102 protein-coding genes and 2 pseudogenes (1 of these 104 running past the window's edge) are annotated in these 113,708 nt (G+C 59.0%); 57 read left to right on the forward strand and 47 right to left on the reverse strand.

Annotation, left to right across the window (positions count from 1 at the left end; all coding sequences use genetic code 11):
* Positions 1 to 63: 63 nt before the first annotated feature.
* The 3 genes from HMPREF2692_RS04745 to gabT all read right to left on the reverse strand — a co-directional run bounded on the left by HMPREF2692_RS04745 (position 64) and on the right by gabT (position 4,276).
* Positions 64 to 1,287, reverse strand: coding sequence for an aromatic amino acid transport family protein (locus HMPREF2692_RS04745; RefSeq protein WP_061920929.1), 1,224 nt, complete (start codon positions 1,285 to 1,287; stop codon positions 64 to 66).
* 147 nt (positions 1,288 to 1,434) lie between these two features.
* Entirely contained in the window at positions 1,435 to 2,916 is a 1,482-nt protein-coding gene (locus tag HMPREF2692_RS04750) for an NAD-dependent succinate-semialdehyde dehydrogenase (RefSeq protein WP_061920927.1), read from the reverse strand.
* Between the two features lie 31 nt (positions 2,917 to 2,947).
* The gene (gabT, locus tag HMPREF2692_RS04755; RefSeq protein WP_070432408.1) at positions 2,948 to 4,276 is read right to left on the reverse strand and encodes a 4-aminobutyrate--2-oxoglutarate transaminase; all 1,329 of its coding nucleotides are present in this window, start codon (positions 4,274 to 4,276) and stop codon (positions 2,948 to 2,950) included.
* A 144-nt stretch (positions 4,277 to 4,420) separates the two neighbouring features.
* Here gabT and HMPREF2692_RS04760 point away from each other — a divergent pair, with 144 nt between their 5' ends.
* The 7 genes from HMPREF2692_RS04760 (at position 4,421) to HMPREF2692_RS13115 (ending at position 11,304) form a co-directional block, all read left to right on the forward strand.
* A complete protein-coding gene (locus HMPREF2692_RS04760) occupies positions 4,421 to 5,929 on the forward strand; it encodes a PucR family transcriptional regulator (protein WP_070588336.1) in 1,509 nt (502 codons plus the stop codon).
* Between the two features lie 83 nt (positions 5,930 to 6,012).
* Entirely contained in the window at positions 6,013 to 6,945 is a 933-nt protein-coding gene (locus HMPREF2692_RS04765; protein WP_371326279.1) for a carbohydrate ABC transporter permease, read from the forward strand.
* Between the two features lie 16 nt (positions 6,946 to 6,961).
* A complete protein-coding gene (locus HMPREF2692_RS04770) occupies positions 6,962 to 7,786 on the forward strand; it encodes a carbohydrate ABC transporter permease (protein ID WP_070455518.1) in 825 nt (274 codons plus the stop codon).
* Between the two features lie 64 nt (positions 7,787 to 7,850).
* Positions 7,851 to 9,173, forward strand: a complete 1,323-nt coding sequence (locus HMPREF2692_RS04775) for an ABC transporter substrate-binding protein (RefSeq protein WP_070822967.1) — start codon at positions 7,851 to 7,853, stop codon at positions 9,171 to 9,173.
* 44 nt (positions 9,174 to 9,217) lie between these two features.
* Positions 9,218 to 10,297 carry an ABC transporter ATP-binding protein gene (locus HMPREF2692_RS04780; RefSeq protein WP_070822970.1) on the forward strand — a complete coding sequence of 360 codons (1,080 nt, stop codon included), beginning with the start codon at positions 9,218 to 9,220 and terminating at the stop codon, positions 10,295 to 10,297.
* A gap of 432 nt (positions 10,298 to 10,729) precedes the next feature.
* On the forward strand, positions 10,730 to 10,936 hold the full coding sequence (locus HMPREF2692_RS13110; protein WP_070822973.1) for a hypothetical protein: 207 nt from the start codon (positions 10,730 to 10,732) through the stop codon (positions 10,934 to 10,936).
* A 74-nt stretch (positions 10,937 to 11,010) separates the two neighbouring features.
* Positions 11,011 to 11,304, forward strand: a complete 294-nt coding sequence (locus HMPREF2692_RS13115; RefSeq protein WP_168168025.1) for a DUF4185 domain-containing protein — start codon at positions 11,011 to 11,013, stop codon at positions 11,302 to 11,304.
* Positions 11,305 to 11,309: 5 nt separating this feature from the next.
* Here the strand turns inward: HMPREF2692_RS13115 and HMPREF2692_RS04795 are convergent, their stop codons facing one another.
* Together HMPREF2692_RS04795 and HMPREF2692_RS04800 are read right to left on the reverse strand one after the other, a co-directional pair.
* Positions 11,310 to 12,551, reverse strand: a complete 1,242-nt coding sequence (locus tag HMPREF2692_RS04795; RefSeq protein ID WP_070822978.1) for a M20 family metallo-hydrolase — start codon at positions 12,549 to 12,551, stop codon at positions 11,310 to 11,312.
* A gap of 50 nt (positions 12,552 to 12,601) precedes the next feature.
* Positions 12,602 to 14,209, reverse strand: a complete 1,608-nt coding sequence (locus HMPREF2692_RS04800) for an amidohydrolase (protein WP_070822981.1) — start codon at positions 14,207 to 14,209, stop codon at positions 12,602 to 12,604.
* Positions 14,210 to 14,321: 112 nt separating this feature from the next.
* Between HMPREF2692_RS04800 and HMPREF2692_RS04805 the strand changes: the two genes are divergently transcribed.
* From HMPREF2692_RS04805 to HMPREF2692_RS04835, 7 genes are all read left to right on the forward strand, one after another.
* Positions 14,322 to 15,446 carry a helix-turn-helix domain-containing protein gene (locus tag HMPREF2692_RS04805; RefSeq protein WP_070823100.1) on the forward strand — a complete coding sequence of 375 codons (1,125 nt, stop codon included), beginning with the start codon at positions 14,322 to 14,324 and terminating at the stop codon, positions 15,444 to 15,446.
* 183 nt (positions 15,447 to 15,629) lie between these two features.
* Entirely contained in the window at positions 15,630 to 16,982 is a 1,353-nt protein-coding gene (locus HMPREF2692_RS04810; RefSeq protein ID WP_070822982.1) for an MFS transporter, read from the forward strand.
* An 11-nt stretch (positions 16,983 to 16,993) separates the two neighbouring features.
* Positions 16,994 to 17,608: a cation efflux transmembrane domain-containing protein gene (locus HMPREF2692_RS04815; protein WP_070455528.1), complete on the forward strand. Its 615-nt coding sequence runs from the start codon at positions 16,994 to 16,996 to the stop codon at positions 17,606 to 17,608.
* 88 nt (positions 17,609 to 17,696) lie between these two features.
* Positions 17,697 to 17,924 carry a hypothetical protein gene (locus HMPREF2692_RS04820; RefSeq protein WP_061920908.1) on the forward strand — a complete coding sequence of 76 codons (228 nt, stop codon included), beginning with the start codon at positions 17,697 to 17,699 and terminating at the stop codon, positions 17,922 to 17,924.
* A gap of 23 nt (positions 17,925 to 17,947) precedes the next feature.
* Complete coding sequence (locus tag HMPREF2692_RS04825) at positions 17,948 to 18,241, forward strand: hypothetical protein (protein WP_141761307.1); 294 nt, start codon at positions 17,948 to 17,950, stop codon at positions 18,239 to 18,241.
* Between the two features lie 160 nt (positions 18,242 to 18,401).
* Complete coding sequence (locus HMPREF2692_RS04830) at positions 18,402 to 19,679, forward strand: arginine deiminase (RefSeq protein WP_070822984.1); 1,278 nt, start codon at positions 18,402 to 18,404, stop codon at positions 19,677 to 19,679.
* 15 nt (positions 19,680 to 19,694) lie between these two features.
* Complete coding sequence (locus HMPREF2692_RS04835; protein ID WP_070822987.1) at positions 19,695 to 21,011, forward strand: SLC5/6 family protein; 1,317 nt, start codon at positions 19,695 to 19,697, stop codon at positions 21,009 to 21,011.
* On the opposite strand, the gene HMPREF2692_RS04840 is transcribed toward HMPREF2692_RS04835, so the two are convergent.
* The 3 genes from HMPREF2692_RS04840 to HMPREF2692_RS04850 form a co-directional block, all read right to left on the reverse strand.
* A complete protein-coding gene (locus HMPREF2692_RS04840; RefSeq protein ID WP_070822990.1) occupies positions 21,008 to 21,982 on the reverse strand; it encodes a nucleoside hydrolase in 975 nt (324 codons plus the stop codon). The genes HMPREF2692_RS04835 and HMPREF2692_RS04840 overlap by 4 nt on opposite strands.
* A gap of 104 nt (positions 21,983 to 22,086) precedes the next feature.
* On the reverse strand, positions 22,087 to 23,661 hold the full coding sequence (locus tag HMPREF2692_RS04845) for a PTS ascorbate transporter subunit IIC (RefSeq protein ID WP_070822993.1): 1,575 nt from the start codon (positions 23,659 to 23,661) through the stop codon (positions 22,087 to 22,089).
* A 9-nt stretch (positions 23,662 to 23,670) separates the two neighbouring features.
* A complete protein-coding gene (locus HMPREF2692_RS04850) occupies positions 23,671 to 24,510 on the reverse strand; it encodes a PTS sugar transporter subunit IIAB (protein WP_070822996.1) in 840 nt (279 codons plus the stop codon).
* Positions 24,511 to 24,666: 156 nt separating this feature from the next.
* Between HMPREF2692_RS04850 and HMPREF2692_RS13230 the strand changes: the two genes are divergently transcribed.
* A complete protein-coding gene (locus HMPREF2692_RS13230) occupies positions 24,667 to 24,834 on the forward strand; it encodes a hypothetical protein (RefSeq protein WP_201040651.1) in 168 nt (55 codons plus the stop codon).
* A gap of 92 nt (positions 24,835 to 24,926) precedes the next feature.
* On the opposite strand, the gene HMPREF2692_RS13235 is transcribed toward HMPREF2692_RS13230, so the two are convergent.
* From HMPREF2692_RS13235 to HMPREF2692_RS04865, 3 genes are all read right to left on the reverse strand, one after another.
* Positions 24,927 to 25,115 (reverse strand): hypothetical protein, encoded by a 189-nt coding sequence (locus HMPREF2692_RS13235; RefSeq protein ID WP_061920893.1) that lies wholly within the window; start codon positions 25,113 to 25,115, stop codon positions 24,927 to 24,929.
* Positions 25,112 to 26,296 (reverse strand): Fic family protein, encoded by a 1,185-nt coding sequence (locus HMPREF2692_RS04860; protein WP_235591005.1) that lies wholly within the window; start codon positions 26,294 to 26,296, stop codon positions 25,112 to 25,114. The genes HMPREF2692_RS13235 and HMPREF2692_RS04860 overlap by 4 nt, the downstream gene beginning before the upstream one ends.
* Positions 26,297 to 26,525: 229 nt before the next feature.
* On the reverse strand, positions 26,526 to 29,882 hold the full coding sequence (locus tag HMPREF2692_RS04865; protein ID WP_061920889.1) for an exonuclease domain-containing protein: 3,357 nt from the start codon (positions 29,880 to 29,882) through the stop codon (positions 26,526 to 26,528).
* 306 nt (positions 29,883 to 30,188) lie between these two features.
* On the opposite strand from HMPREF2692_RS04865, the gene HMPREF2692_RS04870 reads away from it, so the two are divergent.
* Positions 30,189 to 31,583, forward strand: a complete 1,395-nt coding sequence (locus HMPREF2692_RS04870) for a GntP family permease (protein WP_062044349.1) — start codon at positions 30,189 to 30,191, stop codon at positions 31,581 to 31,583.
* Positions 31,584 to 31,633: 50 nt separating this feature from the next.
* Here the strand turns inward: HMPREF2692_RS04870 and HMPREF2692_RS04875 are convergent, their stop codons facing one another.
* The 3 genes from HMPREF2692_RS04875 to HMPREF2692_RS04885 form a co-directional block, all read right to left on the reverse strand.
* Positions 31,634 to 32,104 (reverse strand): gluconokinase, encoded by a 471-nt coding sequence (locus HMPREF2692_RS04875; protein ID WP_070432438.1) that lies wholly within the window; start codon positions 32,102 to 32,104, stop codon positions 31,634 to 31,636.
* Between the two features lie 62 nt (positions 32,105 to 32,166).
* Positions 32,167 to 32,577 carry a hypothetical protein gene (locus tag HMPREF2692_RS04880; RefSeq protein ID WP_223197716.1) on the reverse strand — a complete coding sequence of 137 codons (411 nt, stop codon included), beginning with the start codon at positions 32,575 to 32,577 and terminating at the stop codon, positions 32,167 to 32,169.
* A gap of 111 nt (positions 32,578 to 32,688) precedes the next feature.
* The gene (locus HMPREF2692_RS04885) at positions 32,689 to 32,937 is read right to left on the reverse strand and encodes a hypothetical protein (protein WP_070822999.1); all 249 of its coding nucleotides are present in this window, start codon (positions 32,935 to 32,937) and stop codon (positions 32,689 to 32,691) included.
* A 132-nt stretch (positions 32,938 to 33,069) separates the two neighbouring features.
* Here HMPREF2692_RS04885 and HMPREF2692_RS04890 point away from each other — a divergent pair, with 132 nt between their 5' ends.
* Positions 33,070 to 35,040 (forward strand): fructose-specific PTS transporter subunit EIIC, encoded by a 1,971-nt coding sequence (locus HMPREF2692_RS04890; RefSeq protein ID WP_061920884.1) that lies wholly within the window; start codon positions 33,070 to 33,072, stop codon positions 35,038 to 35,040.
* Between the two features lie 42 nt (positions 35,041 to 35,082).
* Here HMPREF2692_RS04890 and HMPREF2692_RS04895 read toward each other — a convergent pair whose 3' ends face one another.
* Positions 35,083 to 35,634 (reverse strand): hypothetical protein, encoded by a 552-nt coding sequence (locus HMPREF2692_RS04895; protein WP_061920882.1) that lies wholly within the window; start codon positions 35,632 to 35,634, stop codon positions 35,083 to 35,085.
* A gap of 525 nt (positions 35,635 to 36,159) precedes the next feature.
* On the opposite strand from HMPREF2692_RS04895, the gene HMPREF2692_RS04900 reads away from it, so the two are divergent.
* Both HMPREF2692_RS04900 and HMPREF2692_RS04905 read left to right on the forward strand, forming a co-directional pair.
* On the forward strand, positions 36,160 to 37,527 hold the full coding sequence (locus tag HMPREF2692_RS04900) for a hypothetical protein (RefSeq protein ID WP_061920880.1): 1,368 nt from the start codon (positions 36,160 to 36,162) through the stop codon (positions 37,525 to 37,527).
* Positions 37,528 to 37,799: 272 nt separating this feature from the next.
* Positions 37,800 to 38,720 (forward strand): ribokinase, encoded by a 921-nt coding sequence (locus HMPREF2692_RS04905; RefSeq protein WP_061920878.1) that lies wholly within the window; start codon positions 37,800 to 37,802, stop codon positions 38,718 to 38,720.
* Here HMPREF2692_RS04905 and HMPREF2692_RS04910 read toward each other — a convergent pair.
* The gene (locus tag HMPREF2692_RS04910) at positions 38,717 to 39,940 is read right to left on the reverse strand and encodes an amidohydrolase (protein WP_070823002.1); all 1,224 of its coding nucleotides are present in this window, start codon (positions 39,938 to 39,940) and stop codon (positions 38,717 to 38,719) included. The genes HMPREF2692_RS04905 and HMPREF2692_RS04910 overlap by 4 nt on opposite strands.
* 231 nt (positions 39,941 to 40,171) lie before the next feature.
* Between HMPREF2692_RS04910 and HMPREF2692_RS04915 the strand changes: the two genes are divergently transcribed.
* From HMPREF2692_RS04915 to HMPREF2692_RS04930, 4 genes are read left to right on the forward strand one after another with little or no spacing between them, the layout of a single operon-like run.
* Entirely contained in the window at positions 40,172 to 40,933 is a 762-nt protein-coding gene (locus tag HMPREF2692_RS04915) for a LamB/YcsF family protein (RefSeq protein ID WP_070823005.1), read from the forward strand.
* Positions 40,933 to 42,486, forward strand: a complete 1,554-nt coding sequence (locus tag HMPREF2692_RS04920) for a 5-oxoprolinase subunit B/C family protein (protein ID WP_070823007.1) — start codon at positions 40,933 to 40,935, stop codon at positions 42,484 to 42,486. Before HMPREF2692_RS04915 ends, HMPREF2692_RS04920 begins: the two co-directional genes overlap by 1 nt.
* A 9-nt stretch (positions 42,487 to 42,495) precedes the next feature.
* Complete coding sequence (locus HMPREF2692_RS04925) at positions 42,496 to 44,256, forward strand: acetyl/propionyl/methylcrotonyl-CoA carboxylase subunit alpha (protein WP_061920870.1); 1,761 nt, start codon at positions 42,496 to 42,498, stop codon at positions 44,254 to 44,256.
* A gap of 57 nt (positions 44,257 to 44,313) precedes the next feature.
* Positions 44,314 to 44,928, forward strand: coding sequence for a GntR family transcriptional regulator (locus HMPREF2692_RS04930; protein ID WP_061920869.1), 615 nt, complete (start codon positions 44,314 to 44,316; stop codon positions 44,926 to 44,928).
* A gap of 216 nt (positions 44,929 to 45,144) precedes the next feature.
* Here the strand turns inward: HMPREF2692_RS04930 and HMPREF2692_RS04935 are convergent.
* Both HMPREF2692_RS04935 and HMPREF2692_RS04940 read right to left on the reverse strand, forming a co-directional pair.
* Positions 45,145 to 45,937, reverse strand: a pseudogene (locus HMPREF2692_RS04935) (putative hydro-lyase).
* Positions 45,938 to 45,949: 12 nt separating this feature from the next.
* Positions 45,950 to 47,113: an NRAMP family divalent metal transporter gene (locus tag HMPREF2692_RS04940; RefSeq protein ID WP_096336535.1), complete on the reverse strand. Its 1,164-nt coding sequence runs from the start codon at positions 47,111 to 47,113 to the stop codon at positions 45,950 to 45,952.
* Positions 47,114 to 47,410: 297 nt separating this feature from the next.
* Between HMPREF2692_RS04940 and HMPREF2692_RS04945 the strand changes: the two genes are divergently transcribed.
* Positions 47,411 to 48,574, forward strand: coding sequence for a thiolase family protein (locus HMPREF2692_RS04945; protein WP_070823010.1), 1,164 nt, complete (start codon positions 47,411 to 47,413; stop codon positions 48,572 to 48,574).
* Complete coding sequence (locus tag HMPREF2692_RS13510) at positions 48,575 to 50,758, forward strand: 3-hydroxyacyl-CoA dehydrogenase/enoyl-CoA hydratase family protein (RefSeq protein WP_062041963.1); 2,184 nt, start codon at positions 48,575 to 48,577, stop codon at positions 50,756 to 50,758.
* Positions 50,759 to 50,880: 122 nt separating this feature from the next.
* Here HMPREF2692_RS13510 and HMPREF2692_RS04955 read toward each other — a convergent pair whose 3' ends face one another.
* Together HMPREF2692_RS04955 and HMPREF2692_RS04960 are read right to left on the reverse strand one after the other, a co-directional pair.
* A complete protein-coding gene (locus HMPREF2692_RS04955) occupies positions 50,881 to 51,831 on the reverse strand; it encodes a DUF559 domain-containing protein (protein ID WP_070455539.1) in 951 nt (316 codons plus the stop codon).
* Between the two features lie 345 nt (positions 51,832 to 52,176).
* Positions 52,177 to 53,352, reverse strand: a complete 1,176-nt coding sequence (locus HMPREF2692_RS04960) for an acyl-CoA dehydrogenase family protein (RefSeq protein WP_070823013.1) — start codon at positions 53,350 to 53,352, stop codon at positions 52,177 to 52,179.
* Positions 53,353 to 53,446: 94 nt separating this feature from the next.
* Here HMPREF2692_RS04960 and HMPREF2692_RS04965 point away from each other — a divergent pair, with 94 nt between their 5' ends.
* On the forward strand, positions 53,447 to 54,004 hold the full coding sequence (locus tag HMPREF2692_RS04965) for a TetR/AcrR family transcriptional regulator (protein WP_070455540.1): 558 nt from the start codon (positions 53,447 to 53,449) through the stop codon (positions 54,002 to 54,004).
* 3 nt (positions 54,005 to 54,007) lie between these two features.
* On the opposite strand, the gene HMPREF2692_RS04970 is transcribed toward HMPREF2692_RS04965, so the two are convergent.
* Both HMPREF2692_RS04970 and HMPREF2692_RS04975 read right to left on the reverse strand, forming a co-directional pair.
* Positions 54,008 to 55,069, reverse strand: a complete 1,062-nt coding sequence (locus HMPREF2692_RS04970) for a hypothetical protein (protein ID WP_061920853.1) — start codon at positions 55,067 to 55,069, stop codon at positions 54,008 to 54,010.
* On the reverse strand, positions 55,062 to 55,736 hold the full coding sequence (locus tag HMPREF2692_RS04975; RefSeq protein ID WP_235591004.1) for an RNA polymerase sigma factor: 675 nt from the start codon (positions 55,734 to 55,736) through the stop codon (positions 55,062 to 55,064). Before HMPREF2692_RS04975 ends, HMPREF2692_RS04970 begins: the two co-directional genes overlap by 8 nt.
* Before the next feature lie 125 nt (positions 55,737 to 55,861).
* Between HMPREF2692_RS04975 and HMPREF2692_RS04985 the strand changes: the two genes are divergently transcribed.
* On the forward strand, positions 55,862 to 56,902 hold the full coding sequence (locus HMPREF2692_RS04985) for a ribonuclease HI (protein WP_061920849.1): 1,041 nt from the start codon (positions 55,862 to 55,864) through the stop codon (positions 56,900 to 56,902).
* 585 nt (positions 56,903 to 57,487) lie between these two features.
* On the opposite strand, the gene HMPREF2692_RS04990 is transcribed toward HMPREF2692_RS04985, so the two are convergent.
* The 7 genes from HMPREF2692_RS04990 to HMPREF2692_RS05020 all read right to left on the reverse strand — a co-directional run bounded on the left by HMPREF2692_RS04990 (position 57,488) and on the right by HMPREF2692_RS05020 (position 63,702).
* A complete protein-coding gene (locus HMPREF2692_RS04990) occupies positions 57,488 to 57,880 on the reverse strand; it encodes a hypothetical protein (RefSeq protein WP_053085486.1) in 393 nt (130 codons plus the stop codon).
* A 102-nt stretch (positions 57,881 to 57,982) separates the two neighbouring features.
* On the reverse strand, positions 57,983 to 59,221 hold the full coding sequence (galK, locus tag HMPREF2692_RS04995; RefSeq protein WP_070823016.1) for a galactokinase: 1,239 nt from the start codon (positions 59,219 to 59,221) through the stop codon (positions 57,983 to 57,985).
* Positions 59,214 to 60,305: a galactose-1-phosphate uridylyltransferase gene (gene galT / locus HMPREF2692_RS05000; RefSeq protein WP_061920794.1), complete on the reverse strand. Its 1,092-nt coding sequence runs from the start codon at positions 60,303 to 60,305 to the stop codon at positions 59,214 to 59,216. The genes galK and galT overlap by 8 nt, the downstream gene beginning before the upstream one ends.
* Entirely contained in the window at positions 60,305 to 60,586 is a 282-nt protein-coding gene (locus tag HMPREF2692_RS05005; RefSeq protein WP_061920792.1) for an LPXTG cell wall anchor domain-containing protein, read from the reverse strand. Before HMPREF2692_RS05005 ends, galT begins: the two co-directional genes overlap by 1 nt.
* Positions 60,587 to 60,599: 13 nt before the next feature.
* A complete protein-coding gene (locus HMPREF2692_RS05010; RefSeq protein ID WP_070455543.1) occupies positions 60,600 to 62,255 on the reverse strand; it encodes a sodium:solute symporter family protein in 1,656 nt (551 codons plus the stop codon).
* Positions 62,256 to 62,272: 17 nt separating this feature from the next.
* Entirely contained in the window at positions 62,273 to 63,121 is an 849-nt protein-coding gene (locus tag HMPREF2692_RS05015) for an aldose epimerase family protein (protein ID WP_070731927.1), read from the reverse strand.
* A gap of 104 nt (positions 63,122 to 63,225) precedes the next feature.
* The gene (locus HMPREF2692_RS05020; RefSeq protein WP_070823020.1) at positions 63,226 to 63,702 is read right to left on the reverse strand and encodes a YdcF family protein; all 477 of its coding nucleotides are present in this window, start codon (positions 63,700 to 63,702) and stop codon (positions 63,226 to 63,228) included.
* 31 nt (positions 63,703 to 63,733) lie between these two features.
* On the opposite strand from HMPREF2692_RS05020, the gene HMPREF2692_RS05025 reads away from it, so the two are divergent.
* Positions 63,734 to 64,711 carry a LacI family DNA-binding transcriptional regulator gene (locus HMPREF2692_RS05025; RefSeq protein WP_070823021.1) on the forward strand — a complete coding sequence of 326 codons (978 nt, stop codon included), beginning with the start codon at positions 63,734 to 63,736 and terminating at the stop codon, positions 64,709 to 64,711.
* Positions 64,712 to 64,734: 23 nt separating this feature from the next.
* Here HMPREF2692_RS05025 and purE read toward each other — a convergent pair whose 3' ends face one another.
* Positions 64,735 to 65,235, reverse strand: coding sequence for a 5-(carboxyamino)imidazole ribonucleotide mutase (gene purE, locus HMPREF2692_RS05030; protein ID WP_070498708.1), 501 nt, complete (start codon positions 65,233 to 65,235; stop codon positions 64,735 to 64,737).
* A gap of 77 nt (positions 65,236 to 65,312) precedes the next feature.
* Positions 65,313 to 66,593 (reverse strand): 5-(carboxyamino)imidazole ribonucleotide synthase, encoded by a 1,281-nt coding sequence (locus HMPREF2692_RS05035; protein ID WP_070823023.1) that lies wholly within the window; start codon positions 66,591 to 66,593, stop codon positions 65,313 to 65,315.
* Here HMPREF2692_RS05035 and budA point away from each other — a divergent pair.
* Positions 66,579 to 67,298 carry an acetolactate decarboxylase gene (budA, locus tag HMPREF2692_RS05040; RefSeq protein ID WP_070588296.1) on the forward strand — a complete coding sequence of 240 codons (720 nt, stop codon included), beginning with the start codon at positions 66,579 to 66,581 and terminating at the stop codon, positions 67,296 to 67,298. The two genes, HMPREF2692_RS05035 and budA, sit on opposite strands and share 15 nt — an antisense overlap.
* On the opposite strand, the gene HMPREF2692_RS05045 is transcribed toward budA, so the two are convergent.
* Positions 67,295 to 67,735 carry a hypothetical protein gene (locus tag HMPREF2692_RS05045; RefSeq protein ID WP_070588293.1) on the reverse strand — a complete coding sequence of 147 codons (441 nt, stop codon included), beginning with the start codon at positions 67,733 to 67,735 and terminating at the stop codon, positions 67,295 to 67,297. The two genes, budA and HMPREF2692_RS05045, sit on opposite strands and share 4 nt — an antisense overlap.
* A gap of 45 nt (positions 67,736 to 67,780) precedes the next feature.
* Here HMPREF2692_RS05045 and HMPREF2692_RS13485 point away from each other — a divergent pair, with 45 nt between their 5' ends.
* Positions 67,781 to 67,915: a hypothetical protein gene (locus tag HMPREF2692_RS13485; protein ID WP_256381211.1), complete on the forward strand. Its 135-nt coding sequence runs from the start codon at positions 67,781 to 67,783 to the stop codon at positions 67,913 to 67,915.
* Between the two features lie 110 nt (positions 67,916 to 68,025).
* On the opposite strand, the gene HMPREF2692_RS05050 is transcribed toward HMPREF2692_RS13485, so the two are convergent.
* Both HMPREF2692_RS05050 and HMPREF2692_RS05055 read right to left on the reverse strand, forming a co-directional pair.
* Complete coding sequence (locus HMPREF2692_RS05050) at positions 68,026 to 68,856, reverse strand: biotin--[acetyl-CoA-carboxylase] ligase (protein WP_070432372.1); 831 nt, start codon at positions 68,854 to 68,856, stop codon at positions 68,026 to 68,028.
* A 54-nt stretch (positions 68,857 to 68,910) separates the two neighbouring features.
* The gene (locus HMPREF2692_RS05055; RefSeq protein WP_070518533.1) at positions 68,911 to 69,531 is read right to left on the reverse strand and encodes a hypothetical protein; all 621 of its coding nucleotides are present in this window, start codon (positions 69,529 to 69,531) and stop codon (positions 68,911 to 68,913) included.
* 47 nt (positions 69,532 to 69,578) lie between these two features.
* On the opposite strand from HMPREF2692_RS05055, the gene HMPREF2692_RS05060 reads away from it, so the two are divergent.
* The 16 genes from HMPREF2692_RS05060 (at position 69,579) to HMPREF2692_RS05135 (ending at position 84,401) form a co-directional block, all read left to right on the forward strand.
* A complete protein-coding gene (locus HMPREF2692_RS05060) occupies positions 69,579 to 70,571 on the forward strand; it encodes an ABC transporter ATP-binding protein (RefSeq protein WP_062042007.1) in 993 nt (330 codons plus the stop codon).
* Positions 70,572 to 70,745: 174 nt separating this feature from the next.
* A complete protein-coding gene (locus tag HMPREF2692_RS05065) occupies positions 70,746 to 72,029 on the forward strand; it encodes an ABC transporter substrate-binding protein (protein ID WP_070518459.1) in 1,284 nt (427 codons plus the stop codon).
* 199 nt (positions 72,030 to 72,228) lie between these two features.
* Positions 72,229 to 73,185, forward strand: coding sequence for a carbohydrate ABC transporter permease (locus HMPREF2692_RS05070; RefSeq protein WP_061920767.1), 957 nt, complete (start codon positions 72,229 to 72,231; stop codon positions 73,183 to 73,185).
* Positions 73,185 to 74,006, forward strand: coding sequence for a carbohydrate ABC transporter permease (locus HMPREF2692_RS05075; protein WP_070823025.1), 822 nt, complete (start codon positions 73,185 to 73,187; stop codon positions 74,004 to 74,006). Before HMPREF2692_RS05070 ends, HMPREF2692_RS05075 begins: the two co-directional genes overlap by 1 nt.
* Positions 74,006 to 74,371: a hypothetical protein gene (locus HMPREF2692_RS05080; protein ID WP_070518461.1), complete on the forward strand. Its 366-nt coding sequence runs from the start codon at positions 74,006 to 74,008 to the stop codon at positions 74,369 to 74,371. The genes HMPREF2692_RS05075 and HMPREF2692_RS05080 overlap by 1 nt, the downstream gene beginning before the upstream one ends.
* Positions 74,371 to 74,556, forward strand: a complete 186-nt coding sequence (locus HMPREF2692_RS13325; RefSeq protein WP_070823026.1) for a hypothetical protein — start codon at positions 74,371 to 74,373, stop codon at positions 74,554 to 74,556. Before HMPREF2692_RS05080 ends, HMPREF2692_RS13325 begins: the two co-directional genes overlap by 1 nt.
* Entirely contained in the window at positions 74,553 to 76,067 is a 1,515-nt protein-coding gene (locus HMPREF2692_RS05090; protein WP_070823028.1) for an alpha-amylase family protein, read from the forward strand. Before HMPREF2692_RS13325 ends, HMPREF2692_RS05090 begins: the two co-directional genes overlap by 4 nt.
* Before the next feature lie 346 nt (positions 76,068 to 76,413).
* On the forward strand, positions 76,414 to 77,718 hold the full coding sequence (locus HMPREF2692_RS05095; RefSeq protein WP_061920756.1) for an inorganic phosphate transporter: 1,305 nt from the start codon (positions 76,414 to 76,416) through the stop codon (positions 77,716 to 77,718).
* An 8-nt stretch (positions 77,719 to 77,726) separates the two neighbouring features.
* Complete coding sequence (locus HMPREF2692_RS05100; RefSeq protein ID WP_061920753.1) at positions 77,727 to 78,029, forward strand: hypothetical protein; 303 nt, start codon at positions 77,727 to 77,729, stop codon at positions 78,027 to 78,029.
* A gap of 206 nt (positions 78,030 to 78,235) precedes the next feature.
* The gene (locus HMPREF2692_RS05105) at positions 78,236 to 78,487 is read left to right on the forward strand and encodes a hypothetical protein (RefSeq protein ID WP_061920751.1); all 252 of its coding nucleotides are present in this window, start codon (positions 78,236 to 78,238) and stop codon (positions 78,485 to 78,487) included.
* 163 nt (positions 78,488 to 78,650) lie between these two features.
* A complete protein-coding gene (locus HMPREF2692_RS05110; RefSeq protein ID WP_070455554.1) occupies positions 78,651 to 80,264 on the forward strand; it encodes an acyl-CoA carboxylase subunit beta in 1,614 nt (537 codons plus the stop codon).
* A 119-nt stretch (positions 80,265 to 80,383) separates the two neighbouring features.
* Positions 80,384 to 81,685 (forward strand): metallophosphoesterase family protein, encoded by a 1,302-nt coding sequence (locus tag HMPREF2692_RS05115; RefSeq protein ID WP_070823030.1) that lies wholly within the window; start codon positions 80,384 to 80,386, stop codon positions 81,683 to 81,685.
* Positions 81,686 to 81,765: 80 nt separating this feature from the next.
* A complete protein-coding gene (locus HMPREF2692_RS05120; RefSeq protein ID WP_070588284.1) occupies positions 81,766 to 83,100 on the forward strand; it encodes a carboxyl transferase domain-containing protein in 1,335 nt (444 codons plus the stop codon).
* A 13-nt stretch (positions 83,101 to 83,113) separates the two neighbouring features.
* Positions 83,114 to 83,308, forward strand: a complete 195-nt coding sequence (locus tag HMPREF2692_RS05125; protein ID WP_061920746.1) for an acyl-CoA carboxylase subunit epsilon — start codon at positions 83,114 to 83,116, stop codon at positions 83,306 to 83,308.
* A gap of 23 nt (positions 83,309 to 83,331) precedes the next feature.
* Entirely contained in the window at positions 83,332 to 83,928 is a 597-nt protein-coding gene (locus tag HMPREF2692_RS05130; protein WP_070823033.1) for a Maf family protein, read from the forward strand.
* 50 nt (positions 83,929 to 83,978) lie between these two features.
* Positions 83,979 to 84,401 carry a DUF3151 domain-containing protein gene (locus HMPREF2692_RS05135; protein WP_062042025.1) on the forward strand — a complete coding sequence of 141 codons (423 nt, stop codon included), beginning with the start codon at positions 83,979 to 83,981 and terminating at the stop codon, positions 84,399 to 84,401.
* Between the two features lie 88 nt (positions 84,402 to 84,489).
* Here the strand turns inward: HMPREF2692_RS05135 and HMPREF2692_RS05140 are convergent, their stop codons facing one another.
* Entirely contained in the window at positions 84,490 to 85,536 is a 1,047-nt protein-coding gene (locus HMPREF2692_RS05140; protein WP_070823037.1) for a DUF4282 domain-containing protein, read from the reverse strand.
* A 163-nt stretch (positions 85,537 to 85,699) separates the two neighbouring features.
* Positions 85,700 to 86,752, reverse strand: a complete 1,053-nt coding sequence (locus tag HMPREF2692_RS05145) for a Cj0069 family protein (protein WP_062042030.1) — start codon at positions 86,750 to 86,752, stop codon at positions 85,700 to 85,702.
* Positions 86,753 to 87,149: 397 nt separating this feature from the next.
* Between HMPREF2692_RS05145 and HMPREF2692_RS05150 the strand changes: the two genes are divergently transcribed.
* Positions 87,150 to 88,001: a sulfurtransferase gene (locus HMPREF2692_RS05150; RefSeq protein WP_061920739.1), complete on the forward strand. Its 852-nt coding sequence runs from the start codon at positions 87,150 to 87,152 to the stop codon at positions 87,999 to 88,001.
* A gap of 151 nt (positions 88,002 to 88,152) precedes the next feature.
* Positions 88,153 to 89,922 (forward strand): acetyl/propionyl/methylcrotonyl-CoA carboxylase subunit alpha, encoded by a 1,770-nt coding sequence (locus tag HMPREF2692_RS05155; RefSeq protein WP_062042034.1) that lies wholly within the window; start codon positions 88,153 to 88,155, stop codon positions 89,920 to 89,922.
* A 53-nt stretch (positions 89,923 to 89,975) separates the two neighbouring features.
* On the opposite strand, the gene HMPREF2692_RS05160 is transcribed toward HMPREF2692_RS05155, so the two are convergent.
* Positions 89,976 to 93,407 (reverse strand): pyruvate carboxylase, encoded by a 3,432-nt coding sequence (locus HMPREF2692_RS05160; RefSeq protein WP_070823039.1) that lies wholly within the window; start codon positions 93,405 to 93,407, stop codon positions 89,976 to 89,978.
* Positions 93,408 to 93,804: 397 nt separating this feature from the next.
* Here HMPREF2692_RS05160 and HMPREF2692_RS05165 point away from each other — a divergent pair, with 397 nt between their 5' ends.
* Together HMPREF2692_RS05165 and HMPREF2692_RS05170 are read left to right on the forward strand one after the other, a co-directional pair.
* Positions 93,805 to 94,491 (forward strand): ABC transporter ATP-binding protein, encoded by a 687-nt coding sequence (locus HMPREF2692_RS05165; protein WP_062042040.1) that lies wholly within the window; start codon positions 93,805 to 93,807, stop codon positions 94,489 to 94,491.
* A complete protein-coding gene (locus tag HMPREF2692_RS05170; RefSeq protein ID WP_062042043.1) occupies positions 94,481 to 96,916 on the forward strand; it encodes a hypothetical protein in 2,436 nt (811 codons plus the stop codon). Before HMPREF2692_RS05165 ends, HMPREF2692_RS05170 begins: the two co-directional genes overlap by 11 nt.
* Here HMPREF2692_RS05170 and HMPREF2692_RS05175 read toward each other — a convergent pair.
* Genes HMPREF2692_RS05175 through prpD form a run of 3 tightly spaced genes read right to left on the reverse strand, consistent with a single transcriptional unit; the run spans position 96,913 to position 100,554 of the window.
* Positions 96,913 to 98,061: a bifunctional 2-methylcitrate synthase/citrate synthase gene (locus HMPREF2692_RS05175; RefSeq protein WP_062042047.1), complete on the reverse strand. Its 1,149-nt coding sequence runs from the start codon at positions 98,059 to 98,061 to the stop codon at positions 96,913 to 96,915. The two genes, HMPREF2692_RS05170 and HMPREF2692_RS05175, sit on opposite strands and share 4 nt — an antisense overlap.
* A gap of 48 nt (positions 98,062 to 98,109) precedes the next feature.
* Positions 98,110 to 99,042: a methylisocitrate lyase gene (prpB, locus tag HMPREF2692_RS05180; RefSeq protein ID WP_062042050.1), complete on the reverse strand. Its 933-nt coding sequence runs from the start codon at positions 99,040 to 99,042 to the stop codon at positions 98,110 to 98,112.
* On the reverse strand, positions 99,043 to 100,554 hold the full coding sequence (prpD, locus tag HMPREF2692_RS05185) for a 2-methylcitrate dehydratase PrpD (RefSeq protein ID WP_070823040.1): 1,512 nt from the start codon (positions 100,552 to 100,554) through the stop codon (positions 99,043 to 99,045).
* A 163-nt stretch (positions 100,555 to 100,717) separates the two neighbouring features.
* On the opposite strand from prpD, the pseudogene HMPREF2692_RS05190 reads away from it, so the two are divergent.
* The 3 genes and pseudogenes from HMPREF2692_RS05190 (at position 100,718) to HMPREF2692_RS05200 (ending at position 103,347) form a co-directional block, all read left to right on the forward strand.
* Positions 100,718 to 102,034: pseudogene (locus HMPREF2692_RS05190) on the forward strand (short-chain fatty acyl-CoA regulator family protein).
* A gap of 142 nt (positions 102,035 to 102,176) precedes the next feature.
* On the forward strand, positions 102,177 to 102,986 hold the full coding sequence (locus HMPREF2692_RS05195) for a hypothetical protein (protein WP_141761308.1): 810 nt from the start codon (positions 102,177 to 102,179) through the stop codon (positions 102,984 to 102,986).
* 31 nt (positions 102,987 to 103,017) lie between these two features.
* Positions 103,018 to 103,347, forward strand: coding sequence for a hypothetical protein (locus tag HMPREF2692_RS05200; RefSeq protein WP_141744829.1), 330 nt, complete (start codon positions 103,018 to 103,020; stop codon positions 103,345 to 103,347).
* Positions 103,348 to 103,458: 111 nt separating this feature from the next.
* Here HMPREF2692_RS05200 and HMPREF2692_RS05205 read toward each other — a convergent pair whose 3' ends face one another.
* The 4 genes from HMPREF2692_RS05205 to upp form a co-directional block, all read right to left on the reverse strand.
* Positions 103,459 to 104,907, reverse strand: coding sequence for an NAD(P)H-quinone dehydrogenase (locus HMPREF2692_RS05205; RefSeq protein ID WP_235597081.1), 1,449 nt, complete (start codon positions 104,905 to 104,907; stop codon positions 103,459 to 103,461).
* 65 nt (positions 104,908 to 104,972) lie between these two features.
* The gene (locus HMPREF2692_RS05210; RefSeq protein ID WP_070823041.1) at positions 104,973 to 106,154 is read right to left on the reverse strand and encodes a M20 family metallopeptidase; all 1,182 of its coding nucleotides are present in this window, start codon (positions 106,152 to 106,154) and stop codon (positions 104,973 to 104,975) included.
* Between the two features lie 113 nt (positions 106,155 to 106,267).
* Entirely contained in the window at positions 106,268 to 106,591 is a 324-nt protein-coding gene (locus HMPREF2692_RS05215; RefSeq protein WP_062035772.1) for a helix-turn-helix domain-containing protein, read from the reverse strand.
* A 51-nt stretch (positions 106,592 to 106,642) separates the two neighbouring features.
* On the reverse strand, positions 106,643 to 107,278 hold the full coding sequence (gene upp, locus HMPREF2692_RS05220; RefSeq protein WP_070823043.1) for a uracil phosphoribosyltransferase: 636 nt from the start codon (positions 107,276 to 107,278) through the stop codon (positions 106,643 to 106,645).
* Positions 107,279 to 107,330: 52 nt separating this feature from the next.
* On the opposite strand from upp, the gene HMPREF2692_RS05225 reads away from it, so the two are divergent.
* From HMPREF2692_RS05225 to HMPREF2692_RS05235, 3 genes are all read left to right on the forward strand, one after another.
* Positions 107,331 to 107,615: a hypothetical protein gene (locus HMPREF2692_RS05225; RefSeq protein ID WP_061920725.1), complete on the forward strand. Its 285-nt coding sequence runs from the start codon at positions 107,331 to 107,333 to the stop codon at positions 107,613 to 107,615.
* Entirely contained in the window at positions 107,612 to 108,538 is a 927-nt protein-coding gene (locus tag HMPREF2692_RS05230) for a C40 family peptidase (RefSeq protein WP_062042065.1), read from the forward strand. The genes HMPREF2692_RS05225 and HMPREF2692_RS05230 overlap by 4 nt, the downstream gene beginning before the upstream one ends.
* A 68-nt stretch (positions 108,539 to 108,606) precedes the next feature.
* Positions 108,607 to 109,845: a hypothetical protein gene (locus HMPREF2692_RS05235; RefSeq protein WP_062042069.1), complete on the forward strand. Its 1,239-nt coding sequence runs from the start codon at positions 108,607 to 108,609 to the stop codon at positions 109,843 to 109,845.
* Between the two features lie 99 nt (positions 109,846 to 109,944).
* On the opposite strand, the gene HMPREF2692_RS05240 is transcribed toward HMPREF2692_RS05235, so the two are convergent.
* Positions 109,945 to 110,829, reverse strand: coding sequence for an amidohydrolase family protein (locus HMPREF2692_RS05240; protein WP_235591001.1), 885 nt, complete (start codon positions 110,827 to 110,829; stop codon positions 109,945 to 109,947).
* A gap of 40 nt (positions 110,830 to 110,869) precedes the next feature.
* Between HMPREF2692_RS05240 and HMPREF2692_RS05245 the strand changes: the two genes are divergently transcribed.
* Entirely contained in the window at positions 110,870 to 112,156 is a 1,287-nt protein-coding gene (locus tag HMPREF2692_RS05245) for a D-alanyl-D-alanine carboxypeptidase family protein (RefSeq protein WP_070732139.1), read from the forward strand.
* On the opposite strand, the gene HMPREF2692_RS05250 is transcribed toward HMPREF2692_RS05245, so the two are convergent.
* Both HMPREF2692_RS05250 and HMPREF2692_RS05255 read right to left on the reverse strand, forming a co-directional pair.
* Positions 112,125 to 112,961 (reverse strand): RDD family protein, encoded by an 837-nt coding sequence (locus HMPREF2692_RS05250; RefSeq protein WP_062042072.1) that lies wholly within the window; start codon positions 112,959 to 112,961, stop codon positions 112,125 to 112,127. The genes HMPREF2692_RS05245 and HMPREF2692_RS05250 overlap by 32 nt on opposite strands.
* Positions 112,962 to 113,013: 52 nt before the next feature.
* Positions 113,014 to 113,708, reverse strand: partial view of a YhjD/YihY/BrkB family envelope integrity protein gene (locus HMPREF2692_RS05255; protein WP_061920839.1) — the 3' portion only. Its footprint extends 388 nt past the window's final position; 695 of the gene's 1,083 nt are visible here — the last part of the coding sequence; its start codon lies off the right edge, out of view; the stop codon is at positions 113,014 to 113,016.

The following is a 113,708-nucleotide window of genomic DNA, read 5'->3' on the forward strand; positions in this document are numbered from 1 at the left end:
CACGGAGTTGACAACCTATATAGGAACACCCCCTATGCAGGAGCGCTTGCCGACGCCATTTTCTTAAGCCCAGCCCGCCGGAACCAGGCCCACAATCGAGACAACCGAATAAACGAAAGCCAAGAAATAAACCACGATGATGACGCCCTGAATCAGCGGGTTTGCCAACGCGCCGACGCTCCAGCCGGGGTCACGATCACCCTTCTTGCGGGAGGCATTCAGCAACATCACCGGAATGATCGACATGATTGCACCCGCAAAGCCGCCCGCGTAGGACAGCGCTGCGACGAAACCGCCAAGACCCGCGATGGAGATAGCCAGCGGCGGTACAGCGGTCAGCGCCACGGCAATGCCACGCTGCGCGTTGTTGCCCTCCCAGTGCAAAATGTCGAGCACGTTGCGCATGGTGGTAAAACCAATCGCGAGGAAGGAGGTCAGCATCGCCGCCAACGCGAAGACATTGGCCAAGTAGTACGCGACCGGTCCAAGCGCCTCGCCCCAGGCGATGGTAACAACCTCAGTAACGTCCATTCCCAGCAGACCCAAAGCCGCAAACGGCACAAGTGCCAGCGTAAAGCCGGTAATCACCATGCCGAGCACGATGGCGCGAGCTGTCTCCTGCGGCTTCGCCGGGTCCATGCCCTGTACCAGCTCCGGCACCACGTACTGAGCCAAGAACGAGAAGACGGCCAGGTTCAAAATAGGAACGATGAAGAACGGGTGAAGCACCAACAGGTTCTCGGCCTCGATTCCAGGTCCCAGAATGGTCCAGCCGCACAGCACGGCAATGATGATGGCCATACCTGCGGTAATAGCGCCTTCTGTGGCACCGGTGGTGTGCAGGCCGCGGTACATAACCCAAGACCCAAAGCCGAAGAAGATCAACGTACCTGCCAGCGGCGGCAGGCCGAAAATATTATTGATGAGGTCGCCGGAGCCCGAGGCGTAGGCGATGAGCGCGCCGACGCCGTTGACGATAATCGCCACGAAGACCAGCCAACGGCCCCACTGCCCCAGATAGTGCTCCGCCAAACCGGAAACCTGCAGAGGCGCTTTTGTGCGCATCGCACTTTCCGCAACATAAAGCATAGAAATCGTGGTCAGGGTACCCGCAACGAGAAGCGCAATAACGAGCGCCATGAATCCGCCGTTTCGCGCGGCATAGGGAATGGAAAGAATGCCTGCACCAATGTTGGTGCCAAAAATAAGGGCAATGCCTTGGACGAAACTCAAGGCCGGCTTCGCAGCCTGCGAAGCAGCCCCTCCAGACTTTTCAACAACCGTCATATTTTCTCCCGAATCTAAAATAGAAATATAAGTAACTGCGCATGGAACAACTGGGCCCCTCGGCGCCCTCTCCTTTTTCTGCAAAAAGTGAGGGCGCCGAGGGGCAATGCCTGTAAAAATCAGCTCGCTGAGGCTTGCCGGTTAGAGCTAAGGCTTAGCGATGTAGCGCACGGAGATGTACTCCTCGATGCCTTCGGCACCACCTTCGCGGCCGAAGCCGGATTCCTTGATGCCCCCGAATGGAGCGGCCGCGTCAGAGATAGCGGAGCGGTTGATGCCCACCATGCCTGCCTCCAGCGCGTGTGCCAGGTATTCCGCGGTGTGGAAGTTCTCGGTGAAGGCATAGGCTGCCAAACCGAACTCGGTGTCGTTGGCCTTCGCCACGCCCTCTTCCAAAGTGGAGAAGGTGGTCACGGTGGCTACCGGCCCGAAGATCTCCTGGCGCAGAATCTCGGCGTCGTCAGGCACGTTCGCCAGAACGGTCGCTGGATAAAAGAAGCCGGCGCCATCCGGGCGCTCGCCGCCGGTGGTGGCGGTAGCACCCTGCTCGAGCGCGCGCTCGACCAACTGAGCCACTCCGTCGCGCTGCTTCGCGCTGATCAGCGGACCAAGCGTGGTGCTTTCTTCCAAACCATGGCCTGCCTGGATAGCAGCCATCTTCTCGGTCAGACGATCTGTGAACTCCTCAGCCACTGCCTCGTGCACGATGAAGCGGTTGGCCGCGATGCAAGCCTCACCGCCGTTGCGCATCTTCGCCTGCATTGCACAGTCAAGCACTAGGTCGAGGTTGGCGTCCTCGTGGACCAGGAACGGGGCATTGCCACCCAGCTCCATGGAGGTGCGTTGCAGATTATCGGCAGACTGGCGCACCAGAATCTTGCCCACGCCGGTCGAGCCGGTAAACGTCACCTTGCGCAGGCGCGGATCCGCCATGAGCTCGGAGGACAGCGCGCTCGACTGCGTGGTGGTCACGATGGAGAACACACCAGCCGGCACCTCGTGGCGAGCGAATACCTCTGCGATGACCTCACCCAACAGCAGCATGGTCAACGGGGTTTCCGCAGCGGGCTTAACCACGACCGGGCAGCCAGCGGCGAAGGCCGGGGCAATCTTGCGGGTGGCCATGGCCAGCGGGAAGTTCCACGGAGTGATTGCCAGCACTGGGCCCACCGGGGTGTGGGAGACGGTAATGGAGCCGTTGCCGGCCGGCGACTGCGAGTAGCGGCCCGGAATGCGAACTGCTTCCTCTGCGAACCAGCGCATGTACTCAGCACCATAGGCCACCTCGCCCAGCGCTTCCGCGTAAGGCTTTCCCATCTCCAAGGTCATCACGCGCGCGAAGTCTTCCTTGCGCTCAATAATGGCGTTGAAGATGTCAGTGAGGATGATAGAGCGCGTGCGCGGCGCAAAACCGGCCCACTCCTTTTGCGCGGCGTCGGCAAGCTCCAGCGCGCGCATCCAGTCAGCGGAGGTTCCATCTGCAACGTTGGCAATGACTTCTTCCGTTGCTGGGTCGAGGACCTCGAAAGTGGCGCCGCCGGTGGCTGCGACGTTCGTGCCCTCCAGCCAAAGGCCAATTGGCAGAGAACCCAACAGCTCAGAAACCTGCGAATAATCAAAGTTTGTCATTTGCTTCTACCCTTTTGGCTGCAGCCCAGACTTACTTGTACTCGTTGAACTGCTTGACCACTACTTGCAGGGCCTCGCGCCACAGATCCTCCGGGATGGCCAGGGAAGGCAGGAAGCGGATGACGTTGTGGTCAAGGCCGCAGGTGAGAATGAGGACGCCCTCTGCCTTTGCGGCATCTGCAATCTTGTGGACGAGCTCGGAGTCTGGCTCGCCATCAGCGGTGACGAACTCGAGTGCAAGCATGGCGCCACGGCCGCGGAACTCGGCGACGCGCTCGTCGCCCAGGATTGGCTCCAGCTCCTCGTGGGCAATCTTTTCCAGGTTCAGCGCGCGGGCGCCAAAGTCCTTCTCCTCAAATTCCTTGAGGGTGGCCAGCGCTGCGGCGCAGGAAACAGGGTTGCCGGTGTAGGTGCCGCCCAGGCCGCCTGGCTGCGGTGCATCCATAATCTCCGCGCGGCCGGTGACAGCGGAAAGCGGCATGCCGGAAGCAATACCCTTGGCGATGGTGACTAGGTCAGGGACGATGCCCTCGTGGTCGGAAGCGAACCAGGTGCCGGTGCGCATCATGCCAGCCTGAATCTCATCAACGATGAAGACAACGTCGTTGTCGTTGCACCACTTCTGGATAGCTGGCAGGTAGCCCTCAGCTGGGACCACGAAGCCGCCCTCGCCCTGAATTGGCTCGACCACAACGCAAGCGAGGTTGGCAGCGCCGACTTCCTGCTCGATCATCGTGATGGTGCGCTTTGCGGCTTCTTCGCCACTGAGTTGGTCGCGCAGCGGGTAGGACATCGGCGCGCGGTAGATTTCCGGCGCGAACGGGCCAAAGCCATTCTTGTACGGAGACTGCTTTGCGGTCATGGCCATGGTCAGGTTGGTGCGGCCGTGGAATGCGCGGTCCATGACCACGACGCCGCGCTTGCCGGTGTAGTTGCGGGCGATCTTCACGGCGTTTTCCACTGCTTCCGCACCGGAGTTGAATAGCGCGGTCTTCTTCGGGTGATCGCCCGGAGTAACCTCATTGAGCTTTTCAGCGACCTCAACGTAGGACTCGTACGGGGAGATGGTGAAAGAGGTGTGAGTGAAGTGCGCGACGGCCTCCTGCACGGCTTTGACGACGGCCGGGTTGGAAGCGCCCGCGGAGGTAACAGCGATGCCGGAGGCCAAGTCAATGAAACGGTTGCCGTCTGCATCGGCGAGGATGCCACCATCAGCGTCCACGACATAGCCCGGCAGCGCAGGCGCCATGCCAGCTGGGATGGCGTTCTTGCGGCGCTCATCAAGAGCAGCGCTGGCTGGCCCTGGGACCTCCTGCGCGAGGTGGCGGGTCTGCTCGATGCGGTATTCAAGTTCCTGCATGATTCTCCTTCAATCGTCTTGCTTTGTGATGTGAATCATTGTGGATGTCACAACTAGCCACAGGCCATGGACATCGCGTATATATTTTGGGGAAAAGACTATTCACTATGTCTATCGACGAGTTGCTGCAAGAAGGACCCGGCAATGAGCGAACTTCGCTTTCAATGGCTGTTTAACCAGCGCAAACTAAACCTGCGCCCGATTCTCGAAGGCCCGCGTGAGTTCACCACCATCCAAGCCAGCGAGTTGCGCGATCCCAGCGAGTTCACCACCCAGGGCGCCATCATCCTGACCTTGGGGCTAGCTTTCGAAAACTCACCCAGCGACTTTTCCGCCTATGCGCGCACCCTGGCGGCGGCGGGCGTGGGTGCCATTGGCTTCGGCACTGGCCTGACCTTCGCCACGGTTCCGCAGGAGCTTATCGACGCCGCGGCGCGCCACCACCTCACACTCTTCGAAGTTCCCCGCGCCACGCCTTTCATCTCCATTATCAACACGGTGACCACGGAGCAGACGCGCATCGAAAACAACTTGCAGTTCACGTTGCACCGTCAACAGGAGCGTTTGAATCAGGCGGCGTCGAATGGCACTAATGCGCTGCTGGAGCGTGCGTCAAAAGAACTCGGCGCTGCCGTGGCCGTGGCTAACGATTCAGGAAACGTCATCAATCGTCACGACTTAGACGAGCTTTCCGCCGCCGAGTTCGCTGTTGCCGCGGCAAGCCAAAGCTCGGGACGGACCTCAGGCGCGCGCTCGAGCATCACCAAAGACGGCACGACGATCGCCACCATCACCAACGTGTTTAATACCCACGGCCGGCGGCGCATCGCGCTTGCGGTATCCCGCGAGCAAAAATTCGACTCTTATGACCGCGCATTAACCCGCCACCTTGCCGGCTTGGCGGAGATGTTGCTACAAAACCGCGACTCTTCGGCCCGCATCATCCTAGGCGCTCTCGCCCTTGCCACGCAGGTCTCCGGCACCACGCCTGCGCTTGGCGCCACGGCTTTAGACGCCGCTTTCAACTCTGTGGCCTCCCACGGCCGTCTCCACCTCTGCCTGGTGCAGGCCGACTCCCCCACGCGTCTTAGCCGCGCGTTGGGGTTGGTGCATCGTGCGGCAAACAAAGGCGGCTATGCCTGCTTCGTGCTGCCTTTGGAAGGCACGGCGTCGGAAAGCGCGCTCATTGCCCTGCCTCCCGAAACCATCAACGCGCAAGAGCTCTTCGGGCGCTACGCCAAAAACCTGCAGGTATCCGTACTCAAGGACACTCCGTGGGAGGAAATCAGCGCCGACCGCGTAACGGCCCTGAAGACCCACGCGCGCAGCCTGCCTCCTGGAACCATGGCGGAGTTTAGCTCCGACGCCCCCGCCTGGCTCGGTGAATCCGCAGTCCACGAGGCCTTGGGAAAGCGCCGCGCCGCGATCGTCGGAAAGCTTAAGCACCATGACGCCGCACACAATACGGAGCTGCTACGCACCTTGCGCACCTACTTGCTTGCCGACGCCCAGCTAGCCGCCGCTGCCAGCGAGCTTAATGTGCACCGCCACACCGTGCGCGCCCGTATCGAAAAAGTCCAAGCCCTGTGCGGCATCGATCTTGCCAACCCCGTGATTCGGGCGGAGACACTGCTACTTTGCCTTGGTTCTTGAGTATTTTTTCGTTCATCTTTAGTTAGCCAAGTTTTCACCCCACCGGTAGCGGGTTTTAACCTGCGCGGCTTAGCTTCTCCAAAGTGGTTATTAAACAATCGGAGCATAGTCCCGATACAGCTGCTTTACGCAAGAAAGCAGAGGGTAAAAAGCGCCAAGAGTGGTGGCTCGCGCTAGTACTCTTAGCCCCCAACCTCATTTTGTTGGGAATCTTTACCTATCGCCCACTCATCGACAATATCCGGCTTTCCTTTTTTAACTGGAATATCTCGAGCCCAACGTCGACATTCGTAGGTTTTCAGAACTACGTTGAGTGGTTCACGCGCGATGATACCAAGACCATCATCGCGAATACCCTCATCTTTACTTTCTTTGCCGTAATCGGCTCCCTGGTATTGGGGCTCGCGCTAGCTCTCTTGCTCAATCAAAACTTGAAGGGCCGCAATTTCACCCGATCGGTGGTCTTCGCACCTTTCGCGATTTCCGGAGCTGCCATCGGCATTGCTTTCCAGTTCATCTTCGATCCCAACTTCGGGCTTATTCAAGAGATGCTCAGTTGGGTAGGCGTTGAAAGTCCTAACTTCTATGCAATACCCGGTTGGGCGCTGTTCATGGTGACTTTCACTTTCGTGTGGAAGAACCTGGGCTATACCTTTGTCATTTATTTGGCTGCTCTACAAGGCCTTTCCAAGGACTTGGACGAGGCCGCGGCTATCGACGGCGCGTCCACCTGGACGCGTTTCCGCCGCGTGACGCTGCCACAGCTTCGCCCCACTACTTTCTTTCTTTCGATCACGGTGACGCTGAACTCTGTACAGGTCTTCGACATCATCAACGTAATGACCCGTGGCGGCCCACAGGGTAACGGCACTACCACTCTTGTGTTCCAGATTTATCAAGAGACCTTCGTGAACTTCCGCGCTGGCTACGGCGCTACCGCCGCCACAATCATGTTCTTGATCTTGCTGACCATCACCTTGATCCAGGTACGCATCATGGACAAGCAAAACCACTAATGGGAGCGAAGCCTTAATGGATAACACCCTTAAAAAAGTTTTTGGATACATCGGCATCGTCGCCGTCCTCCTGCTGGTTGGCCTACCGCTGTTTTGGATTTTGATGACCTCCTTCAAAGCCAAAGGCGACATCTACACGGATCCAGTAAATTGGCTTCCCCCCAGCTGGGAAACCGCGAACTACAAAGACGCAACCACCCGCGTTCCTTTCTGGACGTACCTGCGCAACTCGGTGCTCATCACAGCTGTGCTGTCTGTGCTGAAGATCGTGCTTGGCGTGATTTCTGCATATGCGCTGGCAATCCTGCGTTTTCCGGGTCGCAACATCGTCTTCCTAGTAGTCATTTCAGCGCTGATGGTACCTTCCGAAATCACCGTCATTTCCAATTACGCACTGGTCAACGCGCTGGGCTGGCGAAATACCTTCGCAGGCATCATCGTGCCTTTGGCTGGCGTCGCATTCGGCACCTTCCTGATGCGCAATCACTTCTTATCGCTGCCCTTTGAACTGGTTGAGGCCGCAAGAATGGACGGCGCTGGACCTATTCGCCTGCTGACAAAGGTCTTGCTTCCGATCTCTTGGCCAACGTTGACAGCCTTCGCAGTGATCACCATCGTCAACGAATGGAACCAATACCTGTGGCCATTCTTGATGTCCGATACTGCCGACGTCGCGCCGCTACAGGTGGGACTAACCATGCTGCAAAACAACGACGGCGTCACCAACTGGGGTCCAGTTATGGCCGCCACCATCCTCACCATCATTCCGATTCTCATCATCTTCCTGGCCCTTCAGAAATACATGATCAAGGGCCTTACCACTGGTGCCGTCAAGGGATAGCCGCAGATGGTTACCTCAACCACGCTCGCCGTTTAATCTTTCTATTTCTACAAGGAGTTAATTCATGGACCGCCGTTCATTCCTCTCTGTTCTTGCACTGAGCACCGCCTCGGTTTCTCTTTCTGCCTGCGCAGGCACTTCCTCCACTGACCCACAGGCTAAGAAGAATTCCTCTGGTTCCGGGGAAGTCACCGAGCTGACCTGGTGGTCCAACCACCCGGGTTCCTCGAAGGACATCGAGACCGAGATCATCTCCCGCTTCGAAAAAGAAAACCCGGACATCAAAATCAACCTGATTGATGCCGGCAAGAACTACGAAGAAGCAGCCCAAAAGTTTAACGCGGCACTGACCGGCAGCGACCTTCCCGACATCGTGGTTCTCTCCGATGTCTGGTGGTACAACTTCGCTATCAACGGTCAGATCGCGAACGTCGACGAGCTCGCCAAGGAAGCAAACGTCGACCTTTCCTCCTACGTGCAGCCACTGTATGAGGACTACGCCTACGACGGCGGCCACTTTGCACTGCCATTTGCCCGCTCTACTCCGCTCTTCTACTACAACAAGGACGCATGGAAGAAGGCGGGTCTACCTGACCGCGGACCAAAGTCTTGGGACGAGATGGATAAGTGGGCTACAAAGCTCGCGGATGCAAACCCCGATATGCAAGCCTTTGGCTGGGGCGATGCTGTTGACTACCTGGGTTGGATCTTCCAGGGGCCGCTGTGGTCCAAGGGCGGCGCATACTCCGATGAATGGGAGCTCAAGTTCACTGATCCCAAGACCATCGAAGCCGTCGAGTGGCTGAAGAAGGTCACCGATGAAAAAGAAGGCTACTCCTACGTGGGCAACGATATGGCGATGGAATTTTCCACCGGCCGCGCCGCTGCCACGGTGCTGTCCACCGGTGATCTCAGCGGCATCACCGAAAACGCCAAGTTCGACTTGGGCACCGCGTTCCTGCCGAACCCAAACGGCGATGGTGCTTGCCCAACCGGCGGAGCTGGTCTGGCTATCCCAGCCGGCATCGACAAGAATCGCCAAATCGCAGCGATCAAGTTCATCGACTTTGTAACCAACGACCAAAACACTTCCTACTGGTCGCAGAACGTCGGTTACATGCCCGTGCGCAAGACTGCAATGGAACTGGATGAGCAAAAGAAGTTCATGGAAGAAAACCCGAACTTCAAGACTGCTATTGAACAGCTACCGGATACCCGTCCACAGGATTACGCACGTGTATTCCTCCCCGGCGCCGATCAGGAAATCGGCGGTGCCTTCGAGAAGATCGTGACCAACCGCGATGACGTCAAGAAGACCCTAACCGATCTGGAAAAGACACTGCAGTCTATCTACGACAACCAGGTCAAGCCGGTCATCAAGAAGTAATTCATCTCGCCGCCCCGTCTTCGTACCTGAACTGAGAGGAAACCATGGCAACTGTCACTTTTGATGGTGTCTCGCGGATTTATTCCAAGGACGCCGAACGCCCCGCTGTCGATTCGCTCAACCTCGACATCGCCGACGGCGAGTTCCTTGTGCTCGTCGGACCGTCTGGTTGCGGAAAATCAACGAGTCTTCGCATGCTCGCTGGATTGGAGCCAACCGATTCCGGCTCCATCCGCATCGACGGCAAGGACGTCACGGGCGTTAGCCCATCCGATCGTGATGTTGCCATGGTCTTCCAGAACTACGCCCTCTACCCCAACATGACCGTTGCGCAGAACATGAGCTTCGCCTTGGAAAACCGGAAGATGGGCAAAGCCCTCATCAAGGAGCGTGTTCAGGAAGCGGCGAAGATCCTGCAGATGGAAGACCTACTCGACCGCAAACCTGCAAACTTGTCGGGCGGCCAACGCCAACGCGTAGCGATGGGGCGCGCTATTGTGCGCGAACCGGCGGTGTTCTGCATGGACGAACCACTGTCTAACCTCGATGCCAAGCTGCGCGTATCTACCCGTGCGCAGATTTCCGAATTACAGCGACGCCTCGGTACCACGACGGTTTATGTCACCCACGACCAGACAGAGGCTATGACCATGGGCGACCGCGTGGCGGTACTAAATGCGGGTGTTCTGCAACAAGTTGCACCAACTCGGGAAATTTATGACCGCCCCGCTAATACCTTCGTCGCGGGATTCATCGGATCGCCTGCAATGAACCTCTATGACATCGACGCTTCCGTTCTGCGCCGCTGGGGTTTCGAGCAAGCGCCAGAAGGTCCACTTACGGTGGGCATTCGCCCTGAAGATTGGAAGCAGAGTTCTGAAGGCGAAGGCGGCGTAAAGTTTGTCATTCACCATGTTGAGGAACTTGGCCACGAGTCTTACCTCTACGGCGATCTCACTGGCGAGGACGGCACGGTGTTTAGCTCCACTACTCGTCTGGGTGGCAATACCGGTGTGCTCGTGGAACCGCGCAGCCATCAAAGCATCGGCGAAACCATCTGGCTGAAGCCAAATACCTCGAACGTGCATATCTTCGACCGCGAAAGCGGTAACCGCATCAACTAACGGGCAGGGACTAGAGACAAACAGCAAGCGTCCATAAACCGCCAGTGAATGCACAGGCAGTCCCAGCGACCTAACAGCCACACATCATTGCTGTGCCAGCCGCATGCCTCATACTTTTGTTGTGCGTTTGAGAGAGCGCATGAGAGAGATAGAGAGAACCCCTCAGCTTCCGGAGGGCAGCCTTGGCTGATAATCGGAGGCGTTTAGAGAGAGACAGCGATAGCGCCCAGAGCCTTTTCGAAGACCTGGGCGCTTTCGTTGTGCAAAATCTAGCGATATACAAACCTACTATCTTTTGCACAGCGTTCTTGTGCCGGTTTCTGAGTTTTGAGGGGCGCATCATTAGCGTGTGTGTTTGAGAGAACGCGCAAAGAGAGATAGAGAACAGTGCGGTACCAGCTTCCTCGAGGCTGGTACCGCACTTTCTGGTCTATGGCCAGCTTCTGCAATGCAAATAATTCCCCTTGGAAAGATGGTGAGGAATTCGCCCTCATCTTCGGCGATTCCTTCACCGGCGATGGCTTTGGACAGGACGAGTGGGCCAGCCCAGCGGGAATGATCGCCCGCGTAGAAAACGGCGAAGTCGTGATGGCCCATCCGCTCAACGAGGGCGATGACGTCGAGCAACTCGTAAAATAGCGGCACACGGACAACCTCACACTGCTGCCAAGCGACGTCGTCAATATCGACGTAACGCTTTACATGCAGGCCATGTGGAACACGGCCCCGACGGCTATATCTACATGGTATGCAGCGGCTTCCAGCGTAATGCGGATGTATATCTCACCCGGTTCAAGCCAAGCGACATCGGCAATCGCGCTGCTTGGCAGCATTACGACAATGGCAGCCGGGGCGAAAGCTACTTCCCGATTCTGGATCAGAAGGTTCGCGTATCCCGCGAAATTAATGCCGATTGGAATGCTATAAAACCGGCAACCGTTGTCATCGCGGGTCGTGGCGGCTGGCAAGCGCGCAGGTCTCGCCGCTGGACAAGTAAATCGCGCTAGGCGTTTTAGGTCAGCGCGCCCTCAACCAGGCGCGCTGCCACGTGGGTAAATACATCAAGACCTGCAACGCAATCTTCATCCTTGGTGTATTCCGCCTCATTGTGGGAGACGCCGTCAACGCTTGGGATAAAGAGCATGACGGTCGGTACGTGCTCCTTCATATTCGTCGAGTCGTGCCCAGCCACGGTGAAGATCTCCTGGTGAGAATAGCCCAGCTCTTCAACCACTTCACGCGCAAGTTCCACACCGGTCTCTGGATACGGGTTGAGTGCCCACTCATGGGTAGCATTCAGCTCAACACGGGTACGGGACTCTTCTTCCGCTGCCGCAATAATCTCCCGAACTCGTTTCTGCGCGGTCTCCAGCGTCTCACTGTTCGGCGAGCGTAGGTCAATATTGAAGCGCACCTCACGGGCAATGGTCACCGGCGAGTTTGGCTCCAAGGTCAACTGGGACACTGATGCCTGAAGCTCAAACTCTGGAAACTCTCGCGTTAAACGCTGCACTTCGGCAATGATGAGCGAGGCGCCAAACAGTGCATCACGACGATCCGCCATCATGGTGGAACCGGTATGTCCCTGCTCACCGTGCACTACCGCCTGGAACTTCTTCGCGCCCCAAGTCGCGGTCACTAAGCCGATGATATTGCCAGCAGCCTCCAAACCCTTACCCTGTTCAACATGGATTTCGCCATAGGAAACCACCTTCGGGGCCTGCTCCACCGGGGTCCACTTCGCTTCCTCAAAAGCCTCTGCCACGGTGGTTCCTGCAAGATCCGTCGATTCCAGCGCTTTTTCCAGCGGCATAACTCCGGTGAACACGGAACTGCCCATCATCGACGGAGAAAAACGCGAGCCTTCCTCGTTAAACCAGTTGATTATGGCCAGGTTATAACGCGGCGAAATCTTCCCCTCTTCCGCAAGGCGGGCCACCCGGTTTGCCGCATGCGCTGCTGCCAGCACGCCGTACGCACCGTCATAGCGCCCGGCCAAAGGCTGTGAATCGAGGTGCGAACCCAGGCCTACAAAAGGCGCGTCCGGAACGAACTCGAAGAGACCGTACTGATTACCAATCTCGTCGTAATGCACGCGCGCACCCATCGATTCCAGCACCTGCGCAAACCACGCACGATTAACGCGGTCGCCTTCGCTCGCAGCCTGCCTTTCGACGCCACCTCCCGCAGTCGCGCCGTTCGCCGACATCTCGCGGAAGTCCGCCAGGTACTGTTCATCAGTTGTTGCTCGCATTATGTATTCCTTTCCGAGTTAATTCGCAGTGTGTATTAGATTTTTGAGTTTTAGAAGCTTCCGTAGCGAAGTTCGCCACCGACCACAGTCGCCAAAATTTCTATCTCAGATAGCGCTTCCACTGGTGTTTCCAGGGGGTTCGAGCCCAAGAGAACGAAATCCGCGAGCTGCCCGAGCTTTATTTGACCCTTTCGGCCTGCCCAGCCTGTAGCTGCCGCTGAACCCGCGGTATACGCGTAAAGAGCTTCAGATACGGTGATCTTGTCTGCAGGTCCATATTCATTGCCCGTAGCAGTAGTTCTTTGCGCGAAAGCTTGCATGACTTCGAGTGGGATACCACGCGTCACCGGTTGATCTGAACTACCAGGCAGAGTCATTCCGGCATCGAGAAGACGCTTAGCTGGATAAGACAGCTCTACACGCTCGGCACCGAGTTTCTGCGCCATTGCATCACCGAATTCTTTAATGAAATATGGCTGTGGGACCAGAACTACAGGCAGCTTCGCCAAGCGATCAATCTGATCTGCTCTAACAACGCCTCCATGTTCGATTCGGTGCGGAATCTTGGGTGCCCCGTGCACACGAATGGCTTCTTCGAGCGTTTCAATCGCGAAGTCAACCGCAGCATCACCGATTGCGTGTAAAGCGAGTGACCATCCGGCGCCCGCTGCCTTTAAGGCATTACGCTTGATTAGCTCTGGGTCGCCCTGGAAATAGCCTGAATGCTGGCAGCACTCATAATTTTCCGCCATCGCAGCCGTAGTCCCAAGCAGGGAGCCGTCCGTAAAAATCTTGGTGGGGCCAATTTGCAGCCATTCATTACCAAGCCCGCTTCGGATGCCGGCGTCGATACCCCAACCTATGCCATCAGTTTGATGCCCATCGAGTTCGTGAAGAACGTCCATGGTCACCATTACCTGCGTACGGACTTGTAAATCAGCAGCTTGGTAAGCCGCAATCTCGCGAGGGCTATGACCAATCCATCCGCCCGCTACACCAGCATCAGTAACTGACGTAATTCCTCGTTCAAGGTAAACCTGATGCGCTCGTTCCAATGCACTTGAAATCTCAGTTTGAGATTCAGGCAAAAGCACCTGCTGAATCGGGCGCATCGCATTTTCATCCAGCAAACCAGTACATCGACCAGCTGAATCGCGAACGAATTCTCCGCCTTCTACAGTCGGCGGCGCCGCAGGATCAATTCCCGCTAATTCGAGTGCACGAGTATTAACGGTATAAGCATGGCCAGAGTTGTGTTTGATAAGAAGCGGACGTCCAGCGGCCGCTCGATCCAACTCGCTTAGTTCAAGGGTCTGTCCACCCAAGCTAGATGCGACGAAGCCCGAAGCAATAATCCAGTCGCCAGAAGGCTCAGCGGAGGCAACTGCATCATATACATCTTGTGCGCTAACAACCTTGGACAAATCAACTTCCATGAGCGTTTGCCCGAACCACACGGAGTGCGAATGCACATCGTTAAACCCTGGGGTAAGGACTTTTCCTTTTGCATCCCATCGTTCACCTGGAAGAGCTAACGCAGCATCATCAAGGGCAAGTATCTTCCCGTTCGCGAAGGCAATCGCATGCGCCACTGGGTAAGACGGATCCTGAGTCAGTACATGAGCATCGTAGATGATGGTGATTTGATTCCGATTCATTCACTCCTCCTTACTTATGCTGCAAGTCACACTAGGCGAAGAAGGGCAGCTGCACAGTTATTTCCCACAAATTGAGTCATTTTCCCACCCTTTAGCCAGTAGTGTTGTGCATATGCACGATGCCGATTGGGAAAATATCCTCAAAGAAGTTCAGTCAGACATCCCAGGATTGGTCGATGACTTCATTGCTGATCTCAGCAGTCTTGGCAGCTATAGCAACTCCCCTGTCAGTGAAAAAGAGCTTCGCCGCACTGCTTTTGAGGTGCTCACCATGCTGATGGAGGCCATCGCAGGCACACTGGACGACACGACTTTTCGCCAGCATGCAGACGCCTTAGGACGCAGACGCGCACAGCAAGGCGTCCCCATCAGCACGCTCATAGATGCAGTTCAACTGGATTTTCTGGTGATTTGGAACCGCATCCGTCAAGCCGCCGGAGGAAACCAAGAAGTACTCATCTCTCACGTGGACCAACTGCACAATGCGGTCGCAAAATACAATTTCTTCGTTCGCGATGGCTTCCGGAGAGAAAATGCCCGTATTGCGCAAGATTTGCGCCTAGCCAACGCCCGCCATCTCGACAAATTATTCTCCTCCGCCTCCATTGACACAATCACAATCAAGGAAATAGCCCAGGCAATAGGCTGCGACGCACATGACAATTTCAAAGTCGTCGTTTTCCACGCAAACAGCGCCCTGAAAGCTCGAGACGCACTCGATCTTGCAACAGCGGAGGGAAAGATCTTCGGCTATCCGCACAATGGTTTATTCACCGCTTTCTGGCCCATAAGCGCCGAGAATCAGCCGGACATTCCAGCATTACCCAGCGCTGTTTTCGGCAAGGTCGAAGGACTTGCAAATGTCCGCGATGCAGTACTAGCTAGCCCCAAACTCTTTGAGGCTTCATGCACACCCACACAGCCGACCCCCGCCCATGAACTATCTTGGGCAATTGCAGGAAGCGCACTCGCATCTTTTCCCGGCTCGAAGCAAAACGAGCTAAGCGCCGATATTGCGAAGTTACGCAATTCCAACTCCCCGGCCTTGGAAACTGTAAAAGCTTATCTTCGCACCGGCTCAATCAAACAAACAGCAGCCATCAGCTACTGCCACCGCAACACTGTCATCAATCGACTCAGCCAATTCGCAGATGCAACAGGCTACGACGTCACACATCCTTACGACGCTGCCGCAGTCATTCTCGCGCTCAACCATAAACCGGTAACCGCTTTCTAATCCTCCTCCCCCGCCTCTCAATCCACACGGCAAACACGCCCTTCAAGCCATGGGCTGTGCAATTGCACAACCCATGTTCAATCAGCAGGAAAAAATCCCAACTTTTATATTTTTCATCCCGCTACAATTTCTCCACCGTTATTGTGTTATCCACACCACACCTTAACGACAGGAGGGAATATCTTGACTGGCCCGACCGCTCCCCTAGACACTCAGTCTTCAGCCCCCGAGCAAGTCGAAGTCAACTCCAAAGACGTATTCAAAATTGCTAGCTCGGCATTCATTGGTACCGCGCTTGAGTGGTATGACTTCTTTCTTTTTGGAACTGCCTCAGCATTGGTCTTTAACGATCTCTTCTTTTCAGACGCCAGCGAAACCACAGCAACTCTCGCGTCTTTCGCGACGCTAGGCGTTGGCTTCCTTGCTCGACCTTTTGGCGCAATTTTATTCGGCCAGATCGGCGACAGGATGGGACGTCGCCCAGCACTTCTCATCTCGATTGTCGCTATCGGCGTAGCAACGGGCTTAATCGGCCTATTACCTAATTACAATTCAATCGGCATTTGGGCTCCAATTGCCCTAACCATTCTACGTCTTGTACAGGGAATTGCAGTTGGTGGCGAATGGGGCGGCGCCACCACGATGGCAATTGAACACGCACCTGCAGAAAAGCGAGGGCGCTACGCCGCATTCGTCCAAATTGGCTCGCCCGCTGGCACGCTCCTTTCTTCTGGCGTCTTCTCCCTCGTCCTCATGCTGCCTGATGATGCAGTTTCAAGCTGGGGTTGGCGCATTCCTTTCTTGATCGCGTTCCCATTCCTCGCAATTGCGCTTTATATCCGCACAAAAGTAGAGGAATCTCCGGTCTATCAGGCCTTAGAGAAGGAAGCGGAAGAAGATGAAGCGAAACACAAAGGATCCCTCAAAGAACTATTTACCGAGCACTTCGGACAAATAGTTCTTGCCGCTGCAGCAGCCCTGCTCGGAATCGGCGGGTTCTTCGTATTGACCACCTACACCATCAGTTACGCCACAATCACCTTGAACTTCGAACGCCAAACGGTAGTCAATGCGACACTCGCTGCCGCAGTTTGCCAGATCTTCATCAACCTTTACTTTGGCCGACTCGGCGAAAAGATCGGCCCAGGAAAAGTAATGGGCTGGGGAAGTATTGCAACTGCTGTCATGGCCTATCCCATCTGGGCAATGATCGACTCTGGAAACGCAGCCCTGTTAACTGTGGCTGTCTGTCTCGGCCTTTCGTTAGTAACGAGTACCTACTCCGTTTCTGGCGTGCTGTTGTCCGAAATCTTCCCAGCGAATGTCCGTTATTCCGGCGTCGCGATTGCCGCGAACATCGCTGGAGCAATTTCCGGACTTCTTCCGTTTATCGCAACAGCAATGAACGCCTCAAACGAGACACCAAGCTCGATTCCAGGAGTTATCATCCTCGTGGCAATCTCCCTGATTACAGCTTTGGGCTCATTTTGGGCTGAGCGTCACCGTCGCACCGATGACGTGGTCGTTAAAGACTAATATCGAGCTCCGTGAGCTCTGAACTAACTTCTTCCACCCTCGGCACCCGCGCCCGGCGCGTGGTGGCGGGGGTTGCAGCATTGAACCTGTTTGGCTTTTTCGTTGAAGTGGCCATGGCCTGGCACATCGGGTCAGCTTCGCTGCTGGCCGACGCCGCGGATTTCCTCGAAGACTTCCTCATCAACACACTCGTCTTGGCGGCGCTTGGATGGTCGGTAGCGGGGCGTCGGAAAGCAAGTTACGGGCTTGCGGGGCTTATCCTCATTCCGGCAATCGCGGCCTTTGCCACTGCAATCTGGAAGATGATTAGCGGCACTCCGCCAGAAGCCTTCCTGCTTTCCGGTACCGCGGTATTTGCTATGCTCATCAACCTACTTTGCGCGGTATTGCTACTTAGCCTGCGCAAGCATGGAAGCGCGCTGACCAAGGGCGCCTGGCTGGCGGCCCGTAACGACGTAGCGGCCAATCTTCTTATCCTGCTGGCTGGCGTTATCACCATCTGGTGGTTTAGCCCGTGGCCGGACATCGCTGTCGGCATTGTAGTAGGCGCTATCAACTTGAGCGCTGCGAAGGAAGTTCTAGAAGCCGCCCAGGCAGAAGACCCAGAACTAGAGCTAGAGGAATAATCCCCATTTTCAGAGGGCACTTGGGACTTTTACCGCATACTCCTTATCAGAATCGCTGACCTCGATAAGGAAGGAACCTAGATCTCTCATGCAGTCCCAGACCACGCAGATGCCAGCTCTAATGCCTGAACGCATCGCACAGGAACGCTCCCGGATTCAGTCCAACAAGAAGGCAATGGCGCGCGTCGCCAAGCTCGAGCGTGAAGCCTTGTCTAAGGCACGCAAGCAGGAACGCGACTTCGATACCGTGTTCCTAGGCATCCTGTCTGGGGCCCTGCTGGTCTACATGGCGCTGATGGCTGCCGCTTTGGTTTAGGTGAGAATGCCGTGGTGACCACGATGGACATTCCCAACCGATACCGCAGCAACGCCTTCGCGGAAAAAGCCCGCGAATCGGCACGCATGGCAAAGGCTTTGGAGACCGCCAAGCGGGAGGAGCAAGAGGCCGGACGCGGCACCACCTATCTGTTGGCCGTGCTGTGCGCATTGGTAGGTATCAGCATCTTCATCAAGTTTTGGCCGTGGGTTTTGGTTTTCTGCGCCGTCGTCATCGCGACGATTATCGTCGTTGCGCTTCTCCCCGCCTCCTACGACGAGTCCCACCCCCAGACGGGTGCAACACGAGATTCCTGAATCTTTTGCGAATTATGCAAATCTTATTCACTACCAGCAGCATGAATGATATGTATGATTCAAACTACTATTCATCCGTCGATGTGACCCACAACTCATAAACCTTTAGTTACTGTTGCCTCCAGCACCAAATACTTGAAAAAGGAAGGCACAGATTTACATGATGGATTCTGTTGAAACCTCCGATAGCAAAGGTGGACAGCAACTCGGTGCTTGGTCAGAGGTAGGCAAACTCCGCCAGGTAATGGTCTGCCGCCCCGGCTTGGCACACGAGAGGCTCACTCCAAGCAACTGCAAGGAGCTGCTTTTCGACGACGTCCTGTGGGTCGAGGAAGCACAACGCCACCACGACGAGTTCGTAGCCCGCATGGAAGAGCGCGGCGTCGAGGTGCTGCACATGCGAATTCTGTTGGAAGAAACGCTGGCGACCAAGGAAGGCCGCGAGTTCATCCTCGGCAACAAGCTACTGGATAAGAACGTCGGCGTGGGCGTGGGCAGCGAATTGCGCGAGTGGTTTAGCGAGCTGGACAACAAGACTCTGGCCGAACTTCTCATAGGCGGCGTGCCCTTCAACGAAATCCCCAAAGGCCTCGGCCACGGCGTCATTGACACCATGCGCAACGTGTACGCTCCCGACGAGTTCGCGCTGCGTCCCCTGCCCAATAGCCAGTTCTCCCGCGATAACTCCGCCTGGATTTATGGCGGCGTCTCCCTTAACCCGATGCGTCTTCCTGCCCGCCACCAGGAGACGATGCTCACGCGTGCTATCTACCGCTACCATCCGCGCTTTGCCAACGCATCCTTTGAGTTCTGGTACGGCGACACCGACGAGGATCCGGGCCTTGCTGCACTCGAGGGCGGCGACATCATGCCGGTGGGCAATGGCGCGGTCCTAGTGGGCATGGGCGAGCGCACCACGTGGCAGGGTGTGAGCCGCTTGGCCAGCAACCTATTCAGGGCGGGTGCGGCAGAAAAGGTCATCATCGCAGCCATGGCCCCAGATCGCGCCTCGATGCACCTGGATACCGTGTTCACCTTCCTCGACGTCGACAAGGCCACCGCCTATCCCCGCGTTGTGGATACCATCCGTCCGCTTATCCTGCGCCCTGCAGATGATCAGAAGAAGCTGGAACTCGAAAGCCCAGACAAGCACTTCGTCACGGTGGTCGAGGAATCGCTCGGCCTGGATAAGCTCCACATCGTAGAAACTGGCGGCAATTCCTATGCCGCGGCGCGTGAGCAGTGGGATGACGCCAACAACGTGGTTGCCTTGGAACCCGGGGTGGTCGTGGCTTACGATCGCAACAAACACACAAATGCCAAGCTTCGCGACGCCGGCGTGGAAGTCATCGAGATCGGCTCCGCCGAACTGGGCCGTGGTCGCGGTGGCGGACACTGCATGACCTGCCCCATCGTGCGCGATGCAGTGGACTACTAAGGGAAGAACTAGCCGATGACAACTTATGACACTGCCGCGCCCGCCGCGGACGAGGCCGCATCTACTGCCTCCCCAGTAAGTCGCGAGGGCAAGAAGACCGAAGGTACTGCGCTGGGCTGGGTGCTCGCGCTCTTCGGCACCGCGATGGGCGCAGGTATCCTCTTCCTTCCGCTACAGGCGGGCACTTTTGGCTTCTGGCCGCTGGCCTTTGCTACGGCCATCATCTTCCCAGTGGTCTATTTCTCCCACCGGACCTACGCGCGCATCGTCTCAGGCGCTCCGGTCAAAGACCACGGGCTTGACGTCCTCGAGCTGGTACGCAAGTACTTGGGCCGGCATACCGGCCTCTTCGTGGCATTGATGTACTCGCTGGCGAACATCCCCACGGTGTTCATCTACGCCATCTCGTTGACCAACGCCATCGACAGCTTCATTGTCAATCAGCTCCACGGACCATCCATTAACCGCTGGGTTCTTTCGGTCCTGTGCGTGGGCATCCTGACCGGCATCTTCGCCATCGGCCGCAAGCCCATGCTGTGGCTGGCGCAGGCGCTGGTCTATCCGCTCATCATCTCTTTGGCTGCTACCTCGATCTATCTGATCCCGCAGTGGGACCTGCGTTCCTTCATGGAAGTGGAATATCAAGATGGCAGCTGGCCTTATATCTTGCTCGGCTCGGTACTGATTCTTCCGGTGCTTGCCTTTTCTTTCTCGCACATGGCCGGCCTCTCCCAATTCTCCGTGGATATGCAGCCCACCTACGGCGAGAATACGGAAAAGCGGGTTACCCGCATCGAGCTCTACACTGCCGCACTGCTGGTCATCTTCACGATGTTCTTCGTATGGTCCTGCGTGCTGGCTCTTGGCGCGGATGGCATGAAGGAAGCAACTGAGCAGAACCTGCCCGTGCTGTCCTACTTCGCTAACGTCACCGGCGTACCGCTGCTTGCCTGGCTGGCCCCGATGGTCGTTATCTTCGCGATTATTACCTCTTACTTCGGCACCATGCTCGGTGCTGAGGAGGGCACCTCTTATATGGTGCGCCTCATCGCGCCGCGTACTGCGAACCGTCTGAACCGCCGCGGATTGCTCACCATCGTCTACACGTTCATCTTTGTCACCGGCACGCTGGTCTCGGTGTTCAATCCGCCAATTCTCAACCTCATCTACTTGGTTGGTGGCGTCTTCGATGCGGTGCTTATCTTCCTGCTTCCGGTCTACATGTTCCACCGGGTCAAGGAGTACAAGGCCTACCGCCATGACCCGTGGAACTACTTTGTGTTCTTCTTTGGTTCGGTGATTCTGGCAGTCACCATCTGGGACCTGTTCTAGTCCGCTTTCTGAATCGGACGGTTTGGGTTGGTCTGGGTTTCCAGGACGTCGCCAAGCAAGCCAAAGAAGCTTTCGCGGTCCGCCTTTTCGATGACCGTCGCGTTAGCTTCCAAGCCAAAGGTCTCCCACGCCATTGCCGCATAGCCTCGCGTAATCCCGTTGCCCGTGACCACGTCTACCTTGTAGCGCCCGGATTCTTGGATGAGTTCTGGGTGCAACAGCGTTGCTAGCGTCATCGAATCCGGGTGGGTGGAACCGCCAATACCGGCGGCTTCATCGAAGTCCAAGGTGGTATCGCACATGGCCTTGAAAAACTTGGCAATCGGGGTACCCACCGCGACCTTTTGGTCATACTCTGCACGCGGCATGGTGGCGTCATTGAAGGTCACTGGATCCCATGGCATCACGACGATGTCCGCGAAGCCGGCGCTGAAGACAATCTGCGCCGCTTCCGGGTCGACGTAAAAGTTAAACTCCGCGGCCGGCGTAATGTTTCCACGGCCATTGTTGGAACCGCCCATGATGTAGAGCGACTTCACGTTCTTCACAAAGTTGCGGTCTTTGACCACTGCCGTTGCGATATTCGTCAGCGGCCCGATTGCCACCACGGACACCTCGCCTGGGTTCTCCGCGGTGATACGCAACAGGGCGTCGACAGCATGCTCTTTTTCTACCTCGCAGCCCGAGTAGTCCATGCTGAGGCCTCCCGAACCGTCACCGTGAACGTCTTCCGCCGAGGTCCACTCCTGCAGCATCGGCTGCGAGCAACCGGCATAAATAGGCACCTCGCCCAGCTTGCCCGCCGCATTCAAGGTCATGTGTGCATTCTTAATCTGCTGCTCAAAGCCCACGTTGCCAGCCACCATCGTGATGGCACGGAAATCCGCGCGCTTGCCCAACAAGCCAACCAGGATTGCTACGCAATCATCTTGGGCGGTATCGGTATCGAGAATGAAAGGAACAGTAGACATTATCTTCCTTAAGCAGTGTGGACATCGGCTAGTTAGGCCTCCAATTTATCCTGTGCACGGGCGCGCAAAAAAGCGCGCAAGGAGAACCTTGCGCGCTTTGGAGGTTAGCCCCGAGAAGGCGGAACCGGAGCACCCTTCGGAGGAAGCACCTTGGGGTACTTCTTCGAAGCTGCGGTCTGGCCAGCGGCTAATGGTTTAACGCCAGATGCCTCAGTCTTTGGGGTGGCAGCGCCCGGCTGCTCACGCCACGGGGTGGGGTCCCAGTTGGTGGCCACAAGCTTGCGCTGAGAGAACCAGCCCAGGGCCAAGACGACTAAGCCAAGTACAGCGATGAGCACGAGGCCCAACGCTCCACCGGCCTTGGAGGACCAGCCCAGGAGCAGGCCGAACCAGCCAAAGTCGGCGTCGCCAAAGGTGGTGTTTGCATCGCCGAAGGAGCCGAGGACGCCGAGGAGGAAGGCCGGCAGGAAAGTGATGATGAGGCCGTTAACAAACGCACCGAAAATGGCGCCGCGGCGTCCGCCGGTTGCGTTGGCGTAAACGCCCGCTGCACCACCTGTGAAGAAGTGCGGCACGAGGCCTGGCAGGATCAGCGCCACGCCGAATGTTGGGCCGAGCCATGCGGCCAGAACAGCGAGGCCGATGAGGCCGCCGATGAAGGAGAAGATGAAGCCCACCAGCACGGCGTTTTGTGCGTACGGGAAGACGATAGGCGCGTCCAGAGCCGGGATGGCACCGGGGACGACCTTGGCGGCGATGCCCTGGAATGCAGGGACGAGCTCGCCCAGGATGGTGCGCACGCCGAAGAGGATCACGGCCACGGCCACGCCGAATTGGAGGCCTTGGGTAAAGGACTGCATGAGGTAGTTACCCACGTTGGTGGCACCGCCTTCGAATGCAGTGAAGGCCTCCTCGGTACCAGCGCGCACCATGAACATGACGGCGAGCACGATGTACATGAGAGCCATGGACAGTGCGGTAGCCACCATGGAGTCACGCAGGAAGCGCAGGCCTTCGGGAAGCTTGAGCTCCTCCGTAGACTTAGACATCTTCTCGCCCTTGCCGCCAACTGCCTTGCCCACGGCACCGGCAGCGAGGTAGCCGGCGGTACCGAAGTGACCAATTGCGATGGAGTCGTCGCCGGTGATGCGGCGCGTCCACGGGTGTGCGATGGCAGGCAGGGAGACCATCAAGATACCCAGCAACGCGGCGCCGAAGGCAACCACGATCCACGAAGAGTATCCAGCAGGTGCAAGGACCATGGTCAGCAAGGTGGCCATGAACAGCACGTGGTGGCCGGTCAGGAACACGTAGCTCATCGGGGTAAACCGGGCCAGAATCAGCGAGACCACGAAGCCCAGGATCATAATCCAGGCCACTTGGGAGCCGAACTGATTTTGGGCAATGCCCACGATGGCCTCGTTGGTGGGCACCACGCCCTGCGCGCCGGTGGCGCCGGTGATCATGGCGCCGAGCGGCTCAAGGGAGGAGGTGACCAAGCCGGCACCCGCGCCCACCAGAAGGAAGCCGAGTGTGGCCTTGATGGCGCCGCCGAGGACCTGGCCCACGCCACGGCCCATCGCGGCGAGACCCACCGCGGTAATGATGCCGATTAGGAACGCCGGCACTGAGAGAATTTCATTGACCAAGAAGTTGGCAATGTTCAATAGGACATCCATGAGCGCTCCTTAGACGTCGTAAAGCTCGCGCAGAGCAGAATCGATTTCGGACATGTTCGTAAAGTCTTCGATGACGTGGACGGGCACTCCGACATCGCCGAGCGTTGCAGCGATCTCCCCGGAGGTCAGCAGGAAATCAGCTTCCTTCGCACGCCCCTTGGCCGAAATCGTGTCTGTGGCCTCGACGGTGAGGTACTTGCCCCAGCCCCATTCATCAAGGACCTGCTCCAGCGTGTTCTTCAGGAACAACGACGTGCCCAGGCCATTGCCGCACACGGTGTAGATTTTGCCCTTTGAGGCCACCGAATCAGCCGCGGTCTGGTGCTCGGCGCCCTCTCGCGCGTCACTGTGATCAGCTGCAAGAGACGCGCTTGCCGACGCCGCTCCTGCCCCACCGTTCGCAACATCCACAAGCGCCTGGCGCAGCTCAGCTTCGCTTTCTACAGAATCCAGACGCGCACGCACGTCCTTCTTCCCCAGCAGCCCGGCCAGCTCCTTCATAGCCTTCAGATGCTCGGACGAATCCTTCGCTGCAAGTGCTACGACAAGAGTCACGGGGTCATTGGCCTTGGAGCCAAACTCCACTGGAGTGTCCAAGCGCACCCACGACAACGCCGTTTCGCGCACTGCTTCCGACGGCCGCGCATGAGCAAAGGCAAAGCCCGGTGCGACCACAATGTATGGACCATTTACTTCCACCGACTGCACCATCGCCTCGGTGTATGCCGGGCTCGTCTTGCCCGCCGCAACGAGCAAACCGCCCGCCAACTCAATAGCCTCACGCCAGTCACTCGCGCGGCCGTGCAGGTCAACTGCACCTTCTGCGAGTAACGCATTCAGCATGGACATACGTGTCCTCCTACCTTAACTCTTTGCCGGCCACGAAAGATATGACCAGCCCTAGCTAAAGTAATTACCAGGTATGCAAACGTTTACCTAGTCGTTGACGAAGATTTAGGCACATGCCACTCAACACTCGTTGCTGCCTTTATCACGCAACCAAGAATGGAAGCCGCATTCGCAACTGCACACCTTCAGGCAGAGCAGGCCGAAAGTTTTTACGCCGTGGCTTTCAAAAACGCTCCCAATCACATCATCGGCACACAACTCACTGATGCCTTCTGGCGCTTTAGCCGTATTAACCAAGCCGCGAATTTCGCGCCCACCGACTGATCAACCAACATTCACATCGCAGACCGTGCATCACACGATTACTGGCCTGAATTGGTTGCAGATCGCTCGCAAGGCGATGAGTGGCTGGCACATCAAATGTATTGGCATGCGATGCCGGCGACCTCCTCGATCCCGTGGATCCAGAGTGGGTTGTCGATGCTGTGGTCAACGACGACGGCCAGCTTGTCATCGACGGCATCAACATCTTCGAGACCCTCGATGAAGCCGCCGAGTCCTTGGGCGTAACCAACCTCAGCAGCGAAGATTTCTGGGCTCGTCACTCTACGAGCCCAAGCCACGTCAATCCCGGCGCGGTAAGTGCCGTAACGAGCGGGCGCCGCGACAAGAACTCGACGTAGCCCATGCTCTCGAGCTCGGCAATCCCTTTACGCGCGGTCTGCTTAGACACTCGGACAACGCCGGCTACCTCGTCCAAGCTCAGGCCAGCACGTGGACCAAAAAGCGCGACCTGTCCAAGCAAGAATGCGATTGACAATGCCAGCTCGCTTGCAGCTCCTTCGCTCTCTAGCGCACGCAGGCTCTGTTCCAGCCTATTCAGTCGGTCGCTTCTTTCCTCGAGGGAGGACAACAAACGGGCCTGGGCAGCATTGACCATCGCAGCCATATCCTCGACAAAGAAAGTCAGCTCACCATAGTTCATGGGGTCTTCTGCCGTAGTGAAGGCATCGTAGTAGCGCCTCTTCTGCCTAAAGATTTCCGCCGAGAGCGACAACGCTGTCGGGGTAGAAAGTAGCCGTGATAGCCGAATGCTCAGGAGGAATCGCCCCATGCGTCCGTTGCCGTCGTAGAACGGATGGGTATGTTCAAACATGAAGTGCTCCACAAAGGCCGCGAAGAGCTGAACCCCGCGAGACTCATGAACAGAATCGAGCATCACCTCGAGGCGCGCCCGAATGGCGGACTCGCCCCGTGCGCCCGCATGAAGCTCACGCACTCCATCGTTTAGCGAAACATCACCAGTTCGGAAGAGCTCGCCATCGGGCACATCGGCTTTGTCTACTTCTTCGCCGACGAGGGAGTCGTACAGCGAGCGAATCTCAGACAGGTTTGAGGGAAAACCCAATGGTGGAAGGTCATCTCGCCCCAAAAATTCGCCGGGGAGGGCCAAGTATTGCCGCACCATTTCCCGGAATCGTCGCACTGGCGCGCCTTCCGACGCCTTTCCCATGCTGCGTTCAGCCTCAACCGCAGCGGCGACTTCTTTGCGGGTGGAGGAAATGTTCTCAATATCGTTGGTCGCCTTTATTTCATCGACCACCAGCTCGTGAAAATAGTGTTCCCTAGCCGTCACTGGAAGCTTCTGCCACAACGCAGCAATCTGAACCTCTTGGCGCCAGACGCGCTCCACCCTTTCTGCGAGACCACGGGTGTGAACGTAGAAAAGCCCGTGCTTGCCCACCTCATAGGGCCAGGTAAAAGCAGCAGGACTTGAACGCCGCACACGGAGCTGCTCAGCAACAAGCTCCCTGCCACCGCTCGTAGCACGATAAAACACCTTTTTCAGTGGTTCGTATTTTTCCACAGGCATTACACCGCCTAAACGTTAAAAATCGCGATTTTTGTAATTAATCTACCCCAAAAACTCGCCTAAAATGAAAAATTCGCCCTTTTTAATCTTAAGCAATGCACGGGACTGCGTTATTTCAGCCCCCCTTGCTCCATGAAATCCCCTAGAGCTCCTGAATAAGGTCAGCGATCTCGTCCTGGTGGCGATGACGGAAGACCGCCACCGTTCGCCGGCGCGGCGCCTGCGGGCTCAGTCCCAGTATCTCGTTAACTCGAGCTAGCGAATCTTCCGTCGATTCACCAGGCTGCATCAGCGTGCCGTCAAGTCCCACGAAGTCATAGAGGCGAGCCAACCCAGCCTCATGATGCTGGACAGCAGGTGCGATCGAGACATCAAAGGTCCTTTCTTTGCCCAGCTTGAGCCACACCCGCTGGCCCTCGCGGACACCGAGCTCGTCGAGGAACCGCTTTATCGTTGACAACGAGACTTGCTTAAGACGATTGACACGAACAAACTCCTCACCTAACCGGCTACTCAGCGCACAGCTCTCGCCCACTTTTACTCCGTAGTACGCAGCAATGGGCGCGGGCACAGCGAAGCCGCTGCCACGCAGGTGGTCCTTGTTAACTGTCAGCAAGAGGTTCCACTCGCCGTCACGGAGATAGGCATCGCGGGCATCTGCGATATCGCCCTCCATGACGTTTCCAGACTCATCCACTCGTGCAATAACCATGCCGTCGCGAGTCTCAAAATCTCCATTGGCCGCATATTGGCGGATCGAGAGTTCTGAAATTCGCAATCTCTCTGCCTGCGCTAGCAGCTCATTCAAAGCAATCGCAGGGACTTCCTGCGAGGAGCCTGCGGCATCGACAACCGTATGAGTTCGGGTGCTAGCGGCCAGGCGCGTAGAGATCCAGCTAGCAATACTCTTGAATTCCTCGTGTCCCCACTCCGTCAGCGCCCATTGATCGGCAGAGACTTTTGTCAGACGAGGGTCAATGGAGAATTGATTAGAAGCAGACCGTGGGCTGCCGCCCCCGAGGGTATCCATGATCGCCTCTGCAGTCATCGGCTCACCGTTTATAGCAAGCACGCTCACAGCACGGTCTTGGTAGCTGCCGACCTTTGTCAGCACGTAGTTGTCCAAGACTGCGACCTTAAGTTCATCGTTGGTCACGATGTACTGCTCCAGCCGTTCCGGCGTAACTTCTAAGCCCACGGCGAGTTCATCAATCCGAACAATACCGTGGTCGTCCGCCAGCGTTGTTAACCTCTCTGACAAGGCCTGAGTGAAGCCATTGAACACCAACCAGCCGTTAACAACTTCCCATTGCTTGCCAATGCCCGTGAAAATTTCACCGAACGTTGCGTCAAACCCTGCTGGCTTTCGTACGAGATCAGGTAGCTCCCTTCGGAGCTCATCCACAGGCAAGATTGGACGGGCACGCTTCCCCACAGCCGCCACGACTTCTTTAAAGAGAGCACTATCCTTCTCAAAATCTTCCGCCAATTGTCGCTCCAACTGACGGATCCTCTCGCGCGTGAGACCAAACGCGGTGCCGATGGAATCCAACGTCGCCCCACCAAGCCACCGGCTGCAAACGATTCCGCGTTTGCGTTCATCACCGTCAATGGCTCGATCGAGCTCATCCACGGCGCGTTGGAACAAAGCCCGCACTGGGGATTGGTGCTCAAGGTGTGCAGTAATTATGGGGACCTCGGCTGCGACGGCACTTGGTAACGACGCAACCTCTACAACCGCGCCATTTAGCTGTGCCCACCCGATGTACAACGCGGCTTGGTCCAACGCACGGATTTCTTCGGACGTTCGACACAAAAATTCAGCAGCACGCCCCGCGGAGTCATCATCGCTAAAAGGATTGTTCCCCAAGGGGATGTCACCATAAGGGTTCTCCGCTGCGCCAATGCTATCGATCACCGCGGCATTTCCGCTGTCACTGGCTGCAAGAACCACGGCTTCCACCATGGCCACAAGCTTGTGTTCGCCTACTCCTGGAAGATCACGCAAGTCCTCCACGGTTGCCTCCAGCGGTTGCGGGAACCGCGCAAACCACTGTGTGTACCCGCTCTTGTAAGAACTTTGCACCTCGATCTCACTAAACGGCGTCAACTGGGGTGAGAGCTCCAAAAGCTTCCGTCTTGGGTGCTTGGCGCACCACTCCACCGCCAATGCCTTTGTGCCAGTGTGCGCACTTGTGCCAGAAACGCCAGTGCTCCACGGGAAGATCCCGTAGGTTTCTGTCAGCTCAAGTTCAGCAGGCTGTGCCGACAGGTCCTGCTCCACGAGTTGTCCGCCCCCAGACATATTGCCCAACAGACGAGCAAAAGCCGTCTCACCAATAATTGGGACGCCGTACTCCCTGGCCTTGCGCGCCTTTCCACTCATGGAGTCAGGGTTCGCTGCAACGAGTAGCACGGACTTCTTCGTCACGCCGCCGACACTTAGCCCTACTGCCATTGCGCGACGTTCCCATTCTTCTCGGGGAAGATCGAACTGCCCCGTAAACGTCACTCTGTCCCCAGCAGACAGGCTGATACCCAGTTCATTTTCCCCTCGCTGTGGTGCCGCAAGGAGTGCCTCGGCGGTATCGGCAGGCAGCCCCAGCTGCTCGTTGAGCAACAGCAGCGTGGCACGTTCTTCCTCTGTCACCTCACCATCAAGCCAAACCTCCACGGCGAGCTGCCGGATGAATTCTTCATGAATACTCATCACGTCATTGCTGGTGAGCCCCTCCTGCTGCGCTTGGTTCTGCAGCTGGACAATTTCAGACTTGGAAAGTTCCTTATCTACCAACGCTGCCGCGAGCAGTTTCTTGTACTTCTCCGCATCTCCGGAGCCTTCAGGTGCTGCAGTATCTGCCAGGCGGACCAGCCATTCACCACGCTTGTGCGTCAAATCTTCTGCCAACGCGGTGCGAGGTAGAAGCGCGCCGCGAGCAGGAAACTCCTGCGGTGGGAGGGTAATTGCTCTGCTGCTTATCACCACATCAGTACCTTGGCTAACCAGCCGGGCAAACAGCTCTGCAGTCGCCAGTGCATCTGCCAGTGCCGAGTGCGGACGGGCGTTTGTAATCCCAACAACTTCCAAGGCGTGCTCAAGGGTTGCACCCTCGCCTGGATACGTCTGCTGGAACAACCGCTTGGTATCAACCACCCACGCCCCGTAGTTGGGCCACGCCACCCCTAAACTAGAAAACTCCCTCTTCAAGAACCGCGCCTCGAAAGGCGCATTGTGTGCGACCACCGTGCGCCCGTTGAGAAGTTCGAAGAATTCCCCTGCGACTTCGCCGAAAAGGGGCGCATCCACAACGTCAGTCGGTGTGATGCGGTGAACGAATGAGTTCGGAATATCCCGCTGCGGCTGCACCAAGGTCTCCCACGTTGACTCCACATCCCGGTTGTGGTCCAACAGAACCACACCTATCTCGATGACTCGATCAGTCGAGCCAAAGCCTGTGGTCTCGAAGTCAACGACGGCGTATCGCTTAGGGGCAACCATGGGGCCTTCCTTCTAGCTTGTTGGATCAATGCGTTGAGCTACTCAATTGCGCTGCACACCACATCATATGTGTCGACATGTCTCGAGTCTGTCGGCCTGGCCCAGATCGGTGTCCTAAATAAATGGAATCGTCGTCATCGTCCTCCTTCGAGGTAGCGCTGACGCTTAGGTTCCAATTTGAGCTGCACGGTACGAAAGTCACATTTGAGTGGTTATATCCACGCTTATTTCCGATGATAATCTGACTCACAACTACGGCTTGACAGCAAGGCCGTAACTTAAGAAAGGATTAGTTCCATGGACGTCATGGAAACCTGGGAGCCGGTGCTTACAACCGGCCCTCTGCTGGGGATAGCAGCTGCCGCGGTTGCCTTGATTCTGGTCATGGTGATCTACTTCAAGGTTCACGCATTCATCGTGTTGACCATAGTTTCTACCCTGACTGCGCTTATTGCCGGTATCCCTCTTGAAGGCGTAGTACCGACGCTAACCAAGGGCTTTGGTTCAACGCTTGGTTCCGTTGCGCTGTTGGTTGGTTTGGGCGCCATGATCGGGCGCTTGGTTGAAACCTCCGGTGGCGCTAAATCGCTTGCCGACGCCCTGGTTAAACTCTTCGGCGAAGATAAAGCACCGTTTGCGCTAGGCGTTGCCTCGCTCATTATGGGTTTCCCCATCTTCTTCGACGCTGGCTTAATCGTGATGCTGCCGGTGATCTTCGCAGTGGCGCGGCGTCTTAACGGCCCGGTTCTCGCCTACGGTATTCCCGCGGCCGGCGCGTTCTCAGTAATGCACATCTACCTTCCGCCCCACCCGGGTCCTGTCGCTGCCAGCGAATTCTATGGCGCTGACATCGGTCTCATTTTGGTCTTCGGCCTGCTGGTCGCGCTTCCTACGTGGTATCTCTCCGGCTACCGCCTGGGCCTGCACTTGGGCAAGAAGTACCCCTTCGTTGTCGGCGATATTTTGACCGGCGAACGCGTGGCGGATGAAAAGCTTCCGGAAAAGCCAGCTTCACCGGCGACGGTCATCGGAATTCTTCTTATCCCAATGCTCCTTATCTTTGGCAACACCGGCTTGTCGGCGCTTTCCTCCGCCGGTCACATTTCGGGCGATGCCACCTGGGTGAAATTCTTCATCTTCCTAGGCCAGACCCCCATCGCACTGCTCATCACGGCGATTGCCGCGATGATTGCGCTCGGATTCAAGCGCGGAATGGATAAGACGGCGATCGAAAAGACCATGGAGTCTTCCCTGGGGCCGATTTGCTCAGTGGTGCTGATTACCGGTGCCGGCGGCATGTTCGGCGGCGTGTTACGCACTTCTGGAATCGGCGATGCTCTGGCTGATTCGATGGCAGGCCTCGGCATTCCTGTCATTCTTGCCTGCTACCTCATTGCGGTCGCGCTACGTCTTGCGCAGGGTTCTGCCACCGTGGCTCTTACTACTGCAGCAGCGCTCATGGTCCCGGCTGTGGAAGCAGCAGACTACTCTGCGGTGCAGCTTGCTCTTATCGTGCTTGCCACCGCCGCGGGTTCGGTCTTTGGCAGCCACGTCAATGACTCGGGCTTCTGGTTGGTCGGCCGCCTCATGGGCATGGACGTGGCAACCACGCTGCGCACGTGGACCCTCAACCAGGCACTCGTTTCCTTCGTCGGCTTCGTCTTCGTGCTTATTATCTTTGGGATTACTGCAGCGCTTTAGCCCCAGTTAGCCTCAGTCCAAGAAAGCCAAGCCACAACGGTTTAGGGCATCTAGCCCCGCAGATACCTCGCTGCTTCGGCAGCTAGTTCTGCGGGGCTTTGTGCTACGTCGAGCACGATCCCCGGCTCATCCTCATCGAGCGGCTCAAGCGTTTCGAACTGCGATTGCAAAAGCGATACCGGCATGAAGTGGCCTGCACGGTTTTGCATGCGCTCCAGCAAAAGCTCGTAGCTGCCGTGCAGATGAACGAAGAATGTATCCGGCGCATGGGTGCGAATCAGATCCCGGTACGAACGCTTAAGCGCTGAGCATCCCACGATGGCGCCTTCGGTTTGCCCCTGCATCCACTGCCCGATTGCTTCGAGCCAGGGCCAGCGGTCGGCGTCGTTAAGCGCGTGCCCCGCGGACATCTTTTCGATGTTGGTGGCCGGATGCATGTCGTCGCCGTCTCTAAAGGCGAGACCAACCTGGCCTCCCAGCAGCTGCCCCACCGTGGATTTCCCGCAGCTGGACACTCCCATCACGATGACGTGTTTATGGGCAAGTTCCGTGTTCACCTTAGTAGAGTTCACAGCCTTCAAGCCTAGTACTGCGGGGTGAAGTTGATACGTTCAATCTCCGCTCGCGCGGCCGGGTCCAACATCGCGCACAATCCGCCGACCACGTAACGGACTCCGGGAACCGTGGTGGAGGAACCCACGCCTTGCACGCAACGATCAAAGGCAGGCAAGCCGATACCGGGTGCCGGCGAATTCATCGAATAGAACGACGCTGCCATCGCCGCACCGCGATTGCTGTTCAGCGCATCAGAGGAACCCTTGATTCCCTGCCACAAGACTGCCCCAACCGGATCAACTAGGAACTGATGCTGCTCCTCCGGCGTCAACGCGGCAGCCTCTGGCGCAGTCGCACCCACGCCACCACCACTAACCACGCCAAGGGACAAAAGCCCAACTGTCAAAGCACGAGCACAAACACGAGAGAACTTATTCATAAACGCAACCTACCACGCTAATCAGTTGCACTAACGGGCTTTTCGGCAGAAGTAACGCAGCACCCCAAGACCTCACCCAAAGGCTGCCTTCAGCGTTGAATTCAATGGAAGCTACTCGCCCTTTTCAGGCTGTCGATTAGCTATAACCTGTTGAATCATCACGAGCTCGACTCCTAAGATTTCGCCGGAAGATGACACATCCACAGCACCAGCAATAGATGCTGGATCGTCACTGAAAGATAGTGGAATTGAGTACTGATATTCGCCGACATCTTTATCATCAGTGCGTTTTAGCGTAATGCCTACATCGTCGAATACGCCTGACAAGTCCAATCTGTCACCCTTTTTGATCATCTTCATTCTCCCCTTTTCCAATTAGCACGTACATCCGAAACACTATCGCAATTCAGCTCCCTCTTCCCTCACTTCGGTTCTCAGGCCAAACACCACCGCCGCTAGATTCCCGATTCCCCGTCCTGTTAGATCACAGTTATGAGTACATCGCAATCAAGGCCGAGGCTGCTTGCCATCACGGCCTGCCCAACGGGAATCGCACATACCTACATGGCGGCGGAAAACCTTGAGGCCGCGGCGCAGAAGCTGGGCTACGAGCTTAAGGTGGAAACCCACGGCTCCATCGGAGTCGAGGGGAAGTTTTCGCAGGCAGACATCGATGCGGCAGACGCCGTTGTCATCGCGGCGGATACGGTGGTGGCTAAGGACCGCTTCGTCGGAAAGCGGCTCGTAGCTACCGGCGTCGACGAAGCCATTAGCCGCCCGGAGGAGCTACTGGGCCGTGCACTGGAGGCAACGGCGCTAACTACAGCTGAGGCCCGGCGTGACTCCGCCGAGAGCGCCACCCCGGCGGGAGGCCGCACAGAAGGTACTGCCGATTCGGGTCTGCGCGGCTTTGGCCAGACGCTGTATAAATCCCTGATGAATGGCGTGAGCCACATGATCCCCTTCGTAGTCACGGGCGGTTTGCTCATCGCGGTCGCGCTGTCCATCGGCGGCACGCCAACCCCGGAGGGCATCGCCATTCCGGAAGGCAGCTTCTGGTTCACCATTAATCAGCTAGGTGCCCTGGCGTTTTCTTTGATGGTGCCGATTTTGTCCGGCTACATCGCCGTGGGCATTGCGGATAGGCCGGGCCTTGCACCGGGACTTATCACCGGCCTTATCGCCACGACGGGTTCGCTCTACGGATCGGATGCGGGTGCCGGATTCATTGGCGGCATCATCACAGGTATCTTGTCCGGCTATGTTGCCCTGGCCATCAAGAAGATTCCGGTAGGCAAATACGTCGCGCCGATTTGGCCGATTATTGTCATTCCGATTCTCACCACGCTTATCGTGGGCCTGGCGTTCATCTACATCATCGGTCATCCAGTCGCCGCTGCCTTCGAGGCAATGACGGAGTACCTCGCTGGCATGCAGGGTTCCTCCGTGCTCATACTCGGCGCTGTCATCGGCGCGATGATTGCCTTCGACATGGGCGGGCCTTTCAACAAGACCGCCTTCCTCTTCGGCGGCGGCCTCATCGCGGCTGGCAACGCGGCACCGATGGGCATGGCGGCAACGGCGATTGCCGTGCCACCGCTAGCCGTCGGCGTCGCCACCTTGGTTCGCCGCAGCTGGTTCAACAAGGCCGAGCGCGATTCCGGTATCGCCGCCCTTTTCATGGGTATGTTCGGAATTACCGAGGGCGCGATTCCGCTCGCCGCTGCTCGTCCGCTGCAGGTCATTCCGGCTAACGTCATCGGCGGTGCCGTCGCGGGCGCCATCGCGGGACAGCTCGGCGTCGAGGATCACGTCATGCACGGCGGCCCGATCGTGGCGCTGCTGGGCGCCGTCGACAACGTTGGCGGATTCATCATCGGCCTGGCGGCCGGCATTCTTGTCGACGCCGCGCTTATCCTCCTGCTCGTCGGTATCACCGCCAAGAAGGGTGCCGCGGCGTCGGAAGCAACTCCTACTGAAGGCGCCAGCGATAGCGATGCCCTGCTTCTTCCCGATACGGTCGCGCTTGAGACCACGCGTGGTACCAACCGCGAGGACATCATTCGCGAGCTCGTCGCTTCCATCGCAGCCACCGGTCGCGCTTCCGACGCCGAAGCGCTTGTCGACGCCGCACTAGCCCGCGAAGAGCAACACTCCACCGGCGTCGGCAATGGCGTTGCCATCCCGCACGCCCACACTGCAGGGGTCACGCGCCCAACCTTGGCTTTCGCCCGTCTTCCCAAGCCCGGCATTCAGTGGGCCGAGGGCGAGGAGGCAACCGACCTAGTATTCCTGATCGCTGTTCCGGAAGGCTCCGGCAATCAGCACCTCAAGATTCTGTCGAAGCTGGCCCGCCGCCTGATGAAGGAAGATTTCCGCGCACAACTGCGTGCTGCGGGCACTCGCGAAGAGGTCATCGACCTGGTGGGCGATGCAGTCGCTGTTCCCACCCCGGCGCAATAGTTCTTGAACTAAACGCTAAATCCCCCGCTTAGCGGGTGCTCGTCACGCTACTCGATCTCCCCATAGCACCCGCAATTCCTCAGTCGCCGGCCGCCAGTACGCAGCTTGGGCCGCAGTAAATTCCTTCAGCAAGTGCCCGCCGCTGCGTGCAGCGGTGCGGGTGGCCTCGTTCGTAGCGGCATCGAGGACGTCGATATAGCGGCCGACCTCGTCGCGCGGGATGCGAAGTCCCATCGTTATATGCGGGGTCCAGCGGGCCCCTCGTGATTCAGGATTGGCCGCGCTAATCTCCCGAGCGGCCGCTTCGAACTCATCGGTTGTTTCCAGAAGCCAAGCGATTGATTGCTTCGAGCGCGTTCCGAATACTACGGTTCCCACCCGTTGAAAAGTTGCTGGCAATAGCGGCGGAAGCAGTTCAGCGGCCAGTTCCACTGCCTCGGGGGCCATGGATTGGGCGAAAGTAATAGTGATGTGCGGGCGCTGATTCTGGCGTGGCAGGCCACGCCGAACGAGGTCGTCGAATAGCTCGGCGATGGCCCGTTCTTGCTCTTCAGAAAGATAAAGCAAGAGGTTTTCTGGGGATTTGGCGCTCATGATTTCAGGTTATGGCATTTGAACTATTAAGGTTGACTGGTTTCCAAATGCTGTTAGCCGAGCACATAAGCCCGCATGGTGTTATCCTCACCACTGGGCGCGATAAGCCACGTGACAATACATCCCAGTCATTAATTTGCACAGGCTATCCCAAGGTGAAGCGCGGGGCTGAGCCAGCAAAACGGATTTTCCGCCTTTCGAGGACCGCCATTTAGCCATTTTCCACATAAGGATCACCCCTGAAAGTAATCATACTTTAGTTTGTGATCGTTCGGACAAGAACACTTTTCGCACGATGTAGTCCTAATTTGGAAAATTCCCAGTCAGCGTTAATTTTCCACCGAAGCTGTTTACAGCGTTCATGACACTTATGTGAATTTCTATCTTTAATTGTCAATACATCTCTATCGTGCGTCACTGAAAAACAGTCGCTAGCGTAGGTCTTCGTCACGCACCGCCAACGTATTCGCCGTGCGTAACTCGCCAAAAATACGTCCACCTCCAGTCGTTCGAGGAGAACTAAACATGTCTATCCGTCGTCGCTCCGCCGGCCTGTTCGCCGGCCTTGCCATCGCCGGCAGCACGCTCATGATGCCAGCAGCTAACGCTGAAACCATCACCGAGTCCTACCCAGAGACTCCGGCCATCAACGCCAAGCTGCCAATCATCCACACCACCCACGGCTCAGATCACAAGAAGGCTAACGTCCTTAACCCGCGCCCGGTCTGCAACCCATGGGAAGACCACCGCACCGTTGTCTACAAGGCAACTGACACCTTCATGCCAGCTGGCACCATCTCCACCACCAACCAGACTAAGAAGGACATTCCGCTGCAGCAGAATCTGTCCAAGTCTCAGTCCATCCAGCTGGAGGTCAACGGCGACCGCACCAGCACCACCTCCATGAACTTGGGCGGCGACGTCTCCGGCAAGAACTCCAAGGGCTCCGCAGGCATCTCCCACGAGATCGCTACCAAGCTCGGCGCTTCCGCTTCCTACTCCCTGTCCTGGGAGGCTGGCCAGTCCATCGGACCTTACGACGTTCCGCCAAACCACACCGGCGAAGCAACCTACGGCTTCCGCGTTCTGAACATGACCGGCACCCAGCAGTACTGCAAGACCAACGGTACCTGGTCCACCCCGACCGCTTGGTCCGCACTGCAGCCAGTCAAGAACGAGGTTCGCGTCAAGCTGTACGACGACCTCGCTGACTCCTTCGCTCCTAACAAGGACGCACAGAACACCGAAGAGGTTAAGCAGGAGGACAAGGATCCGAAGGCTGACGCTGAGGTTGTCAAGGACAACGAGGCTCCAGTAACCGAGGCACCTGTTTCCGAGGCTGAAGCTAAGAAGGAAGAGGAAGCTGACAAGGCAAAGCTCGAAGAGGTAAAGAAGGACGAGAAGTCTGACGAGAAGCAGAAGCTCGACCTGAAGCCTTTCTTCACCACCTCCGGCGCTAAGCACTCCGGTTTCGCAGGCACCGTTGCTCTGCAGCTGGAAAACGTTGGCTCTGACCGTTACTACGGCACCTTCCCTGCAGTTCAGTACCGCGTTGACGTGAAGACCGACAAGGGCCCGAAGGGCGTTGACCGCCTCATCACCCCACGTTCTTCCAACGGCGCTCACATCCGTGACCTGGGCTTCAACGAGAAGACCTCCACCCGCACCTTCGAGGTCACCCTGGCTAACCCAATCAACGCTGGCGAGAAGGTTCGCGTTGCAAACCTCGACTTCGGCGATGGCGACACCAAGGAAGGCCGCATCCACAACTACATCGAGGTCACCCAGATTGGCCGTCTGGAAGGCGACAACTCCCAGGCTAACGACCAGAACGTTGACTCCCGCAAGGCAACCGTCAACGACTTCGGCAAGCAGGTTAAGGGCACCTTCTAAGCCCTGCAAGCATCCGCTGCTTAGATAAGCCGCTCCACATCTTCCTTCAGCTCCCTTCTCAGGGGCTGGAAGATAGGGAGCGGCTTTCCCAGTTTTGCGCACGCCCATCGGGGTCAATCCAGCACAATTTGCCAAACAAGGCGCCAAAACTTCCCGAAATCACCCCAATATTTGGCAAATTGCACCCTTGCGCCGCCCCAAGCCTGGACGCGGACTCTTAGAGTGGACCACACAAGGGAGCACACAAAAGGCACAAACGCAAAGGAAACTCCATGACTACAAAACAGCCGCGATGCGTAGTCGTCGGCTCGATCAACGCCGACTTGATGATTAGCGTGGAACGCCACCCCACCCCGGGCGAGACATTGATAGGCGGTGGCGGCGACATCCTCGCCGGCGGCAAGGGCGCAAACCAAGCGGTAGCTGCGGCACGCCAAGGCGCCAGTGTCTCATTCGTGGGCGCAGTCGGCGATGATGCGTACGCAGGCCCAGCCATGGAACTGCTAGAAGCATCGGGCGTCGATCTCAGCCACGTCGAACACCTCGATTCCACCACCACGGGCCTTGCGGTAATCGAGGTCGCAGCCGATGGCGAGAACACCATCGTCGTGGTCCCCGGCGCGAATGCGCGGGTAGACGCTGAGTTCGTTCAACAGCACGCGCGGGCAATGCACAAGGCGGACTTGGTGCTGCTACAGGGCGAGATTCCCGCCGCAGGATTCCAGAAGGCGGTCGAACTCGCACGCGCGGTAGGCGCCCGCGTGGTGGTGAACCTGGCGCCGGTGGTGGACGTCGATAAGCAGGCGCTCCTACAGGCAGACCCACTCGTGGTTAACGAACACGAGGCGGGGTTGGTGCTCAAGCAACTGGGGGCGCAGACGCCGGGCGATGAACCAGAGGAACTCGTAGAATGCCTGCGCGCCGAAGGCTTTGCCGCGGTGGTGTTAACGCTTGGACCGCACGGGGCCATCGTGGCGGATGCCGAGGGCACCACGCCGATTCCCACCCCACAGATCAAAGCGGTGGACACAACGGGCGCTGGCGACGCGTTCACAGGCGCGCTCGTGGCGAAGCTCCTACAAGGGGCCACGCTTACCGACGCCGCCCATCACGCCGCCTGCGTCGGCGCCTTCGCCGCGCTGGGCCGCGGCGCCCAGCCTTCCTACCCGGATCTAAAAGCGCAGCTTCCTTAAACCGCCAGCCAAGGGCAAAGCGCAGCAACCGTGGCCTCGGCACCTGCTTCCAGGGTGGGGTGCAGCTCAGGGACGAACTGCGGAGAGTGATTGCCCGGTGCATTCTCCGGATCTGAGAAGCCGCCGACGACCCAGAAACAATACGGTGTGCCAAAGGCATTCGGGATATCCGGGAAATCCTCAGAGGCCGATAAAGGCGCGAAGGTCTCCGTGCGCTCCTCCCCCAACAAGGTCTGCATAGACTCGGTGACCTTGGCAGTTACATCGCGGTCATTGTCCAGCACCGGGAAGCGTTCGGAGTATTCAAAGGAAGGCTCCGGCGCGCCCGCCGCGGCGGCCTGATTGTTCACAATGCGCTCGATCGAGGCATGAATGTGGTCTTCGACTTCCTGCGAGTAGCAGCGGGTATTGAGCTCGAACACGACTTTATCCGGAATCACGTTGGACTTCGTGCCGCCGTGGATTGTGCCCACGGAGACCACCGCGCGCTCGCTGGCCGGTAGCTCACGGGAGATAATTGTCTGCAGCTGCATGATGATTGAGGACGAAAGCACGATTGGGTCGACGCCCTTCTCCGGCATGGAACCATGCGAGCCGACGCCGCGCACAGTTACTTTCACAGTGGAAGCCTGGGAGAAGCTAATGCCCTCGTTGGTCGCAACATGCCCCAGCGGCAGCGCGCCCATGACGTGCTGGCCCAGCATGACATCGGGGACCGGAATCTTGCCCGTGATTCCCGCCGCAACCATGTCCTTGCCGCCTTCAGCGATCTCCTCGGCGGGCTGGAAGACTGCTTCGAAAGTGCCGGACCACTGCTCGCGGTTTTCCGCCAGATAAGAGATGGTGGTCAAAAGCCACGTGGTGTGCATGTCGTGGCCGCACATGTGCCCGACCGGCACCTCCTGGCCAGTCTTGTCGGAGACCTGAGTGGCAGTCGAGGCGTACTCAACACCGGAGTCTTCCTTGACTGGCAAGCCGTCGAAATCGGCACGCATCGCCACAGTTTGGCCATCGCCGTTGCGCAGGATTCCGACGACGTCGGCTCCGACGTCGACTACCTCGACGTCGCCAAGCGCCTCCAGCTCTTTGATAATCCGTGCCTTGGTTTCGGCTTCCTGCAGCGAGAGCTCCGGGTGCTGGTGGAACCACTTATAAAGCTCCTCACGCTGCGTCTTCGTCTTTTCCAGATACGTTTCCAAAGATTCAAACAGCTGCGTCATAGATCTCACCTTATGCCTGCCCGGTCACCGGTTGCAGAGAACGCACTCTTGACGCCGCATCCCCCGCCAACCCCACCACCGTCATCATCGGGGGGTAGTCACGCACATCGACGCGCCGTGACTACCCCCGCCTTTCCTTAAAAATGGCGTCCCACTTCACAAAGTGGCGTGACGCACGATACACTGTCCGCCTATAGATTGTTGAACAATTTCAGAAGGGGATTTGAGTGTATGAGCCAGCTCTTTATTGATCTCAATGCCGACCTCGGCGAGACCACCGCAGGCAATCCAGTCGCAGACGACGCAGCGATGCTCAAACTGGTCTCCTCTGCCAACGTCGCCACCGGCTTCCACGCGGGTGACCCGCACTCCATCGCCGGCACCGTCCGCGCAGCCAAAGAGGCGGGCGTCGTCGTTGGTGCACACGTGGGCTACAACGACCCAGCCGCGTTCGGCCGTCGCTTCATCGACTACAACCCGGCTGAGTTGGCGGACGAAGTCACCTATCAAATCGGCGCGCTTGAAGCGCTGGCCCGCGCACACGGCACTCGCGTGAGCTACGTCAAGCCGCACGGCGCGATGTACAACGCCATCGTTCACCACGAGGCCCAGGCCAAGGCAGTCATCGACGGCATCAAGGCCTTTGGAGATATCCCGGTCATGCTGCTGCCGGGCGGCGTGGCAGTCGAGGTCGCCGAGGCACGCGGCCTGACTGTAATCCGCGAGGCCTTCGCCGACCGCAACTACAACCCCGACGGCACCCTGGTCTCGCGCACACAGGACAATGCTGTGCTGCACTCGGCAGACGACGTCGTAAGGCGCGTTCTCGAGGTGGCAGAAACCGGCGCCATCACCGCCATCGACGGCAGCGTCCTTAGCGTGGATGCGCAGTCCGTTTGCACCCACGGTGACTCCCCGGGCGCCGTGGAGATGCTGCGCGGCGTGGTAGCCGAGCTGGATGCCCGTGGCATTGAGATCCGGAGCTTTATCTAATGCACATTCACCCCGTAGGAACCCGCGCGTTGCTCGTGGAGTTGGATGATCTTTCCCAGGTCATGACCTGGCACGAGGCATTTACTGCGCAGCCACTGAAAGACCAAGTCGATGCGATTGCCGCAGCGACTACCCTATTGCTCACCTTTAATACCCCAAACTCGGCGCATGCCGCCGCCGAGCTCTTGGAGGATTTCCGCCCTTCCGCACGCTCCGTGGAGGAGCCACGCTTGGTGGAGATCGACGTGCTTTACGACGGCGCGGATCTGGACGAAGCTGCCGACCTACTCGGTATGTCTCGCGAGGGGCTTATCGACTGGCATACCTCAACCGAGTGGCTTGCTGCCTTCGGCGGCTTTGCCCCAGGCTTTACGTATTGCACCCCGGCAGATGCCTCCCGCGGCGTCGACATCCCGCGTCGCTCTACCCCGCGTACCGCGGTGCCAAATGGTGCGGTAGGCATCGCCGGTAACTTCTCCGCGGTCTACCCGCGCGTCTCCCCCGGCGGCTGGCAGCTGCTAGGCACCACCTCGACCCCGATGTGGGAATCGGATGCGCAGCCGCCGGCGCTGGTGCAGCCCGGCGACCGCGTGCGCTACCGTGCCGTCAGCTCCCTGCCAGACATCGTGTCCACCACCCCGTTTGGCCGCCGTACCCCGGCGCGCCTGCCACGTATGGAAGTCATCGACCCAGGCCTTGTCACCCTCTTCCAGGACCAAGGCCGCCCGGGCCGTGGCAACTTAGGCGTTACCCCTTCGGGCGCGGCTGACCAGGCAGCAGCGGCCACCGCCAACGTCGCGGTGGGAAACCCGCGCGGTGCGACGGTGCTGGAAAACATCGGCGGTATTCGCTTGCGTGCCCTCACCGATACCGTCATTTGCGTCACCGGCGCCCAAGCCCGCGTGGTCCTCGAGGAGATGCCGGTGCACCTCGCGCGACCCGTGCTAGTTACCGCGGGTTCCACCGTGCGCGTCGAGCCCGCCACCTACGGCATGCGCTCGTACATCGCCATCCGCGGCGGCATCGTTGCCGATAGCGAGTTGAGCTCCGCGTCCACCGACGTGCTCTCCGGGCTGGGCCCGGCGCCGGTGCGCCTAGGCGACATCATCGGCGTGTTGCCGCGTTCTACCGCCATGACCGACGCGCAGCTAACGAACCCGCTGCGCGTGACCGAAGGGTCCCGTGGCCAGACCGAGGGCGTGCTGCGCTGCGTGCTGGGCCCGCGTGATGACTGGTTCACCAAGGAATCCCTCGAGAAATTCTTAAATACCGAATGGGAAGTTACTCCACAGTCCAACCGCGTCGGCCTGCGTCTTAGGGCCAGCGACGATGCGACCTTGTCACGTGCGCGCTCCGGCGAGCTCCCGAGCGAAGGAATGGTCGCCGGCTCCGTCCAGGTTCCGCCATCGGGTGAGCCGGTAGTCTTCCTGCGTGACCACGCCGTCACCGGCGGCTACCCCGTTATTGCCACCGTCCTCGAAGAAGACATTGATATCGCCGCACAGCTTCCACCGGGAGCCACGGTCCGCTTCGAACTCGCTACAACTATTTAAAGGTTAATCATGATTTCTGCAGTCCTTATTGCAAACCGCGGCGAAATCGCCGTCCGCATCGCTCGCGCCGCCCGTGATCTGGGCATTCGCTCCATCGCCATCTACTCCGAGGCAGACGCAGGCGCCCTACATACCCGCGTGGCCGACGAGGCCTACGCCCTGCCCGGCAACACCGCGGCCGATACCTATATGAATGTCCCGGCATTGCTGGACATTGCGGTTCGCGCCGGCGCCGATGCCATCCACCCGGGCTATGGCTTCCTTTCTGAAAACGCTGACTTTGCCCGCGCCGTCGCCAGTGCGGGCCTGACCTGGATTGGCCCAACCCCAGAATCCATCGAGCTGCTCGGTGACAAGATTGCGGCCCGCCGCGTAGCCGAGGAGGTCGGCGCTCCTCTGGCACCGGGCACCTCGGATCCGATTGATGACTGGCAGGAGGCCCGGGCCTTCGCTGAAAAGCACGGTCTACCGATTGCCATCAAGGCTGCATATGGTGGCGGTGGACGCGGCCTGAAGGTCGTGGAAAACCTGGAAGACATTGAGGCGGCCTTCAACTCTGCAGGCCGCGAGGCTAAGGAAGCCTTCGGCCGCGCAGAGTGCTACGTGGAGAAGTTCCTGACTCACCCACGCCACGTCGAGGCGCAAATCCTCGCCGATACCCACGGCAACGTCGCCGTGCTTGGCACCCGCGATTGCTCCACGCAGCGCCGCTTCCAGAAGCTCATCGAGGAAGCCCCTGCCCCAGCGCTTAGTGACGAACAGCGCAAGGGCATCCACGAAGGCGCACGCGCCATCTGCGCCAAGGTGGGTTACACCGGCGCTGGAACCGTGGAGTACATCGTTTCTGAGGACGGCACCATCTCCTTCCTCGAGGTCAACACCCGTGTGCAGGTTGAGCACCCGGTCACTGAGGTGGTCACCGGCGTCGACATCATTGCCGAGCAGTTCCGCATCGCAGCGGGTGAGCCACTTTCCATCTCGACTGATCCGGAATCCACCGGCCACGCTTTCGAATTCCGCATCAACGCCGAGGACATCCTGAACGGCTTTGCGCCATGCCCTGGCACCATCGTGCGCTTTGAGCCGCCGACGGGCCCTGGCATTCGCGTTGACGCCGGCGTACGCTCCGGCTCCATCGTGCCGCCATACTACGACTCACTGATTGCCAAGCTGCTGGTGTGGGGCCCAACTCGTGAGATCGCCCTGGCTCGTGCAAAGCACGCGCTCGAGGAGTTCGATATCGAAGGCGTGCGCACCGTCCTGCCTTTCCACCGCGACATGGTCTCCTCCCAGGTCTTGGCCGATCACGGCGATGCTGAGGCACAAGCCGGTATCTACACCGACTGGTTGGACCACAACTACCGCCCTTCTGCAGAGGCTACGAGCCACATCGCGCCGGTGGAAGCCATCTATGCCAAGCGCACCCAGGTGGCCATCGAAATCGACGGCAAGCTGGTTAGCGTTGGTCTGCCAGAGCGTCTGCTTTCCGGTGTGGCTGCCGGCGCTGCACCATCTGGCGCGGCAGGCAACGCAGAATCTGCCGGTGAGGGCGACAGCACGGAGGGTGCTGTCACCGCGCCTTACGACGCCAACCTCGTGGCCTGGAACGTTGCCGACGGCGACACCGTCGAAGAAGGCGATGACATCGCCACCATCGAGGCTATGAAGATGGAATCTGTTGTAAAGGCTCCACGCGGCGGCACCATCAAGCTGTTGGCCAAGGAAGGCGACCGCTTGGATCCGTCGAAGGTTATCGCGACTATCGACTAGTGGCCGTGACCTTCTTTTTCGAGCGGCCTCCGCGCCCAATGAGTTAAGCTGTCTGGCATGCTTTCTCAGTCCGTGGCGTCGAAAATTCGCGATGGCATCTCGGCCGGCGAGTTCATGCCTGGCCAACAGCTCAGCGAGGTGAAAGCCGCTGAGCGCTTCTCTTGTTCCCGCAATACTCTCCGCGAGGCCTTCACCGAGCTCGCTGCGCAGCGCCTCGTGGAGCGCATCCCTAACCGAGGCGTCTTCATTGCGACGCCGGATGCCGATTACGTGCGTGACCTGTTCATCGCACGTGCCGCTATCGAGCCCTCCGGTGTGCTGTGGGGCGAATTCGCCGACCCAGCAGCGTTGATTGAGCTTGTCACTTCTGCTCGCGCCGCGCAGGAACGCGGTGAGGACCAAGAAGTATCCAACATCAACCAGCGTTTTCACCGCACGCTGGTGGCGTCGCTTAAATCCCCGACGCTTAACGAGCAGATGAACAACCTGCTCGCACGGATGCGGCTGAGCTTCTTGCTCGTCATCCCGCGTTACCCCACCTTGCATGCTGAGCACATTGAGGGAAACATTCGCTTGTCCCAGCTCGTTGCCGAAGGAAAACGCGAAGAAGCTGCCGCGCTCTTGCACGACAGCCTGCTGCGCACCTGCGAGAAGATGCTCGCGGTCATCTAGCTTGGGGTGGCTTGGCGGGGCGGCTTCCCTGCCCCCATTGCGGTTTGGTCCCATAGGTTGGGTCCCTTTGTGGGGTAAAGGGACCAGTAAGCCGAGTTTTCCGGCACCGGCCACTCGTAAAGAAACCCAACCAATGAAACCCAACCAATGGAACCAAACCGCGCGGCCGGTCGTAGCAGTTGCGGAGGAAGCCGCAAGCGCAGCCGCAGACCGGGCTTAAGGCACCTGGTAGTCCACGTCACGCGCGTCGGTGACGAGCATCTTGCCGGGCTGGTGGGTAATCGCCAAGCGCGGCTTCGAGTTCATCACCACTGCTTGTGGTGTCACGCCGCATGCCCAGAACACCGGGATGTGACTCTGGGATGTCCACGGCGTCGCCGAAGTCAGGCCGCGAAAGATCCTCAATGCCAATAGCCTCAGGGTTGCCCACATGCACCGGCGCCCCGTGCACCGACGGGTAACGCGAGGTAATGCGCACGGCGTCGGCAACCTGATCTGCGGGAATCGGCCGCATGGAGACCACCAGCGGTCCGCTGAAAATGCCTGCCGGCACAGTCGCGATGTTCGTGCGGTACATCGCGACGTTGCGCCTTTGCTCGATATGGGCCAGCGTGATGCCATTTTCCTGCAGCGCTGACTCAAAAGTGAACGAGCAGCCGATGAGAAACGCAACCATGTCCTCAGTCCAGAACTCGGTGGCGTCTTCCACAGAATCGGTCAGCTCACCGTCGCGGAAGATGCGGTAGCCCGGAATGTCAGTGCGGATGTCGCCACCGGCGAGCAGTTCCGAGCTGTATTGGCCTGCCTCCAATACGCCCACAATCGGGCACGCCTTCGGATTACGTTGGGCAAACAGCAGGAAGTCGAATGCGTTTTCCTGTGGCACGGCGAGCAGGTTCGCCTGCATGAAGCCGTCAGCGAAGCCTGCCGTGGTCACCATGTGATTCTGCCGTGCATGCGCCCGTACGTTAGCAGGCTGCATCGAGGAAGGGTGCGCTGTGTAAGACATCGGCTATGGCCCCTAAGCCCAGAGCTTCATGATTCCGGAGAAAGAGTTGAAACCGATGTAGAACTCTAGGAGCAGGGCCAAGGTGCCCAGCACCAGCAACCAGGTGGGGTACTTGGAATCGCCGAGGAGGTCGCGGCGTCGGTAAGCAACCCACATCACCATCGCAAACGCGATAGGCAAGATGATGCCGTTGAATGCGCCGGCGAAAATCAGCAGCTTCTGCGGAGCGGAGTTTAGAAGCAGGAAAAGCAAGGTGCAGACCGCAATGAAACCAACGGTCAGGAAGTTGCGGGTACGTGGGGCAACCTTCTGTGTGGTCACGAAGGAGATCGAGGTATAGGACGCACCGATGACCGAGGACAGGCCTGCCGCAAAGAGCACCACGCCGAAGGCACGCAGGCCGAACTCGCCGGCCGCCTGACGGAACGCATCTGCCGCGGTGTTGTCCTCAGACAGTGCTACGCCAGTACTGACGACGCCGAGGACCGCCAGGAAGAGCAGCACACGCATGATGCCGGTGATGATGACGCCCATGACGGAGGTAGTGGTGATGTTCTTGATGTGCTCGCTACCAGACATTCCACTGTCGATGAGGCGGTGTGCACCGGCGAAGGTGATGTAGCCGCCGACTGTACCGCCGATCAGCGTGGTGATGACGAAGAAGTCAATCTCTTCTGGCATCACAGTGTTTTTGAGCGCCTCGCCTACTGGTGGCTGGGAGACGATGGCAACGTAGAGCATGAGCAGAATCATGATGGCGCCGAGGGCAGCCACCAAGCGGTCAAGCGCGATGCCGGCGCGCTTGGACAGGAAGACGAAGACGGCAATCGCCGCTGCGATGACGCCGCCGATTCGGGCATCGATGCCAAGCATCGCGTTAAGGCCAAGACCCGTGCCGGCGATGTTGCCGATATTGAAGACGATGCCGCCCAAGAAGACGAGCACCGCAAGGAACCAGCCGAGGCCTGGCAGAACGGTGTTGCCCAGTTCGTTGGCACGCATGCCGGAGACGCACAAGACACGCCACACGTTGAGCTGAATCGCGATATCCACGACGATGCTCAACAAAATGGCGAAGGCGAAGGCCGCGCCCATCTGGACGGTAAAGACGGAGGTCTGGGTCAAAAAGCCTGGACCGATGGAGGAAGTGGCCATGAGGAACATGGCGCCGGCCATGGCACCAATACCCTTGGGCGGGTTTTTGACGGCTACAGCTGTTTCAGCACTCACTAGGCTGTCCTTTCGTGACGCGGGTCGCACCGTTATGTGATGCACATCATCTTAAGGCGTTGTTGAACAATTTGGAAAGAAAAACGGTCATTCACTCTAAATCTGCAGTTCACAGCCTTATGGGCAGGTACCCCCTCTACCCCAGCCCACCAACTTTATTTCCGATGCACCATTGCACAATCCAAAATTGTGACCTAGGATTCACCTTTAACTAATAGTGATTCGTATTCCTAGGGGCTACACATGACCAAGAACGTCTACATCGCCAGCGCGGCACGCTTGCCCATCGGTAAATTCGGTGGCAGTCTCTCTCGTCTATCACTGACGGAACTCGGCACGCTCGCTTCCCGCGAAGCGATTGACCGTTCGGGAATTCCGGCCGCAGACATCGATACGACAGTGGCTTCCAACGTCCTGCCGGTAGTTCCGAGCGATCTCTACATCGGCCGCAAAATAGCCCTCGGCGTCGGAATGCCGGACTCCTCAACCGCGCTCGGAGTCAACCGTTTGTGCGGCTCAGGTGTCCAGGCAATTATCTCCGCGGCCCAGCTTCTGCAAGCTGGTGACGGCACCACCGCCCTAGTCGCCGGCGTCGAGTCCATGAGCCAGGCACCCTATTCCGTCGACGGAATGCGCAGCGGCAAGAAGATGGGTGACGGCAAACTCTACGACTGGCTCACCGGCGCGCTGTCCTGTCCTTTCGGGACAGGCCACATGGGCGTAACGGCAGAAAATATTGCCCGTGACTACAGTATTAGCCGCGAGCGCCAGGACGAGTTCGCCGCCGAATCGCAGAGCCGCGCCGCGGCGGCGCAAGCAGAAAACATCCAAGCCGAGGAACTGGTCCCCGTAGGCGACCTGGATTTTGATGAACACGTGAGGGAAACGAGCGTCGACAAGCTGGCGCGTCTCAAGCCGGCCTTTGCCAAGGACGGAACCGTAACCGCAGGCAATGCCTCCGGCATTAACGACGGCGCGGCCGCAGTCTTGCTCGCAGGCCAAGAGGAGCTGGCGGCGCGTTCACTAAAGCCTCTGGCGAAGATCGTCAGCTGGTCCATCGCAGGCGTCGACCCCACCCGCATGGGCTTAGGCCCCATCGCCGCGGTGCCAAAAGCCCTGAAAAAGGCCGGTCTGAAGCTGGACGATATCGACCTCATCGAGTCCAACGAAGCCTTTGCTGCCCAGGCCATCGCGGTGCAGGACGAGCTTGGTTTCGCCCCGGCTATAACGAACATCTACGGCGGTGCCGTCGCCCACGGCCACCCGGTTGGCGCCACCGGCGTCATACTTGTCACCCGCTTGGCTTATGCGCTGCGCCGCCTAGAAAAGCGATATGGCCTGGTCACCATGTGTATCGGCGGCGGGCAAGGCATCGCGCTGATCATAGAGAACGAAGGAGCAAAGTAAATGTCAATCACAAAGGTTGCCGTCATCGGCGCGGGTTCCATGGGCTCGGGCATCGCGGCGCTGTGTGCGTCGGCAGGCCTCGACGTCGTCCTGCTCGATCAAAACGCCGAGTCCGCGCAGAAAGGCGTCGATATACAGTTGAAGCGCCGCGGCTTTTATCTCCCCCAAGACACCGAACGCGTGCGCGCTTCCGCCGACTATGCGTTGTTAGAAGACCGCGATTGGATCATCGAGGCTATCTTCGAGGACCTGGGAGCCAAGCACTCCTTGTACCAAGCCATCGAGCCGCATCTGAAGCCTTCAGCGATTCTCAGCTCGAATACTTCCACCCTCCCGCTCGCTCGCCTCAAGGACGGCGTTCCGGTCGCACGCCAGGAGCGCTTCGCCATCACCCACTTTTTCAATCCGCCCAAGGTCATGCGCTTGGTCGAGCTCATCGCTTCCGGTGAGACCGAGGCCACGCTGCGCTCGACTATCGAACAAACCCTGGGCAAGATTGCGCTCGAGTGCCGCGATACCCCGGGCTTTATTGCCAACCGTGTGGGTTGCTATTGGATGGCAGCCGGCGTCGCCCGTGCGCGCGAGAATGGCGTGAGCTACGAGCTTGCCGACGCCTCCTTCGGCCGCGCCTTCGGCATCCCCCGCACCGGCATCTTCGGGCTACTCGACTACATCGGCCTGCAGTTAGTGGGGCCCATCTGGAACTCATTAGAAACCGCACTGCCTGCCGACGACCCGATGTTGAAGGTTCCGCTCGGCGAGGATGCTTTCATCGCGGGTCTGGTCGAGCGCGGTTTGACCGGGCGCACTGGCGAAGGCGGCTTCTACCGCGGGCGCAACGAGGTCATCAACTCCGACTATGAGTACGTGGCACGCACCCAGCCGGACGACCCAGTCATAGGGCTCAAGGATCCGCGCGAGGTCATGGACACAGATTCGCCGGGCGGCCGCTTTGCCCGCGCGGTTTTCCTCGATACGCTGCGCTATTGCTGCGAGGTAGCGCCGGAAATCGCCGCGCACGTCGGGCTTATCGACGACGGCCTCACCCTCGGCTTCGGCTGGAAGAAGGGCATCTTCGCGCTTGCCGACGCCATCGGCATCGAGTGGGTTGCCTCCGCCTACGGTGACGACGTGCCGGCGTTGGTAGACGCGGCAGCCAAAGCCGGTGGATTCTTTGCTGACGGTCAGGTGCTTAGCGCTGACGGCAAGCTGCAGCCACTGCCTGCCCGCGAGGGCGTCGAGAGTCTGCGTTCGCTGGCGCTCGAGACCGTAGTGTCGTTGCCCGCCGGCGCGGTGCATGCTTTAGAAACCGAAGCGGGACGAATCGGCATCGTGGATTTCCATACCCCGATGAACTCATTGCCGACCACCGCTCTTGAGGTCATTCGTGCTGCGGTCTCTGCGGTAGACGAACACGGCTTGCAGGCGCTGGTCGTGGGCAATGATGCGCCGGTGTTCTGCGCGGGCGCGGACTTGGCGTCGATTGCTGCAGCGGGCGAGTCGGGCTCGGCGGAGCGCGTTGAGGAGCTCATTGCGGACGGTTCAAACACGCTGCGCCAGCTGAAGTTCGCGCCGGTTCCCGTGGTCGCAGCGGTACGCGGTGTCGCCCTGGGCGGCGGCTTAGAACTGGCACTTTCCTGCGACCGAATCGTAGCCCACGCTGATAGCCAGCTGGCTTTCCCAGAGCTCAATGTGGGTCTCTATCCGGGCTGGTCGGGCACGATTTCCGCACTGGAGCGTCTCCGCACAGCTGGCGTGGCGGACTACCACCAGAAAGCCTTCGACTTCATCACCTCGACCAAGCCCTTCCCCAACGCTTTCGTGGCCAAGGAACAGGGCTTCCTCGCGGCAGACGACGTCGTGTTGATGTCGCCGGATCACGTGCTCGCTCGCGCGATTGCTGAGGCGCAGTCCCTCATCGAGGGCTACGCCCCGCCTGCCGATGACGCGATTGACCTTTACTCCGGCCCTGCCCTCGACCGCGAGTGGCCCCTGGAGAATGCCACTGAAAACGACCACGTCATCGCAGCAAAGTTGGCGCAGATGTACACCGGTGAGGGCTCGCTGAGCTTTAACCAGTTCGCCGACCGTGAGGTGGAATTCGACGTGCCGCTGGTGTTACTGCCCGCTAACGTCGAGCGCGCCAAGCACATGGCGGCGACGCGTAAGCCGCTGCACAACTAGCCCGCGGACCTGTCCCCCACCGGTCGGGCCGCTGGTCAGCCGGGGCCCGTCCCAACCATTTCTTTCGGATTGGTCCCATAGGTTGGGTCCCTTTACGGGGTAAAGGGACCACCTAGCGGGTTTTAGCCGGCCTTCTTACTCGTAAAGGGACCAGTAGACTGGGACCATCCTCGCTGTTGGGCAGCTTCCAGCGCCTGGCGCACCTCCCGCACGACACGGGCTCTCTCCGTGAGCAGCTCCCGTGGGCTGTATCGCAGCACGATGAAGCCACGGTTCTGAATCAGCTTCTCGCGTCGTCGCTCCTCCACGATTGTTTGCTCGGCACTCTTGCCAAACGACGAGCCGTCGTATTTGACGGCACCGTCGATCTCGATCACGACGGCGTCGTCAATGCATGTGTCTGCGCGGAAGTTCGGCGGAATGAAGTACTGCGCAACCACCTTCTCTCCCAGCTTCTCCGCGATGGCGATGCCTCGAAAGTAGGACTCGAAAGGCGATTCCGAATGCGCGATGGCGTGCTCAATCGCCTTCCGCGCCTGCGGGGCACCGTGCACGCGACCCATGGCGATCAGCGTGCGGCGCAGCTCGTCCTTCGTGGTGAGTTCCTTCGCGAGCGCCGAATCCATGGCAACGAGTCCCTCTTCGAAGGAATGGTGCCTTGCGATGTCGATGCACGCTCGTGCCACAGTTGTGCAACGGGTGCCGAGCTGCTTGGAAATCATGTTGTCTGGCAGGTGCGTCTTGCGGTATTCGTAATCGGCTGGAATCTTCGTCTTTACTGGCAGAGATTTGGACTGCCTGGCCATTTCAATCTTTTCGTCGAAAGGCGGGAGGACCCAAAGGCCCCATAGCCTGGCTGCTGACTTTCCTATCATGATGGCTTTGTGCACGCTTTTGCCCGCGGCAATCACTTTGAGGCGCTGGCGTTCGTAAGTGGGTAATTGCTCGAAGTAATCCCGCGGGGTTGCGACCCAGGGCGCTATTCGCAGAAGCTCGCCATTGGCTATTTGCTCCCACACGTGGTGATCGTTGGACAGTGGACGTAAGTGAATGAGTCGTTGTGTTTGAGTCATACAACAATGTTCGCCAAGCGCGTGCGCCCGTGTCTAGAGTCAATTTTTACCTGTGGATAACTCTGCATTTGCGCAGCTAGGGAAAGTGTTTCCTAGGGGGAGTTGGCACTTTCGAGGCTGTCTGCCGGCTGGCGCCTCAGCGGCTGGCCTCTTGCTGGCGAATGGGCGGTTTCAGCTGCCGCGGTTTGGTCCTCCTCTAGTGGTCCCATTGGTTGGGTAGTTTTACGAGAACCGACTCCCGCGCAATGCCTCCTAAGGGTTTCTTTACCCCCTAATGAGACCCAACCAATGGGACCAAACCCGGTGAGGGGTGGAACGCGCGCCAAGCGGGGCGCGGGCAGGCTGCTACTTGTAGGCCGAGAAACCCGTAATGACCTTGCCCATGATGAGGCTCTGCACGGTGTCGGTTCCCTCGTAGGTGTGCATGGCCTCGATGTCGGCAAAGTGGCGCGCGATGTCGTTTTCTAGCAGGATGCCCACGCCGCCGAGCATGTCGCGGGCGTCGGAAGCAATGCGTCGCGCAGCGCGGGTGTTGTGCAGCTTCGCCGCGGAAGCCTGCGGCGGGGTGAGCGTGCCGGCCTCCTCGCGGGCGGCAACCTCGCGGCAGGTCAGCATCATCTGGTTGAGGTCCAGCACCATGTTGGCCAAGCGCTGCTGGATGATCTGCGCTTTTGCCAGCTCACGGCCGAACTGGACGCGCTCCATGACGTAGTTGCGCGCGGTTTCATAGCAAGCCACGGCCGAGCCCAACGCCATCCACGAGACGCCGATGCGCGTTGCAGTCAGCACGCGGGAGACGTCCTTAAACGTTTGGCAGCCGGGCAACCGGTTGGAGGCAGGAATGCGGCAATCCTCCAAGACGATGTGCGCCTGGTGGATAGCGCGCAGTGACAGCTTGCCGGTAATCACCGTGGCCGAGTAGCCCGGCGCGTCCTGCGGAACGATGAAGCCACCCACGTTTCCGTCCTCCATACGGGCGTAAATCACGGTCACGCCACCGGAAGCACCGTTGCCGATCCATTTCTTTTCGCCGTTGAGAACCCAGGAATCGCCGTCGCAGACCGCGGTGGTCTCCAGTGCAATGGAGTCAGAACCGTGCAACGGTTCCGTCAGACCAAACGCGCCGAGCAGCGAACACGATGCCATCGCCGGCAGGTAGCGGGAGCGCTGTTCCTCCGAGCCAAGCATCGCGATGGAGCGCATAGCCAGGCCGGCCTGCACGGCAACGACAGTGCCCATCGAGGCGTCGGCACGCGTGACCTCCATGAGCGCCAAACCCGCGCCGAGTGAGGTCATGGACTCGTGGCCAGGAACGTCAAGGCCGTCCGTCATGAGGTCGAGCTCGCCTAAGCGGCGCACAAGTTCGAGGGGGTATTCGCTTTTCTCCCAATGCTCATTGATAACCGGAAGGCAATCTTCACGAAACGAGCGAGCACGTGCCCAGATCTCGGCGTCTTGGGCACTGATGCCGTCGAACGCGCCGAGAAAGTCAGTTGTAGAATCAAAGAGATTATTGGACATTGCGGGCCTCCGAAACGAATCACTATTAGTCTGCTATTGTGATACACGCCTCACCGCCTGTCAAGAGAACGTACCCAGCGAAAGGCACACCACCATGGCTAACCAGAAGCGCCGCGACCAAATCGCCACCGCCGCCCTTGACCTCTTTGACCAGCGCGGCTTCCACGGCACCGGCATGGAAGACATCGCAAAGGCAGTGGGCATGCGGGCATCGAGCCTCTACAACCACTACAAGTCCAAGCAAGAGCTGCTCGCCGAGGTCACCGTCTCCGCCATGGAGGAACTCCTTCGTGCCAACGCCGCGGCGCTCGCCGGGGTCACGGGTTCCGAGGAAAAAATCCTCGCCACGATGCGCGCACACGTCATCTTCCACGCCACCCACGCCAAGCGCGTCCGCGTGGTCAACAACGAGCTCAACAACCTCGAAGACCCCCACAAGTCCGTGGTCCTGCAGCTGCGCCGCGACTATGTGGCGCGTTGGATGAACGTCGTCGACGAGGGCAGCTTCCAAGCCGAGAACCTCAAGATTGCCTGCTGGGCGCTCATCGACATGGGCATCGGCGTGGCCACGTGGTTTAGCCCCGATGGCCCGTACACCGCCGAGGAGCTCGGTGACATGTACGGGCAGTTCACGCTCCGCCAGCTGACCTAGCCGCTACGCGCAGCCAATCTCCTCGACCTCTTCGTGGTCCGGGTAGATGACACGGATGCGCGAGTACACCTTGGCGTTGTAGCCACACGCTTCACGCTTGTCGACGACCACCCGCACCGGCGTCTGCTTAAACTTGCCCTCCGCACAGAAGGGGTCGCAGTCGTTTTCCACGGCCGTACCCTCAGCCGTGGCCTCATCGGCGCCCCAGTTGGACCACTTGAGGTCATTGACCAGGTAGTTGTTATCACCGCAGGCCAGCGAAATGCTGTCGGGGCCTTCCAGGCCGGTGACGGACACGCAGCCCAAGATGGCTGTGGCCTCCACGGTGGTGGTCACGTTGGGGCCGACCAGACCGACCACGCGGACCAGCTGACCGGTTGCTGGAAGGATGGAGAAGCTGATGTGGTCAGCGTCGCGAATGACGCTGATGAGTCCGTCCTCCCCCACGCCGTCGTCGGAGCCCTGCGAGGTCGAAGCCAGGTCGTTGCCGTCGGTGGCGGCCAGGATGTCGTAGACAATCTTCTGCTGCTCGCTGCTCAAACCCGGCTGCAGCAGCAGCTGCAGCGCGCCGAGGGCGCGGTTGGGGAAACGATCCGCAAGAGCTTCTAGCCCAGCGCGGTCGGTGGCCGCCATGAGGTCTTCTGCGGGGATGGCCGGCTGCGGGTCGAACCCTGGCAGCTCGCCTTGGGAGGAGATGTTCACGGTGCCGTCGACGCCCACCGAATACTCGGTCGTGACAGTAGACGAGCCATCGGTGTCCACGCGCTTGAGGTACTCCTTTGAGGTCACGCCCTTGTCCGCGGCGTCGGGCTGCGCGGCGGCAGCCGCGCCCGCGTGCGTGAGCACCTCCGCCACGGCGACCGGCTCGCTGCGGTTCACAAACGGGATGACCCCGCCGACCAAAGCTAAGACACCGACGCCCGCGGCCACGGCCGTCCACGGCGTGCGTGACCCCGAATCGACGATGCCGCTGAGGACCGCCTCGGAGCGGGTAAGGGCGGCGTCGTCAAGCGCAGCGTCTGGCACCGGATTTGCGGCGCGCAATTGGGAAAGCGGATCAGTCATCGTGGCCTCCGGTGAGCTCGGAAAGGTGGGTGCGGGCGCGGTGCAGGCGCACGCGGACGTTGTTAGGGGTGATGCCGAGGACCTCGGCGATCTCGGCCTGCGTGAGCTCCTCCCAGGCGAAGAGAGTGAGGATCTCGCGCTCGGCATAAGGAAGCTGCAGCAGGGCGCGGTTGATGTCGAGGGACAAGTCAACGGCGGCGGATTCGTCGGGAAGGACTCCGTCAAAGTCGTCGAGGTTTTCGAACTCGCGGCGCGAACGATAGAACTCGCGCATCACGTTGCGTGCGATGCCATAGAGCCATGGCAGCGGGTTCTCTCCTGTCAGGGTGTCGAAGTTGGCCCAGGCGCGCTCGAAGACGTCGGCAGCCAGCTCCTCAGCGTACTCCTGCGGCACGCGACGCCTTAAGAACGCCAAGACGACAGGATAATGCGCGCGAAAATGCCGGGAGAACTCCCGCCTTCGCGCGCCGGGCAAGGTTAAGACGGACAAATAAAACTCCACGAGCCTGCTGCAACATACTTCACATAGAGTATGTTGCAGCAGACTCGGAATTATTACAGACTGGTGCGCGACTTTTTCTTTAACCGGAATCAGCACTGTCTTGACCAGGGAGGCGGCTATGCCCGCGGCGTCGACGCCCACCGCAGCCAACGGAATGATGATCATGAGGCCATTTCAGCCGCAAACAACCAAGGAGGAGCGCCGTTCTTTTGGGACTAAAGAGCCGCTTTGAGGCTGATTGAAAAGTCCGTTGTGCTTGGTGTCGGACGCAGATGGTTTACTAGTAGACGATGGAACCGCTCGAACTCAGCGCGCTCACCGGCACGCAGTCCCGTACGTATGGCACTCGGAAGATCACCGACTCTATGGTGAACGCACCGGTCCATGTAGCGATCGCACTATGGGACGAGCGCTGGGACTCCGCGCCGGGCGGTACTGTTGATGGCTGGGTCATCGCAGTAAACACCAGGCAGACTCGGTTCATACGCAAGGGCCAGACCAAGAGCGGCGACGTGGTGGAGATTGCCATCCGCGAGTTCGAGAAGGCCACGAAGAACCTGAAGGGCCGAGTCTGGATTGTCACGGGGCGCCGGCAAAATGCGCTGCGGTCGGCGCTGGAACGGCGCGGTTATACAGTGACGGGCAGCTTTGCGGAGGAAAATAGGGCGTCGAAAAGCGCGAGCTCTGTGCGCCGCAAGGAAGCGGGCCTGACCGCGCGTAAGGCCAAGAAGTTGGGCGAGGCGCCGCGGAAGAAAGAGTCCACGCAGGTAGAGACCCCGAAGGCACATTGGTGGCCAAACTTCTCGCAGGCGTCATCATGGCCGGAGGGCGCCACGGTGCGCATTGCTACCGACGCCTCCTCCGACACCGTGTTCAAGGGCTCCATGTGCTTCGTGGCGGGCAATGGCGACTACCGGCTGCGCACCCGCGAGACTAAGGCGGGTACTGACGAGCTCGAGCTGGAGTCGCTGACCTTAGCGCTGAAGTACCTGCTCAAGGTGGGTGCAAAGAAAGCGATTATTGAAAGCGACTCGGTCGCGGCGCTCGAAGCAGTGGAGCAGTTACGCAATAAGCAGTCGAAGGCGGTGCGCTCGCGGCGGACGTGGCGCGGCGTAACGTCAGGTGCGCGGTCGCGTTTCCAGCAGGCCTGGAACGACGTCGAAGGCGAATGCGAGGTGGAAATCCGCCGCGTACTTGGCCATGCGGGCGATCCGCTCAACCGCGCGGCGGACCAGATTGCGTACATGGGGCTGCGTGCGATTGCGCATCCGATGAAGCAGTCGCGGGCCACGCTGCAGGAGGGCATCACCAAGGCGCTGGCCAAGCTTTAGGCTTAGCCGCGAAAAGATGATCAGGCAGGCAAACGCCACCGCCCACCCCCCACAGCCAACGGCGTTTGTGCAGTTTATCGCGATAGATGACGGACATTAACAGGTACCACGCCGACGGGATAATAAAGAAGAAACTGGTTCCTGGGGCCGCGCTAAATCAGTAAATCCGATTAAAAGGAGAAACGCTGACAGGCCAGCTTTCCACCAAGAAAATAGGTAAAACTTGCCATCTGCCTCTGCTGGCTCTGGCTCGTTAGCTTCGGTTTGAGCTGGTACGGCTTCGCTTGGCTCGTCTACTAGCGCTGGTTGGAAAGACTGCATTTGCGGGGATGTTTTCGACGCTTTCGTGTTGGTCCCCCTCTACGGGTTTCCCTCTAATGGTCCCTTTACGAGTAGCGTTGGCGACGAATACGGCCCGTTGGGTTTCATTACCCCCTAAAGAAACCCAACCAATGGGAGCCAACCAATGAGACCAGTCTGGGACGTGCGGAAACCCCAGGCGGAGAGGGCCAGAGGCGAGGCCAGGCCGCGCGGGGCCGCGGAGGCCAGAGGCGAGGCCAGGCGGAGGCCAGGCCGCACAGGGCGCTAGTGGCCGCCGTTTCCGCCGGACGCGAAGGTGAAGGTATCGGTCTCACCGGAATCGCAGGTCACGGTGTAGGTGTGATAGCCGTCGGCAGGACCGGGGCCGATGTTGTCCGGCGCGGTAACGTAGCCCACCAGTTGGCCGAGGTCAGCTGCCGGCGACATCACCGTCGTCGCACCCCATGACGTGGTCAGGTTCGCGCGAGTGCCCGGACAGTTTGCCGCAATAAGCAGCTCCTGGCCCGGCTTGAGCTGACCGTCAACAGTACTGGTCAGCTGGGTGCCAGCGGTGGTCTTCGCATCCTCGCTGAACGGATTGAAGCCGGTAGCAACTGCAGCGCCACCACCAGCCAAAATAGCGCAAGCAGCGGTAGCAGCAACTAGGGTCTTTTTCATGATGACTCCTTAACTAGGAAGTTGGTGTTCACCTAGTTAGTTGCACTACCGTCGCGTTTATTACAGGCGACCAGAAAGTTTTTCCAGCCGCCAGTAGGGGGCTTAGCCGACGATTCGGCGCGCGCCGTCGCCAGGGCTGGCCACAAGAAAGGTCGGCGCCGGGAAGCCGCGCTCAGCCGCGGCAGCAGCGATTGCCTCCGCCGTCGACTCCACATCGGCACGCTTGACCAGCACAATCACCGCGCCACCGAAACCGCCCCCAGTCATACGCGCGCCCACCTCACCGGCCGCCGCGAACGCGCAGTCCAGCTCCGGCGTGGTGACCTCGTACTGGTCGCGCAGCGAGATGTGGCTATCGCGCATGAGCTCCCGGAAACGGTCAAGGTTGCCGGCCTCCAAGTCGGAGGCAGCTTCCAAGGTGCGGGCGGTCTCCTCCACGACGTGGGCGACGCGGCGCTTAACGACGCCCTCATCCTCCCCCGCTTCCCTTGCCCACCGGGTGGCGGCCGCAACGGCATCGGGAATATCGCGGATAGTTCCGCCGCGGGCCCCAGAGCCCGCCAATGCAGACTGGACCGCATCGATGACGCCGCGGCGGGAAGCGTACTGGCCGTCGTTCAAAGAGTGAGGGGCGTTGGTGTCCGCAATCAGCAGCACCACGTCGCGGTCCGCGATGTTAAACGGCACGCGGCGGACCTCATCCGTGGAGAAGTCCAAGACGAGGGCCTTGCCCTTTTGCCCGAAGAGGCTCGCGTTCTGGTCCAAGCCACCCGTCGAGGCACCCACGACTTCGTTCTCCGCGCGCATGCAGCTGGCCACCAAACGCGCACGCGCGGCATCGTCTGGAGCCTTTCCGGAAGCCAGCTCGTAAGCAGCCACGGTCACCGAGCATTCAAGAGCAGCGGAACTAGAAAGGCCAGAGCCAACCGGAACGTCAGAGACAATCGCGATGTCCAAGCCGGTGCAGGAGGAAATGCTGCCATCTTCCAAGCCAGCCCACAGCGAGCCCACGACGTAACCAGCCCAGGCATCCGGGGTACCGTTGGCCCAACCCGGGCCAACCTCATCCAGAAAAACGTCCACGCGGCGGACTTGGCCGCCAAACTCCGAGGCGATGCGCACGAGCCCATCCGAACGCGGAGCCACGGCCACGGCCGTGTTCTGCTCCAGCGCGAAAGGAATCGAGGCGCCGCCGGCATAGTCGACGTGCTCGCCGATGAGGTTCACGCGGCCCGGCGCGGCCCAAACTCCGGCAGGCTCCGCGGAGAAGTTGGAGCGGAACAGTTGGGTGGCGGCGTCGGCAAGCGCGGCGTCGGAGCGAGTGGAAATCCAGTTAAGCATCCCAGACCTCCTTGAAACGGGCGGCGATGCGCTCCGGGGTCGTGTCATTGATCCACACTGCCTGCGCGGACTCCGAGCCGGCGAGGTACTTCATGCGGTTCGGCGAGCGCATCAGCGAAAACAGCTGCAGGTGCATGCGCACGTCCCCGCGCAGCGTAGGGTCGGCCGGCGCGAGGTTCCAACCAGCGATGTACGGGGTCTTTTCCACGCCGTCGAAGAAACGGTCCACAGCGGTATACAGCTTCTTGAGCAGGGCGGCGAGGTCGTCGCGCTGCGCGCTGGAAAGCTCGGTGAAATCAGCCGCGTACTCGTTTGGCATGACCATGGCCTCCAGCGGCCACTTCGCGGCAGCTGGGACGAACGCGGTGAAGTGCTCGGTCTCGGCAATGATGCGCGTTCCCGCCTCGCGTTCCTTGTCCAAGATGTCCTGGAAAAGATCGCCCTCGTAGGCCTGGGAGCTGGCCACGATAGCCTGCATGCGCGGCGAGAGGAACGGGTAGGAATAGATCTGACCGTGTGGGTGCTGCAGGGTCACGCCGATTTCGGCGCCGCGGTTTTCAAAAGGGAAAACCTGGGCCACCTCAGGCAGCGCAGACAGCGCAGAGGTGCGGTGTGCCCACGCCTCGATCACGGTGCGGATGCGGCTGACCGGGAGATCCTTGAAGCTCAGCTCCGGGTCAGAAGTAAAGCAGACCACCTCGCAGCGCGCCTTGGCAGGCTTGCGCGGGACCAGGCCCATCTCGTCTACGTCTTCCTCGTAATCCTCCATGCCCATGGCAAAGGACGGGAAGCGGTTTTCGAAGACAACGACGTCATAAGAAGGCGAGGGAATCTCCGTAGGCAGCTGGCCCGGCAGCGTTGGGGCGAGCGGGTTCTCGTTGGCTGGCGGCATGAACGTGCGGTTCATGCGGTGAGCGGCAAAAGCCACCCAGTCACCAGTGAGCGGATCGCGGCGCATCTCTGAGGCCGGAGTGACCTGCGGCAGATCGCGGCTGTCTTCTAGGACGCGATCGGTGTGTGGGGTGTCGTCGAAGTAGATGATTTCGCGGCCGTCGGCAAGCGTCGCCTTGGTGATCTCTACCATTACTTGGCCTCCGTCAGCTTCGACTCGTCGATCTTGGAAGGGTCAACGATGATGGGGCGCAGCTTAGCCCACAGCATGAAACCTGCTGCTACGGCTGCCATGGCGATGCCCGCCCAGAGGTTGTCGGAAGAATCCTTCGCCATACCGGTTTCCGGGTTTACGCCTGGGTCGAGGGCAAAGGAGCAGATGATAAGCACGATGCCGTAGAGGCCAAGCAGGGCACCGATAACGTTGCGGAGATCGAAAGCGCCTGCATGCTGAGGAGAAGTCTTTTGAGTCATGATGGTTGCTCCTTTAGGCAAAGATGACGTTCAGGCCGATTGCAATGACCAAACAGATGACGCCGAGCGGAACGGTCTGCTTGTACCACGGAAGGTTCTTCTCGGTGTAATCCTCGAAGTGGTCCTTCGGCGTAACGGAAGAAACAAAGCCCACGAGCTCCTCGTCCGGCTTCGGCTGAGTAAACATGGTGACGATGATGGAGACGATGATATCTACCGTAAATGCCACGCCGGCGGCCACGAATGCGGTGCCCTGGCCTGGCAGGTTGAAGATGGAAGCCGTTGCGTCAGTAAAGGTTGCGATGTACCAGAAGGTAATTGCAGATGCGGTACCTGCAACGAGGCCGGACCAACCTGCGTGCGGGGTCATGCGCTTCCAGAACATGCCCAGGATGAAGGTGGCGAACAGCGGAGCGTTGAAGAAGCCGAACAGCGTCTGCAGGTAGTCCATGACGTTGCCGAAGTTCTGGGCCAAAAGTGCGGTAAAGACGGCCACGCCGGTGGCGACGACGGTCGCGATGCGGCCGAACTTCAGGTAGTAGCCATCCTCGCGCTCCTTAACCACGTAGGTCTGCCAAATGTCATAAGAGATAACGGTGTTAAAGGCCGAGATGTTGGCGGCCATTCCGGCCATGAAGGAAGCGAGCAGGCCCGCAATTGCGACGCCCAAAAGGCCGTTCGGGAGCAGGTCGCGCATCAGCAGCAGGATGGCGTCGTTTGGCTTGGCGGTCTCTTCCATCAAGTCAGCGACGGAGACGGAGGCAACCATGCCCGGGATAACCACGAGGAAGGGCACGAACATCTTCGGGAAAGCACCAATGATTGGCGTCTTGCGCGCTGCAGAGATCGACTCCGATGCCATGGCGCGCTGGACCTCGACAAAGTTGGTGGTCCAGTAACCGAAGGAAAGGACGAAGCCTAGGCCCAGGACGATGCCGATGACGGACCAGACCGGATTCTCGAAGCCGGATATATCAGTGCCCGGCCAGGTGTGGAAGTGGGAATCGTTCGCCACGGAATCCTTCAGCCCCTGCCAGCCGCCGACGCGGTTCAGGCCGATAATCGTCAGCGGTGCCAGCGCAGCGATGATGACGAAGAACTGCAGCACCTCGTTGTAGATGGCAGCGGACAAGCCGCCCAGGGTGATGTAGGACAGGACGATGATGCCGGCAACAACGAGCGCGACCCACATAGGCCAGCCCAGCAGAGCCTCGACGATGGTGGCCAGCAGGTACAGGTTCACGCCTGCGATAAGCAGCTGGGCTACGGCGAAAGAAATGGCATTGACCAGGTGCGCCGCGCTACCGAAGCGCTTGCGCATGAACTCTGGCACGGAACGCACCTTGGAGCCGTAGTAGAACGGCATCATCACGATGCCCAGGAACACCATGGCCGGGATAGCGCCGATCCAGAAATAGTGCATGGTCTGGAAGCCATACTCCACGCCGTTCGCGGACATACCGATGATCTCCACCGCGCCCAAGTTCGCCGAGACGAATGCCAGGCCGGTCACCCATGCGGGCAGTCCGCGGCCGGAGAGGAAGAAGTCGATGGAGGAGGAAACGCGGGCTTTGGCAGCCCAGCCGATTCCCAGGACGAAGAGGAAGTACAAGGCAACGAGCAGGTAGTCCACCCAGGTTGCGTCGAGTCTCAATACTGAAGGTTCCATGTGGAGAGCTTTCTTTACTAGATTGCGCTCAAGCGGAGCTCGTAGGCAATCGGTTGATGTGCGTTAATTTCGGCAAGGTCGATGCCACTGCGCAGTGCGTTCGGTGGAGCGCTCATGGGTTCCACTGCGAGTGCACGGCCGCGGCCGGGGTAGTTGTCCGGGGTATACATCTGTACCCAGTCAAGGCCCGGCCCCATTGCAAGGCGAACGCCTTTGCCTGCGGAAACGTAATCCGCCGTGAGGGGCCCCTGTCCGCGGAAGCAATCATCCCAAGCCACGTCAGCGATACGCTGCTGCTTGACGACGACGCTTTCCACCACGCCCGTGGGCAAGTTCCGGGTATCAAGAAGGTGGTGTTCAGTGACGCCGAGACTAAGAATTGAGGCGTCGGCAGCCGCGCCGCGGGCAGAAAGATAGGTATGAAGGCCAAACGCGAAGGGGCAATCCTGCTCCGCGCGGGCCTCAAAGCGGGCGTGAAGCCCAGTTTGATCGAGGCTGTAAGTGGCGGTGAGCTGAATGGGCCACGGCCAAGGGGCCTCGATCTGGGTGGTGAGCTGAACTTGGTTCACGCAGTAGCGCTTTAATTCCCAAGCCTTGTCGCATACAAAGCCATGGATGGCGTTGTTGCGCTCAGGCTCGTTGACGGGCAGACAGTAAACGCTCCCCCGCCAGTTAAAACGACCATCTGCAGTGCGGTTAGGCCACGGGGCAAGAACTACGCCGGCGCACATGGGCGGGAGATCCTGATAGGTCTCGACCAGCGGCTCGGCGGCGAAAGTCAGCGATTTAATACCGCCGCCGAAGCTGGCAATTTCTGCCTCGTATGCGCCATGCGCTATCCGGTAAGTAGGTGCCTGACCGGTCATAACCTAAGGCCTTCCTTTTCCGTGTGTAACTCACTACGTGGCTTAGGTTAAGACGCTGCTCAAACGCTAGTCAAACGTTTGCATAAACTTGCATAATGAATTTGCTAACGCCCAAAAGCGCTGATGACTGGTAATAAACGGCGCCACATAATCCGTGCCGCGGAGTGCGGAGTGGCAAGGACCTCACGCAAATAGTTTTCTGGTTTTAGCGCCCATGGCGTGAAAGCAGGATGCACGCGAATCGGGATTCCGAGGTGCCACGACCACAGCTTAGTACGCAGTGCATGGAAATCACTGGTGACTACATCGAAGTAAGGCGGCTTGCTCATCGCATAGGCATTTTCGAGGTTCTCATTAGTGCTCGTGGCACGTGGCTCGACGATTATCTTCTCGCGCGGGACTCCCCTGCCCACCAAGTACTCGGCCATGACTTCGGCCTCGCCATAACCGGAGACGATGATGTCTTGTCCCCTCCAAATACGAAATGCATGCTCGAGCCTGCGCTCAAGCATGGGGCCAGGCGCGCCGCCTTGCACGCGGGCTCCCAGGACCAAAAGGGGGACTAAGCTAGGGCCGAACATAATGCAAAAGCCTAATTGAGAAAGGACTTCCGTGGCCACACCGACCTTGAAGGACCTCGCCGCAGCCACGGGGGTTTCTATCTCCACCGTCTCCCGCGCGCTGGCCAATCACCCTGCGATTTCTCCGGCGACCACGCAAAAGGTCAAGGCTGCGGCCGAGCAACTAGGCTATCGCCCGAATGCGCAGGCACGTGCGCTGCGCGGTTCACGCTCGGATGCTATCGGTGTGGTGATTCCGAACCTGGCGGATCCTTATTTCGCACTCATTGCTGCCGCGATTGAAGCCGAAGCCGAGCGCGTTGGCATCGCCGCCATCATGACCACCTGCTCTGAGTCACCTGAGCACTTAGCCAAAGCACTCGACGCACTGACATGGCGGCAGGTAGACGGCATCATCACCGTCCCGGTTGAAGGCGCCGAAGCAGCGCTAAAAGACGCCGCGAAATCCCGGCCACTGCTGCTCATCGACCGAGAGCTGCCGCCCTTCCCCGCCGTTGCCTCGGACCCGCGCCCGGGCATGTTCGCGGCATTAACGCAGCTGCGTCAAAAGGGTCACCGCGTGGTCGGCTATATTCCAGGCCCGCAGCAAACTTCTACGGGCAGGCAGCGGCTGAAAGTCTTCCGCGGTGCAAGCAGCGAGTTTTCCACGCATTATGTACAAGGAGGCTTCCGCCGCAAGGACGGCTACGTGGGAGCATTAGAGCTCTTTGAAAAGGGCGTTACCGCCATCGTGGCGGGTGATTCCATGATGACGGCTGGTGCGCTGGCCGCCTGCTATAACGCCGGCAAGGCCATCGGTGAAGACATCGCGTTGGTGGGCTACGACGACTTAAATCTCTTCCGCCTGCAACCGGTGCCGATCTCGGTAGTGGACCAGGACATGGCGGCGTTGGGCCGGCTAGCAGTCCAGCACCTGACCAAGGCGATTACGCATAACGCAACACCGACCGGGGTAAAGATTCCCACCTCTTATATCCCCCGCGTTTCCACCGCCCGGCAGTTCTCCTAAGGGCGGTAGCTACAGGAAATCGCCTACTCCCCCAGCAGCTGGGCGCGCAAGTTTGCGTCCTTCTTCTCCACCTCGGCGGCCATATTTTCTTGGTACTGCGCCATCTTCTCGGTTAGTTCAGGATCCCCTGCGCCGAGGATACGAACGGCAAGAAGGCCCGCGTTCTTAGCGCCGCCGATAGACACGGTCGCCACCGGCACGCCACCGGGCATCTGCACGATGGACAGCAAGGAGTCCAGGCCATCCAAGTCCTTCAGCGCGCGCGGAATTCCGATGACCGGAAGCGGAGTCGCCGCAGCAACCATGCCCGGCAGGTGCGCAGCACCGCCGGCGCAGGCGATGATGGCCTTCAGGCCACGCTTATGCGCGTCCTTGGCATAAGAGAGCATCTTTTCTGGGGTGCGGTGCGCACTGACGACGCCCACCTCGAAAGGCACGCCGAACTCCGCCAAGACTTCGGCAGCAGGTTTTACGGTAGGCCAATCTGAATCAGAACCCATGATGAGGCCAACGAGTGGTTCCATATCTTCTCCTAGATAGTTGTTACTGGGGGCAGCAAGAAGGTTGCGGGAATCTGTGGAAAATTATGCAGGCAGAGCTTTTAGAGCCAGGCCGCGTGCACGAGGAAGTGCGCAGCGTCTGCCGCGATGTGGCGGGTTTGTTCGACGTCCTCACCCACGACGTTGACGTGGCCAATCTTACGGCCGGCGCGGTAGTCCTTGCCGTAAAGGTGAATCTTGGCCTGCGGGTAACGCTCCATCACGGCACGTACGCGTTGCGGCATTGGCATTTCTGGATCTTCCGGGCCACCAAGGACGTTAGCCATGGCGGTGACGGGAGCAAGCGCTGTGGTCTCACCGAGCGGCAAATCCAAGACTGCGCGTAGGTGCTGCTCGAACTGAGAGGTAACGGAACCGTCCTGAGTCCAGTGACCCGTGTTGTGCGGACGCATCGCGAGCTCATTTACAGCAATATCTTCTACTACCCCATCGCTTGGGAAACCAGCAGCGGAGGCTGCGGCAGCCGAGGCCGCGCTACCCCAGTTGTCCACTTCAGCGACGGAGTAAGCAAAAAGTTCAACTGCCAGCACGCCAGTCACTCCTAGCTGCGTGGCCACGAGCTCGCCGACCTCGGCGGCGCGCTGCGCCAGCTCTGGGCTCAGGCCCGGCGCGGGCGCGAAGGCCTCGGCGCAGATGCCATCACGCTGCACAGATTGGGCAATCGGCCAAGCCTTCACCTCGCCGGAAGGACGGCGGGCGACTAGAACCGAAAGCTCGCGGGTGAGGTTAACCTTCTCCTCTGCCATCAAAGGCGTGCCGGCTTCCAGAAGCTCAGCGACCAGGGAATCCAGCTCCTCTGCAGCGGGGAACCACACGCCGTGGCCGTCGTATCCACCGCGACGCGCCTTCAAGCAAACGCGGCCTTCTACAAGCTCGGCAAAATTACGCGCATCCTCAACAGAGGCGATTTGTGCAAAACGCGGAACCGGTGCGCCCAGCTCCGCCAGCTTTTGGCGCATAAAGAGTTTGTCCTGGGCATACAGGAGCGCGGAAGGCTGCGGCTGGACGTTATAGCCGGCGTCGATAAGCGCTTGCACGTGCTCGGTGGGCACGTGCTCGTGCTCGAAGGTCAGCGCATCGGCATCTTTGGCTGCAGAAACCAGCGTCTCGTAGGCATGGTAATCACCCAAGACCACGTCTGGAATGACCTGCGCTGCGGACTGCTCCTGCGAGGAGGCAAGAATGCGCAGGTGGATGTCGAGCTCGGCGGCAGCCGGCTGCATCATGCGTGCGAGCTGGCCGTCGCCATAAACGGTAACGATGGGCTTTGCTGTATGACTCACCCATCCAATACTAGCCTTAACCTTATGATCGTCAGGCATACCATCTTCCAGAACTCCCTCCTGGCCGCTCTGTTGGACGGCATTTATGACGGCGAAATGACCATTGGTGAGCTGCTCGGCAAGGGCAACTTTGGCATCGGTACCTTCGATGCGCTCGACGGCGAAATGTTGATTCTCGACGGCATCTGTTACCAGCTGCGCGGCGACGGAACTGCCACCATCGCGGACCTGGACCAGGGAACGCCCTTTGCGGTGGCCACCAATTTCGTACCCCGCATCAAAGTGCAAGCACCGCGCGGAATGCGCCGCGAAGAGCTTTCGGCCTTCGTCGATGAAGTCGAGCCTTCCGCCAACTACATGTACGCGGTGCGGATAACGGGGCGCTTCGAGTCAGTGCGCACGCGCACCGTGGTCAAACAGTCCAAGCCCTACCCGCCCATGGCGCAGGCGGTGGGCGGCGATAAGGAGCTGTACTTTGAAAACGTCGAGGGCATCATCGGTGGTTTCCGCACCCCAGTGTTTGAAAAGGGAATCTCGGTGCCAGGCTGCCACGTTCACTTTATCGACGCCGCGCGTTGCTCCGGCGGGCACGTACTGGACTACGTCGTTGACGAAGCCACCATCGAGCTCTGCCCCGGCACCGATCTTGAAATGCGGCTGCCGCTTACCCAGGAATTCGAGCAAGCCAACCTGGCTCCTGAGGATCTGGACCACCAGCTGCACACCACAGAGGTTAAGAATTAGAAGAGCTCCTGCTCGTTGAGAATTTCTTCCACGCGCTTGGCCTTGGGGATGGAAGAGAAATACATTGGCCGCTCATAACCGTGGATGGCCAGCGATATTCCACCGCGGCGCCGCCTAGCACCGCGAATATCCTGCAGCGGGATGGAATCAATGTGACCGCCCTCGCGGGCGATAACGCGCAGGTTAGTAACGATGAAGCGGCGCCGGCGCGCGCGGTACAGCGGCATACCGAAACGCCACAGCGATAGCAGCGCCCAGATTAAAACGATGCCGTTACGCAGGTTTCTATCTAGGCCGTGGACATCCGCCCAGCCGATGCCCATCCATGCCACGCCGGTAATGAGGATGAGCTCAAGGAAAGGAAAGATCAGCGCGCGAAACGGCGCTGTCATATCCACGCGGACTACTTCGCCGCGCCCCATCTTCATCAGTCCCATAGGGGTGCATGATACCCGCCGGAGACGGCGAAGGACTTCAGCAACGTGGCCTATTCCGCGGCTGAAATCACCAACGGCGATTCCTACACCGTCACCATCGGCGGCACTGTCGCTGAGGCGATTGCCGGTGAGGTCTCCCAGGGAATAGGCGGCGGTCCGATGAGCGGACAGTGCCCCTAAATAGACGCAATTTGCCAAATAGGAATGCCTACCACGCTCTGCGGCGGGCCCTATTTGGCAAATTGTGCTTTAAAGCGCCCCGCCACTCCACTCAGCGCAGCAACGAGTCACTACTGCACGGGACGCAGGTGGGTGACATCACCTGCCGAGTAATATTCGCCGCCGACGTTGATGCGGCCGTCGTCGCCAATGCCCTCGACGACACCCACGACGTCGCCAGTCGGCGCTTCAAGGCGAACTTCCTGGCCGATCGATGAGCACACCGCACGGTAATCCGCCATGAGCTGTGGGTCTTGGTTCTCCCACTGGGTGATGCGACGACGCAGGTTCTTGAGCAGGGCAATCGCCAATTTCGTGCGATCCGTATCGCGACCTTCCAGCATGAGCGAGGTGGCCTTTTCGATAGGCAGCTGCTCTCGAGTAAGCGTGACGTTCAGGCCCATGCCCACAACCACGCGCGCGGAAGGCGCCGGCGCGGCCTGCGTTTTCGGGGCGACCTCAGCCTTGTTTACCTCAGCCTTGCTGACTTCGGTCTTGGGCGCGGACTTGAAGGCGGCACCAACGGGGCCAGCCTCGGCAAGGATGCCGCAGAGCTTATTGCCGTTGATGTGAACGTCGTTCGGCCACTTCAGAACGGAGCCCTCGACGGTGTCGGTGACGGCCAGGCCCGATGCCAGTGGCAGGGTGCCTAGGTGCTCGAGGGAATCCGGAAGGATAAGAACAGAAAGAATAAGCTGCGAACCAGCAGGGCTTACCCAGGTCCGACCTAACCGGCCCTTACCGGAAACCTGCTCGTTGGTCAGCAACACCGTGCCATCGGCAACGTTCTCAGCCTTCATAAGATCGGTGTTGGTTGAGCCGGTCTGCTCCACATATTCAACTAGAGCAAAGTCATCCGCCAACGCGGTACGAATGCGTTCAATATCAAGTGCAGCTGTCATGCCCTAAGAGAGTACTCGACTATGCCGCATGCATGTTTACACACAGAACAAAGGCTAGAACCAGTTTGGCTTATGCAGGATTTCCTGCGCGGACCTTTCATCCAAGCAGCTAGTCAAGACTGCCTGCGGCAGCGCCTTTTCCACCTGTTCCGGGGAGATGGTCATGCCGCGGTTGCCCGGCAGCCATTCCACGGTGTCAACAATGAGCTTGTCGTAGATAAAACGCTTATCCCCCGTCAGCGAGCGGCCATCGCCTTCCATGACGGCGGTGTAGCGAATTTCAGGATCCACCCATTCACAAACCCACTGGCCATATTCAGTGACCTCAGAATCAGAGATGTTAAGCCCCGCGGCAGAAAGACTGTCCTTCATAAGGGCGCGATCGAAGTGGCCGTTTTCTTCCAAATAGCCGCGCGCGCCGTTGGCATCAGCCTGCTCACCGAAGATCTTTTTGAAAGTGGTATCGCGCGGTGCGGGTGTCGCAGAGCTGGAAGGCTTTTCCGATTCTTTCGTCGGCTCGCTACTCGGCGCGGCAGAAGTTTGAGCGGATTCGGAAGAAGTCTGGGATGCGGCGACGGTGGTCATTGGTGCGGCAACGTCCTCAGAAGCAGCGCCGGAGCAGCTGGCTAAGGGGAGAACAAAAAGGGGGACAAAGAGAGGAATAAGCTTTTTCATGGCGCCAACCAGCATATGTGATTTAGCGGGGGTGCTAGTGTAGGCGCATGGCAAAGGTCACTTTTGAAAAGGTCAACATCACCTACCCCAACGCCGCAGCCCCCACGGTCAAAGACCTTGACCTGGAAATCGCAGACGGCGAATTCTTGGTGTTGGTCGGCCCCTCAGGCTGCGGAAAGTCCACGACGCTTCGTTCGCTTGCAGGTTTGGAGCCGACCTCGAGTGGCCGCATTTTGATCGACGATAAAGACGTCACCGGTTTGGAACCTGGCGATCGCGATATCGCAATGGTCTTCCAGAACTACGCCCTTTATCCGCACCTCACCGTGGCTGAGAACATGGGTTTCGCGCTAAAGCTGGCGAAGATGCCAAAGAATGAGATTAAGAAGAAGGTAGAAGAAGCTGCCGATATCTTAGGCCTTAGCGAGTACCTGGACCGCAAACCGAAGGATCTCTCCGGTGGTCAGCGCCAGCGTGTGGCCATGGGCCGTGCCATCGTGCGTAATCCAAAGGTCTTTTTGATGGATGAGCCTTTGTCCAACCTTGACGCCAAACTGCGTGTGCAGACCCGTTCGGAGCTAGCCAGCCTGCAGCAACGCCTCGGCACCACCACGGTTTATGTCACGCACGACCAAGTTGAAGCGATGACCATGGGTGATCGCGTTGCTGTGCTCAAAGATGGCGTCCTGCAGCAGGTGGCGTCCCCGCGTGAGCTTTACGACGCCCCGGTCAACGAATTCGTCGCTGGCTTCATCGGATCGCCTGCGATGAATATCTTTGACCACGACGGTGGCCGCATCGGTATTCGCCCAGAAGACATGCGCATCATCGACGGCCCGGTCGGCATCCCCGGCACCGTCGACATCGTCGAGGAACTCGGCGCCGAGTCCTTCGTCTATATCAATGTGGGCGAGCAGCGCTTCGTGGCCCGCGCTGACAAGGGCCGCACTCCACAGCGCGGCGAGGAAGTTCTTCTCTCCTTTGATGCGAAAAATGCACACCATTTCGACCCCGAAACGGGCGAACGCATCGAGCGCTAATCCAAACTGCAAAGAGTTGTTGGGGGTAATCGCCACCCCCAACTTTTCCTTTTCTGCAGGCCTTTTGCAGGAAGGCTCATTTCTACCTAGTGAATTAGGTCAAAAATTCCACGAAGTGTGGACACTGTAACTTATTTTTAAGGCACAAGAAGTTTTCCGAAAGGTTTATTGCCCATGAAGAAGTCCGTACTTCGCTCTCAACTTCGTACCGTCCAGAAGGGCGCCGTCGTAACCACCGCTGCTCTCGCGCTGGCTCTGGCAGGCTGCTCCTCCAACGAAGGCTCATCCGATTCCGCCGCACAGGGCTCCGTAGACGGTGCCGACGGCCGCGGCCCTATCACCTTCGCGATGGGTAAGAATGACACTGACAAGATCCAGCCGATCATTGAAAAGTGGAACAAGGAGCACCCAGAAGAAAAGGTCACCTTGAAGGAACTGGCCGGTGAGGCTGACGCACAGCGCGACACCTTGGTTCAGTCCCTGCAGGCAGGCAACTCTGACTACGACGTCATGGCACTCGACGTCGTCTGGACCGCAGAGTTCGCAGCCAACCAGTGGCTCGCGCCGCTGACCGATGACCTTGAGGTTGATACCGATGGTTTGCTGGATTCCACCGTTGAGTCTGCAACCTACAACGACACCCTCTACGCACTGCCGCAGAACACCAACGGCCAGCTGCTGTTCCGTAACACCGACTTGGCAGACAAGGCTCCGGAGAAGTTCGCTGATCTGAAGTCCGCGTGTGAGGCGCTCAAGAAGGACACCTCCTGCCTGACCACCCAGCTCAAGCAGTACGAGGGTCTGACCGTTAACACCGCCGGCTTCATGGAGGGCTGGGGCGGCTCCGTTCTTTCTGATGATGGCGCTCCTTCCGTGGATTCCGCAGAGTCCAAGGCCGGCCTGCAGGCGCTTGTCGACGCTTATAAGGACGGCGTCATCTCCAAGGACTCCACCGCCGCTACCGAGGAGGAGACCAATCTGGCCTTCACCGAGGGCAAATCTGCTTTCGCAATCAACTGGCCTTATATGTACACCAACGCTGAAGATGCGGGCGTGAAGTTCGAAGTCCAGCCGCTGGTGGGCAAGGACGGCGTCGGTGTTTCCACCCTGGGTGGCTACAACAACGGCATCAACATCAACTCTGAGAAGAAGGCCACCGCGCTGGACTTCATGAAGTTCATCATCAACGAGGAAAACCAGAAGTCCTTCGCTGAGGCTTCCTTCCCGCCGGTTCTGGCTTCCGTCTACGATGACCCAGCCCTCATTGAGCAGTTCCCGTACCTGCCAGCTCTCAAGGAATCCCTCGAGAACGCAGCGCCGCGTCCGGTTTCCCCGTTCTACACCGCTATTTCCAAGGCCGTGCAGGATAACGCTTATGCAGCTTTGACCGCTGACAAGTCCGTGGACGATGCAACCAAGGACATGAAGGCCGCCATCGAGGCTGCTTCCCAGGGCTAAATTTTTAAGCTCCTTGCAGCTCCTTTCTTCTTGTAGGAAGGCTCAAGAAGGAGGTGCCATGCGGGGCGTGGGTGAGCTTGTGTGCTCGCGCACGCCCCGCATTGTCTTTGATGTCAGGCACACCAGTTAGACTCTTACCCAACCTGTTAATCTCCAGCAGAAAGGCGTCCCCAGCGTGGCAGTAACAACGCCCACCGCCATGAAGCGCAAGCAGAATTTGCATGCCGCGGGCCTAATCGCGCCGGCTCTCCTTGTGCTCGCCGTCGTCATCGGTTACCCAATCTTGCGTGCCATCTGGCTTTCTTTCCAGGGAAACCGCCACCTCAACCCCAAGACGGGAATCTTTGAAGAAGGCGGCTTTGCAGGCCTTGAGAACTACCTGTACTGGATCAATAACCGGTGTGTTTCCGGCACTGGGCAGATAGCGCAATGTCCTCCGGGCGTGATTGCCACGGATTTCTGGCCGGCGCTGAAGATCACGCTGTTTTTCACCGTGGTCACCGTCCTGCTTGAGACCATCCTCGGTATGTTCATGGCCATCATCATGAATGGCGAGTACAAGGGCCGCGGCCTAGTGCGCGCCGCAGTCCTAGTGCCGTGGGCTATTCCTACTGCCGTTACAGCAAAGCTGTGGCAGTTCATGTTCGCACCAGATGGCATCGTTAACTCCCTGCTCGGCACCGACATCGCTTGGACCACCGATCCTTTCTACGCACGTCTGGCAGTCATCATCGCTGATGTGTGGAAGACTGCCCCTTTCATGGCCCTGCTTATCTTGGCAGGCCTGCAGATGATTCCGCGGGATGTCTACGACGCAGCCCGCGTCGACGGCGCAAGCCGAGTACAAACCTTTTTCAAGATCACGCTGCCGCTGGTGCGCCCGGCGCTGATGGTTGCGATTTTGTTCCGCACGCTCGACGCACTGCGCATGTACGACCTTCCTGTCATCATGATTTCGGCTTCTTCCAACGCCCCTACTGCCACTATCTCCCAGCTAGTGGTTGAGGATATGCGCCAAGGCAACTTCAACTCGGCTTCTGCGCTGTCCACTCTCATCTTCTTGCTCATCTTCGTCGTGGCCTTCATTCTGGTTCGCTTCTTGGGGGCCGATGTTTCTGGCAGTAAGCGCGGTGCGAATAGGAAGGCGGCCAAGTAATGAAAAAGTTCGGACACTACGCAGGCATCATCTTCATCATGTTCTGGGGGCTTGCGCCCTTCTACTGGATGGTCATTACTGCGCTTCGCAATAAAGACCACACTTTCGACACCACGCCGTGGCCTACCCATGTCACCTTGGAGAATTTCCAGGATGCACTGGCTACTGATAAGGGCAATAACTTCCTTGCCGCTCTCGGAAATTCCATGGTCATTTCGCTGGCCACCACCGCCATCGCGGTCGCAGTAGGCGTATTCACTGCTTATGCTTTGGCGCGCTATAACTTCCCCGGCAAGGGCATCGTTACCGGCATAATTCTGGCGGCTTCCATGTTCCCCGCCATCGCCTTGGTTACCCCGCTTTTCCAGATGTTTGGCAACCTCGACTGGATCGGCACCTACCGCGCGATGATCATCCCGAGTATTTCCTTCGCGCTGCCGCTGACGGTTTATACCTTGCTAAGCTTCTTCCGGCAGCTGCCCTGGGAGCTAGAGGAAGCCGCCCGCGTCGACGGCGCTTCCCGCAGCCAGGCTTTCCGCCTGGTTCTGCTCCCGCTCGCGGCACCGGCACTGTTTACCACCGCCATCATTGCTTTCATCACCACGTGGAATGAGTTCATGTTGGCGCGCCAGCTCTCGAATGATTCCACTGAGCCGGTCACCGTGGCCATCGCCCGCTTCTCCGGCCCTTCCGCGTTCGAATACCCTTATGCCGCTACCATGGCCGCCGGCGCGCTTGTCACTATCCCGCTCATCATCATGGTGCTCATCTTCCAGCATCGCATCGTCGCCGGTCTCACCGCCGGAGGTGTAAAGGCCTAATGCTTAAAAACCTAGGGATTGCCGTATTTTCTGCTTGTCTAGCTCTAGCCAGCGCTGCGTGCGCGCCTTCGGAGGAGGAGCAAGTCGCAGCAAGCCAAGCTGAGTCCGTGGGCATGCCTGCCCCACTCATCTTGAGCCCAAAGGAGCTATCTGGTCAGACCTTCGACCTAAAAATCGATGAGGTCCTCGTCATCACCGAGTCCGCAGGTCTCGATGCCGAGGTTAGCAATCCCGAAGTCGCTGAATTTTCCCCGGCGCGCACTGATGGCGCCACGGAATACAACGCCAGCGTTCGCGCATTAAAGGAAGGCGCTACCGCCATCCAATTGTCCGACGGAACCGCGTTCAACCTCAAAGTCAGCTAATGCGTCGGGCTTTATTGTGGGACACTGCTCTAGGCTTTGTTGGCTTCTTTGCCTTCCTTGTCTTAATCCAAGCAGTAATCAATCTCTTCTCTGTCTCTCCCGCCATCTGGCCCGGTTTATTGGCCGGCGGCCTATGCACCATTGAATATCTACTCTGGCGCGCAAAAAGAAAGGACCTCGCATGAATTGGTACGAAAACGCCATCTTCTACCAGGCCCTCGTCGGCTCTTTTAAGGACGCGGGTCCCAGCGGCGGCCAAGGCGTCGGCACGCTCCAAGGCGTCATCGAAAAGCTTGACTATCTACAGTGGCTCGGCGTCGATTGTCTCTGGCTTTCGCCTTTCTATGCCTCCCCTTTGAAGGATGACGGCTACGACATCGCCGATTACTACGCCATCCACCCCGATTACGGCACAATGGAAGACTTCGAGCAGCTCGTAGCCGAGACCCACAAGCGCGGCATGCGTTTAATGACGGACCTCGCTCTCAATCACACCTCGACCGAGCACGAATGGTTTCAAGCGTCCCGCCGCGATCCTTCGGGCCCTTACGGCAATTACTACGTGTGGGGAGACGATCCGAACCGGTATCCCGAAATCCGCATCATCTTCACCGACGTCGAAGATTCCACATGGGCCTGGGATGAGGTGCGCGAGCAGTACTACTTCCATCGCTTCTACTCGCACCAGCCGGATCTCAACTATGACAATCCTGCCGTCCACGAGGAAGTCTTCCGCATCGTTTCTTTCTGGATGGACAAGGGCCTAGACGGCTTCCGCTTGGACGCCATCCCCTATCTCTATGAGCGTGATGGCCAGGGAGGCGAATCCCTTCCGGAGACCATCGCGTTCGTCGAGAAGCTACGTGCCTTCATGGATGAGAACTATCCGGAGGCCGTCATGGTGGCCGAGGCCAACCAGCCGCCGAAAGAAACCATGGAGTTCTTCGGCACCGGCAATCGCGTCCACATGGTCTTCAACTTCCCCCTGATGCCGCGTATCTATGAGGCACTTGCGCTTGGCGACGCCACCCCCCTCTACGCCATCATGGATGAAATCCCCGAGCTACCTGCCGGCTGCCAGTGGGGCACCTTTCTGCGCAACCATGACGAGCTAACGCTCGAAATGGTCGACAATGCCAGCCGCGAGCTAATGTATCGCCATTACCTTCCGGATGAGCAGATGCGTGCCCACGTGGGTATTGCCCGCCGCTTGGCTCCGCTTCTGGGAAATGACCGGCGCAAGATTGAGCTTTTCTTCTCGCTTTTGCTTTCCATGCCGGGTTCGCCTTTCTTCTACTACGGCGATGAAATCGGCATGGCGGATTCTCCTTCACTTCCAGACCGCGACGCAGTGCGCACCCCTATGCAATGGGCCCCTGGCGACGGCACTGGCTTCACCACGGCCCCGCACCCGCGCCGCCCAATCGTGGGCGGCACGAAGATCAACGTCGAAGAGCAAAAAACGGATCCGACATCGCTGCTCAATACCGTGCGCGAACTCATTGCCCAGCGAAAGGCCTTCCCCGAGCTAGCAAGCGCCCCCTTCGAGGCGGTTGAAACGGGCGAAGCAGGCATCTTTGCGTTCCAGCGGGGCGGCCTTCTGTGTCTGCACAACTTCACCGCGGACACCGTCGATCTGGGCCCGGTGGAATTAGGGCCATTTGGCTACGCTTGGCTGCCCATCGAGGACCAATAAGCCAGTGAATAAATAGGACTGAATAAATAGGACCTAAACGGAAAATGAATATCAGTCGGGGGTGCACTCCCCCGCCTTAGGTAAACAATAGGTTAACGCGATATGTATACAGCGGGAATCTTCACCAAAGACCGACTATCTAATGACTTAAATACCGAACATAAAGCGCAAAACCCAAGGTCATGGCAACCATTGAGAGATTAGACCCAATCCCATGAGGGGTTTACTCTATACCGTTGTTAGTTAGGAACGCGGTTGCGACACTGTCGCCGAGTTTGATCTCGGCCGTCACGCCACGCTCCCTCGCTCGAGAAGAACCGAAGAACCTTGGAAAGGGGTCGCGCCCGTGACAGCGACACTAATCATCTTGGCCATCGTGATCGTCACTGCCCTTGCCTTTGACTTCACCAACGGCTTCCACGACACCGCTAACGCAATGGCCACCTCCATTGCCACCGGCGCCCTAAAGCCATTTACCGCAGTCACCATTTCCGCATTGCTCAACCTGCTCGGCGCCTTTCTTTCCGTTCATGTTGCCGCAACCGTGGCAAAAGGCATCGTCAACCTTGATTCCTACGATCTCTCTGTCGCAACCGATGGAGAAGCACTCCTAATGGTCGTATTCACCGGCCTCATTGGCGGCATCTTCTGGAACCTATTTACATGGCTCCTCGGAATGCCATCCTCTTCTTCCCACGCCCTTTTCGGCGGCCTCATCGGTGCAGCCTTTGCTGCCCTCGGCAGCGGCGGCGTTGCATGGTCTTCCATCGCCGGCAAAATCATCATCCCAGCAATCGCATCCCCTTTCATCGCCGCCATGGTTTCGGCCTGCGGCACCGCGCTGGTCTACTGGGTTACTAACACCATCCCGGAGCGCGTAAAGAACGAGCACTTCCGCCACGGCCAGATCGTCACCGCATGCCTAGTTTCCCTGGCACACGGCGCAGGCGACGCACAGAAGACCATGGGCGTAATCTTCTTGGCCCTCGTCGCAGCTGGTGAGGCAAATGCCGATCAGCGCATCCCAACCTGGGTCATCATTGCCTGTGCAGTGGCAATCGCAGCCGGCACCATGTCTGGCGGCTGGCGCGTCATCCGCACCCTGGGCAAGGGCTTGGTGGAAATCGAGTCCCCACAGGGTATGGCCGCCGAGGCTTCTTCCGCAGCCATCATCCTCACCTCCGCCGCTGGCGGCATGGCACTGTCTACCACCCACGTTTCCACCGGTTCCATCCTCGGTACCGGCCTGGGCAAGAAGGGCGCACAGGTCCGCTGGGGCGTTGCAATGCGCATGGTTTCCGCATGGCTAATCACCCTGCCTTGCGCTGCTGCAGTCGGCTTCGCCACCTGGTGGATTGCACGCCTGGTTAGCGGTGCAACCAACACCCTGACTGGCGCCATCGTCGACGCCATCATTTTGCTCGCCATGGTCGCCGTAATCCTGCTGCGCGCTCGCCGCAACCCAGTGGATGCATCCAACGTCAACGATGACTGGGACGCTGACGCTGAGTCTGTTGACTCCTCCATGCAGGCTCACGACAAGGTTGCCGCCGGCGTTGCCACCGGCAACGCTCCGGGCGCCGCGAATGGCGCACACGGCGTCGTCGACGACGCTTCCAGCTCCGCCCACGAAGTCTCCCAAGGAAAGTAGGAATCGCCATGACCGCAATGGAAATTCTCGTCGCTATCACCCGCGTCGCCGGCTTGGCACTAGCCTTCGGCGCTGGCATCCCGCTCCTTTTCGCCTTGGGCATGCGTTGTATGACCGGTGACCCAATCCGCAACAGCGACGGCGTCATCGTCGGCGACACCGAGGCCTCCGCCCAGATGAAGGTTTTGGGCTGGACCGTCTACGCAGTCTTGGGCGTAATCATCCTGATTGCCATCTCTTGGATTGCTAAGGATTCGATTCACAATTACTTCGGAATTGAGCTCTTCCCGGGTCTTTCCAGCAAGCATTAAGACAGGACTTAAAACAAAGTTCCTCAAGCGTTAAGTTAACGAAAAGTTAACTAACACGGAACTAAAGGTTGCTAAACTAGCGGACCGAGCGTACCATCGAGTGCTTATCAGCTCGTCCGCTAGTTTCTTTGTTTTTACCTACATTTATTTTCCCTACCCCTAGCGGCCGAAGATTCATTGTCCAGATCGAAAGAAGGTGAGCATCAATGAATACCATCAACGGACTGATTAACTCGTTCGCAACCACATTCAAGAGCGCCACCGGCACGGGCCTTGACGCCTTGGACGCAACCCCTATGGAAGCCCTCGTCACCGAGGAGCTCGTCAACCGTGGCACCACACCGGCCACGACGGATGACATCATTTCCGTATTCAACTCCATCGCCGGCCGCGCACCGCGCACCGAAGAGGTCTACGAGGTGGAGCTCTTCCTCATGGATTTCGGCCTCGCAGCCTAAATCCCCCCAGCCCCAAACCGTAAAGTGCCTAGCTTTTCTACGAAGGAAAGCTAGGCACTTTTCTTTGCCCCACATCACTTAGCAGCACAAACTAGTTTTGTGAGGGAAATCACCTGTGTTTCGAGGTGTAAAACCACGAGGGCATTCTTTAAACTCTGAAAACATGACTATTTCCTCACATTTGACCTCCCTCGAGGATGAGCAAGCTGCCACCACTGCCGGAAAAATCGCCGAACTTAAGCGACGCCGCGAGCAAGCCGCCGCTCCGCTCAGCAAAAAGGCCTACGAGAAAGTCCACGCCGCTGGCCGTTTGACGGCGCGCGAGCGCCTTGACTACCTGCTCGATGAAGGCTCATTCGTCGAAACCGATATGCTCGCCGTGCACCGCACCTCCGATTTCGGCATGGGCGCGAAAAAACCATTAACCGACGGAATCGTTACCGGCTGGGGAACCATCGATGGCCGCGAGGTCTGCATCTTCTCCCAAGACGGCACCGTCTTCGGCGGCGCGCTCGGCGAGGTTTATGGCGAGAAGATGGTAAAAATCATGGAGCTTGCTGTAACCACCGGCCGCCCGCTCATCGGCCTTTATGAAGGTGCCGGTGCCCGCATCCAAGATGGCGCAGTCTCCCTCGACTGGATCGCGCGCACCTTCTACCAAAACGTCAAGGCCTCCGGCGTGGTCCCACAGATCTCCGTCATCATGGGCGCTTGTGCCGGTGGCAACGCCTACTCCCCTGCCTTGACTGACTTCGTCGTTATGGTCGAGGAAAAGTCCAAGATGTTCGTCACCGGCCCCGACGTCATCAAGACCGTCACCGGTGAAGAAATCACCCAGGAGGAACTCGGCGGCGCCTCCACTCACATGCAATCCGCCGGTAACTCCCATTTCACCGCCGCCACCGATGAAGAAGCCCTCGACTGGGTCCACGACCTTTTGACCTATCTCCCCTCCAATAACCGCCAGCGCGCACCTTTTGAGCCCTATGAAGAACTCGGCGATGAAACCGCCGATGACCTCATTCTCGACGAGATCATCCCTGATTCCCCTACCCAGCCCTACGACGTCAAGCACGTCATCGAAGCCATCACCGACGACGGCGAATTCCTCGAAATCCAGGCAGAACGCGCCGAAAACGTCGTCGTAGCCTTCGGCCGCGTCGAAGGCCAAACCGTCGGTTTCGTGGCCAACCAGCCGCAGGTCTTCGCTGGCTGCCTTGATATCGACTCCTCCGAGAAGGCGGCGCGCTTCGTCCGCGCCTGCGACGCCTTCAACATCCCCATCGTCATGCTCGTCGATGTCCCGGGTTTTCTGCCCGGTGCCTCCCAAGAACACGACGGCATCCTCCGCCGCGGCGCCAAGCTTCTCTACGCCTACGGCGAAGCCACCGTCCCAAAGATCACTGTCACCATGCGCAAGGCCTACGGCGGCGCTTATTGCGTGATGGGCTCCAAGGGCCTTGGTGCTGACGTCAACCTCGCGTGGCCGACCGCCCAAATCGCGGTCATGGGCGCCGCCGGCGCCATCGGCTTCATCTACCGCAAGGAGCTCAAGAAGGCCCGTGAAGAAGGCCTCGACGTCGAAGAGCTCGCCAAGTCCTTTGAACGCGAGTACGAAGACCACATGCTAAACCCCTACAAGGCGGCAGAACGCGGACTAATAGACGCAGTGCTCCTCCCTTCTGAAACCCGCAGTGCTATCACTCGGAACCTGCGCCTTTACGCTGACAAGAACGTCCCCCGTCCGGCGCGCAAGCACGGCAACGTCCCGCTCTAGATAGTTTCTCTCCATTCTCCTATTCTTCATCTGGCGGCCATTGCCCGGATACCAAAGCGCCCTAGTCTCCAACTGTATTTCAAAAATTTCTTATTTAATAAGGAGACTAGGAAAGCGCTATGTCCAAGATTAAACGCCGCAATTTCCTCTCAGGTGCCTCTCTTCTCGGGCTTGGCGCCGTAGCTTCAAACCGGAGCACAGCAGTCGCGCAAGATGCTTCGCTTCCCTTGGATAGCCCCTCGCAAGACGATCAAAAGCCATCTCGTCTGGAATTCAATTCCGACGGATCCTTTAAAGTCATTCAGTTCAATGACACTCAAGATGATCACCTAACCGATAAGCGCACAATCGAGTTCATGGAGCACGTTCTCGACGCAGAAAAGCCAGGGTTTGTGCTTATCAACGGCGATGTCATTTCCGCCGGCCCAACCACCCCAAAACAGGTCTACCAAGCCATCAATAACGTGGTCCTGCCAATGGAAAGCCGTGGTATCCCCTGGGCCGTTACCTTTGGTAACCACGACGAAGATTCCGCAGAGGAGGGCGGCACTGGCGTGCGCCACCAGCACATGACGCAGTTCGTGCGTTCCTACCGCCACAACCGAAATGCGCCTGCCTCGTCCGGCGGCTATGGTGCTTCGAATACGCATCTTGTGCTTTACGACGCCGCGACTGCTCGCTTCAGCTTTTGGCTTCTCGATTCTGGCCGCTATCACCCGGAGACCATCGGTGGACAAGATGCAGCAGATCTGCCGGCCTATGATTACATTCACCCAGAGCAGATTGCGTGGTACGCACAGCAGTCGGATGCGCTGGCCGCGGCGACAGGTTCTCAGGTCGAAGGGCTTATGTTCTTCCACATTCCTACCTATGAGCACCGCGACATGTGGTTCGGCGGCCCGCTCAAGAACGGTCTGCTTGACCACACGAAAGCGGTAAAGAAGCATGGAATCATAGGAGAAAAGAACGAAGACTGCTATGTAGGCGCCTTCAATTCTGGTGTTTATGCCGCGGCCCAGGCCCGTGGCGACATTCGCGGAATCTACTGCGGCCACGACCACATCAACACCTACATGGGCAACTATTACGGCATCGAATTGGGCTACGGCCCGGGCACCGGTTTTGGGGCCTACGGTCTCCGCGACGGCACATTAGCGCAGCACTCACTGCGTGGCGCACGCGTGTTTGAGTTTTCCGCCAATGCTGAGTCTGTCTATACCGGCACCCGAGTAATCTTCGCCAAAGACATTGGAATGGACATGGCCCCTGCCAAGCAGCCGCTTAAAGAACCAGCGGCGCTTCCGGAATACGTGGAACTTCCGGAAATCGATGATGCTTCCGATTCCCCAAGCGAACCTGTAGGAAACGGATCTTCGCAATCTTCGTGGGGGCTTTCTAGTCTACGCTCGAGTTCTTCCTAGCACTGGGCGCCATATGATTTCCCGCCATGCGTTCACCGCGAGGTGAGCGTATGGCGCCCAAGCTTGTAGACTGCATATCTATGACTGACATGAAGACCACCGCTGGCAAGATTGAGGACCTGAGCAATAAACTCACCGAGTCCCGAGCGCCACAGGGCGAGGTCCCTGCCGCGCGTAGCGCGATTACCGCGTTATTCGATGCCGGCTCCTTCGTCGAAACCGACGCACTGGCGCGTCACCGCTCCACCGACTTCGGCCGCGAGTATGACCGCCCTTATACCGACGGCGTTATCACCGGCTATGGCACGGTAGGCGGCCGCAAGGTATGTGCTTATGCACAGGACGCAACCATCTTTGACGGCACCATGGGCGAGGTTTACGGCGAGAAGATCACCAAGCTTTATGACCTTGCCATTAAGACCGGCGTTCCTATCGTAGCCATGGTCGCCGGAGACAAGCCCCGTGCCCAGGAAGGCATCGTTTCCTCCGCAATGCAGGCTCGCATCCTGGCCCGCGCCACCACGGCATCTGGCCTTATCCCGCAGGTCACCGCGGTCTACGCCGATTCCAAGGATGCTTCGCTGGTCGCCGCGCTTGCCGACGTCACCATTGCCCCCGACGGCCATCTCAACGCCAGCTCCGAAGCCAATGAGATCGCCTTGATCCAACAGGTTTTGAGCTACCTGCCGGCGAATAACCGCGCTGAGGCCCCGCGCACGGATGCCCCGCTCATGGTGGGCTCCGTCGAAGAAAATATGTCTGCGGATGACGAAGCCCTCAACAGCATCGTCGGCGATTCCGGCGAAGTTGACCTGCACGCAGTCCTCGAAGCAGTCTGCGACGATGTCTTCGAGCTCGAAGCTAAAGTTGAAGGCGTCTTTACCGGCTTCGGCCGCGTCGAGGGCCGCACCGTCGGCATCATCGCCAACCGTGCAACTTTCGACGCCGCGGCTTCCGCCAAGGCCGCACGTTTTGTCCGCCTCTGCGACGCCTTCAATACGCCAATCCTCGAATTCGTGGATGCTCCTGCCCTGCAGCTTGAAACCGCAGCGCTGGCGAAGTTCGTGCATGCCTACTCCGCAGCGAGCGTCGGCAAGCTCAGCATCATCGTGGGCCGCGCGCACGGTACCGGCTACATCGCTTTCGGCTCCAAGGACCTGGGCGCAGACTTGTCCTACGCCTGGCCGACCGCCGAAATCGCAGTTGCCGACGCCGCCGCATTGGCCCAGGAGCTCGAGATTTCTGAGGAAGAAGCAGCCGAGTACCTAAGCCCGTATCAGGCAGCCGAGCGCGGCCTGGTGGATGCGGTTATCACTCCCGCCGCGACCCGCGCTTCCATCATCGAAGCACTGCGTCTCCTGGAACGTAAAATTGTCCCTACTTTGCCGAAGAAGCACGGCAACATCGTCTTGTAATAAGGAAAACACCATGACTGCTCCCCTGATTAAGGTCCTCAAGGGTAACCCCTCTGACGAAGAAGTCGCAGCGCTTTCCGCAGTTTTGACCCAGCTGGATGCCGATGCCCGCGCCAAGGCCGCAGATACCCGCGCTACCCGCGATCTCTGGGGCCAGCCGGGACAGACCTATAACCCGTCCGCGTTCCGTAACGTGCGCTACTACTAAGCGCCAAGGTTGAAGCCGAATTCATGCGAATTGTCCTCGCTTCTCAATCCCCATCCCGCGCCTCCATCTTGCGCGGGGCCGGGGTTGAACCTGTTTTAGCCCCAGCACACGTCGACGAAAGAGCCATCGAGGCGTCGCTAAGCAGCGCCCCGCCTGCCGACGTCGTCGCAGCCCTTGCCACCGCAAAGGCCGAAAGGGTAGCGCCCGATTACCCCGCAGACGTTGTCATCGGCGGCGACTCAATGCTGCTTTTGGATGGCCAGCTGCAAGGCAAGCCGCACACCGAACAGGCCACCGTGGAGCGCTGGCGCGCCCAAGCCGGCCACTGCGCCGAGCTGTTAACCGGTCACTGCATCATCCATGGCGAAAAGCGCCACGTGGAGACCTCCCGTACCAAGGTCTTCTTTGCGTCTGCCACCGAGCGTGACATCGCCGCCTATGCGGCAACGGGCGAGCCCTTGGAATGCGCCGGCGCCTTCACCTTAGAGGCTCTCGGTGGCTGGTTCATTGACCGCATCGAGGGCGATCCCTCCTCCGTCATCGGGCTTTCCCTGCCGGTAGTCCGGCGCGCGCTGTATTCCTTTGATCTGCACGTCTCGGACTTCTGGAACGCGGTTTAGATTCCCTAGCCATCTGCACCACCAAGCGGATTGGCGGTAGGGTTGCGGGCATGGAAATGAAAGACATGCTAGCCCCTGCCCCTATTGAGTTGCCTGCCGATCCAGGCGCGGATTCTGTTTCCGACCTGCAGGCCGGAATCGTCGCGCACCCTAATTCCCCACTGCTGTGGGCGCTGCTGGCGGAGCAGGAGCTAATCCGCCTGCGCGAGGACGAGGCTCTGCCGATCGCCTATATCACCGCTTATGCCTACGCACGCACGGGCTACCACCGCAGCCTCGACCGTTTGCGCGGCAACGGCTGGAAGGGCTGGGGCCCAGTTCCTTATGCCCACGAGCCGAACCAGGGCGTTCTGCGTGCTATCGCTGCTCTCGCGCACGCTGCACAGGCAATCGGTGAGCAGGACGAGTACGACCGACTCCGCCAGATGCTTTCCGACGCCGACCCAGACTGCGTAGCCCGCCTCCTCGACTAAATCGAATAACTAAAACTTAAAAGGCCTCGGTCTCGGCTCTTGAAAAGAGCACATGAGACCGAGGCTTTTTAGCTGGCAGATGAAGGGCTTACTTATCCTCTTCTGCCAGTTCGACGAGCTTCTTGGTGTTCTCCGTGGTCTGGATGTTGGAGACGAAGAACTCAAGCACGAGGCGAACCTGAATGAGGTAAATCAGCAGACCCAGGGTGCCGAAGATGAGGTGGCCCAGGATCATCACTGCAGCCATGCCACCGCCAGCAGAGGACGAGCCTGCAAGATCTCCCATGATGCCGGTTAAGGAGCCGCCCGTGACGGCCACGATGAGGCCACCAATCCAGGACAGAACACCGACCACAACTGCGATCACGTAGATGATGGATGCAAACTTCACGGTGATGAAGCTGGAGAACTTGAAGTCAAACAGGGACTTAAAGAAGTTATCCTTCGGCGCCTGCGGGTACTGGTTGAAGCCCTGCATTTGTGGGTTGTAGCCTTGCTGGTTCTGCTGGCCCGGCTGCCCCTGTGGCTGGAAGCCGCCAAAGCCCTGCTGGTTCTGCTGGCCTGGCTGGTTCTGTGGCTGGTTCTGCGACTGGAACTGCTGGTTGAAGCCGCCCTGGTTGAAGTTGCCGGCCGGCGGAACTGGCTGACCAAAGCTGGACTGGCCAAAACCATTGCCTGCGTTGTTATTGCCTGTGTTGTTCACGCCGTTTGCGCTACCTGCATTATCAGCGCTGTGACTGTGGGAGCCCAATGCAGAGCTTGCGGGCTCGGCGGAAGCGCTGGCAGCCTGAGCGTTCTCAGAGCCAAAGCCCTGGGCATAGTCGGAGCTGTTGTAGGAGGCTCGGTTGAAGTCGGACTGGCCGAAATCAGAGGAAGTCTCACCGAAGTTCACGGTTTCTTCGCTGCCGGTGCTGTGCGCGCCGCCGAAGCTCGATGCCTCGGAGGAATCAGAAGCGCCGAAGGAAGAGGCACCGAAATCGGACTGGCCAAAGTCAGACTTGCCAAAATCAGAGTTTCCAAAATCGGAGTTGCCGAAGTCGGAATTACCGAAGGAAGAGGAGCTCATTGCGTCCTCAGCAGCGTGCTGTGGATTCTGGTCGGAGTTGTTTTCTCCGAACTTGTCTGGGTTGGTCATATGAGAGACGTTCCTTTCAATTTATTAAGTACGCACAAAAGAAACTACAACACGCTGCACGATTCGGCAGCCCAATGGGAAATACTCCCTTTATAAGGGGCATATAAAAACCCTGCTTCCACCACCTTCGGGGAAACAGGGTTTGCAAAAGTAAGAGGAGACCTTAAGCGCGCTTTGCCTCAACGCGCTTGATGGCTTCAGCGGCAACCTTCTGCTGAATGCCCATGTCGAGCTCGGAAGTAAAGCCCACGCAGGAGCAGTTGATCTCGCCAAGGACGTAGGTGTCCTCGCCATTCTCGCCGTCGGCAAGCATGAAATCAGCAGTCCAGATCAGCGGGATGTTGTCACCGCCAAGCTTTTCTGCAATGACCGGACGAACCTCGGCAAACATGTCTACAAGTTCCTGCCAAGCTTCGGGCTTGTCATAGGTGTACTTAGCGCCGGAAAACAGTGTGGCGGAGAAGTTGTCGCCGCCTTCAGCCGGCTTCTTGTGCACCACGAAGACTGGGTCAGGGCCGACTAGGAGGATACGGATTTCTCCCTCGACGATGCGCGGCATGAAGCGCATATCAACGAGCATGCCGTTGTCACCGATAATGTACTGGTCACAGAAATCCATGAACTCGCCGAGCTCGCGAACCTCGGTGTGGTTATCCACTGCCTCGGTGCACTTAAGCTTGGTCTCTAGCGGCAGTGCGGTGCCAGGTTCTACCTCAAGGGACTTGTCCTCGAGCTGGACACGCCAGATGCCTTCGCCCGTCGAACCACGGTTTTGCTTCAGCACGCGCTCGCCGTAAGACAGCGAGGTGGGGAAAGTGTCGTGGAATGATTCAACGTCGTAATATGCCGCGGTATCGGAAGGTACAAGCTCAGTGTCATTGAGCTTGACCAATGCATCCTTAGCACCGTAGGCCATCATCTCATACGGAGTGGACATGCCAACCAGGCCAGCTTCAGAAAGCTTGGTCAGCAGATCGAAGTAGCCTTTCTCGCCGCCTGGGATATTACCCGGGTTCACGCGGGAGATATAAGCGTCGAAGTTTTCGGTGACGTACTCGAAGATGCGCTCAGACCACTCTGGACGGAAGAAGACGACCTCAGAGTGCCAGCCTGCGTCCTTGATGGACTCGACGATGGGCATGGTGTCCTTGCGGTGGCCGTTGAGCTGCTTGTCAGATCCGCCCTCGACCTCGAAGACGACGATTGCCTTGTGCACAGCAATTCCCTTTCGTTTGGGGGTTGTGGGTGATGGTCCGGTACGCCAGCGGCTTTCTGTGGACGCTTCGTGTTTTAGACAGTATTTAAGCGATTCAAGCGATTTACGCAGCGTTTTGTACCGCACCACACCCTAAAAATAACGCAGGTTTGCACCTCCTCGCTGGGTTGTTAACCCCGCATTAACCCCGGTACGTTTTCGCCGCTAAAGACGTATTTAGGCACTTGACCTGCAGGCTTGTTATAACCAGTGATTGTGAGGCACGACAATCAGCAAGAAAATGTATGCAACGCCACAATGTTCGGCTCAAGGTGACCAATTTAAGGGCTTAAGCGTTAGAGTTGTTGTGTTTAGAGAGATCTCTTTTTTAAACCCCATTTAGAAAGGAAACCGGACCGTGGCCGAGTTCGATCCACATCCCCCATTCCAGGAATATGCGCACCCAGAGCGCCTCGTTTCCGCACCTTGGCTCTCCGCCAGGCTCGGCACCAAGGGCCTGCGCGTTATCGAAGTAGACGAGGATTCCCTCCTTTACGACATCGGACACGTCCCGACCGCCTCGCGCATTAATTTCCAGACCGAGCTGCTCGATCCCCTCACCCGCGACGTCGTCAATGCAGCCTCCTTCTCCCAGCTCATGCGAGACAAGGGCATTAAGCGCGAAGACACCGTTATTATCTACGGCGACAAAGCCAATTGGTGGGCGGCCTACGCCCTGTGGGTTTTTGAACTTTATGGACACCCTGACGTCCGCCTGCTCGACGGCGGCCGCGACGCGTGGGTTACCGAAGAGCGCGATACCTCTTTCATGGTTCCAGACTTCCCAGAGTCCGATTACCCAGAGGTAGAGCGGGACGACGCCACCTTCCGTGTCTTCGTAGACCAGATGCGCGAAACCGCAGCAAAGCTCGTCGATACCCGCACGCCTGAGGAGTACGGCGGCGAGCCTTCCAACGGCGAGTCCGCTTATGGCACCACCATGCGCCACGGACACATTCCGGGCGCCGCCAACTTGGAGTGGGATCGCTCCGTTTACCCGAATGGCTGCTTCCGCACGCTTTCTGAGCTCAGCGTCAACTATGGCAACCTCGAGCCAGAAACCGAGACCATCCTCTACTCCCATGTTGGCGCGCAGGCCGCCCACACGTGGTTCGTACTGACCTTCCTGCTGGGATTCAAGTCCACGAAGGTCTACGACGGTTCGTGGGCCGAGTGGGGAAACATGGTTCGCATGCCAATCGAGAAGTAACTTCTCGGTTCAACACGCCGATTTACTCCCGTATCCTTGCTGGTGCGGGAGTATTTTTGAGAGCAAAACCGGAACTTGACGGTTTGCTCATGTTTTTGTGTGCAAGAATAGTGGACAGTCCAATACAATTTTTATCAGGAGGGTTCCTGCCGTGGCAGTTGAAACCAAGAAGATCACCAAGGTGTTGATTGCTAACCGTGGTGAGATTGCAGTCCGCGTCATCCGTGCTGCGCGCGACGCTGGCATCGCCTCCGTCGCCGTTTATGCAGAGCCAGACGCCGACGCACCATTTGTTGCGCTTGCCGACGAAGCCTTCGCCCTAGGTGGGCAAAACTCCGCCGAGTCCTACCTTGTCTTCGACAAGATTCTCGACGCCGCCGCCAAGTCCGGCGCAGACGCCATCCACCCAGGCTATGGCTTCCTGTCTGAAAACGCCGACTTCGCGCAAGCGGTCATCGACGCCGGACTTATCTGGATCGGCCCTTCCCCACAGTCCATCCGCGACTTGGGCGACAAGGTCACCGCTCGCCACATTGCAGAGCGTGCCGACGCCCCGATGGCGCCGGGCACTCCAGACCCGGTTAAGGATGCAGCCGAGGTAGAAGCCTTCGCCGACGAACACGGCCTGCCAATTGCCATCAAGGCCGCCTTCGGTGGCGGCGGCCGCGGCATGAAGGTCGCCTACGAGCGTGACGAAGTAGCAGAGCTCTTCGAGTCCGCTACCCGCGAGGCCACCGCCGCATTCGGCCGCGGCGAGTGCTTTGTCGAGCGCTATCTCGACAAGGCTCGCCACGTCGAGGCACAGGTACTGGCTGACCAGCACGGCAACGTAGTCGTCGTCGGCACCCGCGATTGCTCCCTGCAACGTCGCTTCCAAAAGCTAGTGGAGGAAGCCCCTGCGCCGTTCTTGAGCGATGAGCAGCGCACCGCCATCCATGAGTCGGCAAAGCGCATTTGCCGCGAGGCTGGCTACTTTGGCGCTGGCACCGTCGAGTACTTGGTCGGCTCCGATGGACTGATCTCCTTCCTCGAGGTCAACACCCGCCTGCAGGTGGAACACCCAGTCTCTGAGGAAACCACCGGCCTAGACCTGGTGCGCGAGCAGTTCAACATTGCAGAGGGCGGCGAACTTTCTATCACCAAAGATCCCACCCCGCGCGGGCATGCTTTCGAGTTCCGCATCAACGGCGAGGACGCCGCAGCAGGCTTTATGCCAGCACCGGGCACCATCGTTTCCTACAGCGAACCTTCCGGCCCAGGCGTCCGCGTGGATTCCGGCGTGCGCGAGAACACCGTCATCGGCGGCCAGTTCGACTCCATGCTGGCCAAGCTCATCGTCTGGGGTCCAGACCGCGAGACCGCGCTGCAGCGTGCACGCCGCGCCCTGGCTGAGTACACCGTCGAGGGCCTTCCGACCGTCATTCCTTTCCACCAGGCCATCGTCAACGACCCTGCGTTTAGCGCCGAGAACGGTTCCTTCGATGTCTACACCAAATGGATTGAGGAAGAGTGGGTGGGCGAGCTGCCTGCCTACGTCGACGTTGAAACCCCAGAGGAAGAGGAGGCAGCAGCCTCCCAGAAGTTCGTCGTCGAAGTCGGCGGTCGCCGCATCGAGGTAGCACTCCCAGGCAATCTCCTGCTGGGCGGCGGCGCACCCCGCAAGAAGTCCAAGAAGCGCCGCGGCTCTAGTTCTAAGACCGCCGCGTCTGGCGACGCCGTCGTAGCACCGATGCAGGGCACCGTCATCAAGGTTGGCGTCGAAGAAGGCCAGGAAGTCGCAGAAGGCGACGTCGTGCTCATCCTCGAAGCCATGAAGATGGAAAACCCAGTCAAGGCCCACAAGGCCGGCACCGTCACTGGCCTCAGCGTCGAGCAGGGCGCTCAGGTCAACAAGGGCGCAGTGATGCTCGAGATTAAGTAGCCAATAAGAAAATCGCTCCGAATACAGCGCGTATTCGGAGCGATTTTTGTGTTTTAGTCGATGACGACGATCAAATCTCCGCCCTCGACCTTGGTGGCCTTACCAATAGCCACGCGCTCGATCTTGCCGTCCTTGGTAGCGGAGATGGAAGCTTCCATCTTCATCGCTTCGATAACGGCCACCTGATCTCCCGCCTTGACCTCGTCACCGGCTTGAACGGTGACGTTAACGACGCCCGCAAACGGCGCCGCCACGTGCCCATCGTTGGAAGGATCTGCCTTTTCCACCGTGGCCACGGTGGACTCGACGTTGTTGTCGCGCACCTTCATCGGGCGAATCTGGCCATTGACGTTGAAGACCACATTGCGTAGACCCTTCTCGTCCGGCTCGCCGATGGCGTCAAGGCGCAAAGTGATCGTCTTCAGATCCGCGCGGTCATTAGAGCCATCCGGGAAGTAATGCACGATGTACTCGTTGCCCTCTTCGAGGCCATACAGGAACACGGTGTCGGTCAGCGCCTCCGTGTTGCCATAAGTGCGGCGGAACTCGTTGAACTCCTCGAACTGCTTCGGGAAAAGCAGGCGGTTAAGGCTAGCGCGGCGCTCGCTGGAATCGGCAGAAGCCAGGTGCGCCTTTTCCTCTTCTGGGATCGGTTTGACCGAGACGTCGCCAGGCGTGCGGCCTTCTAGCACCTTGTCGCGCAGCGGCGGCCAGCCGCCCGGAGGGGTACCGAGCTCGCCGCGGAGGAACGCGATGACGGAATCCGGGATGTCGTACTTGGTCGGGTCGGCCTCGAAGTCTGCTGGGTCAACGCCCGCACCCACGAGGTGCAGCGCGAGATCGCCGACGACCTTCGAGGACGGGGTGACCTTGGTCGGACGGCCAAGCATCTCATTGACGGCGGCATAGGTGTCCTCGATGACCTCGAAGCGGTCCTCCAAGCCCAAGGCCGTGGCCTGCGCGCGCAGGTTGGACAGCTGTCCACCGGGGATCTCGTGGTGGTACACGCGGCCGGTAGGTCCCGGGATGCCTTTTTCAAACGGACGGTAGAGCTGGCGCACGGCCTCCCAGTACGGCTCCATGTCAGAGACCGACTGCAAGTCGATGCCGGTATCGCGCGAGGAGTTGGAGAAGGCCGCGATGATGGCAGAAAGCGAAGGCTGCGAGGTAGTGCCGGCCAGCGGCGCAGAGGCACCATCGATGATGTCTGCGCCCGACAGCGCCGCCGCGAAGTAGGTGGCCAGTTGGCCTCCCGCGGTGTCGTGGGTGTGCACGTGAATCGGCAGATCGAATTCCTTGCGCAGCGCCATGACGAGCTTGGAAGCGGACTCCGGACGCAGCAGGCCAGCCATGTCCTTAATGGCCAGCACGTGTGCACCGGTGTTCACGATTTCCTCGGCCAGCTTCAGGTAGTAATCCAGCGTGTAGAGCTTTTCCTGCGGCGAACACATATCGCCCGAATATGCCATCGCAACCTCGGCCACGGTGGTGTTAGTCTCCAGCACGGCATCGATGGCAGGACGCATTTGTGTGACGTCGTTAAGCGCGTCAAAGATACGGAAGACATCGACGCCGGACTTCGCTGCCTCTTGCACGAAGGCGTTGCACACGTCGTTTGCATACGGAGAGTAGCCCACGGTGTTGCGACCGCGCAGCAGCATCTGGATGTTCTGGTTCGGCATAGCCTCACGCAGCAGGTCCAGGCGGACCCACGGGTCCTCCTTGAGGAAGCGCATGGCCACGTCGTAGGTGGCACCGCCCCATGCCTCCACGGAGTACAGCTCCGGGGTCATGCGAGCGACGGCCTCTGCGGCGGTGACCAACGCGGTACCGCGCACGCGGGTGGCCAGCAGGGACTGGTGGGCGTCACGGAAGGTGGTATCGGTGACCGCCAGGGCGTCCTGCTTGCGGATCTTTTCTGCCCACTTCTTCGGGCCGAGCTCCAGCAACTCATCGCGGGAACCGCGTGGCAGCTCGGAGTTAAAGTCCAGATCCGGCAGCTTATCGAAGGGACGCAGGGTGGTCGGGCGCTCGCCATTCGGCTTGTTGACGGTCACGTCAGCGATGTAATCGATGATACGACCCGACTCATCGACGGCCGGCGGAGCCTTGAGCAAATCCGGGTGCTCCGGGATGAAGCTGGTGTCCACGCGGGTGTTGACGAAGTCAGGCTCGCGTAGCAGGGCGCGCAGGAAGCCGATGTTGGTGGCCACGCCGGCCACGGTGAACTCGTTGAGCGCGCGCTGCGCACGGGCTACGGCCTGCTCGAAAGTGGCGCCACGGCAGGTCATCTTCACCAGCAGGGAGTCGAAGTTCGGGGAGATCTCTGCGCCGACCGCCGTTGCACCGTCGAGACGCACGCCCGCACCGCCCGGCGAACGGTACTGGGTCAGCGTACCGGTATCCGGACGGAAACCGTTGGAAGGATCCTCAGTGGTGATACGGCACTGCAGGGCCGCGCCGGTGATGTGGATGTCCTCCTGCTTGAGACCCAGCTCCTCGAGGGAGAATCCCGCGGCAATCTGCATCTGGGACTTCACGATGTCCACGCCCGTGACCTCCTCGGTCACGGTGTGCTCGACCTGCACGCGCGGGTTCATCTCGATGAAGACGTGGTTACCCTTCTCATCCACGAGGAACTCAACCGTGCCGGCGCCCTCGTAATTGATGTGCTCGCAGAACCTCACGGCGTCCGCACAGATGCGGTCACGCAGCTCCGGATCCAGGGTCGGCGCCGGGGCAATCTCCACGACCTTCTGGTGGCGGCGCTGCACGGAGCAGTCGCGCTCGTACAGGTGCATGACGTTGCCCTGGGAGTCAGCCAGAATCTGCACCTCAATGTGCTGCGGGCGAATCACCGCGGTCTCAAGGTAGACGTGGCCGTCACCGAAGGCGGCCTCTGCCTCGCGGGATGCCTCTGCGCATTTGGTCTTGACTTCCGCCTCGTTCTCGATGAAACGCATGCCGCGGCCGCCACCGCCGGCAACTGCCTTTACGAAGACGGGGAACTCAAAGTCCTTGGAGTATTCCGCCAGCTCGTCGACGTCCGTCGAGGGCTTCGAGTCCTTCAGAGTCGGCAGACCCGCCTCCTCGGCCGCAGCCACTGCGGCAGCCTTGTCGCCGGTCAGGTCCAGGGTCTCAGCGGTGGGGCCGATGAACTTAATGCCGTTGTCGCGGCATGCGCGGGCCAGATCGGCACGCTCCGAAAGGAAGCCATAGCCTGGGTAAATGGCATCCGCACCGGACTTCTTGGCGGCGCGAATCACCTCATTGATGTCCAGGTAAGCCTTGACCGGCTGGCCTTCGGTACCAATGCGCACTGCCTCATTAGCGAACGCACGGTGGAAGGAGTTGCGGTCTTCCTTGGGGTAAATGGCGACCGTCTTGGCACCAACCTCGAAGGCCGCGCGGAAAGCACGCACGGCAATTTCGCCGCGGTTTGCCACCAAGACCTTGGAGAAGGATTTGTGGGCGGTATCAGACACTGGGAGTAATCCTTTCAGATAAGCACGATACAGATCTCAGAGTAGTGCCCTTCGTACTCACGTGAGGCAAAATTCGACATATAGCTCAACAGAAATTGTTCAGTTTCTCACTAAACTCACCATGCATACCTCTAAACACCCCAACCCATATCGTTTTAGAATCAAAGCGGGCGGAAACTACCCCTCTGCCGCAAAGATATAAACCTCGTGACATACATTCTTCAGGGTTGCTATACTTCGATAAAGTTAACAAACCAACTTCGTCCTTCGCTTCTGAAGGATTCATTTTGAATGACGGATACCAGCTGCAGGCTGTGGTCTCGCCACCAGCCATTCCTGTTCCCACTCAAGCCTCGGTCAACGACCTTGACGTGAGCCTCTCTGTTGTAAAGAACTCATGAACTCAGTCACCATTTCTAACGTTCACAAGTATTTAGGCGAAGGCGCCCAGCGCACGCATGTTCTCAAGGGCGCAAGTCTAGAGGTCAATAAAGGCGAGTTTCTCGGAATTTCGGGAAAGAGCGGCTCCGGTAAAACCACTCTCCTGCGCGCGGTTGCAGGTCTTCTACCTATCGATGAAGGCTCAATCTCAGTCTTCGATACCTGTGTATCCACCGCTGCTCCCAAGGAACTACTTGCCTTGCGCCGCAACGTAATCGGCTTCGTCCACCAAGACGACCTGTTGATGAATGAACTCACCGCGCTCGAAAATGTCGTGCTTGTGCTTGCAGCAGCGGGGTTCGATGAGAAGGCAGCACGCGACAAGGCTTCCGAGGCATTAGCCCAGGTAGGACTTGCAGAACTCGCTCAACGATTTCCCGCAGAGATGTCGCGCGGACAGTGCCAAAGAGTAGGAATCGCCCGAGCGCTGTCCGGTGCCCGGCAAGTTCTCTTGGCTGACGAGCCGTCTGCTGCGCTCGATTCCGAGAACTCCCATGGCATTTTTCGACTCTTCAAAAAGCTCGCATCAACTGGCACAACCGTGATAGCGACCAGCCACGATCCCATCATGCTGGACTATTGCAGCACCGCCTACACACTGATCGATGGTCAGCTTGGGAAAGCAGCCCCGCATGCTCAATGAACTGATCACGAAAGTCGTGCACTCTTCGAAAAGATATCGTTTCGGCGCAGCGGCTATCGCAGTGTGCTTAGGATTATTCGCATTTGCTGTCTCAGCCGTTCTCTTCATGACGTTGTCCCCGCAGCAGAAGGCGCAGTCAGAATTGGGAAACAACGCCGTGCGCGTGGACGTGCCTGTGTACACGCGGGCGGGCGTGGTTGAGCAGACGCTGCCACAACTTGATTCCCCAGAGCGGGGATTTACTGCCCAGCTCGAGACTTACGATCTCTATGTCGATAGCGATCCTTCAAATTCCCTTGTCTACAAGGAGTCTCACTGGGAAGATCAAGCTCCCGATTTTGGGTTGGCATTGGTTCAGGGCCATTGGCCTAGCGCTCCTGGCGAGGTAGTAGTCACCGAGGACGTGAACCTTAGTCTTGGAGAGAACACAACTGCATTCAACGGCATGCTACCTCTCCGTATCGTTGGCGTTGCATCGAATTCCTTCCACAAGCATGAAGAAGCTGTGTACGGCGCGTCGGGAACGTGGAACACCATCGGCGCTGACGCTTATTCCATGACCTCCGCTTCGGTCCGGCCAATTGTTTTCGGTTCCGAAGGAAAGACTCCTGCAGCCCTCACCGAGTTCATTAGGAGTCAGATCGGGGATGCAGACCTCGTCGATCGTGCAGCGCTTGACGACGCCTTCTCGGCATCGCTTCTCACCCGAGAAAGCTTGCTCGCAACGCCGCCTTCAGGATTCGCCGATAGCTATTCCTTCTTCTTCGGCCTGTTCGCCGTTGTCATCCCATGCGCTTTGATCTTCTTCCTGTGGCGGATTACCTACCAGGTACTTCGCCCGTTGAGCCAGCGGTTTTTCGAGCTAGGAATCTCGCCCTTCCTATTGTGGAAGTCCAGCGCATTCATCCTGCTTCGTTCAGCCTTGATGTACTCCGTCGCAGGACTCGTATTGGGTGCAGGTCTGGCACAATGTGCGCGCCCTTTCATTTCTGGACTTGGAGGTTTGCCTGATCCTGGAGTCCTGATTCCATGGAAATGGTTAGTGCTTCTTCTCGCTAGCTCGCTAGCAGCACTCCTGATTGGTGCTATTGCCACCGCGCCGTCGGCTCAACCTCATCCGTTCTGGAAGGACTTCCCGACACCGACCCCATCGGCATCATTCTTACGCTGGGGTGCAGTCGTTATTGTCCTTGTCGCTGTCCTCTTCACGTTCGCTGCAGCACTGCTGGGGCCCGACGTATTCGAAACATGGGCGCCAGCGCCAACCGTGGCGATGTGCATCGTCTTTTCTCTTCTTCTCGCACGCTGTCCGCGAACCAGCCGGCCCTACACTCCAGCAGGCGTGGCCCTGAGATTTGCCGAAAAACACCGTCAACTCATTGGTACGGGTCTGGTGTTGTTGGTCCTGTGCATGGGAACCGCGGTGTTCAGTAGTTCGATGTCAGCCAGTTTTACAGCCAGTGAGAACGACAGCTTGACGTCGACAATCGCCCCAAACCAGGCACACGTTTTAAAGAAGACAGATGATGGCCTAGCTACAAACGCTGATTCCGTTCAGCACGTCGCCACTGCGTTGGGTGTGCCCGCCCCAGTTCGTATTTCTTATGTCCAAGCCACGCTGGAAATGCCCACGGAGATGTCGGGGACTTTTGGTGTACTGGGCGTCGAATCCGTTCATGACGTAGAACGGCTCTTAGACCGAGAGCTTACTGCCTCGGAAAAAGATGTCCTTGCGACCGGAGCATTGGTCCGCGATAACAGATTCATCGACCATGACCATGCTTCAATCAGCACGAGCAGAAATCCCAGTCCCACAACCCTTCCAGCGGTGAGTATCGACTTCGGACCTCACTGGGAGAAGCTGGCTGGAGGAATTATCCTCGAATCCACGGCGCAGAAACTAGATGCACCGGCAGGTAGGACACAATGGGTCTTTACGGGTCTCCAGGAAGACCAAGAAAAGCGCTTTCTTGATAGCGCTGCGCAAGCCCGTATCCCCCACGAGCTCGTACTACTGCCGCTGGTTCAAACCTCTTCGACACCGCGGGCGTTCTACATCAGTTTGGCAGCCGCGCTGCTCAGCGCGTTAGCCGTAACCTTTGTTTTCTCGCGGCACCTCGCTCGGGCTACCGAAGCAATCCAGACCACCTTTAGAGTACTGGGCCTCGATTCTTCCTGGCACCTAAAAATTGTTGTACTCACCGCGAGCGCACTGGCATGTGCTGCGATCATTACTGGCTGTCTCGGCGGAATTCTCCCACTTGCCGGAATGGCCTACGCAATGGGAGATGGCCTCACTTTCGCCATCGATTGGAAGGCACTTTTTGTGGCTGCAGGCGCAATAGCACTAGGCGCTGCAGGTGGCGTTGGCATGACATGCCTTCGCTACGTGCAGCGCCCGTCGTCCAGCGCAACTGCTAACTAGATTTCCTTCGGCGGAACGGAGCGCTGCTCCTTGCCGTTGTAGGCAGACAGCGGGCGGATGAGAGAGTTGTTCTCGTTCTGCTCCACGATGTGTGCGGTCCAGCCGGTGATGCGGGCCATCACGAAGATCGGGGTGAAGAACTCAATGTCGAAGCCCAGGATGTGGTACGCAGGGCCAGCCGGGAAGTCCAGGTTCGGCTGGATCTTGATGGAGGTGTTTTCGTACATGGTCTTAGCCATCTTCTCGTACATCTCCACCCACTGCTCCTGGCCGTGGTCCTTGGCCAGCTCGCGGAAAGCAGCCTCCATGGTCGGAACACGGGAGTCACCGTTCTTGTACACGCGGTGGCCGAAGCCCATGACGAGCTCCTTGTTCTTGAGCTTGTTCAGGGTCCACTCCTCTGCCTTGGCGGGGTCACCAATCTCGAGGAAGTTCTTCATCACAGCCTCGTTGGCACCACCATGCAGCGGGCCCTTCAGAGCACCGATGGCGGCAGTGACTGCGGAGTAGGTGTCCGACATCGTCGAGGTCACCACGCGGCCAGCGAAGGTGGACGCGTTGAAGGAGTGCTCAGCGTAGAGGATGAGGGACTTATCAAAGGCCTCAATATCGGAGCGCGACAGGGCCGGCGATCCTTCTTCCTCACCGAAGACCATCCACAGGAAGTTTTCTGCAAAGCCCTTCTTGCGGGAAGGCTCGATGTAACCTTCACCGCGACGGCGGCGGATGTCGAGTGCGACGATGGTCGGCAGCTTCGCCATGAGCTCCAGAGCGGTGCGGCGAATGTGCTCGGAGTCCTTGGTGTACTCCTCCGGGTCCTGGGAACCAATGAAGGAGACTGCGGTGCGCAGAACGTCCATCGGGTGGCAGGACTTGGGCATGGAGGTGATGAGGTCAATGAGGTGGCGGTCCAGGTGGCGCAGTGCCTTCTCACGGGCGGAGAAGCGCACCAGCTCACCCTGGGTCGGCAGTTCGCCGTTCCACAGCAGGTAGGCGACCTCCTCGAAAGAGCAGTAGCGTGCGAGCTCCTGAACTGGGTAGCCACGGTAGGTCAGGGAGTTGGTCTCCGGGACGACCTTGGAGATGGCGGTCTCATCGACGACGACGCCGTACAGGCCCTTGCGAATCTCTGGGGTCTCAGACATGGTATTTCTCCTTATGTGGGGGCCTAGCGTGTGGGCTAGGCCGGGGTATTAGTCAAAAGTGGGCTTGTAGCTGTCCTTGGAGTACGTGAACACGCTCTGGTCAAAGGCGTTGTACTCGTCGTAGCGCACCAGCTCGTAGAGGCGGGAGCGGTGCTGCATGCGCTCGAGCCACTCCTCGGATTGCAGGCCGGTTTCCTGCATGTCGCGCAGGAATTCCTCAGTAGCGCCCATGGCCACGCGCAGGGTGGACACCGGCCAGATGACGGCGTTGTAGCCCAAGTCTTCGATGCGCTTAGCCGACAACAGCTCGGTCTTGCCGAACTCCGTCATGTTGGCCAGCAGTGGGGTATCCACGGCGGCGCGGAACTTTTCGAAGTCCTCGGGTGAGTACAGGGCCTCGGTGAAAATGAGGTCCGCGCCGGCATCGGCGTAGGCCTTGGCGCGCTCGATAGCGTCATCAATGCCGTGGATACCAGCGGCATCCGTGCGGGCACAGATGATGAAGTTCTCATCGCGGCGCTCGTTGACCGCGGCGGTGATGCGGCGAACCATGAGATCCGTCGGCACCACTTCCTTGCCATCGAGGTGGCCGCAGCGCTTCGGGTTGACTTGGTCTTCGAGGTGGCAGCCGGCCAGGCCAGCGTCCTCCAGCGCGGCGACCGTGCGGGCGGCGGACATGGGTTCGCCGAAGCCAGTGTCGGCGTCGACAAGCACCGGCAAATCCGTGGCGCGGGCGATGTGCCCGGCGCGCTGCGCTACCTCGGTCAACGTGGTCAGTCCAATGTCCGGGAGACCCAGGTCGTTAGCCAGCACCGCGCCGGAGACGTAGACGCCGCCGAAGCCACCAAGGTCTTGGATAAGACGCGCGGTGAGCGGATTGAACGCGCCCGGCAGCGTGGTGATTTCTGGTGCGTTCAGCGCCTCGCGAAAGCTCTTGCGCTTGTCCGCATTGCTGATAGTGGAACCAAACAGGCCAGCCATTTAGAACAGTCCCTTCGGGGTCTCAGGTGCGGTAGCGATGGCCTCGTCGGTGAGGCGAACGTTGAGCTCACTAAGGTCCGTGAGGTTCTCCAGGTCCTGCGCAGCCTTAAGGAAGCGCTCCTGCTCCTCCTCAGAAACCTTGCCCGCGGCCAACTTCTTGAACTTGTTGATGTACTCCTCGCGGCCGAAGGGGCGGGCGCCGAGCGGGTGGGCGTCGGCCACCGCGCGCTCATCCTCAATTACGGTGCCGTCCTTGAAGGTGATGACGGCCTTGCCGCCGAAAGCCTTCTCCTCCAGGTCGTTGGAGTGGTAGCGGCGGGTCCACTCTGGATCCTCAACGGTGGAAATCTTGTGCCACAGGTCGATGGTGTCCTGGCGGTGCTTGCGCTCGTCAGAGTAGGAGGTCTCGTAGTCCCACTCGCCGTCCTGCAGGGCCACGGCGAAGATGTACATGATGGAGTGATCCAGGGTCTCGCGGGAGGCGTTCGGATCCATCTTCTGCGGGTCGTTAGCACCGGTGCCGATGACGTAGTGCGTATGGTGCGAAGTGTGGAGGACGATGGACTCGATGTCCTCGGTCTTCAGGCCCTTCTCTGCGAGGGTCTCCTTGAGGGCAAAGGCCATGTCGATCGGGGCCTGTGCCTGGTACTCCGCGGAGTGCTCCTTGGTGTAAGTGTCCAGGATGGCGCGCTTTTCTTCGCCTTCAGCCGGCAGGGGGACGGTGTAGGTGCGTTCTGGGGAGTGCAGCATCCAGGCGATGAAGCCGTCCTCGCCTTCCCAGATGGGAGCCGGGGCACCCTCGCCGCGCATGGAGCGGTCCACTGCCTCAATGGCCATCTTGCCGGCAAACGCTGGGGCGTAGGCCTTCCAGGAGGAAATGAGGCCCTTGCGGGACTGGCGCGTGGCGGTCGTGGTGTGCAGTGCCTGGCCGATGGCCTGGTAGATGGTGTCCACGTCGAGGTTCAGCATGGTGCCGATACCCGCCGCGACGGACGGGCCAAGGTGTGCCACGTGGTCAATCTTCCACTCGTGGAGGCAAATGCCCTTGACCAGGTTGACCTGGATTTCATAGCCGGTGGCGATGCCGCGGATAAGGTCCTTGCCGGTCAGGCCCTTGTGCTGAGCCACGGCGAGAATCGGTGGGATGTTATCGCCCGGGTGGGAGTAATCCGCAGCAAGGAAGGTGTCGTGGTAATCCAGCTCACGTACGGCGGTGCCGTTGGCCAATGCTGCCCACTCGGCGGAGTAGGTACCGTCCACGCCGAAGATGGTGGCGCCGCTTTCCGACGTCTCATGGGCCTGCGCTATCACTCGCGCCGAGGTCACAGGGCGACGCGTAGCTGAGGCCACAGCAACAGAGGCGTTGTCGATGATGCGGTTAATGATCATCTCGGTGGTCTCGGCCGGAACCTCGACGGGATCGGCGGCTACCTTGGCAATCTTGTGTGCGAGATGCTCTTCGATGGGAAAGTCTTCGGCGGACTTGTGGGTCCGCACTTCGTGGTTAATCAACGTGTTCTCCTCCTAGGCAATGGCTGCGATAGCCATCACACTAATTATTCACGCGTGCGCTCCGCCACATGTGTAAACTGTGGAAATCTGTTGCAAGTCTTTGCGTTATTAGCAAAACTTGTGGAACATGCAGTTCATGCGGCATTTTCGGAGGATTCGAGAAATGACAAAGCACTACGCGGGGGCGAGAATCCACGCGCTACGCAAGGAACGCGGGCTCACTCAAGCGGCTATGGCCAAGCAACTTGGCCTGTCCACGAGCTATCTCAATCAACTGGAAAACGATCAACGTCCCCTTACAGTCACTGTTCTCATGCAGCTGACCCAGCGCTTCGACGTGGACCCGACCTACTTCTCGCCAGTCAAAGACGTGCGCACCATCTCCGATCTGCGCGCCATCTTCCCCCAGGCGCCCGAGTCCACGCTCTCCGAAATCGCCGCCCGCTACCCCGAGCTCATGCCGGAGCTCGTCGACATCGCCCGGCGCGTGCCGGACTCCCGGCCCGCCGGCTCCTACGAGGTCGTGCGCGATTTCTTCTACGACGCCAACAACTACATCCACGAGCTCGACGTCCTGGCCGAGGAGCTCTCCGGCCGGCTGGGCGACAGCCTGTTCCGCCTGACCCAGCTGTCTACGCTGCTCGACCGCGAGCTCGGCGTGCAGGTCCGCTTCCGCGCGGCCGGCCCCCACCTGCGCCGCCACTACGACCCTGAGACCCGGCAGCTGGACCTGCAGGACGGGCTGACCGATGCCCAGCTGTGCTTCCAGATGGCCCTCCAGTACTGCCTGCTGGCCTACCGCGAGGTCATGGACAACCTGGTCTCCGAGCTGGCCGATGCCGACTCCCGCGACCTGGCCACCTACGGCCTGGCCCAGTACTTCGCCGCCGCCGTGACCATGCCGTACACCGCCTTCCTCGAGCAGGCCGAGGACTTCCGCTACGACGTCGAGCGCCTCGCCACCGCCTTCGGCACCAGCTTCGAAGCCACCGCCCAGCGGCTAGCCACCCTCCAACGCCCTGGCGCCCAGGGCGTGCCGTTCTTTTTCATCCGCACCGACCGCGCGGGCAATATCTCCAAGCGCCAGTCCGCCACCAGCTTCCACTTCTCCCGCTCCGGCGGCTCCTGCCCGCTGTGGGTGGTCCACCGGGCCTTCGAGACCCCCAACCGCATCACCCGCCAGGTCGCCACCATGCCCGACGGGCACAGCTACCTGTGAATCGCCCGCCACATCCAGGGCCAGGTCCAGCCCTTTGGCACCCCGCGCAAGGAGTTCTCCGTCGGCCTGGGCTGCGACATCTCCCAGGCCCACCGGCTCATCTACTCCGACGCCCTCAACCTCAACCCGGCCGCCGCCACCCCCATCGGGCCCGGGTGCACCACCTGCCCGCGCAGCGCCTGCCCCCAGCGTGCTTTCCCGCAGTCCGGCGTCGAGGCGCACCACGATCTCAACGTCAGTCCCAACGGCCTGCATATATAGGCAAAAAGACATTTGTATCGAAGAAAACACTATTTTGAGTTGATGAGTAACGGCCGCACCGGTACCGTAATAAACGATGTGCACTATTTGAACATTGTTCACCTATACACACGCGCTTGACCCCCGAAGGGGATTCACTCGTATGAGAAAACCGATCATCTGGACTGGAATTGCGCTGCTAGCCGCTGCATACGCCTCGGCACCAGCAGCAACTGCCGCGACCAACAGGGATCAACCCAATCTGACAAATACGGCTAAGGAAATGGGCCTCTCCTTTGACGAAACGACGGGCCAAGTCAGAGTTTCTGATGCCGCTCGCTCCCTCGACATGCAGACGATTGAGAATGTGACTGAACGCGATACCCCACTCTCAGCTGAACACGATATTGCATCAAACTCCTCATTCATCGAAACTACTGACGCCGATTCAGTTAACTTGGTAGATACGTCCGGAGAACTTCTAGGAGTCGTTGAGATTGCAAAAGCGGTCGACGCGAGCGGTGCATTATCGGAAGTACGGCTCTCGTCATCCGACAGCGAAATCTCACTCCAAAACTCTGATTCTGCGGATACCGTTGACCTCGTATTCATTCCAGCCAAGGACCTTGGCCAGGACTCTACTGTCAACTATGAGGACGTGATTGGGGTTCCCGGAAATTACCTATTCGATCCAAACCATCCTCAGAAGCGTCTTCACGACTATTGCTCCAACTCCCCCGACGAGTTTCCGAATCCGATCGGGCCAAATGCCCCATTCCACGGACCTTGCGCAATTCACGACGTGTGCATTGAAGCCGCTGGTCACCACGATCACGCGTGCGACGGCCCCTTGCGTGACAACATGAAAAACAACTGCCGTGCGACTTACGGCCCCGGAGCTACCCGGGGCTCCTGTGAAGCCACCGCCGATGTTTATTATGGTGCGGTCACTGCCGCTTCTTATTTCGACTAGCCCCTTGAGCACCGGATTGGAGATGATTTAGGTGACAAATGCAAGAGTTTTAAGCTTTCTCTCGCTCGTATCGATTGTTGTCGCGATCGCTTGCATGTCCATGGAGTTTGGTACGGCTTTTCGAGTAATGGAATGGGTAGCGTTGATAGTCACGGTGGCAGCACTCGTAGCCATCCTGGCCCGCCCGCAGGCGCCGCGGATGCCGAAAATTGTGGGCGGCCTCGGCGCCGCGCTCATCATCGCGGGAGTGGGGTCCTTCATCGCGCTGACCGGCACCGCGTCCATCAACCTGACGGGCCTGGCGGCCCTGGCCGTGGGCTTTATCGCGCTGCTGGCCTACCTCTTCCTGGCCCGGGCCTAGGCCGCGGGAGCGGCAAAACCACGGAGAAAGCGCAGCAAAAAGGCAGCTGGTCTGACCAGCTGCCTTTAATTTGTGCCGCCGGGGCCGCCCTCGGGGGCGTTTGAGCAGTGTCTACTCCAGATCGTCGTGGGCAACCAGACGGCGTGCCGCCTCAGTGATGGTACCGGACAGCGACGGGTAGACCGCGAAGGAATCAGCCAGCTGGTTAACGGTCAGCTGGTTGGTCACTGCCACGGCAATTGGCAGGATGAGCTCGGAAGCGGTCGGTGCAACGACAACGCCGCCGATAACGCGGCCGGAGGTAGCACGACAGAACAGCTTCACAAAGCCGTGGTTCAGGGAGCGCATCTTCGCACGCGGGTTGGTGTTCAGCGGCATCGTAATGGTGCGCGCGGAAACCTCGCCGGCCTCAATCTCAGCCTGGGTAAAGCCCACAGCGGCAATCTCCGGCCGGGTAAACACGGCGGTGGCGACAGTCTTCAAACGCAACGGCGAAACGCCTTCACCAAGTGCGTGGTACATCGCGATGCGGCCCTGCATAGCGGCCACGGAAGCCAGCGGGAACAGGTCGGAGCAGTCACCGGCTGCGTAGATGCCCGCGACGTTGGTGCGAGAAACGCGGTCGACCTTGATGTGGCCCGACTTCTGAGTAGCCACACCAACGTGCTCAAGGCCAAGTTCCTGGGTATTCGGGATGGAGCCGATGGACATGATCACGTGCGAGCCATGAATCTCGCGGCCGTCCTGCGTCTTGACCACAACATTGCCGTCTTCAGTACGGGTAACGGTCTCAACGCGGCAGTTCTTCTCCAGCTCAACACCGCGCTCAGCCAGAACGGTCTCGAGGACGTCGGCTGCGTCGGCGTCATCATGCGGCAGAATACGGTCACGGGAAGCCACCATGGTTACCTTGACGCCCATCTCTGCAAAAGCAGAAACGAACTCCGCACCGGTCACGCCAGAACCGACCACGATGAGGTGCTCCGGATCTTCCTTCAAGTCATAGACCTGCTGCCAGGTCAGGATGCGCTCGCCGTCTGGCTGCGCGCCCGGCAGGATGCGCGGGGTGGCACCGGTAGCCACGAGCACGAGGTCTGCCTCGAGGGTTTCAGTTTCGCCTTCGCGCTTGACGACGTCGACCTTGTGCGCCGCGCCCTGCACCCCATGCTGATCCTCGTTGAAGCTCGCGCGGCCGTCAATAACGTTGACGCCGATCTTCTCCAGGCCTGCACGAACGTCTGCCGACTGCTTACCGGCCAGTACCTGCACGCGTTCGTTCAGGGCCTGCAGCTTCAGCTGCATTGAGCCGAGCTGCTCGTTGAGCCCCATGGCTTCAGCGCGACGGAAGTCGGTGCGCAGGTTTGCACCAGCAATGAAGGACTTGGAAGGAACGCAGTCCAGCAAGACGGAAGAACCGCCGGGGCCCTGCTCTTCAACCAGGGTAATCTGTGCGCCGTACTTGGCTCCGGCAATGGCCGCCTCGTAGCCTGCTGGGCCGCCACCGATGATAACGATGCGCGGGGCATCCTCGATTGCAGCGTCTAGCGTTTCCTTCGTCACTGTCTAATGCTCCTTTATAGAGTGTTTAAGGACCTAATCCTTAAGACAGTGTAATGGTTGCTCCCCTATTCCTGCACCTTGGTAAATTGCTCCACCACGGAGCCGAAAAGCTTCACGCCTACACCGATGCAGCGCTCGTCGACATTGAGATCGCCCATGTGCAGATCGTGCTGCTCGCCCTCGCCAGACCAGCAGCCCAAACGCGCCATGGAGCCCGGCACATGTTCTAAGTACCAAGAGAAGTCCTCGCCGCCGGAGGATTGCGGGGCCTGGACGACGGACTGCGGGTCGATGGCCTGTGCGGCAGATGCTAGCAGTGCGGTAGAGACGTCGTCGTTAAGCACGGGCGGAACGCCGCGGTGATACGTGAGCTCGTGTTCCACCCCAACCGGCGCCAATACCTGCTCCACGAGCTCCGAAAATAGCGCTTGCATGCCGCGCCAGATACCGATGTCCGCGGTGCGCATGGTGCCCGTTAGCGTGCCGGACTCCGGCATTGCGTTCGGCGCATAGCCGGAATTGACCTGTCCGAAGACCAAGACCGTTCCCGTCCGCGGATCCACCCGGCGCGACAGCAGGGCCGGCAGCTCCGTGATGACCTTGCCCAAAGCGTAGACGACGTCTGCAGAAAGGTGCGGGCGGGAGGTATGACCTCCTGGGCCTTTGATCTCGAGCTCGACGACGTCGGTTGCAGAGGTAATCGCCCCGGCACGCACGCCAATTCGGCCTACGCGCAGCTTCGGCTCCACGTGTACCGCAAAGATGGAGTTAACCCCTTCAAGAGCGCCCCACTCGATCACATCCGTGGCGCCGCCAACCCATACTTCCTCCGCTGGCTGGAAGATAACGCGTACACCCAACGGCAAGGAATGCGCGCGCTCGAAATCCGCCAGAGCGCACGCAAGCCCCAGAGCGATGGTGGTGTGCACATCGTGGCCGCAAGCGTGCATAGCACCGGGGTTTTCGGAGGTGTATTCCAACCCCGTGACCTCGGTAACCGGAAGTGCATCGATGTCGGCGCGAAAGGCCAAACGGCCCTGCTCGGTATCAGGGCCGATATCAACCATCAGGCCAGTCTGCGGGAAACGCTGCGGATTTAACCCATATTCTTCGAGCCTGCGGGCGATGAAGTTGGTGGTCTCAACTTCATTGTTGGACGTTTCCGGGTGCCGATGAATATGGCGGCGCCATGCAATTACTTCCGCGCGATGATTGTCGAACCACTCATTCACGAATGTGGAAATCACTCGGCACCTCCCAAAATTTTTCTACTGACCTCAAAGTCTACAACTAGACAAAGCGGTTCAGGTAGCCACGCAGCTCAGCGCCGGAATATACCAAGTGGTGCAGTTTTTCTTCTTTAAAATTCTGCGGCCGCAGCGAAGCGACGCCGGTCGATATACTCGGGCGCAAACGGGGTGACTTCGTCAAGCATGTGCTCCGCATCGGGCAGCAACGCAGACGGTGGCACTTCCAGCGCGAATGCCAACTTAAACATCGTTGAAAGCTGCGGATCCGCTCGCAGCGGCAGCGCCTTATCCGTACGCTCCAAGTTTGAGATTTGGCTGCGCGAGACCCCCGAGATTTCCGCCAAAGCCTGTTGGGACATGCGGCGCCGTGCACGAATCCCCCGTAGCCGCGCCGCAAAGTCATGCCCTACTAACGCCCACGTTTTGTTGGCCACGAATCTTTCCTTTCCCCCAAAAGTAGTTCGTGGCCGCTAGCCTAGCGCAGATTAGAAATCGATGTTGCGCGGGCCGTAGAGGCGGTCACCGGCGTCGCCCAAACCAGGAACGATGTAGGCGTCTTCATTCAGGTGCGAATCAATCGCGGCAGTAACCAGACGCACAGGCAGGCCAGAATTGGCCAGCACATCGACGCCTTCCTGCGCGGAAACCATGCAGATTGCGGTGATGTCGGTGGCGCCGCGATCTGCCAGCAGCTTTAGGGAATGCAGCAAGGAACCGCCGGTGGCCAGCATTGGATCCACCACAAAGACGGTGCGGCCGGAAAGATCCTCTGGCAGTGCCTCTAGGTAAGGGACCGGCTCATGGGTCTCTTCGTTGCGGGCCATGCCGATGAAGCCCACCTGCGCGTCTGGGATCATGGCGAGAGCTGGGTCAATCATGCCCAGTCCAGCGCGGATAATCGGAACGATGATGGGCGGGTCGAGCAGGCGGGTGCCTTCGGCTGTTGCCACGGGGGTCTCGCAATCGAAGTGCTCGACGTCAAGCTCGCGGGCGGCCTCATAAACAAGCATGGTTCCGAGGTCTTTGAGGGCGGCGCGGAATGTGGAGTTATCACTGCGTGCATCGCGCATGATGGTCAGGCGGGAAGCAGCAAGCGGGTGATCTACTACGTGGATGTCCATGGTTTCCCACTTTAGAACTTTTGGGAACCGTTTGGGTTTTGGGGCAGTCCAAATGACTATGACGACTTTCACGATTGATACCGAATTCACCCGACATCTAGCCCGCGAACTTTTTGCCGCTACGCAAGAGACCACTCCTCCACTTCCGCATATACCTGACGGTTCACTTTCTGCATTTGGTGCTCATCTTTGTGACGCCGTTGCCAACCTCAACTCCCGCACGGAATCTCTGCGCGCGGATATGGAAGAGGTAGCCGCGGCGTCGGTAGCCATGGCAGAGGAGGCGGACGCCGCTGATTCTGCGACTGCCGCTCATCTGGGAGGTGTTCTTTCATGATTGAGGCAGCAGTAAGGCAGATTTCGCAGATGGCTCCTCCTGCGCTACCGGCGGTAGAGCTGCCAAAGGTCCCGGATTTAGAGACTGTCCCGGCGCTGGCAAAAATTGCGCACGGTGACCCTTCCAAGCTTCTCGACGCCGCGAATGTCCTTGCAGAAGACCGCACCACCATAGAAAACGCGGTATCCCAGGCGCAACAACTGATTAAAGCTGCAGGCCGCGACCTCATTGGTATTGGAATCTCGCTGTTGACCAAGGCCGCCCCTGTGGCTTTGGGCATGCTCGTTCCGAACCCGGCAATCAATGCGGCAGCTCGGGCGCACATACAAGGTTTGATCGCGTCCCATCTGGCACAGGCTTTTGCGCGCTTAAAACAGCTTTTGAGCGAACTGTTGGCGGCGGCTCAGCCGCTATTGCCCATTGCCCGGCGCGCGGTGGAAAAGACTGTCATTGGCCGCAGCTCTGAGCCTGCCGAGCCGCAGATAGCGCTGGGAAATGGTGAGAAACCAAGCGAGGTTAAGCCGGTCGCTGGGCTTTCTTCTACCGTTGCGGCGGGTTCTTCCAGCGCAGGTGAGGGCAGCTCACAGGGCAAGGCCGCAGTCGCTGCGGCGATGAGCAAGCTCGGTACGCCTTATGTTTGGGGCGGTACGGGTAACGGCGGCTTCGATTGCTCCGGTCTTACCCAATGGGCGTGGCGCCAGGCAGGCGTGGAGATTCCACGCACGGCGGAAGCACAGACCGTGGGCAAGCAGGTTAGCGCAAATGAGCTCCAGCCGGGAGACCTCGTGGTTTGGGACGGGCACGTCGCGATGTACAAAGGCAGCGGTGAGATGATTGAAGCCGGCAGCCCGGTGGAGACGAGTCCGTTACGCACCAGCAATATGGGTATGGCCTTCAAGGGCTTTTGGCGGCCCACCGGCTAAAAGTATCTCGCTGGACTCGGGATATGCGAATACGGCGAATCTAAAATGTTTGGGTAGACTGTTTGCCCATGAGCACACGCGCAATTGTTCCAGTCCAGCTCTCCTTGACCGAGGGCGATTTCTACACCCTGTGGGCGCCAAAGTGGCGCCAGAATGGCTCCGAGTGGCAGGCATTTTTGGGGGATGCGGAATCAGTCCTCGTGTTCAACTCCGAAGCAGAGATGCTGTGCTACCTGGAGTCCGGAAAGCACCATGATCTCCTCGACCATCCACAGTGGTCCGAGTTCGCTGCGCGTGCCGAAGACCGCGTCAGCCCAGCAAAGAAGGAAGTCTTCGATCTCATCGGAATGCCGGCGCACCTAGCCGGCCGCCCCAGCCACGAAAACGTTAGCGCGGTTGCTCGCTGCCTAGAGGTAGCCGAGTCTCTCGCTAACGTAGCCGGCGCCGAGCACACCGTAATTTTCTTCGCCTCCCACTCCATCCTGCGCAACGTCCCGCGCGGTGCAGACCACTACGCGGGCGAGCAAGGCATGAGCGAATGGTCTGGTGTAGGCCGCGTAATCCTTGCTAACTGGAAGGAAGTAATCGAGGACCTCGATTCCAACGTCAAGGTAGTAGATTCTTCCGAGTTAGACTCGGCGCAAGTCGCTTCAGCCGAAGAGCGCATCGCAACCGCAACCGCGGCGGCCGAGAAGGAACGAAAGGAAAAGGCAGAGGCACGCAAAGCTGCGGCGGCGGCAGCGGACCCGTATGACAACTCCCCATGGGCTGCGGCGGGCATCGATCCGGTCAAAATCACCGCAGACATGAAGTCGGTTTATACGCTGCGCACCTACCTAGACGGCAAACCCGTGTTCTTGGGCAAGTGGGGCGAAATCTTCACCTTCAACTCCCCGAAGACTCTCGTTCGCTGGATTATGGAAAACGACGAGCATGATCTTGCCCGCGTTTCCACTTGGGAGGAACTCGTCTCCGCGGCCAACGCTGGCGAGCTGGAGCTTAGCGTTCACCCGGATAATCAGTACACCTTCAACGGGCTTACCCGCGATATCGAGAAGGGCCCCGAGGCAGTCGACCAAGACCAGATGGGCCGCTGCTACGAGGTTTGCGCAGATGCCGCAGACTGGGCTGGCGACGACTCTATTAACTCCTACATGCTCGAAAACCCACGTTTCCAGGATTACTTGGGCTACATGCTGGGCTCCACCGAGCACGCAGGCTACGTCCCCTCGAAGCCTTATAACCACCACGCAGAGGCATGGAAGGGCCTAGAGGAAATGCTCATCAAGCGTTTCTCCCGCTTCTAGCCTCAACGTGAAAAGACCCTGCATCGCAAGATGCAGGGTCTTTTACGATGCAGGGTCTTTTGCTTGTGCTGGCATTACTTCGCCGGCTGCTCCGGGGAACTATTCCGCGGCGACGGACTCTTCGGTGTCTGGTCCTGCAAGCTCAGGGTCAGAAAGCTCCTCGTATGCGGGAAGGATGACAGTCTCCAGCAAGTGCTGACGCTCCTCCTCAGTGCTAAACGAGTTCTCCAGCGCCTTCACGCTCAAATCGAAAAACTCCTCCAACCCGTAGCCAAAGTGCTCGGTTAAAGCCAGGAACACCTCATTGAGATTGCCCGAACCGGCGGTTACGGCACAGGTAAAGCCCAGCTGCTGTAGCAGCGGCAGCGGATGGTCGCTGAATTCCTCAAAAGACAGCGGCTCAAAGGTAGCTGCCAGATGGCGATCCCGAATCCAACTCGAGACCGTTCCTGGCTGGATGCCCTCGAGATCGGCGGAGAAATCATCCGGCAGCTGGGTCGCATGCGCCAAACGAGTGGCACCGGCCTGCACAGCAGCAGCAACCGCCCCGAATTCGAGGCCGCGGACATCAACAACGAAAGGCACGAAATTCGCGCGCAGATCCGCAACAACCTGCGGATCACTCTCGCCTTCCAGCACAAAACCGACGACCTGCGAGCCCAAACGGGCGCTAGCGGACTGCGGGGCGTTGGTCAGCAACAAACGCGCATCAATTCCGGCAACGTCGAGGCCGGCTGTCGCTGCTTCGAGAGCGGCTTCCGCACCAAAAGCAAATGCCTGTGGGTCGAAACGAATCTCTGCATACACCACGTTCGCCGCGGCCAATTCCTGAACATATTCGCGCATCGCCGCGGTTAAGGCGGCGTTATCTGCGGGCAAAGATTCCGGCGCGAAAACCGCATCCAATTCGACCTTGGGAAGACGAGCGATAAGCTCCGGCGCGGAATCTTTATTTTCTGGGCTAATTAATGGTGCGTCATGCATAAGACACATCCTAGGCACTGTGCCTAAGATGTTCCATGCCATGAAAAACGTTATCGCTACCTTCCTCGCTTCCGCCTGCCTCGTCGCTAGTGCTCCGCTTGCCTCGGCCCAAGACTTTGCACCCGCAGAGTCCGAACCTGACTCCAACGCTGAGCCAAACGTTGAAGGCGCCGAGACCAACGCAGACGCCGCAGAAATGAGCACGGACGCCGAATCCTCGGCCATCCGGACCGAAGCGCCAAACACCGATAACTGCCCCCACTCGCTTAGCCCCGGAGAGCCCGTCTCCACCTCGGAGCGTCTCGCGCCGGGCCAGCCCACCCCAACTCCCCTGCCGCCTGTCGAGTCCACGCAGCGCTGTGGTGTCACCGCCGCCCCAAGATTCGATCTCAATAAGGACGTCGTCGCCTCCGCTTGGATGGTCAGCGACTTAGACACCGGCGAGATCATCGCCATGAAAGACCCGCACGGCCGCTACCGGCCGGCTTCTATCATCAAGGCCCTTCTAGCACTCGTGGTCATCGAGGAAGTCCCCCTCGACAAAAAAGTCAAAGCCACCATGGAAGATGCATCCGTCGAAGGCTCCGCCGTAGGTATCGGCCCCGACGGCGAATACACCGTTGAACAACTCCTCGAGGGCCTGTTGATGGCCTCCGGCAATGACGCCGCCCACGCCCTCGCCGGCCAAGTTGGCGGCGATGAGAAGGCCCTACGCAAAGTCAACGCGCTCGCGAAGAAGCTCGGCACCCGCTCCACCCACGCGGCAAGCTACTCGGGCCTCGATTCAGCCGGCATGTCCACCTCCGCGGAAGACATCTCCATCATCTACCGCGCGGCGTTCCAAAATAAGACTTTCGCCCGCATCGTCGATACCGAACACGTCAAATTTCCCGGCTGGGGCGAACTGCCTGGCTACGAGTTATGGAACGACAACGGCCTTTATTTAAACGATCCCCACGGAATCGGCGGTAAGACCGGCTACACCGAAGACGCACACCACACTTTCGTTGGCGCACTCGACCGCGATGGCCGCCGCCTGCAGGCCGTCATCTTAGATACCACCGTCGAGCACGGCTTCCGCGCGTGGCAGCAGGCGCAGATGCTTCTCGACGCCGCGTATAAAGTCCCGGCTGGCTCGGGCGTCGGCAAGCTTGGCGACGCCCCGCAGAAAGAAACTCCTCGCCCCGCACCGCAGACCACGCAGCAGGCCCCCGAAACTAAAAAATCAGCCCTCGAGAAAATCGAGGGCTGGGCCGGCTGGGCCATCGCTGCAGCAGTGGCCTTGCTGGTTATCGTTATCGCTGCTTTTTCACTACTTCGGCATTAGCGAGGTTATCGTGCGCACCGAGTAAACCATTTTCCTGATTGATAGTGGTGGCGTAGAAAATCGCGGCGAAGAAGCTGACTGCCCCACCCAAACCTGGAACGAGGGTGACAACGCGCCACCACTGCCGTTTCAAAGACTGGATAACGCTGAGCTTGTCACCCGAAGTCCGGTCACGGACCTCATAGCCCAACAGCTTCTTTACCGGCGTTGCACCCCATGAAACTTCGAAGCCTACGCAGTACAAAATCGTGCACAGCCCGAAGATAAGAGACATTGACAGCTCCGAGGCCCCCGCACTTATTGCCGCAATCGGAGCAGAAACCATGCCGCATAGGACGAGGTCCGCAATAGCCATCAGCGCACGGGTGCTGCCCAACGGGCGCTCGGCGTTAACTTGCGCTGGCTGATACGGGCTAAACGGTGCCGGAGCGGCCGCCTTATTCTGCGGCGCGAAAGGATCGAAGGGCGAAGCCTGGGCCTGCGCAGTTGGAGCGAAACCATAAGGCTGCTGTGGGCGCTGCATTTGCGCCGGCCACTCTCCGTAAGCCGCAAGCTCACTCAGCTGCGCCCAGGTGGGCTGGAAACTATCCTCCAGGCCCTGATCGTAGGTGGCGCGGTTTTCCGGGTTAGACAAGATTGTGTGGGCAATCTGTGCTTCTTGCCGGCGGTCGTCGCCAAGCTCGAAGCCCATCTGCTCCAGACGCGCATCCTTGGCAGCAAGCAAGATTCCCAGCTCTCGGGAAGTGCTGCGATGGTCGAGAGAAAAGTGCTCGTACAGGTTCGGCGCGAAGGATTCTGGAGTCATAATAAGTAGTCTAAATCAGAGCCTAAATTATGGTGTCGGGGACGGGGGAATGTTACTTTCGACGTAGCAGTGCCGCGATGCCGGCAACCACAGCACCCATCGCCGCACCTGCGCCGAGGGTCACGCTAGTCGACGGTCCGCTCTTGACCTCGTTGCGCACGCGGATCACGGCAGGCTCCGGCACTGGTGGCTCCGCCAACTCCATGGATTCTTCTGTAGTGGCGGTCCACGCGGAGACATAAAGTACGACGCGCCAAACCAGGTACATCATGACCATAAGCACGATGACCGGACCAAATACCGCACCCGCGGGGTTGCCGGAGGCAGAAGACATGATCACGGTGGAAAGCTGCTTGATGGCCTCGAATGCCACCGCACCGATTGCCGCGCCCTTCAGGCCGGACTTGGTAGGGACCTCTGTGCGTGGAAGGAAGACGATCATCCACCAGAACACGAGGAAGTTCGCCAGCAGGCCGAGGGCAATACCGGCCAGGATGATCACGGCGTCCATGCCCGGGAAGGAGGCGATACCGACCTTTTCAAAGATTTTCTGAGTAAGACCGGACGAGCCCGCGGCGGTAACGCCGAAGGCGACGATGAGCGCCACCAGCAGGCCGATTAGGCCCAGAAGGTCGCTCAACTTTTGGGTAAAGAAGTTGCCCTGGGTTTCGTTCGGATCCTTATCCCACATCGCAGAAATGCCGATACGCAGGTTATTCATCCAGCCCAAGCCGGACCAGAGAGTGG

This window comes from Corynebacterium sp. HMSC036D03 (genome assembly GCF_001836185.1).
GTDB lineage: Bacteria > Actinomycetota > Actinomycetes > Mycobacteriales > Mycobacteriaceae > Corynebacterium > Corynebacterium simulans.

Bases quoted from the DNA above. Each gene is read 5' to 3' on its own strand.
- HMPREF2692_RS05110 (WP_070455554.1), top strand. From the start codon at position 78,651: ATGACTATTTCCTCACATTTGACCTCCCTCGAGGATGAGCAAGCTGCC.
- HMPREF2692_RS04830 (WP_070822984.1), top strand. From the start codon at position 18,402: ATGATGGATTCTGTTGAAACCTCCGATAGCAAAGGTGGACAGCAACTC.
- HMPREF2692_RS04875 (WP_070432438.1), bottom strand. From the start codon at position 32,104: ATGGGAGTGTCCAGCTGCGGGAAATCCACGGTGGGGCAGCTGCTGGGA.
- prpB (WP_062042050.1), bottom strand. From the start codon at position 99,042: ATGGCTGGCCTGTTTGGTTCCACTATCAGCAATGCGGACAAGCGCAAG.
- HMPREF2692_RS05080 (WP_070518461.1), top strand. From the start codon at position 74,006: ATGCTTAAAAACCTAGGGATTGCCGTATTTTCTGCTTGTCTAGCTCTA.
- HMPREF2692_RS04835 (WP_070822987.1), top strand. From the start codon at position 19,695: ATGACAACTTATGACACTGCCGCGCCCGCCGCGGACGAGGCCGCATCT.
- HMPREF2692_RS05035 (WP_070823023.1), bottom strand. From the start codon at position 66,593: ATGCCTGACGATCATAAGGTTAAGGCTAGTATTGGATGGGTGAGTCAT.
- HMPREF2692_RS05100 (WP_061920753.1), top strand. From the start codon at position 77,727: ATGACCGCAATGGAAATTCTCGTCGCTATCACCCGCGTCGCCGGCTTG.
- HMPREF2692_RS04905 (WP_061920878.1), top strand. From the start codon at position 37,800: ATGACTACAAAACAGCCGCGATGCGTAGTCGTCGGCTCGATCAACGCC.
- gabT (WP_070432408.1), bottom strand. From the start codon at position 4,276: ATGCAGGAACTTGAATACCGCATCGAGCAGACCCGCCACCTCGCGCAG.
- HMPREF2692_RS04800 (WP_070822981.1), bottom strand. From the start codon at position 14,209: ATGAATCGGAATCAAATCACCATCATCTACGATGCTCATGTACTGACT.
- HMPREF2692_RS04805 (WP_070823100.1), top strand. From the start codon at position 14,322: ATGCACGATGCCGATTGGGAAAATATCCTCAAAGAAGTTCAGTCAGAC.
- galK (WP_070823016.1), bottom strand. From the start codon at position 59,221: ATGCTTAACTGGATTTCCACTCGCTCCGACGCCGCGCTTGCCGACGCC.
- HMPREF2692_RS04770 (WP_070455518.1), top strand. From the start codon at position 6,962: ATGGATAACACCCTTAAAAAAGTTTTTGGATACATCGGCATCGTCGCC.
- HMPREF2692_RS04775 (WP_070822967.1), top strand. From the start codon at position 7,851: ATGGACCGCCGTTCATTCCTCTCTGTTCTTGCACTGAGCACCGCCTCG.
- HMPREF2692_RS04925 (WP_061920870.1), top strand. From the start codon at position 42,496: ATGATTTCTGCAGTCCTTATTGCAAACCGCGGCGAAATCGCCGTCCGC.
- upp (WP_070823043.1), bottom strand. From the start codon at position 107,278: ATGGACATCCACGTAGTAGATCACCCGCTTGCTGCTTCCCGCCTGACC.
- HMPREF2692_RS04945 (WP_070823010.1), top strand. From the start codon at position 47,411: ATGACCAAGAACGTCTACATCGCCAGCGCGGCACGCTTGCCCATCGGT.
- HMPREF2692_RS05060 (WP_062042007.1), top strand. From the start codon at position 69,579: ATGGCAAAGGTCACTTTTGAAAAGGTCAACATCACCTACCCCAACGCC.
- HMPREF2692_RS05165 (WP_062042040.1), top strand. From the start codon at position 93,805: ATGAACTCAGTCACCATTTCTAACGTTCACAAGTATTTAGGCGAAGGC.
- HMPREF2692_RS05070 (WP_061920767.1), top strand. From the start codon at position 72,229: ATGAAGCGCAAGCAGAATTTGCATGCCGCGGGCCTAATCGCGCCGGCT.
- HMPREF2692_RS05140 (WP_070823037.1), bottom strand. From the start codon at position 85,536: ATGACCAACCCAGACAAGTTCGGAGAAAACAACTCCGACCAGAATCCA.
- HMPREF2692_RS04760 (WP_070588336.1), top strand. From the start codon at position 4,421: ATGAGCGAACTTCGCTTTCAATGGCTGTTTAACCAGCGCAAACTAAAC.
- HMPREF2692_RS05245 (WP_070732139.1), top strand. From the start codon at position 110,870: ATGAAAAACGTTATCGCTACCTTCCTCGCTTCCGCCTGCCTCGTCGCT.
- HMPREF2692_RS04880 (WP_223197716.1), bottom strand. From the start codon at position 32,577: ATGAATAAGTTCTCTCGTGTTTGTGCTCGTGCTTTGACAGTTGGGCTT.
- HMPREF2692_RS04825 (WP_141761307.1), top strand. From the start codon at position 17,948: ATGGACATTCCCAACCGATACCGCAGCAACGCCTTCGCGGAAAAAGCC.
- HMPREF2692_RS05015 (WP_070731927.1), bottom strand. From the start codon at position 63,121: ATGACCGGTCAGGCACCTACTTACCGGATAGCGCATGGCGCATACGAG.
- HMPREF2692_RS05225 (WP_061920725.1), top strand. From the start codon at position 107,331: ATGACTATGACGACTTTCACGATTGATACCGAATTCACCCGACATCTA.
- HMPREF2692_RS04820 (WP_061920908.1), top strand. From the start codon at position 17,697: ATGCAGTCCCAGACCACGCAGATGCCAGCTCTAATGCCTGAACGCATC.
- HMPREF2692_RS05250 (WP_062042072.1), bottom strand. From the start codon at position 112,961: ATGACTCCAGAATCCTTCGCGCCGAACCTGTACGAGCACTTTTCTCTC.
- HMPREF2692_RS04960 (WP_070823013.1), bottom strand. From the start codon at position 53,352: ATGTCCAATAATCTCTTTGATTCTACAACTGACTTTCTCGGCGCGTTC.
- HMPREF2692_RS05005 (WP_061920792.1), bottom strand. From the start codon at position 60,586: ATGACTCAAAAGACTTCTCCTCAGCATGCAGGCGCTTTCGATCTCCGC.
- HMPREF2692_RS05240 (WP_235591001.1), bottom strand. From the start codon at position 110,829: ATGCATGACGCACCATTAATTAGCCCAGAAAATAAAGATTCCGCGCCG.
- HMPREF2692_RS05105 (WP_061920751.1), top strand. From the start codon at position 78,236: ATGAATACCATCAACGGACTGATTAACTCGTTCGCAACCACATTCAAG.
- HMPREF2692_RS05120 (WP_070588284.1), top strand. From the start codon at position 81,766: ATGACTGACATGAAGACCACCGCTGGCAAGATTGAGGACCTGAGCAAT.
- HMPREF2692_RS05175 (WP_062042047.1), bottom strand. From the start codon at position 98,061: ATGTCTGAGACCCCAGAGATTCGCAAGGGCCTGTACGGCGTCGTCGTC.
- purE (WP_070498708.1), bottom strand. From the start codon at position 65,235: ATGGAACCACTCGTTGGCCTCATCATGGGTTCTGATTCAGATTGGCCT.
- HMPREF2692_RS04865 (WP_061920889.1), bottom strand. From the start codon at position 29,882: ATGGTTGCCCCTAAGCGATACGCCGTCGTTGACTTCGAGACCACAGGC.
- HMPREF2692_RS05230 (WP_062042065.1), top strand. From the start codon at position 107,612: ATGATTGAGGCAGCAGTAAGGCAGATTTCGCAGATGGCTCCTCCTGCG.
- HMPREF2692_RS04955 (WP_070455539.1), bottom strand. From the start codon at position 51,831: ATGACTCAAACACAACGACTCATTCACTTACGTCCACTGTCCAACGAT.
- HMPREF2692_RS04745 (WP_061920929.1), bottom strand. From the start codon at position 1,287: ATGACGGTTGTTGAAAAGTCTGGAGGGGCTGCTTCGCAGGCTGCGAAG.
- HMPREF2692_RS04885 (WP_070822999.1), bottom strand. From the start codon at position 32,937: ATGAAGATGATCAAAAAGGGTGACAGATTGGACTTGTCAGGCGTATTC.
- HMPREF2692_RS05045 (WP_070588293.1), bottom strand. From the start codon at position 67,735: ATGGGACTGATGAAGATGGGGCGCGGCGAAGTAGTCCGCGTGGATATG.
- HMPREF2692_RS04965 (WP_070455540.1), top strand. From the start codon at position 53,447: ATGGCTAACCAGAAGCGCCGCGACCAAATCGCCACCGCCGCCCTTGAC.
- HMPREF2692_RS05010 (WP_070455543.1), bottom strand. From the start codon at position 62,255: ATGGAACCTTCAGTATTGAGACTCGACGCAACCTGGGTGGACTACCTG.
- HMPREF2692_RS13510 (WP_062041963.1), top strand. From the start codon at position 48,575: ATGTCAATCACAAAGGTTGCCGTCATCGGCGCGGGTTCCATGGGCTCG.
- HMPREF2692_RS13325 (WP_070823026.1), top strand. From the start codon at position 74,371: ATGCGTCGGGCTTTATTGTGGGACACTGCTCTAGGCTTTGTTGGCTTC.
- HMPREF2692_RS04900 (WP_061920880.1), top strand. From the start codon at position 36,160: ATGTCTATCCGTCGTCGCTCCGCCGGCCTGTTCGCCGGCCTTGCCATC.
- HMPREF2692_RS13110 (WP_070822973.1), top strand. From the start codon at position 10,730: ATGGCCAGCTTCTGCAATGCAAATAATTCCCCTTGGAAAGATGGTGAG.
- HMPREF2692_RS05065 (WP_070518459.1), top strand. From the start codon at position 70,746: ATGAAGAAGTCCGTACTTCGCTCTCAACTTCGTACCGTCCAGAAGGGC.
- galT (WP_061920794.1), bottom strand. From the start codon at position 60,305: ATGGTAGAGATCACCAAGGCGACGCTTGCCGACGGCCGCGAAATCATC.
- HMPREF2692_RS05235 (WP_062042069.1), top strand. From the start codon at position 108,607: ATGAGCACACGCGCAATTGTTCCAGTCCAGCTCTCCTTGACCGAGGGC.
- HMPREF2692_RS13230 (WP_201040651.1), top strand. From the start codon at position 24,667: ATGGAAGCCGCATTCGCAACTGCACACCTTCAGGCAGAGCAGGCCGAA.
- HMPREF2692_RS04895 (WP_061920882.1), bottom strand. From the start codon at position 35,634: ATGAGCGCCAAATCCCCAGAAAACCTCTTGCTTTATCTTTCTGAAGAG.
- budA (WP_070588296.1), top strand. From the start codon at position 66,579: ATGATCGTCAGGCATACCATCTTCCAGAACTCCCTCCTGGCCGCTCTG.
- HMPREF2692_RS05130 (WP_070823033.1), top strand. From the start codon at position 83,332: ATGCGAATTGTCCTCGCTTCTCAATCCCCATCCCGCGCCTCCATCTTG.
- HMPREF2692_RS04840 (WP_070822990.1), bottom strand. From the start codon at position 21,982: ATGTCTACTGTTCCTTTCATTCTCGATACCGATACCGCCCAAGATGAT.
- HMPREF2692_RS04890 (WP_061920884.1), top strand. From the start codon at position 33,070: ATGAGTACATCGCAATCAAGGCCGAGGCTGCTTGCCATCACGGCCTGC.
- HMPREF2692_RS04940 (WP_096336535.1), bottom strand. From the start codon at position 47,113: ATGGCCGGCGCCATGTTCCTCATGGCCACTTCCTCCATCGGTCCAGGC.
- HMPREF2692_RS05135 (WP_062042025.1), top strand. From the start codon at position 83,979: ATGGAAATGAAAGACATGCTAGCCCCTGCCCCTATTGAGTTGCCTGCC.
- HMPREF2692_RS05125 (WP_061920746.1), top strand. From the start codon at position 83,114: ATGACTGCTCCCCTGATTAAGGTCCTCAAGGGTAACCCCTCTGACGAA.
- HMPREF2692_RS04780 (WP_070822970.1), top strand. From the start codon at position 9,218: ATGGCAACTGTCACTTTTGATGGTGTCTCGCGGATTTATTCCAAGGAC.
- HMPREF2692_RS04930 (WP_061920869.1), top strand. From the start codon at position 44,314: ATGCTTTCTCAGTCCGTGGCGTCGAAAATTCGCGATGGCATCTCGGCC.
- HMPREF2692_RS04970 (WP_061920853.1), bottom strand. From the start codon at position 55,069: ATGACTGATCCGCTTTCCCAATTGCGCGCCGCAAATCCGGTGCCAGAC.
- HMPREF2692_RS04870 (WP_062044349.1), top strand. From the start codon at position 30,189: ATGGAAACCTGGGAGCCGGTGCTTACAACCGGCCCTCTGCTGGGGATA.
- HMPREF2692_RS04910 (WP_070823002.1), bottom strand. From the start codon at position 39,940: ATGACGCAGCTGTTTGAATCTTTGGAAACGTATCTGGAAAAGACGAAG.
- HMPREF2692_RS04845 (WP_070822993.1), bottom strand. From the start codon at position 23,661: ATGGATGTCCTATTGAACATTGCCAACTTCTTGGTCAATGAAATTCTC.
- HMPREF2692_RS04915 (WP_070823005.1), top strand. From the start codon at position 40,172: ATGAGCCAGCTCTTTATTGATCTCAATGCCGACCTCGGCGAGACCACC.
- HMPREF2692_RS05170 (WP_062042043.1), top strand. From the start codon at position 94,481: ATGCTCAATGAACTGATCACGAAAGTCGTGCACTCTTCGAAAAGATAT.
- HMPREF2692_RS04975 (WP_235591004.1), bottom strand. From the start codon at position 55,736: ATGATCATCATTCCGTTGGCTGCGGTGGGCGTCGACGCCGCGGGCATA.
- HMPREF2692_RS04850 (WP_070822996.1), bottom strand. From the start codon at position 24,510: ATGTCCATGCTGAATGCGTTACTCGCAGAAGGTGCAGTTGACCTGCAC.
- HMPREF2692_RS04990 (WP_053085486.1), bottom strand. From the start codon at position 57,880: ATGAAAAAGACCCTAGTTGCTGCTACCGCTGCTTGCGCTATTTTGGCT.
- HMPREF2692_RS04920 (WP_070823007.1), top strand. From the start codon at position 40,933: ATGCACATTCACCCCGTAGGAACCCGCGCGTTGCTCGTGGAGTTGGAT.
- HMPREF2692_RS05050 (WP_070432372.1), bottom strand. From the start codon at position 68,856: ATGACAGCTGCACTTGATATTGAACGCATTCGTACCGCGTTGGCGGAT.
- HMPREF2692_RS05115 (WP_070823030.1), top strand. From the start codon at position 80,384: ATGTCCAAGATTAAACGCCGCAATTTCCTCTCAGGTGCCTCTCTTCTC.
- HMPREF2692_RS04750 (WP_061920927.1), bottom strand. From the start codon at position 2,916: ATGACAAACTTTGATTATTCGCAGGTTTCTGAGCTGTTGGGTTCTCTG.
- HMPREF2692_RS05090 (WP_070823028.1), top strand. From the start codon at position 74,553: ATGAATTGGTACGAAAACGCCATCTTCTACCAGGCCCTCGTCGGCTCT.
- HMPREF2692_RS04795 (WP_070822978.1), bottom strand. From the start codon at position 12,551: ATGCGAGCAACAACTGATGAACAGTACCTGGCGGACTTCCGCGAGATG.
- HMPREF2692_RS05075 (WP_070823025.1), top strand. From the start codon at position 73,185: ATGAAAAAGTTCGGACACTACGCAGGCATCATCTTCATCATGTTCTGG.
- HMPREF2692_RS04985 (WP_061920849.1), top strand. From the start codon at position 55,862: ATGGAACCGCTCGAACTCAGCGCGCTCACCGGCACGCAGTCCCGTACG.
- HMPREF2692_RS05055 (WP_070518533.1), bottom strand. From the start codon at position 69,531: ATGAAAAAGCTTATTCCTCTCTTTGTCCCCCTTTTTGTTCTCCCCTTA.
- HMPREF2692_RS05195 (WP_141761308.1), top strand. From the start codon at position 102,177: ATGAGAAAACCGATCATCTGGACTGGAATTGCGCTGCTAGCCGCTGCA.
- HMPREF2692_RS05020 (WP_070823020.1), bottom strand. From the start codon at position 63,702: ATGTTCGGCCCTAGCTTAGTCCCCCTTTTGGTCCTGGGAGCCCGCGTG.